The 115343-nt window shown below is 34.0% G+C and carries 99 protein-coding genes and 3 tRNA genes (1 of these 102 only partly in view); 51 read left to right on the forward strand and 51 right to left on the reverse strand.

Going from position 1 to position 115343, the window contains the following annotated elements; translation table 11 throughout:
- Both DXU93_RS10425 and DXU93_RS10430 read right to left on the reverse strand, forming a co-directional pair.
- A protein-coding gene (locus tag DXU93_RS10425) for a YbaB/EbfC family nucleoid-associated protein (RefSeq protein ID WP_116881233.1) crosses the window boundary here: on the reverse strand, positions 1-177 show its 5' portion. 123 nt of this gene lie to the left of the window's left edge; 177 of the gene's 300 nt are visible here — the first part of the coding sequence; the start codon lies at positions 175-177; the stop codon falls past the left edge of the window.
- Between the two features lie 135 nt (positions 178-312).
- Positions 313-1266, reverse strand: a complete 954-nt coding sequence (locus DXU93_RS10430) for an acetyl-CoA carboxylase carboxyltransferase subunit alpha (RefSeq protein WP_116881234.1) — start codon at positions 1264-1266, stop codon at positions 313-315.
- A gap of 67 nt (positions 1267-1333) precedes the next feature.
- Between DXU93_RS10430 and ispE the strand changes: the two genes are divergently transcribed.
- Positions 1334-2146: a 4-(cytidine 5'-diphospho)-2-C-methyl-D-erythritol kinase gene (gene ispE / locus DXU93_RS10435; protein WP_116881342.1), complete on the forward strand. Its 813-nt coding sequence runs from the start codon at positions 1334-1336 to the stop codon at positions 2144-2146.
- 3 nt (positions 2147-2149) lie between these two features.
- Here the strand turns inward: ispE and DXU93_RS10440 are convergent, their stop codons facing one another.
- Positions 2150-4411, reverse strand: a complete 2262-nt coding sequence (locus DXU93_RS10440; RefSeq protein WP_116881235.1) for a T9SS type A sorting domain-containing protein — start codon at positions 4409-4411, stop codon at positions 2150-2152.
- A 42-nt stretch (positions 4412-4453) separates the two neighbouring features.
- Positions 4454-6082 carry an amidohydrolase gene (locus DXU93_RS10445; RefSeq protein ID WP_116881236.1) on the reverse strand — a complete coding sequence of 543 codons (1629 nt, stop codon included), beginning with the start codon at positions 6080-6082 and terminating at the stop codon, positions 4454-4456.
- 188 nt (positions 6083-6270) lie between these two features.
- Here DXU93_RS10445 and DXU93_RS10450 point away from each other — a divergent pair, with 188 nt between their 5' ends.
- From DXU93_RS10450 to DXU93_RS10470, 5 genes are all read left to right on the forward strand, one after another.
- Positions 6271-8379: a WG repeat-containing protein gene (locus tag DXU93_RS10450; RefSeq protein WP_116881237.1), complete on the forward strand. Its 2109-nt coding sequence runs from the start codon at positions 6271-6273 to the stop codon at positions 8377-8379.
- A complete protein-coding gene (locus tag DXU93_RS10455; RefSeq protein ID WP_116881238.1) occupies positions 8379-9176 on the forward strand; it encodes an energy transducer TonB in 798 nt (265 codons plus the stop codon). The genes DXU93_RS10450 and DXU93_RS10455 overlap by 1 nt, the downstream gene beginning before the upstream one ends.
- A 9-nt stretch (positions 9177-9185) precedes the next feature.
- Entirely contained in the window at positions 9186-10442 is a 1257-nt protein-coding gene (locus tag DXU93_RS10460; RefSeq protein WP_116881239.1) for an O-antigen ligase family protein, read from the forward strand.
- Between the two features lie 121 nt (positions 10443-10563).
- Positions 10564-12021 (forward strand): AsmA family protein, encoded by a 1458-nt coding sequence (locus tag DXU93_RS10465; protein ID WP_116881240.1) that lies wholly within the window; start codon positions 10564-10566, stop codon positions 12019-12021.
- A gap of 13 nt (positions 12022-12034) precedes the next feature.
- Positions 12035-12703, forward strand: a complete 669-nt coding sequence (locus DXU93_RS10470; protein ID WP_240623452.1) for a SanA/YdcF family protein — start codon at positions 12035-12037, stop codon at positions 12701-12703.
- Between the two features lie 342 nt (positions 12704-13045).
- Here the strand turns inward: DXU93_RS10470 and DXU93_RS10475 are convergent, their stop codons facing one another.
- Genes DXU93_RS10475 through DXU93_RS10500 form a run of 6 tightly spaced genes read right to left on the reverse strand, consistent with a single transcriptional unit; the run spans position 13046 to position 18626 of the window.
- Positions 13046-13642 carry a WbqC family protein gene (locus DXU93_RS10475; protein ID WP_116881241.1) on the reverse strand — a complete coding sequence of 199 codons (597 nt, stop codon included), beginning with the start codon at positions 13640-13642 and terminating at the stop codon, positions 13046-13048.
- Entirely contained in the window at positions 13642-15543 is a 1902-nt protein-coding gene (gene lepB / locus DXU93_RS10480; RefSeq protein WP_116881242.1) for a signal peptidase I, read from the reverse strand. Before lepB ends, DXU93_RS10475 begins: the two co-directional genes overlap by 1 nt.
- Before the next feature lie 13 nt (positions 15544-15556).
- Positions 15557-16282: a 4-hydroxy-tetrahydrodipicolinate reductase gene (gene dapB / locus DXU93_RS10485; protein ID WP_116881243.1), complete on the reverse strand. Its 726-nt coding sequence runs from the start codon at positions 16280-16282 to the stop codon at positions 15557-15559.
- 55 nt (positions 16283-16337) lie between these two features.
- On the reverse strand, positions 16338-16919 hold the full coding sequence (locus tag DXU93_RS10490) for a DUF5683 domain-containing protein (protein WP_116881244.1): 582 nt from the start codon (positions 16917-16919) through the stop codon (positions 16338-16340).
- A 5-nt stretch (positions 16920-16924) separates the two neighbouring features.
- Positions 16925-17824: a ParB/RepB/Spo0J family partition protein gene (locus DXU93_RS10495; RefSeq protein WP_116881245.1), complete on the reverse strand. Its 900-nt coding sequence runs from the start codon at positions 17822-17824 to the stop codon at positions 16925-16927.
- The gene (locus DXU93_RS10500) at positions 17814-18626 is read right to left on the reverse strand and encodes a ParA family protein (protein ID WP_116881246.1); all 813 of its coding nucleotides are present in this window, start codon (positions 18624-18626) and stop codon (positions 17814-17816) included. Before DXU93_RS10500 ends, DXU93_RS10495 begins: the two co-directional genes overlap by 11 nt.
- A gap of 421 nt (positions 18627-19047) precedes the next feature.
- Between DXU93_RS10500 and DXU93_RS10505 the strand changes: the two genes are divergently transcribed.
- Entirely contained in the window at positions 19048-19842 is a 795-nt protein-coding gene (locus DXU93_RS10505; RefSeq protein WP_116881247.1) for a M15 family metallopeptidase, read from the forward strand.
- A 42-nt stretch (positions 19843-19884) separates the two neighbouring features.
- On the opposite strand, the gene DXU93_RS10510 is transcribed toward DXU93_RS10505, so the two are convergent.
- The 7 genes from DXU93_RS10510 to DXU93_RS10540 form a co-directional block, all read right to left on the reverse strand.
- Positions 19885-20796: a ribonuclease Z gene (locus DXU93_RS10510; protein WP_116881248.1), complete on the reverse strand. Its 912-nt coding sequence runs from the start codon at positions 20794-20796 to the stop codon at positions 19885-19887.
- Positions 20797-20800: 4 nt separating this feature from the next.
- The gene (locus tag DXU93_RS10515) at positions 20801-21139 is read right to left on the reverse strand and encodes an STAS domain-containing protein (RefSeq protein ID WP_116881249.1); all 339 of its coding nucleotides are present in this window, start codon (positions 21137-21139) and stop codon (positions 20801-20803) included.
- A 34-nt stretch (positions 21140-21173) separates the two neighbouring features.
- Positions 21174-22103 (reverse strand): aspartate carbamoyltransferase catalytic subunit, encoded by a 930-nt coding sequence (locus DXU93_RS10520; protein WP_116881250.1) that lies wholly within the window; start codon positions 22101-22103, stop codon positions 21174-21176.
- Positions 22096-22644, reverse strand: coding sequence for a bifunctional pyr operon transcriptional regulator/uracil phosphoribosyltransferase PyrR (gene pyrR / locus DXU93_RS10525; protein WP_116881251.1), 549 nt, complete (start codon positions 22642-22644; stop codon positions 22096-22098). Before pyrR ends, DXU93_RS10520 begins: the two co-directional genes overlap by 8 nt.
- 121 nt (positions 22645-22765) lie before the next feature.
- Entirely contained in the window at positions 22766-24160 is a 1395-nt protein-coding gene (locus DXU93_RS10530) for a sugar transferase (RefSeq protein WP_116881252.1), read from the reverse strand.
- Positions 24161-24171: 11 nt separating this feature from the next.
- Positions 24172-25035 (reverse strand): hypothetical protein, encoded by an 864-nt coding sequence (locus DXU93_RS10535; protein WP_123776112.1) that lies wholly within the window; start codon positions 25033-25035, stop codon positions 24172-24174.
- A gap of 41 nt (positions 25036-25076) precedes the next feature.
- Positions 25077-26069, reverse strand: coding sequence for a Gfo/Idh/MocA family protein (locus DXU93_RS10540; RefSeq protein ID WP_116881254.1), 993 nt, complete (start codon positions 26067-26069; stop codon positions 25077-25079).
- Positions 26070-26330: 261 nt separating this feature from the next.
- Between DXU93_RS10540 and DXU93_RS10545 the strand changes: the two genes are divergently transcribed.
- The 3 genes from DXU93_RS10545 (at position 26331) to DXU93_RS10555 (ending at position 29033) form a co-directional block, all read left to right on the forward strand.
- Positions 26331-26406 (forward strand) — tRNA-His (locus tag DXU93_RS10545).
- 395 nt (positions 26407-26801) lie between these two features.
- Entirely contained in the window at positions 26802-28454 is a 1653-nt protein-coding gene (rho, locus tag DXU93_RS10550; RefSeq protein ID WP_116881255.1) for a transcription termination factor Rho, read from the forward strand.
- Positions 28455-28460: 6 nt separating this feature from the next.
- The gene (locus tag DXU93_RS10555) at positions 28461-29033 is read left to right on the forward strand and encodes a hypothetical protein (RefSeq protein WP_116881256.1); all 573 of its coding nucleotides are present in this window, start codon (positions 28461-28463) and stop codon (positions 29031-29033) included.
- A 279-nt stretch (positions 29034-29312) separates the two neighbouring features.
- Here DXU93_RS10555 and DXU93_RS10560 read toward each other — a convergent pair whose 3' ends face one another.
- Positions 29313-30068, reverse strand: a complete 756-nt coding sequence (locus DXU93_RS10560) for a zinc ribbon domain-containing protein (protein ID WP_116881257.1) — start codon at positions 30066-30068, stop codon at positions 29313-29315.
- Positions 30069-30073: 5 nt separating this feature from the next.
- Positions 30074-31174 carry a Nif3-like dinuclear metal center hexameric protein gene (locus tag DXU93_RS10565; protein WP_116881258.1) on the reverse strand — a complete coding sequence of 367 codons (1101 nt, stop codon included), beginning with the start codon at positions 31172-31174 and terminating at the stop codon, positions 30074-30076.
- 431 nt (positions 31175-31605) lie between these two features.
- On the opposite strand from DXU93_RS10565, the gene clpP reads away from it, so the two are divergent.
- The 3 genes from clpP (at position 31606) to ychF (ending at position 35164) form a co-directional block, all read left to right on the forward strand.
- Complete coding sequence (gene clpP / locus DXU93_RS10570) at positions 31606-32271, forward strand: ATP-dependent Clp endopeptidase proteolytic subunit ClpP (RefSeq protein ID WP_116881344.1); 666 nt, start codon at positions 31606-31608, stop codon at positions 32269-32271.
- A gap of 192 nt (positions 32272-32463) precedes the next feature.
- A complete protein-coding gene (clpX, locus tag DXU93_RS10575) occupies positions 32464-33708 on the forward strand; it encodes an ATP-dependent Clp protease ATP-binding subunit ClpX (protein WP_116881259.1) in 1245 nt (414 codons plus the stop codon).
- A 358-nt stretch (positions 33709-34066) separates the two neighbouring features.
- Positions 34067-35164 (forward strand): redox-regulated ATPase YchF, encoded by a 1098-nt coding sequence (gene ychF, locus DXU93_RS10580; protein ID WP_116881260.1) that lies wholly within the window; start codon positions 34067-34069, stop codon positions 35162-35164.
- Between the two features lie 606 nt (positions 35165-35770).
- Here ychF and DXU93_RS10585 read toward each other — a convergent pair.
- Positions 35771-36400: a 2OG-Fe(II) oxygenase gene (locus DXU93_RS10585; protein WP_116881261.1), complete on the reverse strand. Its 630-nt coding sequence runs from the start codon at positions 36398-36400 to the stop codon at positions 35771-35773.
- A gap of 214 nt (positions 36401-36614) precedes the next feature.
- Between DXU93_RS10585 and DXU93_RS10590 the strand changes: the two genes are divergently transcribed.
- Positions 36615-37031 carry a hypothetical protein gene (locus tag DXU93_RS10590; RefSeq protein ID WP_123776113.1) on the forward strand — a complete coding sequence of 139 codons (417 nt, stop codon included), beginning with the start codon at positions 36615-36617 and terminating at the stop codon, positions 37029-37031.
- A gap of 35 nt (positions 37032-37066) precedes the next feature.
- On the opposite strand, the gene DXU93_RS10595 is transcribed toward DXU93_RS10590, so the two are convergent.
- Complete coding sequence (locus DXU93_RS10595) at positions 37067-38350, reverse strand: replication-associated recombination protein A (RefSeq protein WP_116881263.1); 1284 nt, start codon at positions 38348-38350, stop codon at positions 37067-37069.
- Positions 38351-38557: 207 nt separating this feature from the next.
- Here DXU93_RS10595 and DXU93_RS10600 point away from each other — a divergent pair, with 207 nt between their 5' ends.
- Together DXU93_RS10600 and DXU93_RS10605 are read left to right on the forward strand one after the other, a co-directional pair.
- Entirely contained in the window at positions 38558-38980 is a 423-nt protein-coding gene (locus DXU93_RS10600) for a DUF2147 domain-containing protein (RefSeq protein WP_123776114.1), read from the forward strand.
- Between the two features lie 744 nt (positions 38981-39724).
- Positions 39725-40147 (forward strand): DUF2147 domain-containing protein, encoded by a 423-nt coding sequence (locus tag DXU93_RS10605; protein WP_116881265.1) that lies wholly within the window; start codon positions 39725-39727, stop codon positions 40145-40147.
- A gap of 419 nt (positions 40148-40566) precedes the next feature.
- On the opposite strand, the gene DXU93_RS10610 is transcribed toward DXU93_RS10605, so the two are convergent.
- Positions 40567-41268, reverse strand: coding sequence for a class I SAM-dependent methyltransferase (locus DXU93_RS10610; protein ID WP_205679257.1), 702 nt, complete (start codon positions 41266-41268; stop codon positions 40567-40569).
- A gap of 248 nt (positions 41269-41516) precedes the next feature.
- Here DXU93_RS10610 and tnpA point away from each other — a divergent pair, with 248 nt between their 5' ends.
- From tnpA to dinB, 4 genes are all read left to right on the forward strand, one after another.
- Complete coding sequence (gene tnpA, locus DXU93_RS10615) at positions 41517-41978, forward strand: IS200/IS605 family transposase (protein WP_116881267.1); 462 nt, start codon at positions 41517-41519, stop codon at positions 41976-41978.
- 1540 nt (positions 41979-43518) lie between these two features.
- Entirely contained in the window at positions 43519-44979 is a 1461-nt protein-coding gene (gene xseA / locus DXU93_RS10620) for an exodeoxyribonuclease VII large subunit (protein ID WP_116881268.1), read from the forward strand.
- Between the two features lie 16 nt (positions 44980-44995).
- Positions 44996-45205, forward strand: coding sequence for an exodeoxyribonuclease VII small subunit (gene xseB, locus DXU93_RS10625; protein ID WP_116881269.1), 210 nt, complete (start codon positions 44996-44998; stop codon positions 45203-45205).
- Positions 45198-46280, forward strand: a complete 1083-nt coding sequence (gene dinB, locus DXU93_RS10630; protein ID WP_205679258.1) for a DNA polymerase IV — start codon at positions 45198-45200, stop codon at positions 46278-46280. The genes xseB and dinB overlap by 8 nt, the downstream gene beginning before the upstream one ends.
- A gap of 11 nt (positions 46281-46291) precedes the next feature.
- Here dinB and DXU93_RS10635 read toward each other — a convergent pair whose 3' ends face one another.
- From DXU93_RS10635 to DXU93_RS10645, 3 genes are all read right to left on the reverse strand, one after another.
- A complete protein-coding gene (locus tag DXU93_RS10635; RefSeq protein WP_116881270.1) occupies positions 46292-47578 on the reverse strand; it encodes a UDP-N-acetylmuramoyl-tripeptide--D-alanyl-D-alanine ligase in 1287 nt (428 codons plus the stop codon).
- Positions 47579-47639: 61 nt separating this feature from the next.
- On the reverse strand, positions 47640-49664 hold the full coding sequence (locus tag DXU93_RS15135) for an SUMF1/EgtB/PvdO family nonheme iron enzyme (protein ID WP_205679259.1): 2025 nt from the start codon (positions 49662-49664) through the stop codon (positions 47640-47642).
- 81 nt (positions 49665-49745) lie between these two features.
- Positions 49746-50729: a PorP/SprF family type IX secretion system membrane protein gene (locus tag DXU93_RS10645; protein ID WP_165851388.1), complete on the reverse strand. Its 984-nt coding sequence runs from the start codon at positions 50727-50729 to the stop codon at positions 49746-49748.
- Positions 50730-50904: 175 nt separating this feature from the next.
- Here DXU93_RS10645 and porU point away from each other — a divergent pair, with 175 nt between their 5' ends.
- The 3 genes from porU (at position 50905) to ispF (ending at position 56642) form a co-directional block, all read left to right on the forward strand.
- Positions 50905-54771, forward strand: a complete 3867-nt coding sequence (gene porU, locus DXU93_RS10650) for a type IX secretion system sortase PorU (RefSeq protein WP_116881272.1) — start codon at positions 50905-50907, stop codon at positions 54769-54771.
- Positions 54772-54894: 123 nt separating this feature from the next.
- Positions 54895-56166, forward strand: coding sequence for a type IX secretion system outer membrane channel protein PorV (gene porV / locus DXU93_RS10655; protein WP_116881273.1), 1272 nt, complete (start codon positions 54895-54897; stop codon positions 56164-56166).
- Positions 56166-56642, forward strand: coding sequence for a 2-C-methyl-D-erythritol 2,4-cyclodiphosphate synthase (gene ispF, locus DXU93_RS10660; protein WP_116881274.1), 477 nt, complete (start codon positions 56166-56168; stop codon positions 56640-56642). Before porV ends, ispF begins: the two co-directional genes overlap by 1 nt.
- A gap of 209 nt (positions 56643-56851) precedes the next feature.
- On the opposite strand, the gene feoB is transcribed toward ispF, so the two are convergent.
- A complete protein-coding gene (feoB, locus tag DXU93_RS10665) occupies positions 56852-58918 on the reverse strand; it encodes a ferrous iron transport protein B (protein WP_116881275.1) in 2067 nt (688 codons plus the stop codon).
- Positions 58919-59086: 168 nt separating this feature from the next.
- Here feoB and wecB point away from each other — a divergent pair, with 168 nt between their 5' ends.
- Entirely contained in the window at positions 59087-60235 is a 1149-nt protein-coding gene (gene wecB / locus DXU93_RS10670; RefSeq protein WP_116881276.1) for a non-hydrolyzing UDP-N-acetylglucosamine 2-epimerase, read from the forward strand.
- Positions 60236-60297: 62 nt separating this feature from the next.
- Here the strand turns inward: wecB and DXU93_RS10675 are convergent, their stop codons facing one another.
- Positions 60298-61590, reverse strand: a complete 1293-nt coding sequence (locus DXU93_RS10675; RefSeq protein ID WP_116881277.1) for a T9SS type A sorting domain-containing protein — start codon at positions 61588-61590, stop codon at positions 60298-60300.
- 224 nt (positions 61591-61814) lie between these two features.
- On the opposite strand from DXU93_RS10675, the gene rpsO reads away from it, so the two are divergent.
- Complete coding sequence (rpsO, locus tag DXU93_RS10680; protein WP_116881278.1) at positions 61815-62084, forward strand: 30S ribosomal protein S15; 270 nt, start codon at positions 61815-61817, stop codon at positions 62082-62084.
- Between the two features lie 127 nt (positions 62085-62211).
- Positions 62212-64350: a polyribonucleotide nucleotidyltransferase gene (locus DXU93_RS10685; protein WP_116881279.1), complete on the forward strand. Its 2139-nt coding sequence runs from the start codon at positions 62212-62214 to the stop codon at positions 64348-64350.
- Positions 64351-64506: 156 nt separating this feature from the next.
- Here DXU93_RS10685 and DXU93_RS10690 read toward each other — a convergent pair whose 3' ends face one another.
- Positions 64507-65460, reverse strand: coding sequence for an alpha/beta hydrolase (locus tag DXU93_RS10690; RefSeq protein ID WP_205679260.1), 954 nt, complete (start codon positions 65458-65460; stop codon positions 64507-64509).
- Between the two features lie 53 nt (positions 65461-65513).
- Here DXU93_RS10690 and pabB point away from each other — a divergent pair, with 53 nt between their 5' ends.
- A complete protein-coding gene (gene pabB, locus DXU93_RS10695; protein ID WP_116881280.1) occupies positions 65514-66716 on the forward strand; it encodes an aminodeoxychorismate synthase component I in 1203 nt (400 codons plus the stop codon).
- Positions 66709-67896, forward strand: a complete 1188-nt coding sequence (tilS, locus tag DXU93_RS10700) for a tRNA lysidine(34) synthetase TilS (RefSeq protein WP_116881281.1) — start codon at positions 66709-66711, stop codon at positions 67894-67896. The genes pabB and tilS overlap by 8 nt, the downstream gene beginning before the upstream one ends.
- Here the strand turns inward: tilS and DXU93_RS10705 are convergent, their stop codons facing one another.
- Positions 67897-68730 (reverse strand): alpha/beta fold hydrolase, encoded by an 834-nt coding sequence (locus DXU93_RS10705; RefSeq protein ID WP_116881282.1) that lies wholly within the window; start codon positions 68728-68730, stop codon positions 67897-67899. It abuts the gene before it with no gap.
- A 182-nt stretch (positions 68731-68912) separates the two neighbouring features.
- Between DXU93_RS10705 and carB the strand changes: the two genes are divergently transcribed.
- From carB to DXU93_RS10730, 5 genes are all read left to right on the forward strand, one after another.
- Positions 68913-71729: a carbamoyl-phosphate synthase large subunit gene (carB, locus tag DXU93_RS10710; RefSeq protein ID WP_116881283.1), complete on the forward strand. Its 2817-nt coding sequence runs from the start codon at positions 68913-68915 to the stop codon at positions 71727-71729.
- Between the two features lie 117 nt (positions 71730-71846).
- The gene (locus tag DXU93_RS10715; RefSeq protein WP_116881284.1) at positions 71847-72107 is read left to right on the forward strand and encodes a hypothetical protein; all 261 of its coding nucleotides are present in this window, start codon (positions 71847-71849) and stop codon (positions 72105-72107) included.
- A gap of 285 nt (positions 72108-72392) precedes the next feature.
- Positions 72393-72466, forward strand: a tRNA-Asp gene (locus DXU93_RS10720).
- A gap of 152 nt (positions 72467-72618) precedes the next feature.
- Positions 72619-72692 (forward strand) — tRNA-Asp (locus DXU93_RS10725).
- A 506-nt stretch (positions 72693-73198) separates the two neighbouring features.
- Complete coding sequence (locus tag DXU93_RS10730) at positions 73199-73516, forward strand: hypothetical protein (RefSeq protein WP_116881285.1); 318 nt, start codon at positions 73199-73201, stop codon at positions 73514-73516.
- Between the two features lie 181 nt (positions 73517-73697).
- On the opposite strand, the gene DXU93_RS10735 is transcribed toward DXU93_RS10730, so the two are convergent.
- Positions 73698-74363 carry a DUF6629 family protein gene (locus tag DXU93_RS10735; protein WP_116881286.1) on the reverse strand — a complete coding sequence of 222 codons (666 nt, stop codon included), beginning with the start codon at positions 74361-74363 and terminating at the stop codon, positions 73698-73700.
- Between the two features lie 205 nt (positions 74364-74568).
- Between DXU93_RS10735 and DXU93_RS10740 the strand changes: the two genes are divergently transcribed.
- The 3 genes from DXU93_RS10740 (at position 74569) to DXU93_RS10750 (ending at position 78298) form a co-directional block, all read left to right on the forward strand.
- A complete protein-coding gene (locus tag DXU93_RS10740) occupies positions 74569-75111 on the forward strand; it encodes a LemA family protein (RefSeq protein ID WP_116881287.1) in 543 nt (180 codons plus the stop codon).
- Positions 75111-76829 carry a DUF2207 domain-containing protein gene (locus tag DXU93_RS10745; RefSeq protein WP_116881288.1) on the forward strand — a complete coding sequence of 573 codons (1719 nt, stop codon included), beginning with the start codon at positions 75111-75113 and terminating at the stop codon, positions 76827-76829. Before DXU93_RS10740 ends, DXU93_RS10745 begins: the two co-directional genes overlap by 1 nt.
- Before the next feature lie 92 nt (positions 76830-76921).
- Positions 76922-78298 carry a hypothetical protein gene (locus DXU93_RS10750; RefSeq protein ID WP_116881289.1) on the forward strand — a complete coding sequence of 459 codons (1377 nt, stop codon included), beginning with the start codon at positions 76922-76924 and terminating at the stop codon, positions 78296-78298.
- Positions 78299-78301: 3 nt separating this feature from the next.
- Here DXU93_RS10750 and DXU93_RS10755 read toward each other — a convergent pair whose 3' ends face one another.
- The 7 genes from DXU93_RS10755 to DXU93_RS10785 form a co-directional block, all read right to left on the reverse strand.
- Positions 78302-78943 carry an alpha/beta hydrolase gene (locus DXU93_RS10755; RefSeq protein WP_116881290.1) on the reverse strand — a complete coding sequence of 214 codons (642 nt, stop codon included), beginning with the start codon at positions 78941-78943 and terminating at the stop codon, positions 78302-78304.
- Between the two features lie 112 nt (positions 78944-79055).
- On the reverse strand, positions 79056-79667 hold the full coding sequence (locus DXU93_RS10760) for a fumarylacetoacetate hydrolase family protein (RefSeq protein WP_116881291.1): 612 nt from the start codon (positions 79665-79667) through the stop codon (positions 79056-79058).
- A 6-nt stretch (positions 79668-79673) separates the two neighbouring features.
- On the reverse strand, positions 79674-80534 hold the full coding sequence (locus DXU93_RS10765; RefSeq protein ID WP_116881292.1) for a 3'-5' exonuclease: 861 nt from the start codon (positions 80532-80534) through the stop codon (positions 79674-79676).
- Between the two features lie 59 nt (positions 80535-80593).
- Positions 80594-83011 carry a PD40 domain-containing protein gene (locus tag DXU93_RS10770; protein WP_116881293.1) on the reverse strand — a complete coding sequence of 806 codons (2418 nt, stop codon included), beginning with the start codon at positions 83009-83011 and terminating at the stop codon, positions 80594-80596.
- 136 nt (positions 83012-83147) lie between these two features.
- Positions 83148-84464, reverse strand: coding sequence for a dihydrolipoamide acetyltransferase family protein (locus DXU93_RS10775; protein ID WP_116881294.1), 1317 nt, complete (start codon positions 84462-84464; stop codon positions 83148-83150).
- An 82-nt stretch (positions 84465-84546) separates the two neighbouring features.
- Positions 84547-86502 carry a glycosyltransferase family 2 protein gene (locus tag DXU93_RS10780; protein WP_116881295.1) on the reverse strand — a complete coding sequence of 652 codons (1956 nt, stop codon included), beginning with the start codon at positions 86500-86502 and terminating at the stop codon, positions 84547-84549.
- Positions 86503-86529: 27 nt separating this feature from the next.
- Positions 86530-86907 carry a RidA family protein gene (locus tag DXU93_RS10785; RefSeq protein WP_116881296.1) on the reverse strand — a complete coding sequence of 126 codons (378 nt, stop codon included), beginning with the start codon at positions 86905-86907 and terminating at the stop codon, positions 86530-86532.
- Between the two features lie 186 nt (positions 86908-87093).
- Between DXU93_RS10785 and DXU93_RS10790 the strand changes: the two genes are divergently transcribed.
- The gene (locus DXU93_RS10790; protein ID WP_116881297.1) at positions 87094-88320 is read left to right on the forward strand and encodes a DEAD/DEAH box helicase; all 1227 of its coding nucleotides are present in this window, start codon (positions 87094-87096) and stop codon (positions 88318-88320) included.
- A gap of 109 nt (positions 88321-88429) precedes the next feature.
- Here DXU93_RS10790 and mnhG read toward each other — a convergent pair whose 3' ends face one another.
- From mnhG to mbhE, 7 genes are read right to left on the reverse strand one after another with little or no spacing between them, the layout of a single operon-like run.
- Positions 88430-88846 (reverse strand): monovalent cation/H(+) antiporter subunit G, encoded by a 417-nt coding sequence (mnhG, locus tag DXU93_RS10795; protein ID WP_116881298.1) that lies wholly within the window; start codon positions 88844-88846, stop codon positions 88430-88432.
- Entirely contained in the window at positions 88839-89114 is a 276-nt protein-coding gene (locus DXU93_RS10800) for a cation:proton antiporter (RefSeq protein WP_116881299.1), read from the reverse strand. The genes mnhG and DXU93_RS10800 overlap by 8 nt, the downstream gene beginning before the upstream one ends.
- Entirely contained in the window at positions 89111-89587 is a 477-nt protein-coding gene (locus DXU93_RS10805) for a Na+/H+ antiporter subunit E (RefSeq protein ID WP_116881300.1), read from the reverse strand. Before DXU93_RS10805 ends, DXU93_RS10800 begins: the two co-directional genes overlap by 4 nt.
- Positions 89584-91110 (reverse strand): complex I subunit 5 family protein, encoded by a 1527-nt coding sequence (locus DXU93_RS10810; RefSeq protein WP_116881301.1) that lies wholly within the window; start codon positions 91108-91110, stop codon positions 89584-89586. Before DXU93_RS10810 ends, DXU93_RS10805 begins: the two co-directional genes overlap by 4 nt.
- Positions 91107-91460: a Na+/H+ antiporter subunit C gene (locus tag DXU93_RS10815; RefSeq protein ID WP_116881302.1), complete on the reverse strand. Its 354-nt coding sequence runs from the start codon at positions 91458-91460 to the stop codon at positions 91107-91109. The genes DXU93_RS10810 and DXU93_RS10815 overlap by 4 nt, the downstream gene beginning before the upstream one ends.
- Before the next feature lie 4 nt (positions 91461-91464).
- Positions 91465-91878, reverse strand: a complete 414-nt coding sequence (locus tag DXU93_RS10820; protein WP_116881303.1) for a Na+/H+ antiporter subunit B — start codon at positions 91876-91878, stop codon at positions 91465-91467.
- 1 nt (position 91879) lies between these two features.
- The gene (gene mbhE, locus DXU93_RS10825) at positions 91880-94189 is read right to left on the reverse strand and encodes a hydrogen gas-evolving membrane-bound hydrogenase subunit E (protein WP_116881304.1); all 2310 of its coding nucleotides are present in this window, start codon (positions 94187-94189) and stop codon (positions 91880-91882) included.
- A 680-nt stretch (positions 94190-94869) separates the two neighbouring features.
- On the opposite strand from mbhE, the gene DXU93_RS10835 reads away from it, so the two are divergent.
- The 3 genes from DXU93_RS10835 to DXU93_RS10845 all read left to right on the forward strand — a co-directional run bounded on the left by DXU93_RS10835 (position 94870) and on the right by DXU93_RS10845 (position 97128).
- Positions 94870-95103, forward strand: a complete 234-nt coding sequence (locus DXU93_RS10835; RefSeq protein ID WP_116881305.1) for a hypothetical protein — start codon at positions 94870-94872, stop codon at positions 95101-95103.
- Positions 95104-95205: 102 nt separating this feature from the next.
- Positions 95206-96174, forward strand: coding sequence for an oxidoreductase family protein (locus tag DXU93_RS10840; protein ID WP_116881306.1), 969 nt, complete (start codon positions 95206-95208; stop codon positions 96172-96174).
- A 159-nt stretch (positions 96175-96333) separates the two neighbouring features.
- A complete protein-coding gene (locus DXU93_RS10845) occupies positions 96334-97128 on the forward strand; it encodes a M23 family metallopeptidase (protein ID WP_116881307.1) in 795 nt (264 codons plus the stop codon).
- A 262-nt stretch (positions 97129-97390) separates the two neighbouring features.
- Here the strand turns inward: DXU93_RS10845 and DXU93_RS10850 are convergent, their stop codons facing one another.
- Complete coding sequence (locus DXU93_RS10850; RefSeq protein ID WP_116881308.1) at positions 97391-98014, reverse strand: TetR/AcrR family transcriptional regulator; 624 nt, start codon at positions 98012-98014, stop codon at positions 97391-97393.
- 56 nt (positions 98015-98070) lie between these two features.
- Here DXU93_RS10850 and DXU93_RS10855 point away from each other — a divergent pair, with 56 nt between their 5' ends.
- Complete coding sequence (locus DXU93_RS10855; protein WP_116881309.1) at positions 98071-98934, forward strand: alpha/beta fold hydrolase; 864 nt, start codon at positions 98071-98073, stop codon at positions 98932-98934.
- 145 nt (positions 98935-99079) lie between these two features.
- Positions 99080-99583 carry a hypothetical protein gene (locus DXU93_RS10860; RefSeq protein WP_116881310.1) on the forward strand — a complete coding sequence of 168 codons (504 nt, stop codon included), beginning with the start codon at positions 99080-99082 and terminating at the stop codon, positions 99581-99583.
- A 196-nt stretch (positions 99584-99779) separates the two neighbouring features.
- Here the strand turns inward: DXU93_RS10860 and DXU93_RS10865 are convergent, their stop codons facing one another.
- From DXU93_RS10865 to DXU93_RS10880, 4 genes are all read right to left on the reverse strand, one after another.
- Entirely contained in the window at positions 99780-100691 is a 912-nt protein-coding gene (locus tag DXU93_RS10865; RefSeq protein ID WP_116881311.1) for a hypothetical protein, read from the reverse strand.
- 197 nt (positions 100692-100888) lie between these two features.
- The gene (locus DXU93_RS10870; RefSeq protein ID WP_116881312.1) at positions 100889-101776 is read right to left on the reverse strand and encodes a T9SS type A sorting domain-containing protein; all 888 of its coding nucleotides are present in this window, start codon (positions 101774-101776) and stop codon (positions 100889-100891) included.
- Between the two features lie 85 nt (positions 101777-101861).
- A complete protein-coding gene (locus DXU93_RS10875) occupies positions 101862-102146 on the reverse strand; it encodes a helix-turn-helix domain-containing protein (RefSeq protein WP_116881313.1) in 285 nt (94 codons plus the stop codon).
- A gap of 224 nt (positions 102147-102370) precedes the next feature.
- Positions 102371-102529, reverse strand: coding sequence for a winged helix-turn-helix transcriptional regulator (locus DXU93_RS10880; protein WP_116881314.1), 159 nt, complete (start codon positions 102527-102529; stop codon positions 102371-102373).
- A gap of 624 nt (positions 102530-103153) precedes the next feature.
- Between DXU93_RS10880 and DXU93_RS10885 the strand changes: the two genes are divergently transcribed.
- Complete coding sequence (locus tag DXU93_RS10885; RefSeq protein WP_116881315.1) at positions 103154-108193, forward strand: PKD domain-containing protein; 5040 nt, start codon at positions 103154-103156, stop codon at positions 108191-108193.
- A gap of 70 nt (positions 108194-108263) precedes the next feature.
- Positions 108264-110471 carry a T9SS type A sorting domain-containing protein gene (locus DXU93_RS10890; RefSeq protein WP_116881316.1) on the forward strand — a complete coding sequence of 736 codons (2208 nt, stop codon included), beginning with the start codon at positions 108264-108266 and terminating at the stop codon, positions 110469-110471.
- 99 nt (positions 110472-110570) lie between these two features.
- Here the strand turns inward: DXU93_RS10890 and DXU93_RS10895 are convergent, their stop codons facing one another.
- Entirely contained in the window at positions 110571-110759 is a 189-nt protein-coding gene (locus tag DXU93_RS10895; RefSeq protein ID WP_116881317.1) for a hypothetical protein, read from the reverse strand.
- 312 nt (positions 110760-111071) lie between these two features.
- Here DXU93_RS10895 and DXU93_RS10900 point away from each other — a divergent pair, with 312 nt between their 5' ends.
- The 5 genes from DXU93_RS10900 (at position 111072) to DXU93_RS10920 (ending at position 113639) form a co-directional block, all read left to right on the forward strand.
- The gene (locus tag DXU93_RS10900; protein WP_116881318.1) at positions 111072-111821 is read left to right on the forward strand and encodes a hypothetical protein; all 750 of its coding nucleotides are present in this window, start codon (positions 111072-111074) and stop codon (positions 111819-111821) included.
- Positions 111822-111858: 37 nt separating this feature from the next.
- Positions 111859-112110, forward strand: a complete 252-nt coding sequence (locus DXU93_RS10905; protein ID WP_116881319.1) for a hypothetical protein — start codon at positions 111859-111861, stop codon at positions 112108-112110.
- Positions 112111-112162: 52 nt separating this feature from the next.
- A complete protein-coding gene (locus tag DXU93_RS10910; RefSeq protein WP_116881320.1) occupies positions 112163-112354 on the forward strand; it encodes a hypothetical protein in 192 nt (63 codons plus the stop codon).
- An 80-nt stretch (positions 112355-112434) separates the two neighbouring features.
- Positions 112435-112617: a hypothetical protein gene (locus tag DXU93_RS10915; protein ID WP_116881321.1), complete on the forward strand. Its 183-nt coding sequence runs from the start codon at positions 112435-112437 to the stop codon at positions 112615-112617.
- 119 nt (positions 112618-112736) lie between these two features.
- On the forward strand, positions 112737-113639 hold the full coding sequence (locus tag DXU93_RS10920; RefSeq protein WP_116881322.1) for a putative phage abortive infection protein: 903 nt from the start codon (positions 112737-112739) through the stop codon (positions 113637-113639).
- 148 nt (positions 113640-113787) lie between these two features.
- On the opposite strand, the gene DXU93_RS15280 is transcribed toward DXU93_RS10920, so the two are convergent.
- Entirely contained in the window at positions 113788-113913 is a 126-nt protein-coding gene (locus DXU93_RS15280; RefSeq protein WP_262510727.1) for a hypothetical protein, read from the reverse strand.
- A 155-nt stretch (positions 113914-114068) separates the two neighbouring features.
- Between DXU93_RS15280 and DXU93_RS10925 the strand changes: the two genes are divergently transcribed.
- Both DXU93_RS10925 and DXU93_RS10930 read left to right on the forward strand, forming a co-directional pair.
- Positions 114069-114254 carry a hypothetical protein gene (locus DXU93_RS10925; protein ID WP_116881323.1) on the forward strand — a complete coding sequence of 62 codons (186 nt, stop codon included), beginning with the start codon at positions 114069-114071 and terminating at the stop codon, positions 114252-114254.
- A 268-nt stretch (positions 114255-114522) separates the two neighbouring features.
- Positions 114523-115197 carry a hypothetical protein gene (locus tag DXU93_RS10930; protein WP_116881324.1) on the forward strand — a complete coding sequence of 225 codons (675 nt, stop codon included), beginning with the start codon at positions 114523-114525 and terminating at the stop codon, positions 115195-115197.
- Positions 115198-115343: the final 146 nt, after the last annotated feature.

The raw sequence follows: 115343 nt of genomic DNA on the forward strand, positions 1-115343 counted from the left end.
TTGGCTTAAATCGGCATTGATAGAAAGTTTGGTCAGTTTTCTATTTCCGTTCATTTCTACGTTAATTAGGTTTCCACCTGCTTCACCATGTACCGTAATTGTATCTAACTTATCTTTTGAAAGTTGCGCTTGCTCTTGCATTTGTTGCAACTTTGCCATCATATCTTTTCCGAACATATTCTTCTAATTTTTACCTACAAAGATAGGAAAATGTTGATGGAATTAGAATGAATTAAGGGATAAGTTATTTGACATAAAAAAAGCCTCGATACATATATCGAGGCTTAATATTTATATTTTTTGTTTAGAGCATTATTTAAAAACTCCCATTTCGGTAAACTTATTCATTCTTTTTTCACAACGTTCTGCAGGGTCAATTTTAGACAATAAAGTGATGTGTCTTTTAACCTCTCTTTTAACTGTAGCGAACATCTCTTCTGGATTTCTGTGAGCTCCATTGATAGGTTCTTTAATGATTCCATCAACAAGCTTCAATCTTTTCATATCTTCAGAAGTCAGCTTTAATGCTTCGGCAGCTTTCTCTTTGTAGTCCCAAGATCTCCATAAAATAGAAGAACAAGATTCAGGAGAGATAACAGAGTACCATGTATTTTCCAACATAATTACTTTGTCTCCAACACCAATTCCTAATGCTCCTCCAGAAGCTCCTTCACCAATAATAATACAAATGATCGGCACTTTGATGTTCATCATTTCATAAATGTTACGTGCAATGGCTTCACCTTGTCCACGTTCTTCTGCTTCTAATCCAGGAAATGCTCCAGGCGTATCAATGAAGGTTACGATAGGCTTGTTGAATTTTTCAGCTAATTTCATCAAACGTAAGGCTTTTCTATATCCTTCAGGATTTGCCATACCAAAGTTACGGTATTGACGCATCTTTGTGTTCATTCCTTTTTGCTGACCAACAAACATCACTGTTTTTCCATCTATTGATCCCCAGCCACCTACCATAGCTTTATCATCAGAAACATTTCTATCACCGTGAAGCTCTTGGAAGTCTCCTTGCGTGATTGCTTCTATATATGCTAAGGTATATGGTCTTTCTGGATGACGTGATAATTGCACTCTTTGCCAAGGTGTCAAATTTGAAAAAATCTCTTTGGTTTTAGACTCTAATTTGTCTTCCAATTCTTTGATTTTATCCGTCATATCTAATTCTGCATCTTTTCCAATGTCTTGTGCTTTAGCAATTTGTTGCTCTAATGCATTGATTGGTTCTTCGAAATCTAAGTATATTGACATATTAATTAATTTCTTTTTGAGGGGCGAAAGTTACAAAAAATACTTATCTATTTCTAAATTTGGGGCTATGATATCATTTCCAATTTGTAAAATAAATCTCGGATTAAATATTTTGGCTAAACGAAAGGATGGTTTCCATGAGATAAACTCTTTGATGTATCCTGTTCCTGTAAAAGATGTTTTAGAGATCGTTCCTGCAGAAAAATTTAATTTTAGATCTGCTGGACTTCCTATTCCTGGGGATCATTCTACCAATATTGTTGTTCAAGCTTATGAATTACTTAAAAAAGAATTCAATTTGGATCCGGTATCTATATACCTCTATAAAAACATTCCAATGGGTGGTGGACTTGGAGGAGGTTCTGCAAATGGAGCAGAGGCTTTATTGTTGTTGAATAAAATTTTTGTTTTAAATCTTTCTACTGATGATTTACAGAAAAGAGCAGCAATATTAGGTTCTGATTGTGCTTTCTTTATTAAGTCTACACCTCAAATTTCAAAAGGAAGAGGAGAGTTGCTTTGTGATTTTAATTTGGATTTATCGGGTAAATTTCTGTTGCTTGTAAACGATGGAACGCATATCAGTACGGCTGAGGCATATCAAGGAATTAGCCCTACAACACCTAAGCATAATCTTGAAAATGTGCTAAGTCAGCCAATCAGAACATGGAAGGATGATTTAATCAATGATTTTGAATATCCTATGTTGGAAAAATATCAACAGTTGAAGGGAATTAAAAATGAACTTTATATTTTAGGTGCAGAATATGCTGCAATGACAGGGTCTGGATCAACGATGTTTGGCCTATTTTCTAAACCTCCAGAAATGGAGAATACTTTTGATTTTAAAAATGGATTTGTAAAATTGATTGAGCTTTAATGACTATTGAATAACCATTTTACGACTTGAAATAATTTGATGACTCGTTTTTAAAATTAAAGTATAAACGCCTTGATCAGCTTTTGATAAATCTATTTTTGATGAATTGGAAATCCCTTTCTGTTGCGCAATAACTCTTCCCAAATTATCATAGATCACATATTCTACAGTTTGTTCAGAAGGCCCGATTTCCAAGGTGAAATTTCCTGTTTTACTCGGATTTGGATAAATATTTAAAGATTGTTCTATCTGCTCTAATTCTTGATGACTTAATATTAAATCGCTCGTAGTTTCAGCAATGTACGACCATACTCCACCTAAATCTGTTCCCACTAGCATTTCATATCTTCCATCAATTCTTAAATTTGAAATAAAAGGGGCTGAATAAGCACTCGTTTGGATATATGAATAATTGTCTGATAACATCATAAAGTTGTCACCATCATTGAGGTTTTCATCAATATCAGTATAATAATAAATACTTCCTTGTTGATTTCCGACAAACAAATGTGTTGTATCGTTGTGTCTTACAAAAGCTGGAACAGCATAGTTATCTGGAGAAAAAACCTCTCCCATATCAATGTTTCCAAGATTGTCCGTGACGAGTTCAAATGAAGGTAGGGTCGGCGTTCCTATATTTTGGTAATAACTTAATCCAGCAGATTTTCTCCCTATTATTATATCTAATAATCCATCATTGTTAAGGTCGAATATCTGTGGTGAAGCAAATGCATTAACTTCAATTGGAGTGCCTAAATTGTCTGTCATGTTCAATTGTTGAAGAACAAAGTCTTCAGGTCCAGTTCCAGATTTCGAGTAGAGGTGAAGTCGACCATTAGAAGTTCCTAAAATCATTTCCACTTTTCCATCTCCATACAAATCACCAAAAGCAGGATGCATTCTCAATCCATATCCGGCAGTAGATAGGTTTAACCAATCGTCAGATATAAAAGTGAATTCTGGATTTGAGGTTGTACCAGTATTTTGGAAATATTGAACCTTAGAAATTTTATCTGATGGATCTAAATAGCGGAAATTTGAAGAAATTAATAAGTCAAGTAATCCATCTTCATTTAAATCTACCAAAACAGGAATAGCGCCTTTTCCATTTTCTATCATTTGATCTTGTAAAAAATTACGTTTCACCAAAGAAAAATTAGGGTTGGAATTGTTACCTAAATTTTGATAATACCAAACACTTTCAAGGTTTTCAGAGCCTCCACTGGCATTTGTACCAACAATTAAATCTTTTATTCCGTCATGATTTACATCAATGAAGTAAGGTGCTGGAAAAATCGGTAAGTCCAAAGGAGTTGTATTGCTTGGATAATTTGCGTCCATGCTGGTCATTAGTGCTGTGTCATTTGGTGCAGCTCCATTTGTTAGTGCGGTTAAATTATTATGTGCTACATCACCCAAAATGATGTCCATAGCATTGTCTCCATTTAAATCAAGAATCAATAAGCTGGAGCCTGCATGGCGTACAACATTACTTGTTCCTGAAAAGTTAGAACGATCACAAGGACCAATAATTGAATTCAATTGAATATTGTTATCGGTATCACTTTCGATAAACTTACCCCAACATGGATCTTTAATTTCAAAAATTAGTGAATCTGGAATGCCATAAGTTTCCATTGAAATGTTTTTATGGTATTCTACCCTTTGTCCACCAATATGAAATGTCAATATATCTATATCTCCATCTTGGTCAATGTCAACATAAGCTGGAATGTCAATAGAACTTACATATAAATTTGAAATTCCTCCATTCGTATCGAAAGTTGACAGTAAATCATCGGCCAATTCCCATTTTAACCCATTAGCTTGACTTCCGATGTTTTTGTACACTTTGACACCTCCAATTCCATAAGTAAAAATATCCTTCAACCCATCATTATTATAGTCAACCATGGAGGTTCTATACCTTAAATCTGAAGGGAATTTATCTCTTTCATTATAAACATATTCATAGCTTTTCACTCCATTAAGCTCAACTGTTTTGAAGAGAATTATTTGATTCGAGCTTCTGTCGAAAATGAATAAATCTTCAAGACCATCAAAATTATAATCTATAGTTGAGAATTGGGCATGATTTAATCCTCCTGTCCAAGCATAATTAAGTGTATCAGCGCCTTTTTTAACAATAATGCTGTCGCTATATTGAAATCCAAATTGACCAAATACATGATTAAAACTAAGTAAAAGCGCAATGACTTGGGTAAGAATAAGTTTGAATTTCAATGGGAGAATGTTTTTAATCATCTTTAAATTTATTGCTTTTTAGGAGAATGACCTAATTTGTATTTATCGCATATCGAAAACAATTTCTCCTTCTACAATTGTAAGCCATGCATAATTAGGTAAAAATGAAGATGTACTTTGTACTTTTTGATCGAAAATTGAAATGTTGGCTTGTTTTCCTTTTTCTAGTGAACCATATTTCGATTCTCCAAAACATCCGTAGGCAGCCCAAAGGGTCATTGCTTTTAAAGTTGTTGAAAGATCAACAGCTTCTTTTGGTACAAATCCGTCGATGGGTTCATTATTGGAACTTTTTCGTTGAACTGCAGCATGAATTGTTGCAAATGGGTCGTAGTGTTCAATTGGGAAGTCTGTACCAAAAATAATCATTCCTGACTGTTTGTATAGTGAATTGTAAGCATAAGCACCATTGTTTAGTCGCTCTTTTCCAATATGATTTTCAGCCCATCGTTGATCTGAAGTTGCATGTGTTGGCTGAACCGAGGGTAAAACGCCTGAAGAAGCAAAAAGCTTTAGGTCTTGAGGATTTACTATTTGTGCGTGTTCAATCCTCCATCTGTGATCAGGTCTATCTTTCATGAGTGTGTCTATAATGTTTAACACCAAACGATTTGCAGAGTCGCCAATGCAATGACTGTTCACTTGAAAGTTTAGCTTTTTAGCAAGGTTAAAGATTTCCTTAATTCTTTCTGGACTTTTTAATAATATTCCATGATTTGTTGAGTCGTCTGAATATGGATTAATCATACATGCTCCGTGAGATCCTAATGCTCCATCTGCAATTACCTTAAAGCTTTGCACACTAAGATGATTGTTTTGATAATGCCCATTTTCTTTTGCAAATTGAATATTGTTCTCTGTTGGAAGTAGCATCGCATAAATATTGATTTCCAATGCATTTTCTTCGGCCAATTCAATTAAAATGTCAAGATCTCTTTTGTAAAGTCCTGCTTCGTGAATATGTGTAATTCCCGCTGCAAGTAAATCACTTTGTATGTCTAAAATTGAAGCTTTAATTTCAGCTTTACTTGGGTCAGGAATATTAAAATTAACGATGTCAATGGCATGGTCTAAAAGGATACCAGTCAATTTACCGTCTTTTTTTAAAATGACACCTCCATCAATGGTTGTGGTATCGGTAATACCAACATGTTCCATCATTGCATTATTAATCAACATTGCATGTCCATCAATTCTAGTTAAAGCTACAGGAACTGTTGGAAAAGCTTTATTCAATAAATCATTGTTTGGTAATTCTTTTTCATTCCATAGGCTTTGATCCCAGCCTCGACCAATAATGATTTCTTGTTGCTTTTTGCTTTGATGTTTTTCCAGACGACCGATGACTTCATAGTAAGAACTGGTGTTTCTTAAGTCAACGCTTAATCGCTGTTTAGCCAAGCTCGTTAGGTGCCCATGTGCATCATGAAATCCTGGAAATACATCTTTTTTTTGAGCGTTTATGATTTGATCTGATGCATATTTGTTCAGGATTTGTCGTTCAGGACCGACCTCAACAATTTTTCCATCTTTAATGGCAATAGCTTCTGCTTTTTCTAATTGATCATTCATGATGTTCACATTTGCATTATGAATAATTAGGTCAACATCTTTTCCTTTGTAACAAGATGTAATCAAGAATAATAGGCAGAGTAAAGAGAAGTACTTCATAGACTTATAATTTTAATCTGTAAAAATAAGAAGAAAAGAACTGCTTTTAATTGTTATGGAATGCGATATGGATTTTTTTTTGTAAATTAAATCAGAAAATATAATTCTAGTTAAGGATTAATGAAAGTATAAATAATGCGAATGGATGGAAGGTATTTTTTATCTTTGTGATACATATATAAAAGAGAATGAATCGAACACAGCAAATCATAATTGTTTTTATCACTTTGTTATCATTGGTTTTAGGATCATGTAAAATAAATAAAGGATTTGAAGCGCTTAATAATTATAATTATTTTGATGCGAAACAATATTTTGAAAAATCCTTGAAAAAGGATGAATCTCCTGCTGCATATGGACTGAGTCTAATTTATTTTAGAAATGATAATCCATTTCATCATCAGGATTCAGCTTATCACTATAGTTTATTGTCCATTGAATCTTATAAAGAGGCTACTCAAAAAACAAGAGATAAATGGTTGGAAAAACTTGATTTCAGTATTGAGAAAGCTAAACAACACCGAAAAGCTGTGAGTGATTATGCTTTTTTAGAAGCAGAAAAAGAGAATTCTGTTGTTGCTTATCAATATTTTATTGCAAAAAATCCATGGTCTGCTAAAAAGGAAATAGCAGAACGAAGAAGGGATTCACTTGCCTTTTACATTGCTAAAGAAGATGGCTCCAGTTATGCTTTATCTGAGTATATTAGAAAGTTTGAGGATAGTGAATGGAGGCACAAAGCGCAATCATTGCTATTTAGAGCGCAATACAATGAAACGATAAAAGGAGGAAAAACAGCTTCGTTTTTAGAATTCATTGAAAAATTCCCCAATAATCCTTTGGTAAGAGATGCTCATTATCAGGTTTATATGCTTGAGACGAAGGAGAAGACCATTTCAGCCTTTAATAGTTTTATTCGTCGCTATCCTGACAATGTTTTTATTGATGATGCTTGGACAAGTTTATACCGCTTGTCAATTGCAGATTATCAGAAAGAAACCATCTTGAGTTTTTCTAACGCTTACCCAGATTTTCCTTTTCCAGAATTAATTGAACAAGACTTAAAATTAGTAGGGAAGAAGCTTTATCAATTTATCCAAAATAATAAATATGGATTTATGGATGAAAGAGGAAATGTGGTAATAAAAGCTAATTTCGAATATGCTGGACAATTTAAAAACGGTTTGGCTGTTGTTATTAAAGAAGGAAATCATGGATACATCAATAAAGATGGTGAACTCTTAATCGATTATCAATATGAGGAAGCTATGGATTTTGATCAAGGAAGGGCAGTAGTGGTAGAAAAGGATAAATATGGTATGATTGATGTTTCAGGTACTTATGTTTTAAATCCTGAATTTGAAGATATTGGTTCTTTTAATGATGGTATTGCCTATGTTCAGAGCGATAGCGGATTCCAATATTATACTTTGGATGGTTCACTAGCTTTTTCAACTATTTTCGATGAAGCATTTGCTCATCAAGATGGAAAAGCAAAGGTTAGAAAAGGAAATGAGTCTGGTTATATCGGATTAGATGGGTCTTTTATTGTTTCGACAACAAATGGAACGCTAACTCATTTTAAAGATTCTATTTATGTTCATATTTTAAGAGATAGCATGAATTTGATGTATGCAAATGGAACATATTTGTTTGAGAACGGATTTGATCAAATAGGAACATTAGTCAACAATCGTGCAATTGTAGAAAGGGATGGAAAGTTTGGTTTTGTAAATGGGAAAGGAGAAATTGTTATTCCAATAAAGCATCATGTCTATCCAAATTATCTTCAATTTTCACAGTTTAAAAATGGACATGTGATTTTGAAAAGAATGAATAAATATGCAATGATCGACAGTGTTGGAAATTCAGTTTTACCCGCCATTTTTAAAGGAATTGGAACTTATGGAGATTTGATTCCAGTTAGTAAAGGTGATGGCTGGGGGTATGCCAATTCAAATGTTAGACTTAAAATTGATTATCAATACGACTATGCCTTTGAGTTTGTTAACGGAAAGGCAATTGTTGAGAAAGAAGGTAAAGTTGGCCTAATTGATATTGAAAATGAGTTGATCGTTCCTTTAGAATTTGAATCGATTAAAAGGCTTTCTGATTCTATTCTATTGGTTAAGAAACAAGGACTTTATGGATTAATAGGAATTGACAATAGTTTGATGGTTGAGGTATCTTATCATCGAATTTCAGAATACTCTCCAAATCTTTATCAACTTGTTAAAGATCATGAGGTCTCATACTTTGATAAAGTCAAAAAGGAAATTATAAGTTTAAAGGAGTAATGAGTAAGATTATTGATTTTATTGAACGACATAAATATGGGATTTTAATCACCATAGCTGTTCACATTGCTATATTTATTTATTTCCAAGTTGAAACTTACAAAGAGGCAGTGATTTTTCATCCTTGGGAGTTTAATACCGCTCATGAAGAAAAAGATAATATTGAAATTACTCCCGACCAAATTCAGACACCAGAAGAACAACAACTTCTGCAGCCTAACGAAAAGGTTTCTTCTTTTGTAAGAAATGAGAACGACAAGCGAAATCGAACAAATAAACATAACATAAACTATACATCATCTCAATCAAGTTCTAATCCAGAGCAATTGGAAGATGATTATGAGCAGAGCTTGAAAGATGAAATAAGACGCCGTAGAGAAGAAAAAAATGGCAAAAAATCACCTACTACAGAACAAAGCTCAGAACAACAAAACAAACAAAATTCAAAATCCTCAGAGGATAAAAGTAATAAGCAAACCAGTGGTGAAGCGATTGCAGGAAAAACAATGGTTTCTTATTCTTTACACGATCGTCATCCATTGAATCATAATGATTGGTATGTAAGAAATCCTGGTTATACATGTGGAAATGTTAATGGAGTTGTTCGAGTGAAGATCACTGTAGATGTAGGAGGAAATGTTACAGATGCTGAAGTCGATGAATCAAAAAGTCAGAATGCAACAGCGTGTATGTTAGAAAAAGCCAAAGAATATGCAATGAAATCTAGGTTTAATTATGCTGGTGAAGCTCCTCGAAAACAAGAGGGAACTATAACCTATAGATTTGTATTTAGATAATTGTACCCAATGAAAAATCAAATAATAACAGGATTCAATAATATCGTCAAATCGAGAAGTATAGGAATCTATTTAATGGCCTTTGTTATTCCTTTTCTTTCAGATATGTTGGGGATTTGTATAGCTGTTATTATAGTAGAGCAATTGATTAGAAATCCGAAAATCGATAAAAACCATTTTCTTGCTCAACTTAGTTTTAAGAATCCAGGAATATGGCTCTTACTCTTTTACTTAATGCATGTTGTTGGATTGTGGCAAACTGAAAATATGGGCTTTGCAAATCTTGATTTGGGGATGAAAGCAACATTAGGTATTTTACCTGTTTTCTATCTATTTTATAAAGCTAAAATTGATTGGAATTATTTTATACATTGCTTTATAATCGGGGCATTAATCTCTTTTTTCATCAACTTGATTCTTTCCTTATATTCATATATTTTAGGTGATCGATTCATTTATCTTTTTACAAATGAGAATCTTTCTCACTTTATGCATCGTGGATATTGGGCTGTTTACCTTTCGATAGCCTATTTTTTCTTATTGAAAATTCTTAAGTCTGGTGTTGAAGAAAAATATCTTAAAAAATATATCATCGCTTCTGTGTTGATTGCTCTGGCTATTGTTTTGTCAGGGTCAAAAGTTGGAATGATTTTCGTTTTTGTGTTGACCCTTTGGGGAAGCTCCATTTTGATGAAGACCTTTGATAGAAAGAAAACGATTAAAACTATTTCAATTTTAGTGCTTTCAGTATTTCTTGTACTCCAATTATTTGTTCCTCGTATATTCGATAGGGTTTCTGATTCTTTTAAAACAGTATTGCAACCCATAGAAAATTATGATGTTAATAATCCAAGTAGTACTGCAGCTAGAATTATGGTTTGGGACTCATCTATTGACCTAATCAAAGAAAGGTTTTGGCTTGGGTTTGGTACAGGAGACGTTAAGGATCAATTGATTCAAAAGAATTACGATAATGGATATATTGCAGTTGCAGACAAAAAACTCAATAGCCATAATCAATTTTTTAATTCGCATATTGCTTTAGGGGTTTTGGGAAGTTTGTTCTTATTGTTGACCCTGCTCACTAGTTTTATCAAAAAAGCAGAAGATCCTTTTTGGAGTTGGAGATGTGGAATAATTTTGATGTTGTTTTTTGCTTTATTACCAGAATCAATGTTGGAAACACAAGCAGGAATAATACCTTATGCCTTTTTACTTAGTATCTTACCATCATTTAAAGCTGTAGATTATACCTCCAAATTATAATTACAACTCTTTAGTTTAGTCGATATTTTTCTTTTAATAGATTTAATAAATATGAGCTTTTAACACAAATATAGCTTGGGTTACATCATATTATTTTATCTTTAGTAATTCAAATTAATTCATGAAAGCACTCAAAGGAATACTCATTGGAATTGTGGTAATAGCTGTTTTGCTATTTGCAGGACTGTATGCGTTAGAGTCTTATATTGAAAAACAAATTTCGAAAGAAGAGTCAGTTGAGTATGATGAATTTGAATTGAATTATAAAGGCGATATTCAATTCAAAGGTTTAAGATTCACAAATGATAGGCTAAGTGTAAAAGTTAAGGATATTCAACTTACTTTTGGCTTATCTAAAATTTTATTCTCAGACACGATTTTAATTACGAATGCAGATTTGAATGACGTTCATGTTGATTTGATTAAAGCTGATTCAACAAAATCAAAAAAGCACTACTCCAAGAAAAAGAAAGATAGAAAGCCATTCGCATTAGAAGATTTAAGTGTGAGTAATCTTGATTTTTATGCTTTGAAGGAAGATTCCCTTGGGAAAATAGATACAATGACGTATGTGAATGGAGTAACATTGAACGCGCATTTTGATGATTTAAAGGATATTCAGTTGAGTAATCTTAAGGATTTGAAAGTTGATTACTTAAGACATAACGCAGGAGTATTACACGATATTGGATGTAGTGGATTAACGTATGGAGATCAACAGTTAAAATTGAATACCTTTAAGGTGTTTACACGTTATTCTAAAGAAGATTACATCAATTATATTCCAGAACAAAAGGAACACGTTCAATTGGTTGCACATGCTTTGTCCTTGGATAGTTTAACCTTGGACATCAATCAAAATAAATTAAATCAAATAGCAGTAAATGAAATACAAATTGACTCTTTTGATTTGGACGTTTATAGAGATAAAACCATTCCACAAACTACTCAAATTAAACCCACTTATGGTCAAATATTTCAAAATTTAGGATTTAAAATCGATGGAAATTTATTGAAGGTTGATCATTCAAGTATTTCCTATGCTATGAAAGGGGAAGATGGAAAAATTAGTCAAATAGAATTGAAAAATGTTCATGCTAACGTTAAACACATCAATAATAAGCCTGAATTGGAACAAAATATTTTATTAATTGGTGGTTTTTCTCTTGGTGAAACATCTGATGTAAATGTGGATATTTCTTATAATCAATACGCCAAAGTTGAAACTTTTCAATTAAATGTTCATGCTCAAAATATTGAAACAAGTTCATTAAATAGTATGTTGAAACCTGCGGTAAACGTGGAATTAACAGGTTTTATCACTGAATTAAAGTCTCACATGGTTTCGAAAGGAGATGCGGATGGAAGCTTTATGCTTAAATCCCAAGATGTAGCTTTAGATGTATATAATAAAAAAGGAAAAGAAAGAAAGGTCGTTTCATTTCTTGCCAGTAAATTATTGAATCCACCAATAGAAAAACATAGTGAGGTTGTTGGTTTTGAAAGAGATCCAACAAGATCAATGTGGAGGTATTCTTGGTATTTTATCCTTGAAGGCCTTAAAAACACAATTTTGTAATATTTTAAAAGAATTGAGAACGAAGAATAGAAATATATTTAAAAGAAAAGGACGGTTAATTTTAATCGTCATTTTTGCTAGCTTACTTTTTGCTGGACTATTTGGTTATTTTTCGAATGTTATCGTTGAAAATTCAGCAGAAAACAAAACTTTCGATGATGTAAATAAAATAAGTCAAAATAGAGTAGGGGTAGTGTTGGGAACTGCAAAATATCGTGCTGCAGGTGGAATTAACTTATACTTTAAATTTAGGATTGATGCTGCTGTACAATTATATAAAAATGGGAAAATCGATTTTATATTAGTAAGTGGAGACAACAGCACAAAATATTATAATGAACCTGCATCTTTTAAAGAAGAGCTGATTAAAAACGGAGTTCCTGCAGCTAAAATATTTCTTGATTATGCAGGGTTTCGCACTTTAGATTCTGTTGTTCGCGCATTAAAGGTATTTGGTCAAAATAAAATAACCATCATTTCTCAAAAATTTCATAATGAAAGAGCGATTTATTTGGCCAGTAAAAATGGAATTAACGCTATTGGATTCAATGCTAAAGATGTTGGTCATAATTATGGTTTAAAAACTAAGATTAGAGAATACTTCGCCCGAAGTAAAGCAATTTTAGATGTGGTTTTTGGTGTTGAACCAAAATTTTTAGGTGAACCTATCAGGATCCATTAATCAAAGTCATTTTCAGACAATTTTCTTTTTTACTTATTTCAATAATAGAGTTTGCAGCTGCATGTGGTGTTAATGTAAATGATTGGCTTTATTTCCAAGTCTATGGATAAAGGAATATTGAATGTAATTGCGGTGAAAAAAGTCTATAAAAACGTAAGAGGGAACTGGACGAGCGTCCTAATTCCCTCTTACTAATCAACCTAACCTAACCACCTAAATCGATGTAAAAGTAGTTCAAAGGTTCGTTATATCAAAATTATTTTGAGAAAAAGGTGTTAAAATTTCTAATAATTAGATTAAACCTTAATAATTTTAGATGAATATATTGTTAAGTAGTATAAATTACCGTGGTAAAATATAGTTTCTTGCCAAAGGACCTTCATTCATGAGTAAATCTAAAATTGAAAGATTCGGAAAAAACGGGTATTTATCTGAAAATACTTGGATGTATTCTTTTTGTTCAATGGCAAACTTTTTATGGTCCAATGCAATTCTGTAATCTTCCTCATCTTTTGGAATGATATATTCTTCAGAGTAACTAACTTCAATATCTAAATCTAACCACGAAAAGAGTTGTTCCATGATGTACCGATTGAATTTATAAAGTAATTCTTCTTCGTGAAATATCAATGCTTTTATTTGTGGACCGTAGTAAAAGAAATAGGGGGCATGTTGGTAACTACTTTGAATTGCCTTCCAATGGTCTTTTCTCCAATTTGTTTCGTTGCTGATTTTTACATCTTTCACAGGAGTTTTACTTCCGTTAGGACGAATGACAGGCACGCTAAGATACATCGGACCATTACTTTCAAGTATTTGAGTACGATTTCTCCAAGTCTGTTTTTTGTAATGTTCGTGGAGATCAATTACAATTTTACTTCCTTTTACAATTGATTGAAAATATGGAATGCTCCCAAAGTAATTTGTCGAATAGATCATTATTTAATTTTCGTAAATAATCTTTCAGTTCTTACACCACCATTAGGATCGCTAGAATACCAAACCATTGATGCTCTACCTACAATGTGATCTTCAGGCACGAATCCCCAAACCCTAGAGTCTGCAGAGTTGTATCGATTGTCTCCCATCATCCAATAGTAATCTAGCTCAAAAGTATAGTCTGTAGCTTCCTTTCCATCAATGAAGTATTCACCATCTTTTTCTTCAAATGTGTGCAATTCGTAGGCCGTAATCACACGTTCATACCAAGCCACATTATGTGCATTCAATTCAATTGTTTCTCCTTTTTTTGGTACCCAAAATGATTCAAAGTTTGAAACAGTATTACTATGTGCCAAAGATTTTGGATAATAATTTAAATTATTGATTTTCTGTGAAGCAGTTTGTTCTGCCACGTTTTGACGCTTTGGGTTGATCAACTCAAACTGTGCATCTGGATAGTTTTCTTTCAATGCTTCCAATTCAGTCGCAGTCAAGTTCATAATTCTTCCGTTGTTGTAATAATCACGGTCAATTTCTAAACCATATTTAGATTTCATGACTCGCGGAGAAGGTATTGTTATGTTTGAAACTTGATACTGTAAGTTTTGATGTTCAAAAATTGGTGCTTTTTCACCGTTAACATATACTTGCGCATCTTCAATTCTCAGTGAATCTCCTGGAATACCAATACATCTTTTGATATAGTTTTCCCTTTTGTCAACAGGACGGTAAACAACACCATAATGATTAATCATTCTTCCTTCACTTCCGGAAAAAGTTCTTTTATTTACAGCAATTTCATGTCTGGCTTTATCCTTCCATTCCTCAATGTTATCGATATAGTCTTGATAAATTCCATCAATGATTTTTGATAAGTTTTTATCTAGTTTCTGGGCCTCAATTTGCATTGCACTATCTAAGGCTTCACCTTGATATATCTTTGATAAATCTTGTCTGCGTTTTTGTAATAATGCGTTACTGTTTGGAATTTTACTTTTGTCAATCGATTCCTCAAATAGTCTCTTAGCTTCGTTATTTACAATACCATGATAGTCATGTCCCATTAAACCGTTTGGCATTCTTGGGTCATAAACTGCAGTGTCACCTGAAGGGTAATTGAAAACCACAACGTCATAATTATTGATATTATCCCATCCAGGAAGTCTTGTGTATTCTAGTTTTTCAAGAGTTGTGTAAGACTTTACATTAATCCATGGAATTGTGTTGTGAACCAAAGGAAACGATAATGGAGTAACAGGAACTTTTGATCCATAGGCCATTTTATTTACAACTAAGAAATCACCAACCAATAATGTTTTCTCCATCGAACCGGTCGGAATCTGAAATGGTTCGAAAACATAAGTTCTAATCGCGCTTGCAGCAACTAATGCAAATAAAATACTGTCTCCCCATTCTTTAATAACTGTCTTTTTCCCTTTCTTCTTTTTTTGCATAAAACTTAAAGCATATGCAACAACATGTCCAATTATTGGAAGGGTTAAGAAGAGTACAAGATGATCTCCATTTTTACGTCGTTCAATATCTTTTTGGTTTTCCCAATCTGTAGTATAATTGGGTTGAACTGTTTCATCATTGGCGATTTTAGCCATGATTAAAAATGGGAAGAATATTCCCTGTAGCGTGTCTGTTAATGAGAAAAATCCATGTTTTCTGATATAACTAACATTAAATACCATCCACATGATAATATGGATCCCAGGGATTACCATTAAAAAGGCCCACCATGCTGGTTGACCTGCAATTTTTGATGCAATTGCATAATTATATCCAGGAATAAATGCTTCCCAAGATTTATGTCCTGATTTTTGGAAACTTTTTGGCCATAAAGCCAATATTGGATAGATGATAAAAAATAGATAAAAGTATAAAGCAGACATGTGTTTTTATTTTTTAAGAAAGTGCTAAAACGTCTTTCATTGTAAATATTCCTTTTTTATTTTGAATCCATTCAGCGGAAATCACTGCTCCTAAGGCAAATCCTTCACGGTTGTGAGCTTCATGCGTAATGGAAATAGTGTCAATTTTTGATTGGTACGAAATTGTATGGGTTCCTTTAACATCATGCTCTCTAACGGCTTCAATCTTTAATTTATTGCCACTTTTTGATTTTTTATCATTTTGTGGACAATACCAATCATTGAATTGAGTGTGGTTCTGAAGAAGATCAGTGGCCAATGAGATCGCCGTACCACTTGGAGCATCTAATTTCTCTGTATGGTGAATTTCTGTCATTTCTGGAGTATATTCTTTGTATGGCTCCATTAATTTAGCGAGTTGTTCATTTAATTTGAAAAATAAATTAACACCTACACTAAAGTTTGATGCATGAACCATTGCTCCGTCTTCAGTATCAATTCGATGCTTAACTTCATCATATGATTCATTCCAACCTGTAGTTCCAATAATACTTGGAATCTTGTGAGTTATTAGAAAATTGATGTTATCTAAAACAGAATCAGGTGTTGAGAAATCAATTGCAGCATCTACATTTTTTACCATTTCTGAAGAAAGTGGATTGTCTTTTGTTGCCTTTCCAATTACTTCATGACCACGAGAAACTAAAATTTTTTCAATTTCTTTTCCCATCTTTCCGTAACCCACCAATACGATTTTCATATACTTGTTTTTAGAGTGCTACAAATTTAAAATAATCACTGATTCTTTCGTTTTTTTAGCGAAAATTAAGGTTAAAAGAGAGTCCTGGAGTACGAAAACCTTGCAACGAAGGTCTTATGTTTAAAGATAGGTCTTTTGATATATCAAAATTGACAAAATGTGCTTCAACATGGGCGTCTAAAATGTTTAGTCCATAGACAGCGATAAACGCAAAAATCATTAAATCTCTTGACCTTCTAGCATCTTCAAATAAAGTCAAGATTCCTTGATCATCATACGAAGCGTATGCCTCAAGATTAGGTGATTCATTTTCAGATCTGTATAAATACTCTTCTTTTAAATCTTTTTGTAAAGCGTGATTTTGTAAAAATTTATATCCTGTATATCCAAGTCCAGCATAGATAATAGGAATTTTCCAAAAAGCCTTTTTCTTTCCTTTAGGCATGGCCAAATGATTGTAAATTTGACCTCCACCGGGTATTAAAGAATATAACGCCGCTTTTTTAGGAGAATGTAAGGTGTCCTTTTCTTCCTCAAAAACCTGAGTAGAATCAAGCGGATAGGAGTTTGTGTCAATTTCCTCTTGTGCGGAAGAAACAAATGAAATACAAAGAAAAAGGACTATTGTGAAACGCATTTTTATTATTCGTTCAAGATTTCAATAATACGATTCAAGTCTACCTCAGAGTTAAAGTTGATGATTAACTTACCATTTCCTGTAGGTTGCTTTTTTATTTGAACCTTTGCAGCTACTCTATCAGAAAACTCCTGAGTAAAGTCAACTTGACGGTTGGTTACAACTGGTTTTGCTTCTTTCTTTTTAGGCTCTTCAGTTTTGTTTTTATCCTCACGTAAAATGTTTTCTAAATCTCGAACTGAAAGTTTCTCTTCAATTACCCTTTCAAAAAGGTTTAATTGTTTTGATTCATCTTCAATACCAACTAATGCCCTTGCGTGTCCCATCGAGATTTCATTTTCACGAACAGACAATTGAATTTTTGCAGGCAACTTCAATAAACGCAAATGATTGGTAATTGATGTTCTACTTTTTGAAATTTGCTGCGCTAGTTTTTCCTGTGTTAAATTACATTCTTCAATTAAACGGTGGTAAGACAAAGCAACTTCTATGGCGTTTAAGTCTTGACGTTGAATGTTTTCAACCAATGCCATTTCCAACATTGTTTGGTCATTGGCCACACGAATATATGCTGGAATTTCTTTTAATCCTGCCAATTGAGAAGCTTTAAATCTACGCTCACCAGAAATTAATTGGTAATTGCTTCTGCCTAATTTTCTAACCGTAATTGGCTGAATAATTCCATGAGTAGCAATAGATTCCTTCAATTCATTCAGTGCTGTTTCCTCAAAATGTGTTCTCGGATTGAATGGGTTCGCTTCTATTGAAGAAATAGGTAATAAGGCAACGGACCCCAATACTGAAGAATCTGATAAATCCTCAGAAGTGATGTCAGTTTTTGAACTTTCTAATAATGCACTTAATCCTTTTCCTAGTGCTGGTCTTTTCTTTGAATTAGAGCTCATCTTCTAATGAAATTTTATTGTTGTTGTCAGTTAATTTAACGGCTTCTTCTTTTTGAATTATCTCTCTTGCAAGATTAAGGTAGTTTACGGCACCTTTACTTGTAGCATCATGCATAATGATCGTAGAACCATGAGATGGTGCTTCTGCCAAGTTGGTGTTTCGATGAATTACAGTGTCAAATACCAAATCCTGGAAATGTGTTTTTAATTCTTCCACGACATGATTGGCCAATCTTAAACGTGTATCATAAAGCGTAATTAAGATTCCTTCAATATCCAATTCTGTGTTCAATCGACCTTGAATAATTTTAATAGTGTTCAATAGTTTTCCTAATCCTTCCAAAGAATAGTATTCTGACTGAACAGGAACAATTACTGAATTAGCAGCTGTTAAAGCGTTTACGGTTATTAATCCCAATGATGGAGAACAGTCAATAAGGATGAAATCATAGCGATCTTTTACTTTGTCAAGCACCTTTTTCATTAGGTGTTCTCGATTGGGCATATTGATCATTTCTAACTCGGCACCTACCAAATCTATGTGAGATGGAAGAACATCCAAATTAGGGTTTTCAGTTGTTAAAATCACCTCTGAAGGATGCACATCATTAATCAAACAATCATAAATATTACGTGTTTGTTTTGGATCAAATCCTACTCCGGATGTTGCGTTTGCTTGTGGATCAGCATCAACAATTAATGTCTTGTATTCTAAAACACCAAAACTACCGCCTAAATTGACTGCTGTGGTTGTTTTACCAACTCCTCCCTTCTGATTTGCAATGGCAATTATCTTACCCATGATTTATATAATTTTAAACAGTATAACTCTATTGAAAAAACAAGATACGGAATAAATTTTAACCGAATAGCTTATTGTTTCATTTAAATAATAACAGAATAATGTTAGAAATATTTAATCAGTACTGAACTAATTTTTATCCTTTTGATCAATCGCTTAGTATCTCAATAGTTAGCTTATTTATCTGCCTATTTTAAACAGATTTTCTCAAAAAAACTATTCTGTTATGGTTTAAATATTCTACTTTAGAATGATAGACCAAGTGCAAATATTTCGCTTTTATTTCTATAATCCAACTTAATTTTGAAGTTGTTAATAACTTTAGTTTTGACCTTTATCTAATGACCTATTTTTTGGATAGAATCTTTTAAAATCTTAGAATTATTATAACTTTATTGTTTGAATCTAATAATTGATTGATATGAAATTGAATGCTTTTGGAATGTTGTTTTCTGTACTTTTGTTTGTTGGATGTTCAAATGATGAAAAGTCTAATAATAAGGTGAAATCCGATGTTTGGAGTGAAGATTCTGTTCAGGTTGATAACAGTGATAATTTAGAAAAAGATACAGTTGTAGTAGAAAAGGAGCCAGAGGTCGTGAGTGATTTACAATTGAAAATGGAGGCAGCAGGTTTAGTCGATATCCAAGCGGTAGATCCCACTATTCATGTAGATGTAAAGTATGCCACTGATGATAATTTTATGAATCGTGTTTTATATCCTGGCTATGACAAAGTTTATCTTCAACCTGTTGTTGCGGAAAGATTATCCAAAGCTCAAAAAGCATTACAAGCTATAGATTCTACGCTTACTTTATTGGTTTTTGATGGAACACGTCCACGCTCTGTTCAACAAGAAATGTGGGATGCCTTAGATACCATTCCTTTTAAGGAAAGAGTGAAATTTGTGAGTAATCCAAAAAACGGTTCAATTCATAACTATGGTTGTGCTGTAGATTTAACCATCATGAATAAATATTCTAAAGGAGTTTTGGATATGGGAGCAGGTTATGATGATTTAAGAAAAATTGCCTATCCGCGCCATGAAGAGAAGTTTCTGGCCTCTGGAGAATTGACAATTTTACAAGTTCAAAATAGAAAATTATTGAGGGATGTCATGCGTAAAGGAGGTTTTTGGGTCATCGAAACTGAATGGTGGCATTTTAATGCTTTTTCAAGAAAAAAAGCCGATGAAATGTTTGAAGCAATAGAGTAATTTATTTATTCAAGTTCTCACCCCGTTTTATTTCCAGAAAGACTAAACATGGAAAATTTCCCCATCTGTAGGGATGTAAACTCTTTCAAAAATGCTTTCCGCTTCAAGCTGGTGATTTTCCATTGATTTATATCTTGCTGAAAAATGACCGAGAATTAATCGTTTGGCATTTGATTTTAACGCAATTGTTGCCGCTTGTTTAGCTGTTGAATGAAATGTTTCTACAGCGCGTTCACTTTCTTTGTCTAAAAATGTGGCTTCGTGATAAAGTAAGTCAACGTCTTTTAAGGAATCAATTAGTTCGGGTAAATAAGCAGTGTCCGAACAAAAAGCATATGATTTTATTGGTTTTGGTGGAAAGGTAACATCTTCAGATTTAACTATTCGTCCTTCGTTGTCCATGATGTCATCTCCTGCAATCAATTTTTGAATATAAGACCTACTTGCTCCAGAAGCTTCAAATGCTTCTACGTCTAATCTTCGTTTACCAGGTTTTTCATTGATGCGGTAGCCTTGCGTTTGAATACGATGTTTCAATGGGAAAGTGTGAATTTCGAGGCACTTGTCTTCAAAAACGATTTGCTTTGCGTTAGTTTCTAGTTCAGTAAATTCAAGCGGAAAACCATTGTATAGTCCAGACAATTTGAATTGATTCAATAAGAATTCCTTGATGCCTTTTGGACCAATAATTTTAAGTGGATCTTGACGACCTAAAAGTTGCATAGTACTGATGAGTCCTGGTAAACCAAAAACATGGTCTCCATGAAGATGTGAAATTAAAATAACCTGAATATTTTGAAACTTCACCTTGAATTTACGCATTTGGATTTGCGTTCCTTCTCCACAATCGATTAAAATTGTTCGCTGATTACATGTAACAAGTTGGGAAGTGGTACCTCTTTTTAACGTAGGAACAGCAGCGCCAGAACCTAATATTGTAACATTAAAACTCATTGAATTAAACTATTGCTTGCTCCGCTTCTTCTAAATTTTCTGTGATGGTTAAAACACGGTGAAGTTGAGCAATTTCTATCATCTTTTTTACATTGGGTTGAAGTCCTGTAAGAATAAATTTACCATTTGAGTTTTTACAAAGACGATTGGCAGATAATAATGCGCTTAAACCCGATGAGTCACAATAACTAGATTTAGTTAAATCAATGATGATGTTACTCACGTTGTTTTTATTGATGCCTGAAATAATAGATTTTAATTCAGAGGCATTCGACATGTTTATTTTATCAACTGTTGAAGAGATAATGCTATAGTTTTCTTTGTTTAATGTTTCGAAATTCATTTCAGGTTCGTTTCTTCAAAAATAATAAAATATATCAACGGTTAATCTTTGAGGCGAATAAGTAAATCACCGCCATACGGATTGCAACTCCATTTTCAACTTGATTTAAGATGATGGATTGCTTACTGTCGGCCACATCGCTCGTAATTTCAACTCCTCGGTTAATTGGTCCAGGATGCATCACCACAATTTTTTTAGATAAGCTATCCAGTAGTTTTTTATCCAATCCATACAGCATTGTGTATTCTCTCAGAGAAGGAAAGTATTGAATGTCTTGTCTTTCCAATTGGATTCTTAACATATTGGCAACATCACACCATTCAAGAGCTTTTCTTAGATTGTGTTCTACTTTTACACCTAATTCGTGAATGTATTTCGGGATTAGGGTTGTTGGTCCACAAACCATCACTTCAGCCCCTTGTTTCTGTAATGCGTAAATATTTGAAAGCGCAACACGTGAGTGTAAAATATCTCCTACAATAACGACTTTCTTTCCTTTTACTTCTCCCAATTTTTCTCGAATAGAGTAGGAGTCAAGTAAAGCTTGTGTTGGATGTTCGTGTGTTCCATCACCTGCATTGATGACTTTTGCATCCACTCTTTCAGAAAGGAATTTTGCTGCACCAGGATTGGGATGACGCATAACAACCATGTCTACTTTCATAGACAAAATATTATTTACAGTATCCACTAAAGTTTCTCCTTTCTTAACAGAACTACCAGAGGCGCTAAAGTTAACAACATCAGCACTTAATCTTTTTTCGGCAAGTTCAAACGATAGTTTTGTTCTTGTAGAATTTTCGAAAAATACATTGGCAATTGTTGTGTCACGTAAAGACGGAACTTTTTTAATGGGTCTGTTGATTACCTCTTTAAATCGGTCGGCAGTTTCAAATATTATTTCAATATCTCTTGGAGTGAGATGTTCAATTCCTATTAGATGATCAACACTTAAATTATCCATTTTGCTCTGGGGTATATAATATCACTTTATCTTCTCCTTCAATTTCATTCCATTCAACAGAAACTCTCTCAGAAATTAGTGAGTCAACTGTTTTACCAATATAGTCTGCTTGAATAGGAAGGTGGCGTTTAAACCTTCGGTCAACAAAAGTTAGTAACTCAACGTTATTTGGTCGACCGTAAGCCAGCATAGCGTCGAGTCCTGCACGAATAGTACGTCCGGTGTAGAGAACGTCATCTACAAGTACTATTTTTCTGTTTTCTAGTGAAAAATCGATATTGGTTACACTTGGGATAAGAGGAGTTTCTCTACGTCTAAAATCGTCTCTGTGAAATGTAATGTCTAAACTTCCACATTGAATTTCCTTGTCTAAAATAGATTCAATTAAAGTTTTTAAACGGTTCAAGACACGGATTCCTCGGGGTTGTAGTCCAATTAATACTGTATCTGAAAAATCATCATGATTTTCAATAAGTTGTCGACAGAGCCTTTGCAGAGTGAAATCAAACTGCTTGGCGTTGAGAATTACTTGGGTTTCCATCGTTGCCAAAGATAAGATTAAACTATGAATTGAGTTAAGGATTATTCTAAATTTTTATCGGAAAAGAAGTGAAACGAATTCATGATGGATTTAGTTTAAATCCAAATTTGCAATCGATAAATTACTTTCCAGAACCTTTAAAAACAATGACAACAGTATAAAGTAAGATTTTTAAGTCCAGTGAAATGGACATGTTTTTGAGGTAAAGTAAGTCAAATTTCATGCGTTGTAACATTTCATCAACGTTTTCTGCATAACCGAATTTCACTTGTCCCCATGAGGTGATTCCTGGCTTAACTTTCGTTAATTGTAAAAATTGTGGTTCTCTTTCTGCTATTTTATCAATAAAAAATTGTCGTTCTGGACGAGGGCCAACCAAAGACATTTCACCTTTAATTACATTCCAAAATTGTGGAATTTCATCCAATCTCACTTTTCGCATAAACTTCCCTATTTTAGTTATACGACTATCATTGGTTGAGGAAAGTTGAGGCCCCGTTTTTTCTGCATCAACAACCATTGTCCTAAACTTAATGATTTTAAAAGGTACTCCGTTTTTACCTATGCGCTCTTGTAAAAAGAAAACTGGACCTTTCGAAGAGCTTTTTACCAAGATGGAAAGTACTATATATACAGGTAGCAAAATAAGCATCGCAATTGTAGAGGCGATAATATCCATGAATCGCTTAACTACAAATTGCCAATACGGCATAATTTCATCGTTTACTTCAATTAAAAGTGCTCCAAAAATGTTGGTCATCTTTACACTTCCACTCAGTAAATCAAACATGTTTGCGCTGATTTTGATTTTGATATCTCTTCCTTGTATTCTAGCAATAATGTTTTTTAAACGCTCTTGTTCTGAAGAATCTAAAGCGATAATGACTTCTTCTATATTTTCATTGTCAATAATACTTTCTAAGTCATTGAGATGACCTAAGTGAGGTAATTGGTTTGCAATATCGTTATCAATGCCATTAAGATTAATAAATCCAATAAAGTTTGATCCTATTCCTTTAGGGAGCTCCTCAACTTCTTTGTAGATGTCAACAGCTTTTTTACTACCACCAATCAGTAGGGTTTTAAATCCATCTTGTTTTTTTCTGATGCGCCCAACGATGTAATTGGTTAGAATTAATCTTGGAATAATCGTTATTAAAGAATGAATAAGGAAGAGGGCAATTAGTAAATTATAGTAAAAACTCGGATTTGGGATTTTGTCATCTAAAATTAAAAAAAGGAAGATGATGATTGTTCCAAGCAGAAATGCACGCATTGAATACAGCAGTATTTTCATGAAATACATTCTTTTTAGATTGTTGTATGTTCCGAAAAAGAAGTAAAAACTTATCCAAAATAAGGGTACGAAAAGCATTCCTAGATAAAATCGTTCCGAAATTTCAAATGGAACAACTTCGACATAAACCTTACGAAAATAGTAGAATGTAGCCCATGCAATTGCAGCTGTCAACAAGTCACTTAGGATGAAAGTGTATTTAAGTCGGTTTTGATTCATCGTTAATTGCTCTATGGATAAACGAGTTTGATATTATCTATATAAAAGAAGCTTGAATTTAAATCTTCATCTAGAACAAATTGAAACGATGCCTCATTTATAGGGGTTGTTTGTCTGTAAGAAACTATTTCTTTTAAGTCTAGATATACGTGTTTCCATACGGCTTCGTTTTCGTCTTGCGGATTAATTAGAATGTAAGGATCTTCATAATAATTTCCATTTCCAAAAGAAATAACGCTTGTGAGCATTGAATTGGTATTAAGGTAATCAAACTCTAAATAAACCTCAGAACCTAATTTAGGAAGTACAGTGTTAAAAGTTGTAATCATTGAAAGTAGGTTGCTTGAATCCATTAAAATCACTTCACCATAGTTGTTACCCCACTTTAAGAATTCAGGATCGTTATTTCTTCCTAAAGTAGCGTTTGACTCTGTTGATACTTCAAGTTGCATACTTGGACTTTCAAAATCTTCAATTAAAAAATTTATTGACGAATAATATTTTGTTGTTGGCGTAATTGAAACTGTGTCATTTTTAATGAGTTCAATATTACTTGTAAAGGTTTCTACGAAAGGATATCTTTTCTTCGTTGCACTAATCCCATTGTTAATGATTCCAGGTAATAATACAAATTCATGAACTCCTTCTCCAATCACTGGGATTTTGGCAGGAAGTTCATACATCCCCAAGCTTTGTCCGTCCATGTTAACAAAGACCTGAGAAAAATCGTGTGACATTTCACCTTGTGGATTTTGAGCATCAAAGTTTGTATTTAAAATCCATTTGTCAATTTTTAACCAGGCCACTTCTGGTTGGTCTTTCACACAAGATAATAGAATCAAAAGTGATGCTATAAATAGGGTTATGCGCTTCATAAATATTAATTTAATTTGAGAACGAAGAATATCGGGGTTTATTACTTTTCAAGTATTGAACCGTTCATTTTTAATTTGTCTAGAATTTGCTCAGCAACACTCAATGCCATCATTCCATCTTCCAAAGGAACGATCGGAGTTGTATCATTTTCAATTGATTCGGCAAATGTTCTTAACTCTTCTTTGATTGCATTTAATTCTGTAATTTCTGGTTTATCAAAGATGATTTTTTTTGAAGGTTTTCCATTTCCCATTTCCATTACCATGTCGTAAGGCCCAGCTTCACCTTCTAAATCTTCCATTTGTACAACTTCCATTTCTTTTTCTAGGAAATCTACACTGATGTAAGCGTTTTTTTGAAAAAATCGAGATTTACGCATGTTTTTAAGTGATATTCTTGAAGAAGTAAGGTTGGCAACACAGCCATTGTCGAATTCTATTCTTGCATTAGCGATATCGGGAGTGTCAGAAACTACAGCAACTCCAGAAGCAGATATTTTTCTAACAGAAGAATTGACTACGCTTAAAATTGCATCAATATCGTGAATCATTAAGTCTAGAATCACCGGGACATCCGTACCTCGAGGGTTGAACTGTGCCAAACGGTGAGTTTCAATAAACATTGGTTGATCAAAATAGGGTAGAGCTGCTCTAAATGCAGGATTGAACCTTTCTACGTGTCCTACTTGTACCTTAACATTTGCTTCTTCAGCTAAAGCTAATAGCGCTCGAGCTTCATAAGTTGTTTGCGTTACAGGTTTCTCAATAAAAACATGTGTAGATCGTTTGATGGCCAAAGATGCTGTTTCGAAATGTGTTGTTGTTGGAGTTACAATGTCAACACAATCTACCTCGTCAATTAGGGATTCAGCACTATCGAAGGCTTTACAATCGTATTCTTTACTTACGCTTTGAGCTTGTTCAGGATTACTGTCATAAATTCCAATCAATTCAAAAGTATTTGATAATTCTTTAATTAAACGTAAATGAATTTTTCCTAAATGTCCAGTTCCAATTAATCCTATTTTTATCATTCTTGCGATTTTTTACAAATATACTGCTTGAAAGCTTAATTTATTTACCATTCAAAGGATGTTATTAACACATTATACATAATAAGATAATTTATTAGTAAAATGTTTTTTGTCAAGTAGGTGATTATTAAAGGGTTTGTTCGAAATCAGTAATTTTTTTGAAAAAAAAGCAATGTTAATAGTTTTGTGATGTTTTATTTTCATTATATTTGCAACCGCTTTGAGTAATTAAGTTGATACTTAAGCACTTTGAAAGTAGATGGTGGTTGTAGCTCAGCTGGTTAGAGCGCCTGATTGTGGTTCAGGAGGTCGTCGGTTCGAAACCGATCTTCCACCCAGATGAAAAGGTCATACTTAGGTGTGACCTTTTTTTTGTGTCAAAAAAATAGCCAAAAACATACTCTTCTTAGGATTTTCGAATACAATCAATTGTACAGTGAAAATGCTTCGCTTTTGAGTTTTATTTAAAAGAGTTCTCTGTTAATTAAAAGAATCAAATTTTGCATTAAAATGTGTGTAATTCTATTGTTTTTTAACGTAAATAAGAATTAAATATCCAATTTCAGCCTTTTATTTGCGCTATATATCAGTATAAATACTTTTTTTATCAATTATTTGGCTTTTACTAAAGATAATTAGTATTATTGTACCGTCGCTTTTCTGCGGCATTCTCAATATAAAGAAAACAACAACATAATAGTTATCTTTTACATTATTATTTCATACAATTAGATGAAGAAAGACGAATTAGCTGGGAAGAAACTCCCTGAATTACGCGTAATTGCCAAAGCAATTGGTATTAAAAAGGTAGAATCATATCGAAAACAAGAATTAGTTGATTTAATCGCAGGTTCTGAAGAAACTACCCCAAAAACTGAATCCGCGCCTAAAGAAACTACCAATAGTGATGAGGAAGCGAAAAAACCAGTTAGAAAAAGGGTTGTCAAATCTAAAAATACAGAAGCTGTTGTTGATAACGAAAATTCTGATGCCGCTAAGGGCAAAAGAAATGAACGCCAAGAACGCAATACGAATAATAAAACGACTGAATCGAATGGCGCCAAAGAAAAGCCATCTCAAAAGTCGCAAGAATCTAATCAGCAGAATAACAAAGGCTTTGTAAAGGCTAAGCCAAAAGAGAATAACAAAACGAATAACAATCACCGACCTGCCAAAAAGGACAATAACCAGAAAGGAGGTCGCAACGATAATCAAAATCAGAACAGAAAAAACGATCAACAAAAACAGAGGGAAAAGAAATATGATCTTTCTGGAATTGTTGCAGCGGAAGGTGTATTAGAAGTAATGCAAGATGGATTTGGATTCTTACGCTCTTCAGATTATAATTACCTTTCTTCTCCTGATGATATTTATGTAAGTCATAGTCAAATTAAATTGTTCGGATTGAAAACTGGAGATACAGTTTATGGAACAATTCGACCACCAAAAGAAGGAGAGAAGTATTTCCCATTAGTACGTGTGGACTCAATTAATGGACGTGACCCTGCATTTATTCGTGACCGAGTTCCTTTCCAATATTTGACCCCACTTTTTCCAGATGAGAAATTCAAAATTACTGGACATAGAAAAGAGTCAATGTCTACGCGAATTATGGATTTATTTGCTCCAATAGGAAAAGGACAACGTGGTATGATTGTCGCTCAACCAAAGACAGGTAAAACTGTTTTATTGAAAGATGTTGCTAATGCAATTGCAGCCAATCATCCTGAGACATATTTAATTATATTATTGATTGACGAACGTCCTGAGGAGGTAACAGATATGGCAAGAAGTGTAAATGCGGAAGTTATTGCTTCTACATTTGATGAGCCAGCAGACCAGCATGTGAAAGTTGCTAATATGGTGCTTGAAAAAGCAAAGCGTATGGTAGAATGTGGACATGATGTTTGTATTTTATTGGATTCGATTACAAGATTGGCTAGAGCTTACAATACTGTTTCTCCTGCTTCAGGAAAAGTACTTTCAGGTGGTGTGGATGCAAATGCATTACAGAGACCAAAACGTTTCTTCGGGGCTGCACGTAAAATAGAAAACGGAGGTTCGCTTTCTATATTAGCAACAGCATTGACTGATACTGGATCTAAAATGGATGAGGTAATTTTCGAAGAATTTAAAGGAACTGGAAATATGGAGCTTCAATTGGATAGAAAAATTGCCAATAGAAGAATTTACCCAGCCATTGATATTTTAACTTCAGGAACAAGAAGAGAAGATCTATTGATGGATAAAGATTCACTTCAACGTGTATGGTTATTGCGTAAGCACATTGCAGATATGAACCCAATTGAAGCTATGGAGTTTATGAAAAGCCATATGAAGGATACAAAAAATAACGAAGAGTTTTTATCTTCAATGAACGGATAGGTAGATATGCGACCAGCAATAAAATATGCACTTTTATTTTCAGGTGCTTGGATAGCGATTAAGCTTATTTTTCTAGGAATTGGTGTTTTTCAAGAAAACGTTGTTCAACCAGGATTAATCAATAACTTATTTCTTTTATTGGCCGTTAGCTTAGGTTTGTATTTTGAAAAAAAGAAGGAAGGTTATGGGGTTGGAACACCATTGTCTGATATTAAAAATGGACTAACAGCAGGAGCGCCTTATGTATTGATCGTATCTGCTTTCATGTTTCTGTACTATGACACGATTAATCCATCATTTGTAGAGAATAGAATCGCGGAAAGAATGGATGTGATTTATGAAGAAGCTCAAGATGAAGCTTATTTAGATACTTTAAAAGTACACAATCCTGAATTTCGTGTGATGACTTCAGATGAAATTATGAGAGAAATTAAGACCGACACAGAAAGTGCTTTGTCTGCGAAAACATTGTTTATTTTTTCTTTGCTAGGACTGATGGTGATGGCTTTAACCTATGCCATTTTTGTTACCGTGATCTATCGAAAAATACTTTTTAAAGATTATTATCCAAAGCAATAGGATAGAAGAAAGAATCATTTTAATAGCGAACTTAGATTATTAAGTTCGCTTTTTTTTGTTTTAAACTTATTGAAATAAAGCCAAATAGATTTCTCTGTAATCAAGTATTGTCTTGATGAAATGTGCTTTAAATAGTCTTTAATCAAGATTTATTTGTGCTTTAAAATAAACCAAGTATTAGATAGGAATGAGCTATTAGGAAGGAATGAGTTTGATTTAAGAATAAAAAAAGCCCTAGCATTTGCTAGAGCTTTCAATATTAAAATCTAAGATTGATTATTAATCTTCTGCTTCTTCAGATGGAATTAAAACTCTTCCACAGTGCTCACAGATGATAATTTTCTTCTTTTGGATAATGTCTAATTGACGTTGAGGTGGGATTCTGTTGAAACATCCTCCACATGAATCACGATCAACAGGTACAACAGCTAAACCATTCTTTGCGCTTGAGCGTAGTCTATTGTATGCTGTTTGTAAATGATCGTCTAATTGTTTTTTCGCTTTTTCAGATTTCTTTCTAAGCTTTTCCTCGTCTTTTTCTGTTTCAGCAATGATGTTTTCAAGTTCCGCTTTCTTAGCCTTTAAGTCAGTCTTACGACCCGCTAGTTTTTCTTGAACTTCATCAATCACTTCTTTCTTGTGCGCAATTTGTGCTTTCGCTTCTTTCACTTTTTTCTCGTGTAATTGAATTTCCAATTCTTGGTATTCAATTTCTTTGCTTAAAGATTCGAACTCACGGTTATTACGTACGTTGTTTTGTTTTTCTTTATATTGTAGAATTGCCGCTTGAGCGTCTTTTTGCTCATTTTTACGGTCGGTAATCTCTACTTCTATATCTTTTAATTCGCCAGTTAACTTCTCAACTCTTTTTTCAAGACCTTCGATGTCAGCTTCAAGATCTTCAACCTCTAAAGGCAATTCTCCTCGAATCGTTAAAATGCGATCAATTTCTGAATCAATTTTCTGTAAATTCGCTAATGCGTCTAAGCGCTCAGCGACAGTTGTGCTTGACTTAGCTTTTGCTTTTGTTGCCATATATGCTAAAAATAATTAATAGGGTTTGTATTCACCTTACTTAAATGGAATGCAAAGTTAATAAAATTTTTCTTCAATAATGCAAGAATTAAGTGTGGAGTGTATTGCTCGCTTTCAAAATGTCCAATATCTGCAATAATTATTGCCTTTTCAGCATCAAAAAATTCATGATATTTAAAATCTCCCGTGATGTAAATGTCTGCTTGCTGACTTTTTGCATTGCCCAATAAAAAACTACCAGATCCTCCACAAAATGCAACGGTCTTAATTTTATCTTTAATTAGTGCTGTGTGTCTAATTGCGCCACAATTGAATTCTTTTTTAAGATGACTTAAAAACTGAGTTGTTTCCATTGCTGAAGACAATTCTCCAATCATCCCAGCCCCTTCGTCTTGATTGTAATTTGAAAGTGTATAAATATCATGTGCCACTTCTTCATAAGGATGTGCAGCCATCATTGCACGAACAATCTGACTTTCCTTATGTGATGAAATCAAAACTTCAATACGTTTTTCTTTCGCAGTTTCACGATTACCTTTTGTTCCAACTGTTGGGTTTGCATTTTCGCTCGGTAAAAACGTTCCTTCTCCCGAACTTGTAAAACTACATTCTGAATATTCTCCAATATTTCCTCCTCCAGCATTAAAAACTGCATCGGTTACAGCATCGACATGATCTTCAGGGCAAAAGAAAACCAATTTCTTAAGCACATTCTTCTTAGGAGCAAGAACTTTTGGATTTTCTATCCCAATTCTTTTGGCAATTTCATAATTAACTCCCAGTTTGTAATTGTCCAAATTGGTGTGAATTGAATAAATCGCAATATCATTTTTAATGGCTTTAATTACAGTTCTTTCGACATAGTTTTTTCCATTCAATTGTTTTAATCCTCCGAAAACAATAGGATGATGTGCAATAATTAAGTTCGCACCGATTGAAATGGCTTCTTCAACAGTCTCTTCAATACAGTCCAATGAAAGTAGCACTTGAGTGACTTCCATGTCATGATTTCCTACAATCAGTCCCGAATTATCATAACTTTCCTGACTGCTCAGTGGAGCCATTCCTTCAAGAAATGATGTAATGTCTTTTATTTTTAATTTCATAGTTGGACAAATTTAATTAAATGAAAAGTGAATAATGGTATATAAAGAATGAAAATCCGTCAATATTAAGTGATTTGATGAAATTCGGTCGTTTCAGAATGCTCAATCACCGAAGATCAAACCTTTGACTGAGCCGGACGAAGGCAACATCTAATAACCTGTCGAAGGAAATAATGGAAGGGAATTACGAATTTCCAGAGTTTAATAAATATTCGTAATTGAACAATTCGTAATTCATAATTATTTTAAATCTGCCATTCTGACGTTGATTCGCTACATTTTTCAGCTAAATCTCTATTTTTGGCGTGATTCATTCCATTTTTGACCGACTGACGAATCAAGCATGATATTTGATAAATCAAATTCCAAAATCAGGAACAATTTTAATAGGGAATTGTATATTTAACCAGAATTTAGAAAATAAAACAACTATGTATAATAAAGAAGAGTTTAAAAAATACGCAACCAAACATTTAGGAATTAACAGTATGCATGTTGGACAATATATTGAATCTTCAATGACGCCTTACATTATTGAAGAACGTCAATTGAATATGTCTCAAATGGATGTGTTTTCTCGATTGATGATGGATCGAATTATATTTTTAGGAACTGGAATCGATGACCAAGTTGCTAATATCATAAACGCACAATTGTTGTTCTTAGAGTCTGTTGATCCTAAGAAAGACATTCAGATTTACTTAAACTCTCCAGGTGGAAGTGTTTATGCCGGATTGGGTATTTATGATACAATGCAATACATCAGTCCTGATGTTGCGACAATCTGTACAGGTTTAGCTGCTTCAATGGGTGCTGTTTTATTGTGTGCCGGAGCGGAAGGAAAAAGAACTGCCTTAAAGCACTCACGTGTGATGATTCACCAGCCATTAGGTGGAGCACAAGGTCAAGCTTCTGACATTGAGATTACTGCAAGAGAAATCATTAAGTTGAAGAAAGAATTGTATGACATTATTTCTACACACACTGGAAAACCTTTCGAAAAAGTAGAAGAAGATTCAGACCGTGATTACTGGATGACTTCAGAAGAAGCGAAAGCTTACGGAATGGTGGACGAAGTGTTGTTGCGCAAGAAATAATAAGTTTTACAAGAAAGCGACAAATAATGTGATATGCTTTTTTTGTCGAATTATTCTCAAAAGCTTTAAATCTGTAAAATTAAATGTAAGTAGTTCTTGCCGCTGCTTTTTGTGTAGCCAAATGGAATTGCTTACTTTTGTAAAATTAATTTAAAGGTCGATAGTGATATTGACCTTTTTATGTCATTATTTATGAGTAAAAAAGAAACAACTTGTTCATTTTGTGGTCGACCAAAGAGTCAAGTGAGATTGCTTATTGCAGGAATCTCGGGACATATTTGTGACCATTGTATTGTTCAGGCACAATCAATAGTAAAGGAGGAAATTCCAAATGGTGATTTAGGTATTGAAGGTCACGATGAGAATGCTCCGATGAGTTTATATAAACCAACTGAAATCAAAGCCAAGCTCGATGAATATGTCATCGGACAATTGTCAGCGAAAAAAACTCTTTCTGTTGCGGTTTATAATCACTATAAACGTTTAAACCAAACTGTAGGAGAAGACGATGTCGAAATTGACAAGTCTAATGTTGTAATGGTTGGTAGAACAGGAACTGGAAAAACGCTTTTGGCAAAAACAATTGCTAAAATGTTGAATGTTCCATTTTGTATTGCTGATGCCACAGTACTTACGGAAGCAGGTTATGTTGGTGAGGATGTAGAGAGTATTCTGTCTCGCTTATTGCAAGCAGCAGATTACAATGTTCAAGCAGCAGAAAGAGGAATTATTTTTATTGATGAAATCGATAAGATTGCACGTAAAAGTGATAATCCATCCATTACGAGAGATGTTTCTGGTGAAGGAGTTCAGCAAGCACTTTTGAAATTATTGGAAGGAGCAGAGGTGAGTGTGCCGCCACAAGGAGGTAGAAAACACCCAGAGCAAAAAATGGTTAAAGTAAACACGAAGAATATCTTGTTTATTTGTGGTGGAGCTTTCGACGGAATCGAAAAATTAATTGCGCGTCGTGTAAATCGTCAAACTATTGGTTTTGCGAACGAGGAAGAAGAGCGTATTGACAAAGATAATTTACTTGAATTTGTAAATCCAACCGATTTGAAGTCTTTTGGTTTAATTCCTGAATTAATTGGTCGTTTCCCAGTGTTGACTTACCTTGAACCATTGGAAAAAACAGCTTTAAGAAGAATCCTTACAGAGCCTAAAAACTCTTTATTTAAACAATATGTAAAGTTGTTTGAAATGGATGATATCGAATTAAAGTTTGACAGTGAAGTCTTGGATTACATTGTGGACAAAGCGGTTGAATTCCAATTGGGAGCACGTGGATTACGTTCAATTTGTGAGGCAATTCTTACAGAAGCAATGTACGAAATTCCAGCAAGTAAAGAGCACGCAAAAGAATACCGTGTTACTTTAGAATATGCGAAAAAACAATTTTCAAATTCAAAAATGGCGAAGATGAAGGCGGCTTAAGCCAATATATCGTCAAAAAACTTATTGAAAAGCGGTTTCATTTGGAAGCCGCTTTTTTTTGTGGGGATTTTTTGATTATGGCTGGAGAGAGGAATTATGTCTTTATCACTATTAATGGCTATTTAAAAGTAAAGCAATTGGCTAAAGAGTGATGTTTTTTGGCTATAGTGTCTCTTACTTTATAGACCATCAACCTACAAACAGCCAAACTATGGAACTTAAGGGTAAGCATACAGCCTAAAGCGAACTGCCCACCGCTTAAAGCTTACCGCCTAAAGAACAACTAAAACCAATAATATAAAATTCAAATTGGTAATAATCGAAAGCAAGCATTATCTTTGCATCAAAATATTTTCAAATGGCATTAAAATGTGGAATTGTTGGATTACCGAATGTAGGTAAATCTACTTTATTTAACTGTTTATCAAATGCGAAAGCACAATCAGCAAACTATCCATTCTGTACAATAGAACCTAATGTTGGAACGATTTCAGTTCCAGATCCTCGATTAGAGAAATTAGAGTCACTTGTAAATCCGGAGCGCGTTGTTCCTACAACAATGGAAATCGTTGATATCGCTGGTTTGGTAAAAGGAGCCTCAAAAGGGGAAGGTTTAGGAAATCAGTTTTTGGCTAACATTAGAGAAACAGATGCAATTATTCACGTATTGCGTTGTTTTGAAGACGATAATATTGTTCACGTTGATGGTTCTGTAGATCCAATTCGAGATAAAGAAGTTATTGACTTTGAATTGCAATTGAAAGATCTTGAAACAATCGAGAAAAAATTGAACAGTTTAGCAAGAACCGCAAAGTCAGGAGATAAAGAAGCGAAAAGAATTTATGCACTAGCAGAAAGAATCAAAGAACATTTAGAGTCTGGACAATCTGCTCGATCTTTAGAACTTGATGAATCAGAATTACCACACGTACAGGAGTTACAACTGATTACAATTAAACCTGTAATGTACTTGTGTAACGTAGATGAAAGTTCTGTAAAAGACGGTAACAAGCATGTTGAAGCTGTAAAAGAAGCTGTGAAAGATGAAGATGCGCAAGTGTTGATCATTGGAGCGCAAATTGAAGCAGATATCGCCGAATTGGAAACATACGAAGAACGTGAAATGTTTATGGATGAATTAGGTTTAACAGAACCTGGTGTAAATCGTTTGATTCGTTCAGCATATAAATTATTGAATTTAGATACATACTTTACGGCTGGTGAAAAAGAAGTGCGTGCTTGGACGGTTTTAAACGGTTCAACTGCTCCTCAGGCTGCTGGAGTTATTCATACAGACTTCGAAAAAGGCTTTATCCGTGCTGAAGTAATGAAATACGAAGACTTTGTAAAATACGGTTCTGAAGCTGCTTGTAAAGAAGCGGGTAAATTTGGTGTTGAAGGAAAAGAATACATCGTTCAAGATGGAGACATCATGCACTTTAGATTTAACGTTTAATAAATCTGAGATTTATTAAAAAGAGACTGTTTTGGGATAGAAAGATATTTTCAAACTTAAAATGTCCTTGAATCAAATATAGATTTTTATATAAATAGGTGATGAGAAACGTGGTTTTTTATCACCTTTTTTGATTCCTCATCCGAACACTTTCGGATTTCGTACTGTTTCTCATCACCGCAAAGGTAAAATTCCGCATCCTTTTTAACGTTTCACCAATTACAATCTAGCTGTTTTCTCAGATTTCTCCAGCATTTTATGCTGTCGAAATGACTTAGATTTTGGGGTGGAGAGTCGTCGCGCGAAGCGCGACGATATAAACCTAATAACGCTGTCATTTCGATGGAATGTAGTGACTGAGAAATCTTTTATTTACTTTTTCCTACTGTTTGTCCCTCAGACATAACAAATACCAATAAAATCCGCTTTTATCCGCGTTCGGAGATCCGCGTTACCGAAAGTTTTCGGAACCGCGTTCCATTACAGCGCAAACCAAGCTACACAAAAAATTAAATCCTTCTAAGGAAAACTACTTTTTCCTAATACTTCTCCTTTTGAGACTTAAAAAGAATGAGTTGGAGAATGAGAACGATATAGATAGAAACCCTACAAAGCAAGATAAGGCAAAACAGCAGGTTGATACAACATCCAGCCTGTTATGCTTTTTCGAGAGGTGTTTGATTTTAACACTTCATGATGTAAAACATCACTTCTAAACATCACCATTCGGTTTTCTAATGGTGGAATGTCAAAAGTGTTCTGTCCTTCAGGATAAACCCTCAGTTCACCACCATCACCAGTTTTCCAATCTTGATTAAGGTAAATTATTACAGAAATCATACGGTTTCTTCGTCCATCAAATTGATCTAGGTGTTTTTTATAAAACGAATCTGAAGGGTAGTGCGCCAAATGAAACTCATAATCTGATAAACTCAAATACATCAATTGGTTCAATTTCTCCTTTACTTCATCCATTTCCTCGAAAAATGGTCGTATTTCTTGGTCTCTTTGCTTGTCCAACCAAAAAGTATAATCTCCTCGAATTTCACGAATAATTTTTTCTGAACCAGAAGCACCAATTGCGGCTTTTTTGAATACGTCTTCTGCTTGTTTCTGATTAAAAAAATCATGTGTCGTTTTTAGATGCTCAGTATTTAAAAACTGATCGATCACAACATAATCCTGCTGGGCCAACAAATCCATTTGTTCCTCCCAAAATTTAAGACTTCTTTGCATTAATAATTATTGCAACGAAAATACTGTTTATTTTCACCAGAAATCACCTCTAAAAAAATTCTTTTCTTTTTTTTATACTTAAACACTCTTATTTACGTTGGATTTAATAATTTGGCGCACCAATAATATAATGGGATTCTATAATTGATTATTTGACAGAAAGTGCGCAATTGAGGAATTGAATAATGAAGTCATTAAAGTAAAAGGTACAAGGATGAATAAATTAAAAACATGGTTATTTTCAGGAAGTATTTTATTGTTTGCTTCATGTGATTTTGAAGCTGGAGGATCCAATGAAATTGAAACAGAAGAAATCCTGGAAACAGGAAGATGGAAATTGATTGAATCTGATAAGGTATTCAAAAACTTTCAAAGTGGATTGAAATTTTCTAAAGACAACCAAGTTTTTAGTATCGACTCTCAAGGAGGTTATGTTGCTTCACCTCATGAACGTATTTATACCCTTAGCGCTGATACATTGAGAATTATCGATTATAGATATGAACCGAACTTCCTTTATGAGAAAGGAACGAACATTCTTTTAATTAAGGAATTGACTGAAGATAAGCTAATTCTTGAGTCTATACATCCTGAACCAAATGCGAAATTATCATTCGAGAAAATAGACTAAACCATTAAGGAATTAGTTTTTGAAAAGAGGAGATACTAATATTTCCCTTGCCATTTTTGCTTGATTTCAGCTTCAATGTCCTGTTCTCGTTTGGAACTTCCAGCACGATAAAAATTCGCTCCTTTTACATCATCTGGCATAAACTCTTGTCTCACAAAATTTCCAGGGTGGTCATGAGAATATTTATAACCTTTTCCATAATCTAGTTCCTTCATTAATCGTGTTGGAGCATTTCTTAAAGACAAAGGAACAGGAAGATTACCCGTCTTTTTCACCAATTCTTGTGCTTGATTGATCGCCATATAAGCTGCATTTCCTTTTGGAGAAGTCGCCAAGTAAATCGTACATTGAGAAAGTATAATTCTAGCCTCTGGAAATCCAATGGTGTTGATCGCCTGAAAACAATTGTTGGCCATAATTAAGGCTGTAGGATTGGCCAAACCAATGTCCTCGCTCGCTGAAATAATTAATCTTCTGGCTATGAATTTTGCATCTTCACCACCTTCAATCATTCGTGCTAACCAATAAACTGCGGCATTTGGGTCACTTCCTCGAATCGATTTAATGAAGGCCGAAATAATATCGTAATGCTGTTCTCCATCTTTATCATAACGCGCAATATTCTGTTGAGCAATAGAAAAGACGATATCATCTGTAATTTCAATTTCCTCAGTTTGAGCAAATGTACTGATTACAATTTCCAATAAAGTCAGTAATTTTCGAGCATCACCACCCGAAATACGAATTAAGGCATTCGTTTCTATTAAATTGATTTTGAGTTGAGACAAATGTTCATCACGTTCCAGTGCGTTATGCAATAAATCCTCTAATTTATCTTTAGGTAATGATTCCAGCGTATAAACTTGACATCTAGATAGTAAGGCCGAAATCACCTCGAAAGATGGATTTTCAGTGGTTGCGCCAATCAAAGTGACAATACCTTTTTCCACAGCACCCAATAGAGAATCCTGTTGTGCTTTTGAGAATCGGTGAATCTCATCAATAAACAAAATCGCTCCAGCACGGTCAAACATCCCTTGATTTTCTGCTTTTTTGATGACCTCACGCACCTCTTTCACACCAGATGAAATCGCAGATAAGGTATAAAAAGGTCGATTCAATTGATTGGCCAATAGCGTAGCCAAAGTTGTTTTTCCAACACCAGGAGGTCCCCACAAAATTAAAGATGGCAAAACTCCAGCGTCTAAGGATTTTCTTAGACTAGCACCTTTTTTTAATAAATGTTCCTGACCAACATATTCATCCAAATTTTTTGGTCGCATTCTTTCTGCTAATGGTGTTGAAGGAGTTTGTGACATGAACTATTGTTTTTTTACAAAAATAGGGATTACGGTGCATTAACCATGAATTTTATATTTGAATCTATGCTCTACATTATGCCGATTTAGGAAAGAGCGTATTTAATAGGATCTGCCAAAAAAAGCCAGTCATTTATTTTATATAATTTTAAATATGATTTTCTCCATTTGAATGAGTATATCGTTAGTTTTGTGAAAAAAGAAATTATGAAACTCGTCTTATTACTCGGACTAATCACAATCAGTACATTCGGATATTCTCAAAGCGTGGAAGGTATTTGGCAAACATTTGATGACGAAACCAATAAAGTTGAATCAGATGTTCAAATTTATATCAAGAATGGGAAGTTATACGGCAAAATTGTCAAAATTTACGGAAATACAGAGGCTGAAAGGAATGTAAAATGTACCGAATGTAAAGGAGATAAGAAAAATCAACCAATAAAAGGAATGGTGTTCATAATGGGATTAACGGAATCTGATGGAGAGTGGGAAGGTGATAATGCAATTCTTCACCCGGAAACAGGAAAAGTTTACGATGGTTTGATATGGTTGGTCGATGATAATAAACTTGCCGTTAGAGGTTATTTAGGATGGCTGTATGAGACAAATTATTGGAAGAGAAAGTAGTTTAAATCAATGTGTTAATTACGAATATTCAATTACGAATTCGTAATTGAAATCACGTTTTTTTCACAAAACTTTACGAAACCCTGTGTAATCTATTTGTCAAAACCTATTAAATCCCGAAGGGATGATACTATTATCAACTAAACTTCAAGTGAACCAATCAAATCCTAAAGAATGATCTAATTTAACCTCTGTGTAAACTCTATGAATCTCTGTGTTAGAACCCATTAAATCCCGAAGGGATGATACTATTATCAACTAAACTTCAAGAGAATCAATCGAATCCTAAAGAATGGTCTAAATTAACCTCCGTGTTCCTCTGTGTAAACTCTATGAATCACTGTGTCAAAACCCATTAAATCCCGAAGGGATGATACTATTATCAACTAAACCTCAAGAGAACCAACCAAATCCTAAAGAATGATCTAATTTAACCTCCGTGTTCCTCTGTGTTCCTCTGTGTAAACTCTATGAATCACTGTGTCAAAACCCATTAAATCCCGAAGGGATGATACTATTATCAACTAAACCTCAAGAGAACCAACCAAATCCCAAAGGGATGATATAATTAAACCTCTGTATAACTTTACGAATCTCCACGTTAAAACCACCCCAAGAACACCCCCGTGGAAATTCACCACTCTACAAATTATCTATTGATAATTATCAATTTTTAATTATTTCCCCTCCTTATACCAAGGAAAAAACCTACAAAAAGCTTAAATTACCGACAAAATTCACATAATGAAAAATCTTCTTATCATACTCACAATTCTACTCACATTGACTTCATATTCTCAATCCTTAGAAGGAGTCTGGGAAACCTATAATGATGAAAGTGGAGAGTTAAAATCCGAAGTTAAAATCTACCTCAAAAATGGAAAACTCTACGGTAAAATCATCAAACTACACAATCTTAAAATCGATTTAAAAGACGCCAAATGCTACGATTGTAAAGACTACCGCAAAAATCAACCAGTTCTGGGAATGGAAATCATTTCTGGACTCACCAAAGACGGTAAATACTGGGAAGGCGATGAAGTACTGCTCGATCCAAATAACGGAAAGGTTTACGATGCTAAATTATGGATCACTAAAAACAACGAACTCGCAGTCCGTGGATATATTGGATTGATTTATCGTACACAGTATTGGAAAAAGAAGTAGAGCGATTTTTAATTACCAATGGATAATGAACAATGGACAGTTGAGCTTGCGCTGTAATGGAACACATATTTTCATATTATAAAATTAATTTTCTGGGCCTTTTTCCGCCTACACCTCCAAGTGATCTCCACAAATTATTTTGAAACAACCCAAACAAAGGAGCTTCTAAAGTCGATCTTTATTTGCGTGTTCAAATTATATTTTGTGTTCGCTAAGCTTTTTGGTTTCGTCGGGGCAGATAGAGAAGTGGAGACTAAAGAACAAATTGAAATTGTTATCTTGTGAATAATTATTTATTTAAATACTCTTTCATCATTGGAAAACGAAAATCTTATAGCAGAATACTTGTCTCAACTTAAAAAAATGAGAAGAGATAAGAATAAGAAAAGAGGGGCGCTCCACATAATTAATATAAGGAATTAGCCTAAGAGTTGAAGATGCCACTGATTATTTTTTATTAAACGATTGTTTACAGTAGATTCTTTCACTTCAATTGCATCTAATTTAAATCTCGTTTTCATCAAATCGATACAAAATGAATTGAAAAATTCTAATTCAATATTTTCGTCTATAGAAAAACCTGAAGTGTCTTTTACAATGTTTTTATGAGATAAAATGATATGATATTCTGCTTGTGGATATTTAGAGTGAAAGGCAAAAAAATGTTTACTTTCTGTGAATGGGATACGATAATCATTTCCAGATAAAAATGGATTTAAGTCATAATTGGATTTGTTTTTAATGGTGAAATGTTCCATTTCATAAATCTCACAATTCTTATTTCTAAAAATAGATTTTGAGTTGAGAACAACATTACATTGATAAGTCTCCTTTTTGTGGATTCTATGCATACGGTAGCCTTCATTTCTTAAATCTCTTCTAACAGCAATATAAACTTTACCAATAGGCTTGACTAATTGTGAGAGTTTCATTAAAACAGTAGCTTGATCTAGAGGAAGCAATACATTGAGTACATAGAAACAAATGATAGTATCGAATTTTTCGGTTGGATAGTCTGGGAAATAGTGCTTGTCATAACCTTCTATAATGACACCTTTTTCTTTCAGCAATTTGACATCACTTCCAAATCCACAACCAAAATCGAGTACTTTTCTAACCAATAAATCCTCGTTAAGTATAATTTTTACTAGAGAATGATTTTGAAAACAATCCTTTTGTAGTAATTACAGAAGAACTAAAAGAGTTATTGGGAAACAAATCAAGTCAATATCTCAAGAGTTTGATAATCAGGTGATAAGTTTTTTTTAGATTAATAATTATTTTTTTTAAATTGCTATATCACTATTAACCAATGGGTCTTAAAAGGGGGGAATCATCTTGAAAGAACTTTATTAAAACATTAAACGATATGGCAGGAACGTATTCACAAATCTATATTCAATTCGTTATTGTGGTAAAAGGTCGAGAACACCTATTAAAAAAAGAGTGGCGAGCAGAAGTTTTTAAATATATTTCAGGAGTAATTAAAGTAAAAAATCAAAAACCCATCATTGTAAATGGAGTGGTTAATCACGTTCATATTTTTGTAGGGTTAAAACCATCAATGAGAATTTCAGATTTAGCCAGAGATATAAAAAACAATACCTCAAAATTCATCAATGAGCAAAATTGGCTCAAAAGTAAATTTTCTTGGCAAGTAGGATATGGCGCTTTCTCTTATGCTCAATCTCAAATAGATAATGTTTATAATTACATTTTAAACCAAGAAGAGCATCATCGTAAGAAAACTTTTAAAGAAGAGTATTTAGAATTTCTAGATAAATTTGAAGTAGAATATGATGAACGATATCTTTTCGACTGGCTGGAGTAATATCACCTCTTCGAGGTTTTGTCTTGTGCTCATGTACTATTTTAGAATTATACCAGCCTTTCAGGCTTAATATTCTAAAAATATATGTTCTAGCTTTAATATCTAAGTAATAAAGTTAAACTTGGCTATAAATCACTTGAACCACAAATCCCGAAGGAATGAAATAATTTTGAGTGTCAAACCACACGGCACACGAATCCCGAAGGAATGATAGAGTTCTAGCTAGCAAACCAAAAGACCTACAAATCCCGAAGGGATGGCATTAAAAAAACGACTGGAATAATATCACCTCTTCGAGATTTTGTCTTGTGCTCATGTACTATTTTAGAATTATACCAGCCTTTCAGGCTTAATATTCTAAAAATATGTGTTCTAGCTTTAATATCTAAGTAATAAAGTTAAACTTGGCTCCAAATCACTTGAACCACAAATCCCGAAGGGATGACAGAATTCTAAGCGTCAAACCAAATGACCTATAAATCCCAAAGGGATCAAATTATTATAACTCCAGAGAAACAAGGTTTCAATAAATCCCGAAGGGATGGCATTAAAAAAACGACTGGAATAATATCACCTCTTCGAGATTTTGTCTTGTGCTCATGTACTATTTTAGAATTATACCAGCCTTTCAGGCTTAATATTCTAAAAATATGTGTTCTAGCTTTAATATCTAAGTAATAAAGTTAAACTTGGCTCCAAATCACTTGAACCACAAATCCCGAAGGGATGAAATTAGTCTAACCCCAAATCGCACGACACACGAATCCCGAAGGGATGATAGAGTTTTAACTAGCAAACCATATGAGTTACAAATCCCGAAGGGATGACAGAATTCTAAGCGTCAAACCAAAAGACCTACAAATCCCGAAGGGATGTTATTATTATCACCTCAAACAAAGATGGATTCAACAAATCCCGAAGGGATGGCATTAAAAAAAACGACTTGAATAATATCACCTCTCCGAGGTTTTTGTTCTTAACTCATGTATTTTTATATTCATTTCAGCCTTTCAGGTTTCGTACTCTTAAAATATAAGTTCTAGTCTTTATCCTGAATTGTGACTAAAAAAAACAAAGCCACTTCAAATCCCGAAGGGATGACAGAATTCTAGCTAGCAAACCAAATGACCTATAAATCCCGAAGGGATGAAATTATTATAACTCCAGAGAAACAAGGTTTCAATAAATCCCGAAGGGATGACATAATAAAATATGGACTTGAATAATATCACCTCTTCGAGGTTTTTGTTCTTAACTCATGTATTTTTATATTCATTTCAGCCTTTCAGGCTTCGTAATCTTAAAATATAAGTTCTGGTCTTTATCCCGAATGGTGACTGAGAAAACAAAGCCACTTCAAATCCCGAAGGGATGACATTTAGCCTACTCATGAAACTTAAAAATAACCAAACACCAATCTTTTTCACCTATCCATTCCTGCCAATATCCTAACCATCCCAACGCCAAATTTTTCATCTTTTTTAAAAATTCGTAAATGATAATTGATTATTCGTAATTATTTTACACTACCTTTATTCTAATGTCCGAAGAGAGAAAAATATATTCCTTAACGCAGCTCAATCAGTCCTTCGAAAAACACATTTGGGAACAGTTTTCTAAACGTGATTTTTGGATTACGGCTGAATTGATTAAAATCAATGTAAAAAGTGGTCACCACTATATTGAATTGGCGGATAGCGTGAATAACAATACCACCGCACGAAGTTTTGCCACGATTTGGGCATCGACCTATCGTACAATTGTGGACGAAATCGGATTGAAGGAAGCACAAGGAATTTTGCAAGCGGGAAATAAGGTTTTGATTAATGTGAAAATTGAATTTCATACGATTTACGGTTTGAAATTGAAAATCCGTGCCATTGATCCTGCCTATTCTTATGGTGAAATTGAACGCAAGCGACAAGAGGTGATTAAAAGATTGAAGAAGGAAGAATTGTTTGATTTGCAAAAACAACTCCGATTGCCAACGATTATTAAACGCATCGCTTTGATCGGTTCGCCAAATACTTCGGGATATCGTGATTTTCAAAATGAACTATTGGTCAATCATGATTTCAATAAATTTGTAATCAAGGAATTTCCTGTGCGAGTACAAGGAGATATGGCGGTAAATGAAATTGTTGCTGCACTTCAAGAAGCCAATCTTTATGATGTGGATGTGATTGTCATTTTGCGTGGTGGAGGAAGTAAAATGGACTTGGCTTTGTTTGATGATTATGAAATTTCTAAAGCGATTTGTTTATCGAAAATTCCCGTGATGACAGGAATTGGACACGAAAGCGATGAGGTTGTTTCAGATTTGGTGGCCCGTGTAACCTTTATAACGCCAACCGCTGTGGCTAGACACATTCATTATGCGATCAGTTCCTTTAAAGAAATCATGAGAGAATTACATGATAAAACCATTCAAATTTCTCAACAATTGTTGGCTGAACACCGTGAAGAATTTTTGCATTACAACAATTATTTATCTCATTATAGCCGCGAATTGATTCATTATTGGCGCAGTTCTTTTCAAGAAAACGAATATGAAATTCTACAAAAAAGTAGAACCCTTTTGTATAAAGCCAAAGATGATATGGCCAGTTTAAGTCACCGAACATCTTCTCAATTACAACGTATGGTGCAACAGGAGGGAAGTCAGCTGGATAGAACATTTGAGCGCATAGTCGACCTAACACAACAAAAGCTAGAAAGAGAAAGCGCTGTGAATTTGAATCAAGTTTTAAATTCAGTGGAACTGTTTAGTCAACAAATCATTGAAAGAGAAAGATTAATTTTTAGAAATCAAGAAGAGTTATTGGGATTATTAAATCCATTGAAAATTTTGTCATCTGGATATACTATTTCAACCATCGATAATGAGGATGTGAAAGATAGAGATATAGAAGTGGGAGATGAAATGAGTACTTTAGCGTCCAATTATTTAATTAAAAGTAAAGTGATTTCGAAGAAAGAAATTCAAGAACACAAAGAATAAATCAGCATTAAGAGCAATGAAAGTAACAGAAAAAACAACTTATGAAGAAGCACTTCAACGATTGAAGGAAATTGTTGGTGCCTTGGAAGCGAAAGAAGTAAAAATTGATGATTTATCAGGAACAGTAATCGAAGCAAAGGAATTGGTTGACTTTTGTCGTACAAAATTAGACAAAACAGAAGAAGACATTAAACGTATCATTGCTCCAGACGACGAAGTTGAATAAGGAAGAAGTTATACAAAAAATTATCCATGTGGATATGGATGCATTTTACGCTTCTGTTGAACAGCGTGATAATCCTGATTTACGAGGAAAACCAATTGCTGTTGGTGGACTGGGAGGAAGAGGAGTGATTGCTGCTGCAAGTTACGAAGCACGAAAATTTGGTGTGCGTTCTGCAATGCCTTCCCGAGTTGCTTTGCGCAAATGTCCAACCTTGTTATTTGTCAAACCGACATTTGAGAAATACAAAGCCGTTTCTAACGAAATTAATGCCATATTTCACCGTTATACTTCAATTGTAGAACCTTTGTCTCTAGATGAAGCCTTTTTAGACGTTACCTATTCGAAATATGAAATGCAATCAGCTACTTTAATTGCGCAAGAGATTAAGAATGATATTCGCAATGAATTGAGTTTAATTGCTTCAGCGGGTGTTTCATACAACAAGTTCTTGGCGAAAATTGCTTCTGATCAGGACAAGCCGGATGGTTTGTTTGTTATTCCTCCTGAAGAAGGTCCAACATTCATCAAACAACTTCCAATTGAAGACTTTTTTGGTGTGGGAAAAGTCACCGCTGAAAAAATGAAAGCCAATAATATTTTCGTAGGTGAGGATTTATTAGCTTATTCAAAAATTGAATTACAGCAAATGTTTGGTAAAACAGGGAGTTTCCTTTACGGAATTGCCAGAGGAATTGACCATAGAAAAGTAAAAGCTACCCGCATTAGAAAAAGCGTTGGTGCGGAACAAACTTTCTCTGAAAACATAAATGACGAAATCAGTATCAATGAAAAGTTCACCCAAGTATTTGAAAAGTGGTGGGAAAGATACGAGAATCACAAATTAAAAGGACGAACTGTTACCTTAAAGATTCGCAATTTTGAATTTGAAACCATCACCAGATCCATCACAGAAACAGAGTACATTACCAATAAATCAGATGTTCGCCAAAAGTTAACTGACCTTATGAGAGAATCTATAGTTGCGGGTGTTCCTATTCGATTAATTGGTGTTTCAATTAGTGGATTTGAAATAGAAGAAACAGATACAGAAGTTCAACAACTTACTTTTTGGTAGAATAACTTTGGCTAAATAACCTCCATTAACTTTTCTAATCCAATTCCACGCGATCCTTTCAACAAAATAAGATTGTCTTCTGGAGTAGCGATTGAAATGAAATCTTTTGCAGCTTGTGTATCTTCAAATGCGAGAATATCATGTTTTTCTTTCAAGCTTGAGAATATTTTACCGACAAACATTCCTTGTAAATTTAATGCTTTACTCAATTCGATGATTTCAGTATGAAAATGTAATGTGTTTTCTCCTAATTCGAGCATGTCACCAAGAACAAACATTTTATTTTCTTTAGTAATTTCAGAGAAGTTTTCTAAAGCCGATTTCACACTCGTAGGATTTGCATTGTAGGCATCCAAAATCACAGTATTGTAATCTGTGGTTTCAAGTTGAGAACGATTATTATTAGGTTTGTATGCTTCTAAAGCATTATTGATATCTTCTTGATTCACTTCAAAATATTGTCCGATACAAATTGCAGCGAGCATATTGTAGAAATTATACTTTCCAATTATTTGTGTTGATACGGTAGGAGAGGAGTACTCCTTATTTGACCATTTAAAGCTTAATAAAGGAGTAAGTTCAACTTGACTTCCTTGTACATTATAATCACCATTGACTCCATAAGTTGATGTAGAACAAGCTTGAGGCAATTGTTTTTCTAGGACTTCATCATTTCCATTATAAAAAAGATGCCCTTCAACTTCTTCAATAGCTCTGTATAATTCTGTTTTAGTTATAAGTATATTTTCAGGACTACCAAATCCTTCGATATGGGCATATCCAATATTGGTAATGATTCCATGTGTTGGTGCTGCGATATCCGTTAGTTCTTTTATATCTCCAATTTTACTAGCCCCCATTTCAATGATTGCAATATCATGTTCTTTGTTCAGTTGGAGTAGGGTAAGGGGAACTCCAATATGATTGTTCAAGTTTCCTTGTGTAAAATGAATATTATATTTCTGTTGTAGAACGGCAGCGGTTAATTCTTTCGTTGTTGTTTTTCCATTTGTTCCTGTGATTCCTATAACAGGGATATCAAACTTTTTTCTATGGTAATTGGCTAATTGTTGAAGAAAAACTAAAGCGTCTTCGACGTAAACAAGATTTTGGTGATCTTTTAAATTTACATCGTCAACAACAGCATATTTAGCACCTTGTTCAATCGCTTTTAGGGCATATTTGTTTCCATCAAAATTATCACCTTTTAAAGCAATGAATAAGTTATCTTTTTCAATTTTTCTGGTATCAGTAGAAACACCAGTACATTCTTCTAAAAGTTTGAATTTATCTTCCATAGTATAAAATAAAAAAGTCCCGACATAACTGTCGGGACTCAAATATAGTGAAAACTTCTTTTTATTTTCTTTTTGTTTTCTGATTCATTCCACCTGGACTACCAATTCTGTCCATAGCACATCTGAATCCAATATAATCAGTGGCTTGATCTTCATCAAGGAATCTTCTGTTTCCACCTACCATCCAGTAAGCTCTGTCTTTCCAAGATCCACCTTTATAAACTCTAGATTTGTTTGATACCAAAGTCGTTGGCCAAGCTGTACGATCATCAGGACCTCCTGGTTTAATTCCAGAACCTTTTAGGTCATACTCTTCATGTTCACTTTGATACATTACTAATTCTGGATCACGTCTTGCTTGGTTAATGTCATTCATACGTTCAGTATTGTCGTAGTGAATTGAAGACTCAATATCACCATCTAAATAATCGATATAATCTGCTCTTCTGTAGTTAAGACGTCCAATATTTTCTTCTTCAGTAACATCTCTATATTTTAATTTACCTGGTGTTTCAACCATGTAATCAGCAAAACCATCTCTTAAAATTGAGATAATTTCATAAGCATACTCACCTCCTAAATCACCTTCTCTAAATTCATCGATAAAGATTCCTTCAAATAGATTTTCTTGAACATACATAGAAGCCTCTGCGTCTAATTTATCATTTTTATATTCAACGGCTTTGTCAAGAATAGCATTGATCTCTTTAAGGATTCTCAATTCCTCTTTATCTTTTTCACTATTATGAGAAACATAGTATGGGTCTGGAGCATATCCTCTAGCAACAGGGTTTTTAGATTCATTTGTTTTCATGATTCCATCAGTAATAACATCGTCATCTGGATCATGTTTTGCAGCAGAAACTCTTTGGAAACGGATTCTTTCAAATTCGTTTAAGTATTCTTTCATTCCATGAACATCATATTCTGTTTGGAAGTTCTTTTCATCAATGGCTCCCTCATAGTTCAATACTTTAGTTTGGAAAACATTTCCTCTAAATGGTCTAAAGTCATCAACATCTTCTGAAGATAGAGGTCTGTAAACATCAAGTACCCATTCAGCAACATTACCTGCCATATTATACAATCCATTGTCATTTGGCCAATAGTGATCAACTGGAGCAGTTACATCAGCACCGTCATTTAAGTTTCCAGCAACTCCCATATAATCACCTCGACTTCTTCTAAAGTTAGCGCGAATCTCACCTTGGAATTCTTCGTTGTCTTGACGAACATAGTGTCCATCCCATGGATAAATTCTACGACTTGAAATTACTTCAGTGTCTTCACCTTTTAAGTTTCCAATTAATCCGTAGTATGCAAACTCCCACTCAGCTTCTGTTGGCAGTCTGTAACGTGGTAGTAGAATACCGTCAGACATTCTTACACGTCTTTCTCCTAATTCGTTACCTCTCTTACCTGTCAATTTAGAAGGATTTAAATCTGTAAGGTTTTGACGAATACTCTCGTCACCTTTTCCATTTAAGTAAGCTTCAGTATTAAATGTCGTTTCATCTGTTTGATTAATGTTGAAATCTAAAATTCCCTCACGAATCAACAAATATTCATTTACTCGGTCGGTTCTCCACTTACAGTAATCATTAGCTTGTAACCAAGAAACACCAACAACAGGATAGTCTCTGTATGCTGGATGACGAAGGTAGTAATCTACATATTTCTCATTAAATCCAAGCTTTGAACGCCATACCAATGTATCAGGTAATGCATTTTTATAAACCATTGGATAAGTTCCATTATAGGCTCTATGCAACCAGTATAAATATTCATTCCAATGAAAATTAGTAACCTCCGTTTGATCCATGTAGAAGCTAGAAACTGTTACACGTCTTGGTCTATTGTTCCAATCGTACATAACATCGTCCTCAACACGACCCATCGTAAAAGTACCCCCTTGAACGAGTATTAATCCAGGTCCAGTTTCTTGATCAACAAAAGGAACTTTTTGAAAACCACCCATTCCTGGATTGTTATAGTCCCAACCTGTGGTGTTAGATGTCTCCCTTGAACAAGAAGAAACGATTGCTATGGCTCCAATTGCCATAACCCACTGCGTTAGTCTTTTCATATTATTGGTATTTATTTTCATAATTCAATTCTTCGTCTAATATACAAATAACGTGTTTTTTATCTTTAGTTACAAAATTTCTTAAAAAGAAGGACAAGAAATTGTTCTAAAGCTTGGTTTTTTAACCTTACAAGATAAGTCTAATCCTAATGATATTTCATGTGAACCTCCAGATACACCGTTGTTCAATGCAGATACTGTAACATCATAACTGTATCCTACCTTAAATTTCCCTGTATTTACTCCAGCTGATAAAATGAATGCATCTCTAGAACGGAACCATGCACCAGCTGTTAATGCGCCATATTGTACATAAGTACCCAATAATGTTTCCATAAATCCTTGTTGATATTGGAAAATCATATTTGGCATAATAGATACATTGTTGTTGTATTTTGAACTTGAACCTAGAGGGATTTTAGCTCCTGCATGTCCAGTAAAACGGATAGGCATTCTACTTTGACCAATTATCATTGATTCATCAGGCATGTTTAAGTGATGTGCAGATACTCCAAAGAAAAACTGCTCAGTAAATCCAACCATTCCTGCTGACACATCAAAAAATCCTCTCGAACCACCTCTTGGCACATCTCCAGTAGCATATATAAAACCTCTACGTGGGTCAATCATATCTCCAAAAGTTAAACGATCCCAATCCAATGATTTTTGATTCCAAGTTGCTTTCCCGGCAAACATCATAGTGAATTTACGGTTTACCTTTAAGTGATAGTTGTAAATCAAACTTAAAGTGGTGTGGTTAATTGTTCCTTTTCCTTGCTGGTCATGCGTCATTATAACACCAATTCCGCCATTCATTCCTTTGATGTATTGATCATAGGAAGCTGAATATGTAACATAAGATCCCGAAAGTGCTGGCCATTGATTTCTGTAGTTTACAGCAAATCGTGGACAACCATGACTACCCGCAAATGCAGGGTTTAAATAGATTGGATTCGCATAAAATTGCGAAAATTGTGGGTCTTGTGCGTATGTTTTGTTGTTAAATGCATTGATAACCAGTATTGTTAATAATGCAAGTAACGGAGATATAGTTTTTCTTAGCATAGTTAATCTTTTCAGATTTGATAAACATCCGTCAATTTTACGAAAAAAAAAGCGCATAGTTACAAATAAAATAAAGTTCTTTTAAAATATGTTTAAAATGTTGTCGTTTATTATGCAACAATAGCGCTATTATTAAATCTTTTTTAGAACTTGGCGACTTTCAAAATTATTTAAAATGAATAAAGTATTTTCTCTGTTAATTTTATTTTTTCTTGTTGTTTTTTTAGGTCAATACAGCTACGCTCAGAATGAAGTAACTGTTGATTTGAAATGGGAGGAAGAATCTGATTATATAGTTGTGCCATCAGGAAAAATTGAGATACCTAATTTAGAAGGTGCTGTATTTGATGGTGAAGACTTTATATATATAGCACAATATAAAAGACTTTCTTCTTCATTAGATTGGAGTTTTGACCTTTTATCTTACCAATCCTCTCCTGTGGATAAAGTGATGAGTTCATTTATTGAAGATAACGGAATTGAAGTTGGTACTGCTCCAAAATTTCAGATTAAAAATATAAAGGATAGAGGTAGACCAATCGCCGTTTTAGAGCTAAATCCTTTTGTGAAAGTCAATGGTCAGGTTCGAAAAGTAGAAACTATTGTATTTAAACAAACTTCTCAAAATAATTTTTCAAATAAAGACCCAGAATTTGCTCTAGAGTCTGTATTAAAAAGTGGAAGTGGAGAATGGTATAAGATCTCAGTAGATAAAGATGGTATTTATAAAATAGATTATAATTTTTTAAACAGTATTGGAGTTAATGTTAGTAGCCTAGATCCTGCCGATATAAATATTTATGGTAACGCTTTTGGAATTTTACCAGAATTAAATAGTGAATACCGTCCTGATGATTTGTTGAAAAATGACATCCAAATTGTTGGGGAAGGAGATGGTTCTTTTGATGAAGGTGATTACATTCTTTTTTATGGAAGAGGTCCTCATAAATGGGAAGAAAGTACAGGCAGATTTAGATTTATCAGAAATATTTATTCTAGTCTAAGTACCTATTACATAAATATTGATTCTGGAAATAGTCCAGCTCGAATCCAAAATGCCGATATTTCGCAAAAGCCTGCAACACACGTTGTAACTAATTATAGTTCTTATGCTGTTCATGAAAAAGAACTCAGAAGTCTTATGTTTGGAGGTCAGCGTTGGTATGGAGAGGAGTTTGATGCTGAATTGAATCAAAGTATTTCAATGAACATAGCGGATTTAAACAGTTCTGAAGATGTAGAACTAAGAGCCTTTATGGCAGGAAATGTCGGAGGTTCAGTATTTAATTTTCGATACAATGGTAATTTAATAGGAACAGATACAGTAGGAAGTCCAGCTGAAGCAAGTTATAATCGAACTGGATTTAATTTGGCTCCTGGTATTTTCACACCAACATCTAGTAATTTTACAATTAACATAGAGTTTGATCGTAACACTCCAGATGCAAAAGGTTATTTGGATTTTATAGAGGTGAATGCACGTAGCTTTCTACGATTTAGTAATGGTCGTGAATTTAGAGATTTAGAATCTGTTGGTGCAGGTAATGTTGCTGAAATGCGAATGACCAATACTCCATCAAATGCTAAGGTTTGGGAGATTACTGAACGTACCCAACCTAAAATAGTTCAAGGTTCTAATTCGAATGGTACTTTTAGCTTTAACGTAGCTACCGATAGTTTGAGACAATTTATCACTTTTGATGGTTCACAATATAATACTCCAAGTTTTGTTGAAAGAGTTCAGTCTCAAAATCTACATGCCTTAGGTTATGCAGATTATTTAATCGTTACCCATCCACTTTTTGTCTCTCAGGCAAATAGATTAGCTTCATTACATGAAAATAATGGTTTATCAGTGCATGTTGTATCAACTGAACAGGTTTACAATGAGTTTTCAGGAGGAACGCAGGATCCAACTGCAATAAAGTATTTTGCAAAAATGTTTTATGACCGTGCGGAAGGAGATGTTTCTAAACAACCAAAATATATGTTGTTGTTTGGTGATGGAACTTATGATCCATTAGATAGGGTAGAGAATAATAATTATATGGTTCCTGTCTATGAAACAGAGAACTCAGAAAACTATGTTTCTTCTTTGGTTTCTGATGATTATTTTGGATTGTTAGACGACAACGAATCTTTTAATATTTCAGATAAAATGGATATTGCCGTCGGTAGATTTACCGCAACTACAACAATTCATGCCCAGATTCTAGTCGATAAAGTAGAACACTATATGAAAAATGGTTCTGATTTGTTTTCTTCAGGTGATATGTCTTGTGGTGAGTGTGATGAAGGTGACAAAAATTCAACTCATGGAAATTGGAGACAAAGGTATACTTTGATTGCAGATGATGAAAATCAATCTCAATTCATAGATGATTTAGAGTTCGGTTATAATTATTTTGAAAACAACCATCAGGAAATGAATGCGATTAAAATTTATTCCGATGCTTTTGAGCAAACTACAACTGCTGGAGGAGAAAGATTCCCTGATGTCAACGATGCAATCCAGAGAAGTATTGATGCAGGATCTTTGGTTACGTGTTATGTTGGACATGGCGGTTCTGCAGGAGCGGCTCAGGAACGTATTATTACAGTAGGCGAGGTGTTAGACCAAACAAATATTGATGAGTTAACATTATTTGTTTCTGCAACTTGTGAATTTTCAAGAATTGATGACAACCGTCAAGTTTCAATAGGGGAATATATGGCTTTGAATGATGAAGGAGGAGCAATTGCTTTGATGACTACTTCGAGAGCCGTATATATTTATACAAATACTGCAGTGACGGAAGAGTTTTTCCAAAATGTTTTTGAAAGAAATGCCGATAATGAGCCATTAACTTTTGGAGACATTATAATAAACACCAAAAATCAATCTTCGGGTGGATCTGATAAGAGAAGTTTTATGTTGATTGGAGATCCTGCTTTAACAATTGCATTGCCTTATGAGAAAGTTGTGGTTGATAGTGTTAATTCAATTTCTGTACTTTCTGCAGCTGATACTTTAAAAGCGCTTTCTAAGTCAAGTATGTCAGGTCATATCGAAGATCAATTTGGGAATCTTTTAAGTAGTTATAATGGAATCGTTCAGCCAACAATTTACGATAAAGCTTCAGAACGTACTACATTAGGACAAGATGCTGATTCCCCTGTTAGAACCTTCGATCAACAAGAAAATATTCTTTTTAAAGGTAAGGCTACAGTCTCGAACGGTTATTTTGACTTTGATTTTATTGTTCCAAAAGACATTAATTATGCATATGGAAATGGAAAGGCAACATTTTACTCCTGGAATACAAGTAACACAGAGATTAACGCTGGAGGTTATTCCAAAAACTTTTTGATTGGTGGGATTGATACGTCGGGATTAAATGATCAATTGGGGCCTGAAATAGAGTTGTATTTGAATGATGAAAGCTTCGTAAATGGAGGGATTTCAAATGATTTCCCTATTTTAATTGCCCATTTATACGATGAAAGTGGAATTAATACTGTAGGAAATGGAATAGGTCACGATATTACAATGATTTTGGATGACAATACGAGTGATGCCACCGTGTTGAATTCTTACTATGAATCAGATTTAGATACCTACCAAAGTGGGAGTTTAACTTATCAAATGGATAAGCTTACTCCAGGTTTACACACTTTAACTTTTAAAGCTTGGGATGTCAACAATAATTCTAGTGAAAAGGTAATTGAATTTACAGTTCATGAAGAAGAGGATATTGCTCTTGAACATGTTTTAAATTATCCAAATCCATTTACTACGCATACGGAGTTTTTCTTTGAGCATAATCAAGTTTGTTCTGCCTTAGAAACGCAAATTGAAATATTTACTGTAACGGGAAGATTGGTGAGAACAATTAATAAGTTGGTGGAAACAAGAGGGTTTAGAACTGAAGGTGTTGCATGGGATGGTCGAGATGATTTTGGAGATCAATTGGCAAAAGGAGTGTATGTTTACCGTGTTACAATTGAAAATCCTGACGGAGAGAAAACTCAAGAAATGCAAAAACTTTATCTTTTAAAGTAACTTTAGTGTTTTAACACAATAAATTTTGTTAGAATACGTATATTTGTTGATTCGAAAATGTTTGAATCCATTTGGGGGCATTTTTAAGCACCTGAATTTTTAAAGTCGATTAATAACACATAGATGATTAAAAAATATTTTTTAGCCGGTTTAACTACTTTATTGACAACTGCTGCGATAGGGCAGTCCTCAGATGCAAAGGATGCCTCAGAATTGCAATTGAACGCAATTACCACTGCGGTTCCTTTCTTACAAATTACCCCAGATTCTAGATCAGGTGCGTTAGGAGATATTGGAACGGCCTTGAGTCCATCTTCAAATTCTTTCTTTTGGAACACATCTATGTTGGCGTTCTCAGAAGAAGATTCTGAAATTTCATTGTCTTACTCTCCATGGTTACAGAATATTGCAAGTGATATTAATTTATCTCACCTTGCAGGATTTGTACGTTTGAACGAAAGAAATGTAATCGGTGGTTCATTACGTTATTTTACATTGGGTGAAATCGTTTTTACGGACAATAATGGTGTTAAAACCCTTCAGCATAATCCTTCTGAATTAGAGTTGTTGGGAGGTTATTCATTTCAATTGAATGAAAAATTCTCACTTGGATTAAATGGTAAATTTATTTACTCTGATTTAACGGCTGGTGTAAATACAGAAGGTGGTACAAGTAAACCTGGTATTGCTGGTGCGGCTGATGTTTCGTTTTCTTACTTTAGTGATGATGTTCGTTATGGAAGTACTCCAGGTTCTTTGGCTTTTGGTATTACTTTGAATAATGTAGGTAACAAAATGACATATTCAGCAGATGATACGGATCGTGACTTCTTACCAACAAATTTAAAGTTAGGAACAGCTTTAACTTTCGAATTAGATAGTTATAATAGTTTGACGTGGGCTGCAGATGTTTCAAAGTTATTGGTTCCAACTCAACCTTTAAGAAGTTCAAGTTCGGGAGATATTATTTCTGGTTACGATCCAAATGTTGGTGTAGTAGCAGGGATGTTGCAATCATTTTATGACGCACCAGGAATTTATGTTGAAGACGAAAATGGTGAACCGATTCAAAATGCAGATGGAACTTACCAAGTTGAGAAAGGATCGCGCCTAAAAGAAGAACTTAATGAAATAATGATTGGTACAGGTTTAGAATACTGGTACAATGATTTATTTGCTGCGAGAGCAGGTTACTTTTATGAGCATATGACTAAAGGAAATCGTCAACACCTAACGTTTGGAGTTGGATTGAAGTATAATGTGTTTGGAATTGACTTTTCTTACTTAACTTCTTTGAAGACGAATAACCCACTTCAAAATACAATCCGTTTTACTTTAAGATTAAATCTAGAAAGTAACAAAGGTGGGAGTAATGGTGATATAAAGCCAGAGTAATGAATATCAAAATTGGTTTTGGAGTAGATGTCCATCAATTGGTTGAAGGACGTGATTTGGTGGTTGGAGGAGTGAATGTTCCTTCTGAAATTGGAGCGCTAGGACATTCTGATGCAGATGTGCTTTTACACGCTATTTGTGATGCTATGTTGGGTGCTTTAAATCTAAGAGATATAGGTTTTCATTTTTCTGATCAAGATCCAAAATATAAGAATATCGATTCTCAAATCCTGTTACGCGATACTTTTAAATTGATAAAAGAAAAAGGTTTTCATTTAGGAAATTTAGATGCGACAGTAATTCTTGAAAAACCAAAATTGAATCCACATATTCCTCAAATGCAGGAAACGATTGCTAGAATTTTGGAAACAGAAATTGATAATGTTTCAATTAAAGCTACAACTCACGAAAAAGTTGATTCTTTTGGTACACAGAAAGCTTTGAAGGCTTATGTCGTTTGTCTACTAACGAGGTAGGTTTTAAGACTTCATTCTCACTCTGTTTCTCACTCTAAAACATTGTTTACTCTTTCTATAAACTCTATACTGATTAAACTAGTCTTGAGCTTTAAAACTTAATTTTCACTCTGAAACATTGTTTTCCCTTTCTTTAAACTCTATACTGATTAAACTTGTCCTGAACTTTAAGATTTCATGCTCACTCTGTCTCTCACTCTGTCTTTGAGTTATCCTAAAACGTTAAAGGTTAGCCATGAAGCCACATATGCAATTGCTGTAAAGCTAATAAACTGAACAATTGTCACTATCCAGCTACCAGTTTCTTGACGAACAACCGCAATAGTACTCATACATTGAAGTGCAAAAACGTAGAAGATTAAAAGTGAGAATGCAGTTGCATAAGAGAATTTAATAGCTTTTAAACCTTTTTCGTTTTCCTCACCGCCTTCTACACTGTAAATGGTAGACATCGTACCAACAAAGACTTCTCTAGCGGCAAATGAAGCAACAAGGGCAATTCCAATTTTCCAGTCAAATCCTAATGGTTGAATGGCTGGTTCGATGGTTTTTCCCATAATTCCAAGGTAAGAGTTTTCAATTTTTTCGCTGTTCATCTTAGCGTAAAGTGAATCTACTTTGGTTTCATTTTCTGTAATTAATGTTTCGTATTTCGTTTCAATTTTTTCAAATCGATCGCCAGGACCAAAGTAGGAAAGTACCCAAAGAATAATTGAGGCAACAAGGATAACTTTACCGGCTTGAACTACGAATATTTTACCTTTGTTGATCATAGTGTTCAACGCATTTCTGAAGCTTGGAACTTTGTAGTTAGGTAATTCAAGTATAAAACTATTGTCGCTATTTTTAGAGGAAAAAATATTGATTACAATAGCCACTAATAGTCCAACAACAAATCCAAGTAGATAAAGTCCCATCATGTATAAACCTTGAACACTTACAAATCCCCATATATATTCGTCTGGAGCGATAAATGAAACCAGGAAAACATAAACTGGTAGTCGGGCAGAACAAGCCATTAACGGAGTGATGAAGATAGTTATGAACCTTTCTTTTCTGTTTTCAATGGCACGCGCAGCCATAATTGCAGGGATCGCACAAGCGAAACCACCTACTAATGGTACGACAGATTTTCCATTCATCCCAAATCTTTTGAGTAATCCATCAGCCATAAAGCTTACCCGTGATAAATAGCCAGTATCTTCAAGAATGGCAATTAACGCAAAGAGGATCATTATCTGTGGTACGAAAACAAATACGCCGGCTAATCCAGCGAAAATTCCATCTACAATGAAATCTGTAAACCAAGAATCAGGAAGGAAATTTCCAACCCAAATCCCTAAATCGACAATTCCATCATTGATTAAGTCCATTGGATAGGATGCAAAAGTGAATATGGCTTGAAAAATCACAAAGAAAACCGCCAAAAAGATAAAGAGTCCCCAAACTGGATGTGTAACATATTGATCAATTTTATCAGTGATGTTTTTTTGCTTATCTTTTGATTTTTTAATGTAAAACTTTTCTGTCGCTTTGTTTACCGTCGATACACGATCACTGATTTCTAATATTTCTTCTTTTAAAGATTCATAATTATTCTTCTTCGTAATCGCATTTAATTCTTGCAGTTCCTTTTCCTCAAGTAGTGTTTTCGCATTGTTAATTTGCTTGAACAACATATAAGGCGTCCTCGAATTGAATAAATGTTTCGAATCTTCAAGTAATGAAGTATATTGACCAGCCTTGAAAAGTGACTGTTCTGTTGGTTTTAGTTGTTGAGTGGCAATTTCTAATAACTCATGAATACCTTTCTTTTTACGCGCTGAAATGGCGGTTACAGGTATGTCAAAATAGCGAGAAACTTCATCGATTTTTAATTGGTCACCACTTTTTTCAATGATGTCAACCATGTTAATGGCTAAAATAGAAGGGATCCCCATTTCAATAACCTGAGAAGCCAAGAATAAGTTCCTTGCCAAATTTGTTCCATCAGCAACAATAATGAGCAAGTCAGGAAGATCTTTAGAATCAGGATTCAATAAAATATCTTGAACTACTTTTTCGTCATCATTTTTTGAAGATAAACTATAAGTACCAGGAAGGTCTATCAATTCGCAAACTTGTTCATTTGGAAGTTTAATCGTTCCTGAACGTTTGTCAACAGTGACTCCTGGATAATTTCCAACTTTTTGATTTAAGCCAGTTAATTGGTTAAACAATGATGTTTTTCCAGAATTTGGATTTCCAACTAACGCGATTTTTTTATTCTTTCCCATTTCACTGCAAAAGTGCCAAAAATAAATTGGATATTTAATACCAATTTAATGGTATTTATAATTGTTTTAAATAAGCTTTTGAGTTGAAATAATGATATTCTCATTATTTGTGATGTATTCCGTTGAACTTCCTTATTTTAATTATTTTTGAATTCTAAATTGAACTCCATGAAAAAGATCATCACCATCATTGGTGCAAGACCTCAAATTATCAAATCCGCAGCTTTATCGCGTGCGATACAAACTAAGTTTAAAGATGAATTATCGGAAGTATTGGTGCATACAGGGCAGCATTACGATGAGAAAATGTCTGAAGTTTTTTTTACAGAACTAGGCTTGTCAAAGCCAGATTACAATTTAAATATCGGCTCGGGTTCACATGGTGTTCAAACTGCTGAAATGATTTCAGGACTAGAACAGTTGTTTATAGATGAAAAGCCTGATGCAATTGTTGTTTATGGAGATACAAATTCGACATTGGCAGGAGCAATAGCGGGTTCAAAAATGGGAATTCCGATTGTTCATATTGAAGCAGGTTTAAGAAGTTTTAATAAATCTATGCCCGAAGAAATTAATCGTATTATGTGCGACCATGTTTCAACTTTGCTTTTCTCACCAACCAAAACTGGAGTTGAGCATTTGAAAAATGAAGGATTTAAGTTGGATAATGAAGCACCTTTTAACGCAGATAATCCTAAAGTTTACCATAGTGGAGATATTATGTATGACAATAGCCTTTACTTTTCAGAAAAATCAGAGGAGAATAGGGAAATACTTAAGGAATTCAATTTAGACCAAAGTCCTTACTTTTTAGCGACTGTTCATCGAGGGGCGAATACAGACCATCCAAAGAAATTGAAAGCAATTTTTGATGCCTTTTTTGAAGTGATGGAGCAACATCCTGAACATTCAATAGTATTGCCACTTCACCCGCGAACACAGAAATGTATGGAGCAACATTTTGAGGAAGGTTATTTGAAATCTATTCAATCATCACCTCAACTTAAAATTATTCCACCGGTTTCTTTTTTAACGATTATCACTTTAGAAAAACACTGTGAATTGGTGATTACGGATAGCGGAGGTCTACAAAAAGAGGCTTACTTTTTTAAAAAACCATGTGTTATTTTACGTCCAGAAACAGAATGGGTAGAAATCGTTGAACAAGGAGTGGCTAAAATTGTAGATGCTGATAAAGATCGAATTGTTGAAGGGGTGAAAGAAATGATGTCCAAAAGAGACGTTGAATTTCCACTTTTGTATGGAGATGGAAAAGCCGCTGAGTTTATTGCTGAAGAAATTTTAAAACATTGTTAAAACCATAAAATAAACACAAGACTTAAAGTGCTTTAATTAAGTCTTGTGTCATATTGTGTATTTTATTCTATTATTAGTTTCTTGGTTATGCTATTTCCTTCTGATTCTATGTAAAGAAAGTAAATACCTTTTTGAAAGCTACTCACATCTATAACTACATTTGATTGAAGAAACTCTTTCTTGTATATCATTTGACCATTTACATTCAATAGAGTGATTTTATCTATAGCATAATCTTCTAATATAAGATGAACTTCATTGTTGGCTGGGTTTGGATACATCAATAATTTATCGCTTAAGCCCTCAAAGCTTAAACTATTTGTACCATTTCCATTATGACATGGTGTTGGATCTAGTGGTGTATTACAAATACAAAACTCTGTTTCTCCACAGACTTCGCTCAATAAAAATTGAGTGATATATTGTTCTGTAGTGTCAAGATATGCAGCACTGGATTGGTGTGGAACATGGTCAGCGCCGTAATGAGCTTTAAAACAGTTTTTAATCCCAAGATTATCTGCTTTCAGGTGTACACTTTCACTGCCATCTACTTCCATGATGTCAAAAATTGCAATTGAAATTTGTCCTGTTCCAAATGGTACTGTTCCATCTTGGTCACCATGTAAACTTAGGATAGGAGTAGAGTTATTGTCCATCCAAGTGGTGTCTCCAATTGCACCTGCGAGACTCACAATTGCTTTTACATTAGAAGTATGGCCAGGATTTCCTGAATTACCTTCTAATCCACCGAGTAAGGAAGGATCGGTCATGTCTATATAAGACGGGATTTCAGAAGTTTGGTCAAGAAAACTAAGATTTATTGCAGTGAATCCTCCGGCAGAACTTCCGACCAAGTATATATTTGTTGTATCAATACCATATGGATTGTTATCATCTGCTACTGATTTCTTGAAAAACCTCACTGCAGCTCTGGCGTCTTGTGTTGCGCGCATCACAGCTTCTGAAGCATCAGCTTCACTTGGTCCTGTAACCGTAACCAAATTGTTCATACCTAATCTGTAATTGATTGAGGAGGTTACATATCCTTTTTTTGCGAATGATTCTGCAAGTGGTACAACTCCAGTTCCTTCTTTCGAACCAAAAACAAAAGAACCACCGTGTATAAAAATGATTAAAGGTCGCTCGGTTTCTGTATCTCCAGATGGACTATAAATATCGAGGAGTAAATTCTGGTTACTTCCATCAAAGTTTACATTTGAACCATACTGTATATCTTGGGTGATGCTGAAGTTTGAAAATATTTCAGTATCATATCTTCCATTGGTACAATTTTGAGCCTTAGAATTTGAAAAAGAAATCAAAATAGAAGCAAAAAGCATTAAAATTTTATTCATAATTGTAGTATTACATTAAAGTATAGTGATCTAATAATCACCTAAAAATACAATAATATCTGGAATTTTAATTTTAAATGGAGAGTAGCAAAGGATTCATTACTGCTATAGTGTGAAATATTGAAATTAATTGCTTAATAAATAGTATTACAAAATAAAAAGTCTATCTTTGCGGCTGTGTTTGAAAAAGCACGTACATAAAAATCATTAAAAATAATATTGGAATGTATTTATCACAAGAGAAAAAAGAAGAGATTTTCAAAAAGCACGGAAAATCAGAAAAAGACACTGGTTCTGCAGAGGGACAAATTGCTTTATTCACTTACAGAATTAGTCACTTGACTGGTCACTTGAAAAATAATCGTAAAGATTACAATACACAACGTGCACTTCAGTTATTAGTTGGTAAGAGAAGAAGTTTACTTGACTATTTGAAGAATAAAGACATCGTTCGTTACCGTGCGATTGTTAAAGAATTAGGATTGAGAAGATAATCTATCAATCAAAATTATGTAAGAAAAAGGGGGGCGATCGATATTATTCGAAGTTCCCCTTTTTTGTTAAAATGAAATTAAAGAATCTAATTTCTTTAATTTTTTGATAAAAAGTAAATAAATAAATATGAATATAGGAATAAAAAAGTCCATCACTATCGGAGGTAAAGATATCTCTGTAGAGACTGGAAAGCTTGCTAAGCAGGCAGACGGTTCAGTAGTGTTACAAATGGGCAACACAGTTTTATTAGCTACTGCTGTGTCATCAAAAGAAGCTAAAGAAGGAATTGATTTTCTACCTTTAACAGTAGATTATCGTGAAAAATTTGCTGGTGCCGGTCGTATTCCAGGTGGATTTTTACGTCGAGAAGGTCGTCCATCAGATTTGGAGATCTTAATCATGCGTTTAGTCGACAGAGCATTACGTCCGTTATTTCCAGATGATTACCATGCAGATACGCAGGTAATGATTCAAATGATGTCGTATGACGGTGAACACATGCCTGATACTTTGGCTGGATTTGCTGCGTCAGCGGCAATTGCAGTTTCTGATATTCCATTTAATGGACCAATGTCAGAAGTACGTGTTGCACGTATTGATGGTGAATTTGTTGTTAATCCATTGCGTTCAGAATTGGACAAAGCAGATATGGAATTAATGATTGCAGGAACCATGAAAGATGTGGTAATGATTGAGGGAGAAATGCACGAAGTGCAAGAATCTGATTTAATCGAAGCAATTAAAGTAGCGCATGATGCTATTAAAGAACAATGTCAGTTCCAATTAGATTTGGCTGCAGAAGTTCCTGGTTCTTCACCAAAACGTGAGTACTGTCACGAAAATAATAATGAAGAAATTAAGCAAAAAATAAATGACTTTGCTTACGCAAAATGTCAAGAAGTTGCACGTCAAGGTTCTGCTGATAAAAACAAGCGTTCTGAAGGATTCAAAGCAATCAAGGAGGAAGTAAAAGCATTGTTTACTGAAGAGGAATTGGCTGAAAACGAAAAGTTGATTGGAGGATATTTCTCTAAAACAATGAAAGAAGCTGTTCGTGACGTTATTTTGAACGAACGTGTTCGTTTAGATGGAAGAAAATTCGATGAAATTCGTCCAATTTGGAGTGAAGTAGATTATTTACCAATGGTTCACGGTTCTGCTGTGTTTACAAGAGGTGAAACTCAATCATTGACTACTTTAACTTTAGGTGGTAAAATGCAAGAGCAAATGATTGATGCGGCAACGTATCAAGGAACTGAGAAGTTCATGCTTCACTATAACTTCCCGCCATTTAGTACGGGTGAAGCTTACCCAATTAGAGGGGTTTCTCGTCGTGAAGTAGGACACGGTAACTTGGCATTGCGTGCATTAAAATATGTATTGCCAGAGGATAATCCTTACACAATTCGTTTGGTTTCTGAGATTTTAGAATCAAACGGTTCTTCTTCTATGGCTACTGTTTGTGCAGGTACTCTTGCATTAATGGATGGTGGGATTCCAATTAAAGCACCAGTTTCTGGTATCGCAATGGGATTAATCATGAATAAAGAAGGAAAATACGCAGTATTGTCTGATATCTTAGGAGATGAAGATCACTTAGGAGACATGGACTTTAAAATTACGGGTACAGCTGAGGGAATTACAGCATGTCAGATGGATATTAAAGTTGATGGATTACCATACGAAGTATTGACGGAAGCTTTAGAACAAGCAAAAGCAGGGCGTATCCATATTTTAGGTGAATTGAACAAAACGATTTCTGAGCCAAGAACAGAATTAAAACCATCTGCTCCAAGAGTAGAAACAATTCGCGTTCCTAATGAAGCAATCGGTGCAATTATCGGGCCTGGTGGAAAAATCATTCAACAAATTCAAAAAGATACAGGAGCAACTGTAATGATTGAAGAGGATGAAAACACAGGAGAAGGAATTGTTCAAATCTTAGCTGAAGGTGCAGAGCCAATGGATGCTGCAACTAAATCTATTCGTTCAATAGCATTCCCTCCAACTGTAGAGGAAGGTGCAACATACGAAGGAAAAGTAAAATCAGTTCAAGCCTATGGAGTATTTGTTGAAATATTACCAGGTGTTGATGGGTTGATTCACGTTTCAGAATTTGCTAACGAGCGTATCGCTAAAATGGAAGATGTTGCCAAAGAAGGTGATTTATTGAAATTTAAAGTGGTTGGTCGTGATCCAAAATCTAAGAAATGGAAACTTTCTCGTAAAGTTTTACTTCCAAAAGAAGAGAAAAAAGAAAGTTAATTTAAACGATTTTCAAAATATAAAACCGTCCCGAGCAATTGGGACGGTTTTTTTGTGTCTTGTTTTAACTTGTATGAACTACTAGAAGTAGAGAAGGAATGAGAAACTTATTATTCCTTGAATAAATGTATTGTGGTTAAAATGAAGAATAAATTTTTAATCCTTAGATGCTTCACTTTTTTTAATGAATGTTACAAGTGTTGGAAGTAGCTCAGGATGCAAAGGTAATCCTGGTTTGTAATATGTTTCTGTGTTTTTCTCCTTGTTCATAGGTGCTTCTTTAAATATATGATTCATTCCATCAATGATTACAAGTTCAGCAGACTTACTACCTCCATATTGTAGGTGAGCGTCTTCTTCTGTTACTTGGATATCTGTTGAACCATGTACGATTAAAGTCGGGATTCTAACTTTTCCAATTTCTTCCTTTGGATCGAATTTTAACCAAGAAATTAAATAGGGTTGAACGCTTGGACGAAATAAGCCTGCTAATTCAGGAGAAACATTCGTTGCCTTTTTTCCTTTTTTTAATTTTTTGAAAATTTCCCTCACCTCCGAAATGATAGAAGGCGTTTGATCGTTTAATTGCTCAATTAATACTTTGTCAATTGTTCTTCCTGTTCCAGCAATAGATATGTATTTGTTTACTTTACCTGTTTGGGCAGCCAACATTCCTATTAATGAACCTTCAGAATGACCAATTAAAATTATGTTTTCGAATTTTTTAGCATTAAGGTAATCAATCCAAGCATTTACAATGGTTACATTGTCTTCAAATTTTAAATCTTTTTCTTCAATAGTGGCTTCACTTTTACCGACCATTAACTTGTCATATCTCAAACTTGAAATTCCTTCTTTTAAAAGTCCCTCAGCGAGGAGTTTGTAGTTATTTGTTTGAACCAAAACACTGTTCCCATCACGATCTGTAGGACCAGAACCTGGTATAATAATTACAATTGGAGATTCTTTCTTCTTTTCAGTGGTTAATAAGCTTCCATAGATTTTGCCCAAATCTGTTTTTACCTTCACTTTTTTTGCTTCTTGAGCCCATGAAAAAGTATGAAATGATAAAAACAGCACGACAAGTGCAGACCAAGTTAAGCGCTTCATAGTATATTTAATTAAATTAGCAGTTACTTTGTAATATTAAGAATAAAATTCAAATGAAAAGTGTTTATTCGTACATAAATGATAACAAGAATCGGTCTGTATTGGCCTTTGAACCTACTTATTTGTTTGAGTGTCAGGAGAATTTTACTTGTTTAGAAAAAATTGTTTCTTTTTTAGAAAATCATAAAGGTGATTATTGTTTTGGTTATTTTACTTATGATTTAAAAAATGAAATTGAAGATTTATCTTCTCATAATCCTGACCGAATAGCTTTTCCAAAAGTTGGTTTTTTTGTTCCTAAATATGTCGTAGAATTTGATGCTAATGGAAATCAACATTTTTTGAAAGGAGAAGCCAATGAAGATACTGAATCTTTCATTACTGAATTTTTTACCAAAGAGAATAAAACACCTGTAAACAATGTTAAACTCACAGCGGGCTTAAGTCAGCGTGATTACATTTCAACAATTGCAGCTTTACAAGATGAAATTCAGTTTGGAAATATTTATGAGGTTACTTTTTGTCAAGAATTTTATGCCGAAAACAGCCATATTGATCCAATTGCAACTTATTTTGCTTTAAATAAAAAAACGAAAGCTTCATTTTCTTGTTTCTTGGCATGGAAAGATAAATATCTATTGTCTGCAAGTCCTGAGCGATTCCTAAAACGCGAAGGGAATAAACTCATTTCTCAGCCCATCAAAGGAACAGCTAAAAGAGGAATGAATGCAGTAGAAGATGAACAGTTGAAAAAAGATTTATTGGCAAGCGAAAAAGAACGTGCCGAAAATGTAATGATTGTTGATTTAGTGCGAAATGATTTGTCAAGAATTGCAAAACGTAATTCTGTAAATGTAGATGAGCTATTTGGTGTTTACACTTTTGAAACGGTTCATCAATTAATTTCTACAGTTTCCGCTGAAATTGATAAAGAAACTTCACTTTTAGAGATCCTGAAAGCACTTTTCCCTATGGGAAGTATGACAGGTGCACCAAAAATTAGCGCTATGCAGTTAATTGAAAAACATGAGACCTTCAAAAGAGGTTTATATTCTGGGAGTGTAGGCTATTTTAAACCAAATGGCGATTTTGATTTTAATGTGATAATCAGAAGTATATTGTACAATGAAAGTGAAGGTAGTATTAGTTGTCCTGTTGGAGGAGCGATAACGCTAAAATCTACTCCAGAAGCAGAGTATGAAGAATGCATGATCAAAGTAAAAGCCCTAAAAGAAGTATTGAATACAAATGACTAATGCTATTAAATATTGGGTGGCGTGTAGTGGTGGAGTAGATTCGGTTGTGCTTCTACATTTAATGCATAAACTATATCCTCAAGAATTAGGAATTTTGCATTGTAATTTCGGATTGAGAAGTAATGATTCGGATGGAGATGAAGCATTTGTTCGGAATTTAGCTCAGCAATTGAATGTTCCAATTAGGGTGAAGTTGTTTGATACACTTCAATATGGTCAAGACAAGAGAATGAATACTCAATTGGCCGCTAGAGAATTGCGTTATACTTGGTTTGAGCAAGTCATTCAAAAAGAAAATGGAACTGTGCTTTTAGCACACCATTATGATGATCAGCTAGAGACTTTCTTTTTGCAATTGCGTCGAGGAGGAAAAGTGAAAGGTTTATCGGGAATGCCGAGATTTAGAAATGGCTACTTAAGACCATTATTGAATCACCGAAAATCTGATTTAATTGAATTGGCGCAAAAAAATCAATGGAAATGGCGAGAAGATGTTTCTAATACAAAGAATGATTATACTAGAAACTGGTACCGTAACCAAGTATTATTTCAGCTGAAAAACAATGATTTTCCACTGCATGAAGTTGTTCCTTTAATGCATCTATTTCAGAAAGTGATGACATTTATTGATGGGGTTAAAGTTGAACGAGAAATTCAAATTTCTGAGTGGTTAAAATTACCCATTTGGGTTAAAGACCATTTATTGTTTATCCATGAGATAGGGGAGTATAGTGCTGTAGAAATTGATCGATTGGCCAAATCTTCAAAAGGAAAGTATATCGGTAACGACAAAGTCAAAGTTTGGAATGAAGGTCAATCTTTAGTTTTTAATCATAAAGAGCATAAAGAAAAGTTTGACACTATTAAAATTACAAGGTCAGCAAAAGATGAAATTGTATTGAATGATCGAGATTTATTTCTAGATGTCAAAAAAGTAGAGGGGAATCTTTCTGTACGTAAGTGGAAAAAAGGAGATCGTTTTCGTCCTTTAGGTATGAAAGGGGAGAAATCTTTAGGTAAATTTTTACGAGATAGAAAAGTAGCTGCGCATTTGAAAGAGGATATCCTTGTATTAGTAAATGAGAAGAACATAATTTTAGGTGTTTTTGGATTTGGAGTAGGGGAAAACTTCAAAATTGAGGAAAGCACAAGAACGGTTCTTCGAGTTGAATGTATTTAGTTATTTCTCATAATCTTCAAAAGTCATTATTGTAAATAGTTTCTCTAAAATATGTGGTTTGAAAATATCATGTCCATAGGGTATTTTATGCAATGCTTTTGGTTGTTCAACCTTCTTTAAAAACTGAATAGCACTTTTAGCTGTGATGATTTTGTCATATTCTCCAATGATAATTTTAAATGGGATTTTATTGTTGTTTAAACTTTGTTTAATCAATGTTGAATTTGGTCGAAGTTGACGAAATGCGCTCCATGTTTTATAGGACATTTTAAACTTTTCAGGATCACTAGTGTAGAATTCCAAGAAACTCACGATTTTGGGATGAATGATTTTTACTTTAGCCAAAGCCTTGGCAATTAACATTAGTTCTTTAGGCTTTTTTATCCATCTTCTAAATAACATTCTAGCCCACCATCTGTGTTGCGACCAGCTATAGAAGTTTGAATTGTTGAGTCCGTCAGGTGCTATTAAATTTAAACTTTGAACCCGATCAGCAAAATGATGGAAAGTACTTAGCGTAAATCTTCCACCTTGCGAATAGGCTACCCAATGAAAAGTTTCTACTTTTTCTTTTTTTAATAATTTTTCTAACAATTTTTTAACATCTTTATCTGTGATCAAATTTTTGTGAATTCTTTCCGAATCAAATGTGGAGAAACCATGCAGAAAAAGATGAACTGAAATTACTTTTCTGCCTTTTGTAGCAAGAAACTCAAAATCGCTAGCCGTCCTGCCATTGCCATGAAAACAGAGGATTATATGTTCACCTTCTCCATAAACTTCGTAGGCAAGTTTCATGTCTTGGTGGGTAACATTTTTGATCTTTTGATTCATATTGAGTCAAGAATAAACAGTTAAATTTTTATATTCTGAGGTGTATAATTTTTGCATTCCTATAATTCAGTAAAAAATATCAAGATTAAACCTATGCATGCTTATAAAAGTAGTAAAAATGAATTAAATTTGTGTCCGATTTGTATAACGCTTTTACATCATAAGCATAAAGAAAAATTGGAATGCCTAAGAACGAGAAAATTAAGTCAGTTTTAATTATTGGTAGTGGACCTATCGTAATTGGTCAAGCATGTGAATTTGACTATTCAGGGTCACAAGCTTCAAGATCATTGAGAGAGGAAGGGATTGAAGTAACGTTAATCAATTCGAATCCAGCGACCATAATGACAGATGAAGTAGTCGCAGACAACATTTATTTGAAGTCACTAGAACCGGATAGCATTCGTGAGATTATTGCTAAGCATGATATTGATGCAGTTTTACCTACAATGGGTGGTCAAACAGCTTTAAATCTAGCGATTAAATGTGATGAGTTAGGAATTTGGGAAGACAACAATATTGATATTATTGGAGTTGACATCGACGCAATTGAAATTACAGAGAACCGTGAGGCATTTCGTAATTTGATGGAGGAAATCGATGTGCCTATGGCGCCTCAAAAAACAGCAAAGTCATTTTTAGAAGGTAAAAGTGTAGCTCAAGAGTTTGGTTTACCGTTATGTATTCGTTCTTCATACACTTTAGGTGGTGCAGGAGCAGGTGTAGTATATGACGAAAAAGAGTTTGACAATCTATTAGATGCAGGATTACACGCTTCACCAATTCACGAGGTGATGATTGACAAAGCATTATTGGGTTGGAAAGAGTATGAGTTGGAATTGTTGAGAGACAAAAATGACAACGTTGTGATTATTTGTTCTATTGAGAACTTTGATCCAATGGGAGTACATACAGGAGACTCAATAACTGTTGCACCTGCAATGACTTTAGCAGATACAACTTTCCAGGAAATGCGTAATATGGCCATCAAAATGATGCGTTCAGTTGGTAATTTCTCAGGAGGTTGTAATGTTCAATTTGCAGTTTCTCCAGACGATGAAGAGAAAATCATTGCAATTGAGATTAATCCACGTGTATCTCGTTCATCAGCTTTGGCTTCTAAAGCAACTGGATATCCTATTGCAAAGATCGCTGCAAAATTAGCGATTGGCTATACTTTGGATGAATTAGACAACCAAATTACAAAAACAACTTCGGCGTTATTTGAGCCAACATTGGATTATGTAATTGTAAAGATACCACGTTGGAACTTTAACAAATTCCCAGGAGCAGATCGTAAATTAGGTCTTCAAATGAAATCGGTTGGGGAAGTTATGGGAATTGGACGTTCATTCCAAGAAGCATTACAAAAAGCTTGTCAGTCACTTGAAATTGGCCGTAATGGTTTAGGAGCTGATGGGAAAGAAATTACAGATCAAAACCAGATTTTAGAAAGTTTAGAATTCCCTAGTTGGGATAGACTATTCCATATATACGATGCGATTAAATTGGGAATTCCGTTTAACCGTATTCAAGAGAAAACAAAAATTGATATTTGGTTCTTACGTCAAATTGAAGAGCTAATTAAATTAGAGCGTAAAATCGAGAAATTATCTTTAGACACAATTCCAAAAGAAGTGTTGTTTGAAGCGAAGCAAAAAGGATATGCCGATCGACAAATTGCTCATTTATTGAAATGTTTAGAGTCAGAAGTCTACTCAAAACGTGACGAATTAGGAATTCAACGTGTTTATAAATTAGTTGATACTTGTGCAGGAGAATTCCCAGCGCAAACACCATATTATTACTCTTCTTTTGAATTAGAAAACGAAAGTGAAGTTTCTGATAAGAAGAAAATTGTTGTTTTAGGTTCTGGACCAAACAGAATTGGTCAAGGAATTGAATTCGATTACTCTTGTGTTCATGGAGTTTTAGCTGCAAAAGAAGCAGGATATGAAACTATCATGATCAACTGTAATCCTGAAACAGTTTCGACAGATTTTGATACCGCTGATAAATTATACTTCGAACCAGTTTTCTGGGAACACATTTATGACATTATTCGTCATGAAAAACCAGAAGGTGTAATTGTTCAGTTAGGAGGACAAACAGCATTGAAATTGGCTGAAAAATTAGAGCGTTACGGTATCAAAATTATGGGAACGAGCTACGATGCTTTAGATTTAGCTGAAGATAGAGGTCGTTTCTCAAAATTATTGAAAGACAACAATGTGCCTTATCCAGAATTTGGTGTGGTTGAAAGTGCAGAGCAAGCTTTAGAATTATCTGATGATTTAGGTTTCCCATTACTTGTTCGTCCTTCTTATGTATTGGGTGGACAAAAAATGAAAATTGTCATCAATAAGGAAGAACTTGAGCACCATGTTGTAGATATTTTACGTGACATGCCAGACAATCAAATTTTGTTGGATCACTTCTTAGGTGGAGCAATCGAGGCAGAGGCTGATGCAATTTGTGACGGAGAGAATGTATACATTATTGGTGTAATGCAGCACATTGAGCCTGCTGGAATTCACTCAGGAGATTCTTACGGAGTATTACCACCATATAATTTGGGAGACTTGGTAATGCAACAAATTGAGGATATCACGAAAAAAGTTGCTGTAGCATTAGACACTGTTGGATTGATTAATATTCAATTTGCAATTAAAGATGACAAGGTTTATGTTATTGAAGCAAATCCAAGAGCATCTCGTACGGTTCCATTTATCGCAAAAGCGTATGACGAACCATATGTAAACTATGCAACAAAAGTAATGTTAGGGGATAAAAAAGTAACAGACTTTAATTTCCAGCCTAAGAAAGAAGGATATGCAATTAAGATTCCTGTATTCTCATTTAACAAGTTCCCTAATGTAAATAAGGAACTAGGACCTGAGATGAAATCTACAGGTGAAGCAATACAATTCATCAAAGATTTAAAGGATCCTTTCTTTAGAAAGATATTTGCTGAACGAAATTTATATTTATCGAAATAGAATTTTCGAGGCAATTTTAAAGTATAGAAAAGTCCAGGTTGAAAAATCTGGACTTTTTAGTTTAAATTCGTTTATTTTAGAGACCGGAAAGAAAAACAATTATTTAAAAAAGATACAATGATTTTATTAAGCATTCCAGGAACATTTAGGATGATATTAATCATCATTGCTGTAATTGTAATCATTCGCTTTATTAGTCGCGTGATGAATGCAAAGAGTAGTGCTGAAAATACTAAACGTTACAATCAAAACAATGAGGAGTACCGTCGTGCAAAAGAGAAAAGTGAGAGGGAACGTGGAAAAGTTCATATTGTTGAAGGCGGATACCGTGAAGCCGAGGATGTGGATTTTGAAGAAGTGAAGGAAGATCAAAAATAAAACATTAAAAAAGTAAAATCTTAAAGTGTTGGTGTTCAATGGACTTTAAACAAAGATTAAAAAAAGTTTATTTTTTTTTCTAAAAAGCATTGTAGAAGGAAAAAAGTTACTTATATTTGCACACGCCTAACGCAATAAGTTACGGTGATCACAACGGTGAGAGAAAAGGTTGAAAATTTGAATATTTTAATTGCGAAAGCAAAGAACAATACAAAATTTAATAGCTAAGTAAAATTGGTTATAGCTGACTGTAGTCAGTGTCTTTTAAGAAAGATTTTAAGTTTTGGTCTGGTAGTTCAGTTGGTTAGAATACCTGCCTGTCACGCAGGGGGTCGCGAGTTCGAGTCTCGTCCAGACCGCAATTAAAAGACGTCTATATGGCTGTAGACTTAGAGGCCCCTAGAGAGTATCATTTCTCTAGGGGTTTTGATTTTCTCATTTTAGTTTGAACAATACAAAATAAAGCAACTTCGGTTGTCTCTGACTGTTGTCAGGATATAGAATTTATTTTGGTCTGGTAGTTCAGTTGGTTAGAATACCTGCCTGTCACGCAGGGGGTCGCGAGTTCGAGTCTCGTCCAGACCGCAAAGCCTCTTTAAATGAAGAGCAAAGAAACGAAGAAGCCCCATTTTATGGGGCTTTTTTTATTTTATTGTATTCCATTTTATCCAATCACATGTTGGTAAACAATTCCTTCCATCCCAAAATTATATTTAACCGTGAAAAATAAGAATTGCTTATTTTAGCCAATGATTTCAGTCACTGGATGGTTAAACTCCATTGAATTATGGAAATGAGTTTTTTTGAATAGGACTGCTTAATTATTCAGAAATTATGAGTATTTTATTATTCAAAAATGAATAATGGCTTGTTGACAGCTTTCTTTGATTGAAAATCTGCTTTACTTAACACGAGAAAAGTGACCAGAATGAAATAATAAATGAAATATGCAGAGGTACCAATTCAAATTAGCTTTTTATAATTTTTACCAATTTCTTTTAAAGGTGCTGGTCATTATATTTGTTTTGCCACTTTTCATTTGGGGGCTTTTATTGACAGGTAATCATAGTTATATTTCTAATTTGTCTCCTATGATATTAATATCAGCTTTGATTTTTTACCCGATTCTAATGATTTTAATATGGATAAAACCTTTTAGCTTTATAGGTGAACTTCAAATTTCTAAAAGGGGGGTTCATGGTTTTAAAAATGATTTGATTGAATGGGGGGATATTAAGTCATTTAAATTGAAAAATTTACGAGGTCATCATTACATCATGTTAAAATTACACAATGGTAAAGTTTTCCATATCACTTCGTCTAGGAGTTCGAGTGATGAAAACCTTACTTTATTTTACGATCGCTTTATTGAACTAAAACCAATTGAATCGGATATTCAACTTCTTTGATTCTTCGTAATATTCAATACACCTGCAATCGGATATTGTTTGTCAGAAGAGATTGAGGGTGAATAAAGAAAAATAAAATTACTTTTTTAATCATGTTGTTCATTTGAAATGTAAAAGTAGAAGATTTCAGATGTCTTATTTATCTTTAAAGGATGACTTTAAGTAAATATGAATATTTCGGTTAATTCATTATTTCCTTTTGTTTACTTTTCTCATTTTCCCATTTAATAATGAGATAAATATAAATACTGATTATAGAAGAAAAGAAACACCAAACAGACAATACATGGTTTTCAAAGAAATACAATGTTACTGCATAAGAAATAGCGATGATGGCGCCAAGGATCCACATGCGTTTCACACTTGAAAAAAATAATGGGACAATTGTAGCTGCAGCATATAAAATAGCTCCGTATTTGTAAATTGTTTCCGGATAATCCTGATCGTATGCAATGTGTTGACCTAAAATCTTAGCTTCGATATTGTAAGCAATAAGAAAATAGAGGAGTGTTGAACTGACCAATGCTCCGATACCTACAAAAACTTTTTGGATCAGTTTTCTATCCTCTTTTTTATCTAGCATTAATATTCCGAAAGGAACAATAAAGGGCCATATAACTTGTGCAAAGAATATAAATGTGATGGTAGCAATGCTTTGCCATAAGATTAGATCAGGATTAGGTAAGCTTAACCATAGTATTCCTTCTGAAATTTGTTGAACTCCAAAAACTAATGGAATACTCCCAAACCACAATTGAGATTTTTGGTTGGTTTTTTTAACTGTTGCCACTCCAATTGCGGTTAGAGCACTTCCGGCGATAAAACTAGCTTCTGGGGAAAAACACATATAGTTTTTGTTTTAGTAGTGAATATGATCTCTTCCTTGTAAATTAAGGATTAATTTTGATCTGATGATTAGTTCTTCCTGCTTTAACTTATATTATTAAGTTTATGAGATCATCGGCGATAATTATTCAGATTAAGGTATTTTCTTGATATTATATTGTTTTCATCCAAATAAATTTATTTTTATAAAAATTACATGATTACTTATGATTCCTTATATTATTATCCTCTTGATTGTTCTTTCTTTGATCTTGTTTTGGGTCATCTACAATCGCTTAGTTTTGGCACGTGAAACTGTGGAGGAAGCCTTGGCAGGTATTGATGTTCAATTGAAAAAACGCTTTGAACTGATTCCTTCACTCGTAGAAATTGTGAAAGGATATTCAACTTTTGAAGAAAAAACTTTAACAAAAGTAACCGCCTTGCGATCAAAAGAATCAAGTAATATTGTACAAACAGAGAAGAAAGACGCAGGCTTAAATCTCGTGAGTCGCTCCCTACGTTTAACGGTTGAAGATTATCCAGAGTTAAAAGCGAATACTTCCTTTCTCAAATTAATGAAAGAGCTTTCTACCGTTGAGGATGAATTAGCGATGTCTAGAAGATATTTGAACGGAACAATTCGTGATTATAACACAAAGATTGAGATATTTCCTAATGTGATTTTCTCTGGTTGGCTAGGATTTAAAGAACGTTCTTTCTATGAAATTGAACCTTTCGAACGAGAACCACATAAAATTTTTGAATAATGCGATCACTACTATTATTACTAAGCTTCTTTTTAACAAGTATTTCCATTTTCGGACAACAGTATGAAAAAATCCTTCATTTTCATAGTGATATAGAAGTTCAACCTGATAAAAGCGTGCTTGTAACAGAAGAAATTAAGGTGAGGTGTCTTTCTCGAATGATTAGAAAAGGGATATACCGTGACCTTCCTTTGAATTACAAGGTGACCAGAGAAGATGGAAGCTCAAACATGATTCGTCAAGATTTAAAGGTGATTTCAGTAACGCGAAATGGTGAGCAAGAACCTTATAAGGTTACAATGATTGAAGGAGGAACACGCATTAAAATCGGGAATGAAAAAAAGAATTTAAAGGTGGGTAATCATACCTACAAAATAAGTTATACAATGGATAGGGTAAGTTATCTTGATCATGATATCGCAAGGTTTAGGTGGAATGTAAACGGGAACTATTGGGATTTTCAAATTGATACTTTATCTGCCAAAGTAAGTTTTCCGCCAAATACGGATTTATTTAATATTCAAGGTCATGTTGGGAAGTTATATAGTAGTGGAGTAGATGATGAACAAAGTATACATTTAAATGGTAATAATGAAATTATTTTCCAATCGGAGATGCTCTATCCAGAACAGAACTTAACAGTTGATGTGACCTTTGATCCTGCAATTCTATTAGAAACTTCAGCTTGGACAAGATTCACCTATTTTCTTCGTGATTATGCAGTTTTATTATGTGGTGTTTTAGGATTAATCTTGACTTTTCTTGTGAATTTCATTTTATGGTATAAGTATGGAATCGATCCCAAGAAAGGAACAATAATTCCCCAGTTTTATGCTCCTGAAGGATGGTCACCCGCTGAAGTTTCATATTTGTATCACGAAGGAAAAGATATTGATAATGTTTTTGTGAGTCAGTTGTTACAGCTCTTGGTAAAAGGTCATATAACGATAGATAATTTGAGTAAATCAAAAAGCAAATTTATATACAAGGTACAATTGATAGCTGAAAATAGTAGCCAAGAAAAATTGACTAAATTAGAATTAGGCTTCTTTAATATTCTTTTTTCAAAAAAGGATTTTTTAATCATTACAAAGAAATATAATCCTTTGGTTGCTATTGCACAGAGTTATTTAATCAAAGAAATGGATGAAGATTTTTCAGGTGTATATTTTAATAAAAACGCAAACCTAGTCATACCTCAATATATCTTACCTGTAATTACTATTTTTGGTATGCTTATTTGCTTTAATCTTTTTGAAGGTCATATGTTTTGGGTAGTTGGTTTTGGGGTGATAAGTATAATTATGAATATAGTTTTTAAATCACTTTTTTATCAACCAACAACAAAAGGACGTAAAATACTCGATCACATTTATGGTTTTGAGAAGTTTATCGCAGCTGCGGATTTAGATCGCATTAAAAGTCTAAATACACCTGAGTTAAAATTCAATTACTTTGAAAGAAATTTACCTTATGCAGTGGCTTTAGGAAAGGCAGATGAATGGCAAGAAGCGTTTAAAGTATATCAACTACGCACTAACTCTATGGATGGATACTCATTCAATACTTATAGAGGTTTAAGTGCTTTTCATATCTCAGGATTAGCAGCAGTTTCTTCATTTGCTTCGGTTCAACCTTCTTCAAGTACGGGAGGATTTTCAGGTGGAGGTGGTTTCTCTGGTGGTGGAGCTGGAGGCGGTGGAGGCGGAGGTTGGTAGTGTAAATACTAGCTTTTTAATTCAATGAAAATTATTTTTCTTATCATATTTTATGGAATTGGAATGTTTTTGCATCTCAAAGGTAAACAACTATGAAATACTTGACTTTACTTTTTGTTTTACTTGTTTTTAAGGGATTCTCTCAAGAATTGCGAATACAATTTGTGGTAAATGATGAAATGACGGAAACTATTCTAGATTCTGTGCTTATTCAAGTGAATGAAACTTCGGGAAAACAACTTTTTAAAGGCCGTGTTGGTACTAAAGATGAAATCGCTTTTAAAGCTCCTGCGAATAACATTATTCGTGTAAATGCTTTTAAAAAGGGCTACCATCCAATAGAAACTATTGTAAATCTTAGTTCATACGATCGAGAAATCCGTAAAGAAAGAGTTATTCAAATTGATTTGAATCTTAAATATGATGGTCAAATCACTGTGGAATATGACGTTACAGCACTTTATAAACCTGAGATTGCATTTGCTTCTGAACGCATTAGCGTAAGTGATTTTGTGGTCCTTGATGAAAATACAATGGTGATTTTAGCCTACAGTAAAAAGCTGAGTACAGCTAGTGAATTACTTTGGTATGCCAATGATAGTATCGTTTCTACGAAAAAGGTACCAGGAAAAGCCATTCGATTGGAAACGGATTATCGAAATAGAATCTTTTTAAGGTGTGAATACAAAGATTATTTATTGAAAAATGATGAAGCTCTAGATCTTGTTCAAGTGCCTAGAAAACAACTTGATAATTTTATAAAGCCAATTTTAGATACAGTTTTAGATGAACAATTATATTTTACGACCTACAAGTCACATTATCCAGCTTTTGATTTTTATAAAGTTCAAATGAAAGATAGTAGTCATAATTTATTGCACCATATTGAAGATACAGAAATGATGGAGCAATATCGAGCGGAATATAAGTGGGCTGATGTTCGCACGAAATTATGGGCGTGGGATATGGAAGATCAAACAGGAGTAGATAGAGAAGTTTGGGTGGGAGCAAATGTCTTTACCAATTCAATTTATTATGAAGCGCCATATAGTGAGTTTTTCATTATTGATAATGAGGTTTTGGTGTTTGATTTTTATCGTGATCAATTGTTTAAATATGATGCCAATACAGGAGAGGCCATAGATAGTACAGCGATTTCATTTCATAAAGATGCGAGAAAGACAGGCTGGAAAAGGAAAATGATAAAAGACCCAATCACACAAAAAATCTATACTTTATATGATGATGGAGGATATATGGACCTCTATGAAATCAATCAAGAAACAGGACAGCGCAAAGAGAAATTCACTTTGTTTTATCGCTATGTTGAGGAAATTCAAATTCAGAATGATCAAGTGTTTTATGTGTATAGACCATTTGAGAGTTTACAGAAAAAGTACTTGTATGTCGAAGGTTTTAACGATGTAAACCGTAGTTTAGAAGGACAAAATAGATTTGAACGTAATTAATACTTAAGCATTACATTCTTCTGCTATTGAAAGTAAAGTAGGGACATGAATGTCGTGATCTCCTTCAAAATACCTCATTTTTGTTTCAAAAACTTGTTCTTCAAAATATTGCTTAATGGCATCCATCTTTCCTTGGAAAAACTGGTCTTCATTTCCTAAAACAAAGAAATTGTTAGAGGTTAACATACCTGATTTTCCATCTTCAATCGAAATATCTTCCGGGAAAACACTTGCCCATAAAATAAAGTGGTCTGCATTGTAATTTCCACTATTGTGCCATCTTGAGGCTGTAGCTCCTCCTTGAGAAAAACCGAGTAGAAAACGTTGTTTAAAACTGTGCTCTTTTAAAATTGTGTCAGCGAGTTGATTGAGAAAGTTATGATTGTCCTCAATATCGTCTAATCGCGCTTCTTTGGTCATCCATGAGGCGCCAACACGTCCACTAGAACCTTTTCTGTAAAATCTATGAATTCCTTCGGGAACCACAATAAAGTTTTGATCAGGGTCAAGTTGATGAAACTTTCTGATAAAATAGGCTGGAAGTTGAGAGTAACCATGGAGAACAAACCATATATTCTTTGCAGTTTCTGGATTTCCGTATGTAAAATACCGTGCTGTTTTTTCTATCTTAATTTTATGTTCCATTGTTTTTCTTTTCAATATTAAGAAGATGAGGAGGCAAAAAAAAGATTCCTCTTTTGAAAAACAATGTAGAGGAATCTTAATTACGATTGATTACTTTATTTAAAAATCAATATTATTTTATTTTCAGTTTCATTAATTTTTCATCACCGATATAACCTTCTAAAACATCTCCTATTTGTACAGGTCCAACACCTTCTGGCGTTCCTGTAAAGATTAAGTCACCAATTTTTAAGGTCATGAATTGAGAAACATATGCGATAATTTGATCCACTGTAAAAATCATATCCTTACTGTTTCCAATTTGAACAGTTTCTCCATTTTTCTCTAATTTAAAATCAAGATCTTGGATGTTTTTTCCTTCTAATGGAATCCATTTTTCGCCCATAGGAGCACTGTGTTCAAATCCTTTGGCAATTTCCCATGGGTGACCTTTTTCCTTGCATTTACGTTGCAAATCTCTTGCGGTAAAGTCAATTCCAATACCAACATGATCATAGTATTCATGGGCATATTTTTCAGCAATATTCTTCCCTAGTTTATTGATTTTAATCACCAATTCACATTCGAAGTGCAAGTCTTCTGTAAAATTTGGATAATAAAATGGATTTTTCTTGGGTAGAATAGCCGTATCTGGCTTCATAAAAAACATTGGAACTTCCGGTAGGGGAGAGTTCATTTCTTTTGCATGATTTGCAAAATTTCGACCAATACAAATTATTTTCATAGAAGATTATTTACCGAATTTACTTTTTAGCGCTTCAATTTTATTTTCCATGCGCTTTTCTTCTTTTTCCTTACGGATTTTTTTGTTTTCTTGTCTTTTGGCTTTGATTTTATCAATTTCCTTCTTTAAAACCGCTTTCGTATAGCGAGGGAAATTACTATTCATCATCCAACCATAATAACCAGGTTCATTTTTATCCACTTCTTCAATGGTTTTCCCTTTGTGTTTCCCAAAGTTGTATATAGCTTTACCTTTGTCGTTTTCAGCTAAACGCCCAGCAAAATCAATGATTTTAAACTTGTTATGTACAGAGAACTTTGCTAAAAACTCCATGTCGTTTTCAAGTTCCTCGTATTTCTCTACCTGTGCTTTCAAAACTTCGTATGTTGCAATAACATCCGCCTCAGCGCTATGTGCATTTTCAAGATTTTTATCACAGTAAAAACGGTAGGCAGCAACGAGTGTTCTTTGTTCCATTTTATGGAAAATGTTTTGAACATCGATGAATTTACGAGCACTCATATCAAATGAATGTCCTACTCGTAAGAACTCTTCAGCTAACATTGGAATGTCAAATTTATTTGAGTTAAATCCAGCTAAATCTGCATCTCCGATAAATTCAGCAACTTGATCTGACACTTCTTTAAAAGTTGGTTGATCTTTAATGTCCTCCTGTGTAATTCCATGAATTTCTGTACTTTCAGCAGAAATTTGCATCTCAGGATTAATTTTCAATGTTAAAGTTTCTTCCTTTCCTGTAGGGTCTATTTTAAGCATAGATATTTCTACAATTCGGTCTTGTGAAACATCTAATCCTGTAGATTCGATATCAAAAACACAAAGGGCATTTTTTAAATTTAAGCTCATATAATTAAAAATAAAAAAGTGGGCGACAAACCCACTTTTGAGTTATTGTTGGACAAATATCATTTCTTTAAATTTAAAATCCAAGCAGATTGCTCAACTTCCTCCTTAGCTTGTTTAAGTAAGTTGTTAGCCTCTTTGATTTTATCTGATTTTCCTGTTGTAACAAGCTTTAAATCATTTGGTAAGGTGATAATTTCAGAATCATATCCTTTTTCTATTAAAGAATTATTTAATCTTTTGGCAAACTCAAGATTGAAAAAAGAACCAATAACAATATGGAAGTTGTAATCGGCATACATAAATTTACGATTTGTAAATTCACCTCCGTTTTTATCTTTAATCACCTCAACGTTTGTAGATTCAATCATTTCAATAACATCTTCTGATGAAATGTTGTTGACTCCGTTTGTGAAAATCTCCACATATTGATATGGAATATATTTGTCATTGTTTTTAAAGTCGGCAGAATAGTCAGGACCTGATACAAACGTCTTATTTACTTGAATGTTAACAGAATATTCTTGATCTAGACTGTTGAAATAATCAGTTAGAAAGTCTTTTACATTTTCAGCCCTTTTATTGGCCAAATCTTGATTACTATCAAATGAACCTGTAGGGACTTTTGATGCTGAAGCATTAATATTGATGTCGAAATTTGTTCTTCCTCTCTCAAACTGTGAATTTATAGAGTCTAAGAAAATTTTTAATACTCCCTCATTGGGATCAAGTTTATTCTTATTATAACCAAAGTAATGTTTCATAATTAAAGGAGCATAAGTCGTGATTTGTTCTTGTGGTTTTACCACTTCGGTCATCGCCTTATTCAAATGAAATTGACGATAGATTTCTTCGTATTCAGGGGAACAATGTGTAGTGATCTTTTCAGTGGTTAACATCGGTCCAGAGTTGGCTTTACGTAAACTTATTTCATAAGTTTTACATGGCTCTAATGAAGCGTAGAATGTTCCATCCGTTATTTTTGAATACATAATATATTCATAGGCTTCATCGCAGTCTAGGCATTTAACCTTTAGGACAATATCTTCTGGCATATTTGATAATTCATTGGTAATGATCTCCGCCAGATACACCTTAACATTACTGATAGAAATATTTCCTTTTGTAACCTCATAGATGTCTTTTTCACCATAGCCTCCTTTACGATATGAAGTATAATATCCGGTAGTACCATCAATATTTGTAGTATAATAGATGTCGTCATTCGTGGTGTTTAATGGATGTCCAAGATTAACGGGTTTCGACCAATTATAGTCTTCATCTAATTTAGAGGAGAAAATATCAAAACCTCCCATACTTTCTTCTCCGTTACTCGAAAAGAACATTGTTCTGTTGTCTATGGCTATAAAAGGTGAATCCTCATCATATTTTGTATTAATGGTTGGTCCAAGATTTTTAGGATCAGTCCAAGTTCCATCGGAAAGCTTCTCAATTACATATATATCTCGTCCTCCGAAACCGCCTTCTCTATCGGAAACAAAATATTTTCTACGTCCATCAGGAGAAACTGTAATGTGTGTTTCCCAGTGTTTAGTATTGATCGCTTTATCTTTTATCGGATTTAAGTTTTTAAATATGTTAGATTCTAATTTAGAGTAGTATAAATCACCATTTCCAGTTTGATCTTTAAAAACGTAAATACTTCTTTCATCAGCACTAATCGAAACTGTGGCTTCGTTGTAATTAGGTTCGCAAAAAGGTAATAATTGAGGTTCACTCCATATATCATTATTGTCTTTATAACTAACATAAATATCTTCTAAAAACAAATTTGTTCCAGGTTCCTTAATCATGATATTACTAGAGTCAGGATATAATCTACGGGAGGTGAAGTATAGTGCAGATCCGTCTAATGAAACGATAGGACTATACTCAGGATTTACGGTATTGATTTTCTCTCCGACATTTTTAACCTCAAAGTCTGAAGGGTTTGCAATAAGTCTTTTCGCAACCTTACATTGTAGTATTTTTAATTCCGCTTTTTCATTGAGCGGATTTTCATTTTTAGAAAGCTTCAGAAAAGTTTGATAATTTTCAAGAGCTTTGTCCAATTGATTTGAAAGGTGGTATGCTTCACCCATAAAATACAATGCTTCTAATGGAGCGTCATTTTCGTTTTTTGAAGTCATATCGAAATTTTTCGTTACATTCGAAACTGCAATTTTTAGGTGTGGAATAGCTTTATCAAAATTGTCAGAAATATTTAGTAATGCAAAACCATATCGGTAATTGTAATTTGGATTTTCTGCGTCAAACTCAAGTAGTTTCTCGGCAGTTAAAAATCCATGATAATAACTGTTGTTAATCATTAAGCTGGTATTGACCTGAACCAATTCTTTTTCTGTACCTGTTTTGAGTACATCTTCTAATTGTCGTGGAGTTAAGTCTTGCGTGAATGACACAATTGAAAAAGACAATAAGATGGCCGTTAGAATTGATTTTGTATATACTAAATTCATAAATTTAATTTAAAAAATTAATTAAAAATCATGAGTAGTAAGGGTAATTAAAGGGGGTAGTTTAGAGTATAAAGATACAAATAGCCCACTTAATAAAAATTAAGTGGGCTATTTAATATTAACAATCAGTTTTTAATTACAACTGAGTTTCAGGATCAAAAGATTCTAAATATTCGGCAACTCTTTTCACAAACATTCCTCCTAGAGCTCCATCAACAACTCTGTGGTCGTATGAGTGAGAAAGGAACATTTTGTAACGAATTCCGATAAAGTCACCATCTGGAGTTTCAATTACAGCTGGAATTTTTCTAATTGCACCAGTAGCCAAAATTGCAACTTGTGGTTGATTTATAATTGGTGTTCCCATTACGTTTCCGAATGTACCAACATTTGTCAATGTGTATGTTCCACCTTGAATATCATCAGATGACAATTTGTTTGCTCTTGCTTTGTTTGCCAATTCATTAACTTTTTTGGCTAAACCATAAAGGTTTAATCTGTCAGCTTGCTTAATTACAGGCACAATTAAGTTTCCTGAAGGAAGTGCTGCAGCCATTCCAATGTTAATGTCTTTTCTTTTGATGATTTTATCTCCTTCAACACTGATGTTAATCAATGGGAAGTCTTTAATCGCTTTGGCAACGGCTTCAATAAATACAGGAGTAAATGTGAAGTTTTCACCTTCTCTTGCTTTAAAGTCTCCTTTAATTTTATTTCTCCAGTTCCAAATGTTTGTTACATCCGCTTCAACAAACGAAGTTACGTGAGGAGATGTTTGTTTAGAACGAACCATGTGTTCTGAGATTAATTTTCTCATACGGTCCATTTCAATAATTTCATCACCTTCCATTGCTGGAACACTTGCTGGTTTTGGAGCTTGTGGTGCAGCTGCTTGAGGTGCAGAAGGAGCCTTAGCTGGCGCTGCTTGTGGTGCTGATGTATTTTTGCTTCCACCGTTTTCAATGTAATCTAAAATGTCTTTCTTAGTAACACGACCTCCTTGTCCTGTACCAGAAATACTTTCTAATTCATCCATTGAAACACCTTCTTTGTCAGCAATGCTTCTTACTAATGGAGAGTAAAATTTTCCACTTGGTCCATTTTTATCTAATTCTCCACCATTTACAGTTTCAACTACTTCTTGAATGTCTTGTTCAACTTTCTCTGCAGCTACTTCAACTTCTTTTTTATCTTCTGTTTCAGCAACTTCGCCATCTGTTGAAATCAATGCAATAACATCACCAACTTGAGCAACGTCATCAACTTCAAAAAATATCTTTGCTACAGTACCTGAAACCTCTGATGGTAATTCATTGTCAACCTTGTCAGTTGCCACTTCTACAAGTGGTTCGTCCATTTCAATCGTGTCTCCTACACCTTTTAACCAGTTAGTAATGGTGGCTTCGGTAACACTTTCTCCCATTTTTGGAAGTCGAATTTCTACTTGTGACATATTTTATTTTATAGGATTATATTCAATTTAAGATGCACAAAAATAATCGAAATTTCGGTTATATCAAACCAAAAAGCCTGATTTATCGGTCTAAACTTCGCCAATGTTTCCTTAAAATCAGGATGTCAGTAAGGATAGAGTAGTCTCTTGCGTAAATTAAATTCAGCTTTGAACGCATTGAGCTATGAATTAGACTGTCTTTTTCTTCCGCAGGTGTAAGTACCCCTTTTCTAATTTGAGGCAGGTTTTTTCGCTTTGTAGCATCATCATTGGAATAACCAACCCATGATTTACGACCAATTAAAACAGACCAACAATTTTGGATGAAGCGACCTTTAAATTTGAAAAACCATATAGTGATTGGAAGGAATAAGAAAAAGAGTAAAGCAACCACAAAGTCAAAAGTGCGCTTATTTCTCTTGTTTGAGGTTGTGGAAATTTTATCAATCTCCATTAAATATAAATCTCCTGCTGTATCAATTGAATTACTGCCAATCAAATACATGCTGTTTGGTTGCGCAATTTTAAATTCAACTTTATTGATTGCTGTGATTGACATCCAATTGATAATGGATTCTGCACTTGTGTTTTTGGCACAAAAAATCACTTCATCAATTTCATAAATATCAATGATTTGATCCAGCTGATTGATTACTCCACTGTCATTTTCCGACTTTTCCTCAGACGGTGAAACACTATGAATATCACTTACTTTATGGGCTGTGTTTTTAAGTATTTGTTTGACTCTTTCAACTTCATCTGGCTCCCCTACAATGGCGAAATTCTTATTTCTAACTCCACGAAGGTCAAATTTCTTTCCTAATGCAAAATGCAATAAAACCCTTGAAATGATGTAGTACAACAAAACAAAAAGAGCTCCTAAAAGAATGAACAATCTAGAAAACTGTAGATCTTTAGGTAATAGGGCATAGGCAATCAAGATTACTCCCGTTCCTAAAAGTGTTCCAGAAACGAAAGATTTTAATTTGATCGGACTGTCATATGAACTCGAGTAAACATTTGCGATAAACCATGTTAAGGCATAACCAGGTAAGGCATACTTTAAAACATGAACTGGGAAATTTATACTTTCGAGTGACCATAACTTTGTAAGTGCAAAAAGTCCACAGATGATTACTGTTAAGTCAAATACTGGTAGAAATATACGTTTTATAAATCTATTCAGTAAAGCTAAACCTGCCCTGAAGTAAATGGCCATATTGATGAAGAAAGAGAATGTCTTAGCATTTTTTTGTGAGAAATGCTTCTCAGCAAAAATGACCATGGCACGGTAAAAAACAAAAACGTAGTTGATGCTACTTTTCTTAGTACTTTCTCCTTTGTAATGAATAATTTGTGTTTTTGGAAAATAATAGTTTTTGTATCCTCCTTTAATTATTCTATAGGATAAATCGATGTCTTCCCCATACATGAAAAACGCTTCATCTAAGAGTCCAACTTTATCTAATGCTTCCTTCCTCATCAGCATAAAAGCTCCACTTAAGATTTCAACTTCGTTGGTTTCATGTTCGTCTAGGTAACCTAAATGATACTGACCAAATGTTTTGTTTTTTGGAAATAAACTTGAAAACCCAAATATCTTATAGAAGGCCACCGAAGGAGTTGGTAAACCACGCTTACTTTCTGGAAGAAACTGACCTTTTCCATCAATCATACGGACTCCTAAACCGCCTCCATCAGGATGCTGGTCCATAAAATCAACGCACTTTTGAAAAGTGTCTTCTTCAACAACCGTATCGGGATTCAATAAAACAATGTAATCTCCTTTAGCGATTCTCATAGCCTGGTTATTGGCTTTAGAAAATCCAACATTGTCTTTGTTGGCAATTAATTGAGCTTGAGGGAATTTCTCACGCACCATGTCTACAGAACTGTCAATGGAATTATTATCTACCACAAATACTTCCCCTTCTACATTTTTTAATGCATCATAAACAGAGTTTAAACATTGCTCTAAAAAGTACTCAACATTATAATTGACAATGACTACTGATATGCGGATATTGTTGTGTTCCAAAGTATAATTACGTAAAAAGTTTCTTAATTAACGTATCGCAATACAAGATATTTCAACAGGTACATCCATTGGAAGTTTTGACACTTCAACTGTTTCTCTAGCAGGAGCTTCAGTAGTGAAATAAGTTGCATAAACATCATTTACTTCACTAAAATCATCAAGTGATTTTAAGAAAATTGAACATTTAACAACGTCGGTCATTTCAAAACCTGCTGTTTCCACTAAGGCCTTAATGTTTTCCAGAACTTGTTTTGTGGCCTGCTGAATATTATCAATTCGCAATTCCCCTGATTTTGGATCCAACGGAATTTGGCCACTAACATAAAGCGTATCGTTTTTTAAAATCGCTTGACTATATGGTCCAATCGGTGCTGGAGCGTTAGGAATTGTAATTACTTTCTTCATTCTTTTTTACTTTCCACAAGTTTAATGATTTTGATTTAATATTTAGACTTGAAATAGAATATTCCTTTCGAAGTGCTTATTCTTTTTTGTTTAATATAGTTAAAGTTCCCTTTAAGCATTATCAAATCAATCTGGAACTTGAATTTTTAATGTATTTAAACCAATTTTAAACCGTAAATTTGTGCTATGAAGTTTGATGATTATAAAATTGCAAAAGTTATAAAGAAGGAAATCCAAAATTTAGGTTGGAAACGTCCTACCGATATACAGTTTAAGGCTATTCAGCCAATTTTAAATGGAGAAGATGTGCTTGCAATTGCACAAACAGGTACTGGAAAAACAGCAAGTTTTGTGATTCCAATTTTAAATGCGATTCATAATCAGTTGGAGAAAAATCCATCACACTATGTTCGTGCATTAGTGATGGTGCCGACTAGAGAATTGGCCGAGCAAGTTGAAAAAGTATTTGCTCAGGTAGGTAAAGGAGTTGATGTTCGCTCACGTTCATTGATGGGAGGAGTTTCTCAAGATGATCAAATAACAGATTTAGACAATGGTGTGGATGTTGTGATCTCTACTCCTGGTAGAATGTTTGACTTAATTTCTCAAGGAGTATTGAAAGTTGACCGTTTACAAACTTTAGTTTTAGATGAGGCCGACCACATGTTGGATTTAGGTTTTATCAAGGATATTGAAGATTTGATGCGTCATATTCCTCAAAAACGACAAACTTTATTTTTCTCAGCAACAATAGATAAGAAGATTAAGAAAATTGCTTACAATTTGGTGAGAAATGCCATTCGTATTCAAATTTCTCCAAAAGATCCAGTGGCAAAAAATATTGAACACGCAGTGACATTCGTTGAAATGGATGACAAACGCTTCTTTTTGGAGAATATCATTAAAGAAAATAAGGACCTTAAAATTATGGTTTTTGTTCGTACGAAGGTTAGGGCAGAGCGTGTGGTGAAAGCAATGGAACGTGTAAATATCGAAGCCATCACTATTCATGGGGATGTGGAGCAAAAAGACCGTTTCAAAGTCTTGGAAAAGTTTAAAAATAATGAAGTTTCAATTCTAGTTGCTACTGATGTTGCAGCGAGAGGAATTGATATTCCTGGAATTGGAGCTGTTATTAATTATGATCTTCCAGAAGAACCAGAAAACTATACGCACCGTGTTGGTCGTACTGGTCGTGGAAAAGAAAAAGGTGTGGCTATCTCTTTTTGTAGTGAAAGTGAAAAAATCTTGTTGAAGGCAATTGAAGCCTACAATGGAACTGAAATAGCTGTTTTTGATCTTTCAAAGCAAGATTATAGCGCTATTATTGATGATTCTGAAGATGGAACAGACAATTGGAGAAAACTCATTGAGGAAGAAAATAAAAGAGCTGGTACAGGTAATGAATGGTAAATTTTGAATTGAAAATGCAAAAAGAATAATTTTGATTGAAGAAAGATGAATTGTTCAGTTTGAAAACTGTACCTCACAATTTTTTTGTTCTTCAATCAAAATTAGTGATTCATGACTCATTATTTAAATTCTCATTACTTTCCTTTTTCTCTTCCTCTTTCTCTTCCTCTTCAAAACCACTCATTAAATCATGCGTTTTGGTGTTGTACATTCCTTTTAAATCGTCGATATGGGTTTTGTCCCACATTTTCACGCCAACGAAATAAGAGGCTCTTCCAATGACATGAGCACTAATAGGTGCTGTTAAAAGTAAGAACACAATAATTGCGATTACTCTTGTGGTTATTGAAGTTTCAGTGTAATAGAAAGCTAATCCCATAAGAATTAATCCAACACCAAGCGTGGCCGCTTTTGTGGTAACCGACATGCGTAGGAAAAGGTCTGGCATTCTCAATAATCCGATGGATGCTAAAAGAATAAACAAAGTTCCAAGGGAGATAATTATCATTATTAAAATATCATTCATTTCTTTTTCGTTTTTCGAGGTAATATGAAAATGCAACAGTACTTAAAAATGCGATAAGTGCAAATATCATGGCGATGTCCAAAAAGGATGGACGATGTGAGATAATACTGTAAACGGCTATGATGGCAATTCCAATGGTGATTAATAAATCCAAGGCTACAACCCTATCTGATAGGGAAGGTCCCATTAAGAAACGAATAAACACCAAAAGTGAAGACGTACTTAAAATGGGCATTATAATGTAAGCTAAAAAATCGTCTATGTTCATCGTACAATATCTAAAATTCGTTTTTCAAATCCATTCTTGATGCTGTTAATAAATTTGTCTTTATCGTGAACATACATCGCATGGATATACAATACTTTTCTATCATTTGAAACATCTAAACTCAATGTTCCTGGCGTTAAGGTGATAATATTTGCCAATAATGTTATTTCTAAATCTGTTTTGGCTTCTAAAGGGTATTTGATGATTCCTGGTTCCATATAGAATTTTGGAGTCACCACATCAGCTGCAACTTGTAGATTTGCTTTGATTAATTCATATAAAAAGTAGAACATAAAACTGATAATCCTTGGAATAATAACAAAGTATTTCCCTGTTTTTTCCCTCGGACTGATGATCCACAGTACTAAGAAACTTAATACAATACCAAAAGCAAAGTTTCCGGCATTCACTGTTCCAGTCAAGAAAACCCAAACAATGGCCAATAATATGTTTAGTAAAAACTGTACTCTCATAGTTTTGTTTTTTCATTGATATTAAATACTGCATTGTAGTAATGCTCAGTATTCATTAATTCTTCGCCAATCCTTGTGGCAATTAATTGGAAGTGCTCTGCAAAAAAGCTGTAATATAAGGTTACGCCTACCAATAGTACTACAGGAACAACATAAGCTGCTTTTTCAGCAAAATTAAAATCCTTGAAATATTTAAATGAAGACTTGGTTTCAATCGATTCCGGATTCTGTGAAAAAACGTTATTCCAAACTTTAGCAATGATGATTAATGTAATTAAGCTGGCAAAGATAAACATGACCAACATCGCAATTTCATTGGCGGTGTAACTCGCACTAAATAATGAAATTTTAGGCCAGAATCCTGACAATGGTGGAATTCCAACTAAGGCAAAGAGGGGAATCGCAAATAGGAATGAAAGCTTAGGGTAATTATCCATCAAACCACCCATTTTTTCCATTTTGGTGTTTCCGAAAATACGAAACATAATTCCGCCCATCATATACAAGGTAGCCTTAACAATGATGTCGTGGAACATATACATTACGGCACCAACGATTGCAACTTGCGTAAATATACTCAAACCTCCAACCATGAATCCGATGTGACAAATGATTAAATAGGAGAATACACGCAAAATATTCTTTTGAACCAGGGCACCGATTCCCCCAAAAAACATTGTTAATCCTGCAATGATCATCAAGATAATTTGGTTGGTTTCACCCAATGGAAAAATCAAGGTAAAGACGCGCAACATGGCGTAAATTCCAACTTTTGTAAGTAATCCAGCGAATAAAGCAGATACAGCAGCTGGCGGAGTATGATAAGAGGCGGGAAGCCAAAAATACAATGGAAATACTCCTGACTTTACACCAAATCCAATAAAGAAAATTAAGGAAATGGTCTGCATCAGTCCTTTATTTTCAATTTCCGGAATTATACGCGACAATTCAGCCATATTCAGTGAACCTGTAGCTCCGTAAACCATCGCAATTCCTGTAAGGAAAATGATTGATGATATCATGTTTAAGGTGAAGTATTTTACAGCTCCTTCAATCTGAATTTTCCTTCCACCAATCGTCAACAGTACAAATGATGAGATAATGATTACCTCAAACCAAACGTATAAATTGAATAAATCTCCTGTCAAGAAAGCGCCGCTCAATCCCATAATCAAGAAGTGGAAAATGGCGTAATAACCAAATTTTATTCTTGATGAAACCATATTTTCTGTAGAGTATATAGAAAGCGCAAATGACACGATATTGGTCAGTACAATTAATGTTACAGCAAGTGTGTCCGCTACCATGCTGATACCAAAGGGAGCTTCCCAGTTTCCTAGTTGGATACTTAGTATTCCGTTTTCCCAAACGCGGTGAAATAACATACCAGCAATTACAATACCTACGGTACTTCCCAAAATACTGATGTAACGCTGAATTTTAGGTTTTTTCCAAAAGAACAACAACAACACTGCTGTAATCAAGTGGACAATGATCGGATATATTGTTAAATGTTCATTCATTTGATGTCGTCTGTTTTATTCATTGTATCAATATCATCTGTTTTTAGTACTTTATAGGCACGTTTAATCAGTACAATAGCAAATGATTGCAGTCCAAAACTAATTACAATCGCTGTCAAAATTAAAGCTTGTGGAACGGGATCAGCAAATACACCTTCCAACATTTTTCCATCGGCAGGAATTAGAGGTGGATTACCTTTAACCAATCCTCCCATGAGGAAAATGAGGAGGTTAACTCCATTTCCTAAAATCACAATTCCGATGATTAACTTTACTAAACTACGTCGAAGAATCAGATAAATTCCTGCCGCATATAGTATTCCTGTCATAATAGCTAATAGTATTTCCATATAATTATACGCTTTCTGAAATGGTGAATATGATGGTTAAACAAACGCCAATAACAACTAAGTAAACTCCAGTGTCGAAAAATAAGGCACTCCCTATTTTACCTAGAATTGCGATGTCTTTCTCATACCATAATCCTGTCATGGCTGGATCTCCAGTGAATATTACGGGAGCTAATGCACTTAAAATGGCGATGGCTAACCCTACAGGAATTAAAAATCCAGGGTGAATTCGAATTAATTTTCTTGTTTGGTCTAGTCCATTCGCAAAAGCATGAAGGATAAATGCAATCGCGGCAATTAAACCTCCAATAAATCCTCCTCCAGGAAGATAGTGGCCACGTAGCAACACAAATACTGAAAACAGGATCAGTAAAGGTAAAAGTGTTGTCGAAACGGTTTTTAAGATTAAACTTTTCATATTATTTCTCGTGTTTCTTTAAATATAATTTCAATAATGCAAATACTCCGATGGCAGCAATGGAAAGTACCACAATTTCAATCATGGTGTCAAATCCTCTAAAGTCAACCAAGATGACATTCACAACATTTTTCCCTTTGGCCAATTTGTAAGCATATTCTGCGTAGAATTCAGATGTTGCTTTCACTGGATTTTCATTCATGATTTCAATAATCGTAAAAGCCAAGAATGTTCCAAATGAAGTGGCAATGATTCCATCTCTGATGCGATTCGTTCTATTGGATAATTTTAAATATTTCGGTAATCGGTAAAGGACCAGAACAAATAGAATCACGGTTAAGGTATCAATTGAAAATTGAGTCATGGCTAAATCTGGTGCACCATAAAAAACAAAGATAAAACACATCGTATACCCTAAAACTCCCATTCCTGCAATGGCAGAAAGTCTAGATTTTGTAAATACAGTAAATAATACGGAAACAAGCATCATTGCCAATACTACTATTTCATTCCAATTCAATGCTTTGATTTCTTTTAGGGATAAGAAAATCCTTGGATTGATAAAGATGTGAATACCAAAAACCAAAGTCAATAAAACCAAGATGATCATGACGTATCTTCTCAAATATCCATTTTGGAAGAATCTTGTCAAGAAATATGAAATGCGCTCAAATTGATTGGCGAAAACAAGGGCCAATCGCTTAGGAGAGAATGCATTAAATTTAATCATAGAACTTTCCTTTTTGTAACTTGGTTTCCATAGGAAATAAACGGCAAGTCCAGCAATTATGGTAATTGAACTCAATAAGATAATAAGATTGAAACCATGCCAGATGGCCAAGTGTGGACTTTCTTCTCCTGTGAGGTCTGGAGTAATATTGTGTGTAAATAAGCTTTCTATCATTCCTGGGAAGATTCCGAACAATAAACTTAATGTGGCGAGCAACATCGGCATTAACCATAATAAAAAATGAGGCTTTTTAACACGTCCCAGCTCCTCAGGTTGTTTTCCTGTAAATGGTTTTACTCCAACTACAAGACCCGCAAAAACCATTAGAATATTGGTCAAAACTGCAATCGTTGTTAAGAAAACAGGATTCATTCCGCCGTGCAGTGTAGCTTCATATATTAAGTCTTTTCCTATAAATCCAATGGTAGGGGGAAAGCCACCACTTGAAAATGCAGCGATAAATCCTGCAATGGAGAGAGGAAGTAATACTTTTCTTAGACCACCTAATTTTGTAATGTCTCTGGTGCCTGCTTGATGGTCAATGGTTCCGGTAACCAAGAATAGACAGGCTTTGTATAAGGCATGAACAACAATAAATACAATCGCTGCTGTAATTGAAGCTGTTGTGCCAATACCAATTAAAAACACCATTATTCCAAGTGCTCCTATAGTAGAATAGGCTAAAATCCCTTTTAAATCAGTTTTAAACAGCGTTTGAAAAGCGGCATATAGCATTGTAATTCCACCGACTATTAGTAATACTGTGAAGAAATAACTGTTGTTTTGAAAATGTGGAGTGAATCGAAGTAATAAGTAAATCCCTGCTTTTACCATAGTTGCAGAGTGCAAATATGTCGATACTGGTGTTGGTGCTTTCATTGCTCCAGGTAACCAGAAATGGAAAGGAAATTGTGCTGATTTTGTAAATGCTGCAAGGAAAATAAAGACCATTAACAATGCTGAAACTTCATGATTTTCAAATACTTCAGATGATTGTAACATCTCTGAAATAGAAAGCGTACCCGTGATTTGTCCTGCCAAAACAGCAAATGCCAACAAAGCTAATCCTCCAAGTCCTGTGATACTCAAGGCAATTATGGCCGACTTCCTAGATTCAGCTTGGGTGTTGTTGAAACTGATTAAATAAAAAGAACTTATACTGGTTAACTCCCAAAAGATGAATAGGGTAATGATGTTGTTTGAAGTCACCAAACCGATCATCGCGCCCATAAATATGGTAAGGAAAGTATAAAAACGTAATATTTTCGGGTGACCTTTGAGGTATTGAGTGGTATATAAGAAAACAATACTTCCCACTCCAGTAATCAACAGAGTAAAGAGTATGGCTAAATTATCGAGTCTGAAATCGAGATTTATGCCCAGGGAGGGAACCCATTTTGTAAAAAATGTAAATACTTCACCATTGATGATCGGACTTACAAAAGATGAAAAGTAAAGGAATAATGAAATCGGTAAAAGTGAAGCCACCCAAGTCATTCTCTGAAACTTTTGCTGACCCAATCCAAATAAGATTAGTGCAAATAAGAATGAAGAAAGTATCACAAATAAAAAAATAGTCATAATTTAAAATAGATCACTTAATATAAAACTGAAAGTTAAGTTGATTGAGCATAAAAACACTCCAATAAAACTATTACCTTCTCTTCGCCGGGTAATATACGAATAACCGCGGTTTTTGTTTAATTAAATTGTGACTTTCCGTATGAATTTTATATAAAATTAAGTAAATTTAATTCGAGTAGGTGTTTTTTAATTTTACCATATAATAAGGTATAAATTGACTTTTGAATGAAGAGCTGTTTATTCAAAAAAATAAGTCCAAACCAATGGTCTGAACTTATTTTGAAAGTACTTAATTTTTAATTACACTTTTTCAACGTTCCAAGCGAAATTTTCGCATGGTTCATCGACAGGAGTATTGGCAATGTGACTGGTATATTTACTGATTACTTTTTGAGATAATCCTAAAATCACGTTTAATACTTGTTGTTCTCCATATCCTACAGCCTAAAATTTGTTTAAATCTTCTTGAGTAACATTTCCACGGTTACGCACCATTTTTAAGTTGAATTCATGTAAAACTTGAAGTTTTTTTGCTGGCATTTTAGGTAACAATGTATGTAACTATGAAAATGTGAAAATTATTTAAATATGAATTATAATCCCTCTGAATGATTTATAAACCTTATTTTACGTGTAGAACGAATTTTATTACAAACAATTATTAAATAAACAACAACATGAATAATTCAGAAAAAGACCAAATTCCAAAAGACCAAGAAGAAGCAGAAAAGTATTATGGAGATAAAAGTAATACACAACGCAAGGAGGAAAATCTTGATGAGGTAAAGAAAAATCAAGGAGAGTCAAAAGATAAAACTGCTGCTGGAGAACGTAAAAGAAGTAATGTTTTGACGCACCCTAAAGATGAAAAGGATGAATCTTTTGATATAGACCATAACGAGAAGAAATAAATAGAGTTTTATATTCGTCGTTTCGTGTATTGATATAAGCTGTGGAACAAATTGGTTGAAAATAATGATAAATTTGTTTTCTTCACAATTTAAAGTCAATTCATGCATCCAGATTTTAAAGATTTCATAATTAAAACTACTCAAGCCAAGGAGTGTAAAGAAATTGAAACAATTCAGTCCTTATGGAGTGGATACGGAAAGATTTCAAGGATACAAATTTTACGAGGAAACGTTGAAAGTGTCGTGGTGAAACATATTTCACTCACCAAAGCCAATGCACATCCGAGAGGTTGGAACACGAACAATTCTCACATTAGAAAAGTGAAATCATATCAAGTGGAAACGAATTGGTATGAAAAATATAATGAACGCTGTTCTATAAATTCTCGTACGCCTCAATTCTTAGCATCATTTTCACAGGGTAAAGAACAATGGATAGTCTTAGAAGATTTAGATCTACATTTTCCATTGCGAAAACAACATTTAACTCTTCCCGAGGTAAAGATTTGCTTAAAATGGTTGGCGATTTTCCACGCTACTTTTTTACATGAACAACCGAAAGGATTATGGGAAATTGGAACCTACTGGCATTTAGAAACCCGACCAGATGAATATGAGAAAATGCAAGCTTCGGAATTGAAAAGTAAAGCCAAAGCGATTGATGAAATCTTAAATCATTGTCAATTCCAAACCTTCGTGCATGGTGATGCGAAAGTGGCTAATTTCTGTTTTTCAACAGATGGAAAATCTGTAGCAGCTGTCGATTTTCAGTATGTTGGAGGAGGCTGTGGAATGAAAGATGTAGCCTATTTATTGGGAAGTTGTCTTACAGCAGAAGAATGTGAAAATCAAGAGAAAGAATTGTTAGATTTTTATTTTAAAATACTTAAAAAGGCATGCGAAGTAAAATTAAATCCTTCGGAATATATAGAACTAGAGCAGGAGTGGAGACTGTTATATCCTATTGCAGTAGCCGATTTTACACGCTTTTTATTGGGCTGGATGCCAAGCCATGATAAAGTAAACGATTATAGTTTGAGTTTGGTAGAGAAGGTTTTGGAGGGATTGTAAATAAACCTATTTATTAATAAATCGTATAATTAGAGACCATTATTACTACTTTCAGTACTAAAACTTATCGATTTACTTTCATGCTATGAATAAAAGAACTGTTTTGAAAATGCTTTCGTTGTGTGCATCAACCTTGGTGCTATTTATAGTAACTACAAGATGTTCGTTTCATACCATTCCCGACGAAATACTTGCAACTCAAAAAAAATAGAAATCGAAGGAAGTTATGAAAATAATGAATACGTATTATCAATTAAAAACTTGTTGGAATGTCCAATTCGTTTGTTTTTAAGTAGTGAAGATGAAGAGGTGTATACAATTTTAAAAGAGGTTTCACCATTAGTTCTCAAAGCAAATACTGACACAACAATAATTATTAAAGATAAAGGAGATCTAAAAGAGAAGATAGATTTTAAATTTAAATGGGGAGATTCAAGCTTACCAATTGAGACAACTTCACTTAAAAGTCTGCCTTTTCCTGCTGATAAAAGCTATAACTTATTACAAGGAAACAAATCTAACCCAACACACAATCATAAAACATCACTTTACGCCTTTGATTTTAAAATGAAAATAGGAGATACCATAACTTCTACGCAAGACGGATTTGTTATTGTAGCTGTTGACGGTTACAAAGGTTGGGGGTATAGTGATAAATGGAAACCCTATGCAAATCAAATAATGATATATGACACTTTATCACATGTGTTCACAATGTATGGACACTTGAAAGAAAATGGAAGTTTGGTTGAAGTTGGTCAATATGTAAAAGTAGGTGAAGCAATTGGATTGAGCGGAAAAACGGGACATACTTCAGAAGAACATCTACATTTCAATGTTTTTCGAGCAGATGATGGGATAAGTGGATTGATATCATACCCCTTGGATTCCATAGGTATATATAAAGTTGAAGATTTGAAGCGACACCAATTATTGAAAGGAGGTGGGAAATGATAAGGTAATAGCTAACTCCTCTTATTATTTTTGATCAAAAAGAATGATTTGAAAATTCATTTCATATATTGGACTTTCAATTGGAAGAATTTTTTCTTAATCTTATGAATATCATACTACAACGAAATAGAACGAACAAGGAAGAACAGTAATTTATATTGGGGAATTCCTCTTACATTCATTGTAATCGGGTTGTTTGGTCTCTTTATCTATGCAAGTTGGAAGTTTCGTTATGACGAAGAGGACGAATATATTGAATGATTTAGACTAATAAAACCACCTTCTTAAACTCAGTTTTTCCGATTTCAGTGAGATAAGGGTAAAGCATAAACATTAAACTTTCAGTTTGTAATTCTATATATGATGAGGTGATTTCTTTATCATATAAAATGGAATTATAAATCCATGTATTGCTCAATCCTAGCATTCTTTCTATGATTAATTCTTGTTCTTTTTCGGATTCAAAAGAGTTTAAATAATCGAGTTTACTTAATGCTTTGAGTAGAAATTCATAACCTTTGCTTCTATCGTGATATACCTTCTCGAAATGATGTTTAATGTTATCGTTGAGCTGTAAAATGTGGTATAAATCTGTCCAGAAAAAACGATATTCAATCATTCTTTCCATGCTTGTCAGAATATCGGATTTGATGTTTTTAAAGTTTATTTCTCTTTCTCCGAGTTGCTCAACTCTTGCATCAAATACTGAAACCATTTCAAAATACAAAGCCTCAAGAATATCTTCTCGTTTCTTAAAATGATAATTTAAATTACCAGAACTCATGCCTAATTCTTGCGCTATCATTCTAATTGTTACGTTGCTGTAACCTGAAGCGTTGAATAATTTTCTCGCAGCATTTAATATTTTTATTTTGGTTTTATTCATTAGTAAACTTGTCCTAAATTTATTTAATTAGTAAACTTGTCCTAAAATTAATAAAAATGGATTCATTATATAAATCTCTCGAAGGAAAAAGTGAAATTTTAGGTCTTTATGATCAAAAATTAGAAGAATTAAATATTGATTATACTTACCAAACTGTTAACACTAAATTCGGAGAAACGAATGTTATTGTGACTGGGAATCCAGGAAATCCACCTATTCTATTGCTTCACGGTTCGAATGGATGTGCGCCAATTGCCCTTGAAACCTACCCAAATTTGAGTAAAGAATTCAGAGTGTATGCCATGGATGTTTTAGCGCAACCCAATAAAAGTGCAGAAACGAGATTAAGCATGAAGGACGAATCGTATGGTGAATGGGTCAATGAACTTATTGATCAATTGAAACTCGAAAACGTGATACTGGCAGGATTTTCCTTTGGAGGATTGATTATTTTGAAGACATTAGAATTTAACGAAAGTAAAATAAAGGAAGTCTATTTATCTGCTCCGGCTTATATTGTAAATGGAAATCCAATCAAAGCGATTTTTAAATTCTTCATTCCGATGAAACGCTTTATGAAAACGAAGAAGGAGAAATATGTGGAGAAATTCCTCAAAGAAGTGTTTACAGATCGAGATGAATTTGCCATTCAATTCTTATCAAAAGTTTTCTTGCATTTTAAAATGGATTTCACCCCTGTACCAGTTATTTCTTCGCAAAAAGCACTCGCCATACAAACACCAATTACATTAATTGCTGCAAAAAATGATGTTATGTTTCCCGGTGAAAAAATGCTTAAACGTGCAAAGAAAATTTTTCCCTCTTTGAAACAGGGTAGTCTACTTAAAAATTCAAAACATGTGCAATCGAAAAGTGATAACCTTAAGATTGAAGAGTTGATTTTAGGAAGAAAACTATGAAGCGCTTGTGACTTTAATTTTTTACATAGTTTCTTTATATATTTAGTTTTTTTCTTTTCCGCTATTCTCTTTCTTGAAAATATCCTTTACATTTTTAACTTTAAACAGTTTTTAGAATTTAAATTATTTAGCTTTTTCACTTAAGATGAAAACAACTCCATTAGAATCTATTCTCACAAAATCCTATAAACAGGAAATGCTTGATTATATGGAAGCAAATCCTCAAGATTTTAATGAATTAGTGGAATTAGCCATCACAAATAAACAACCTTATTCATGGCGTGCAGCTTGGCTGTTGTGGTCTTGCATGAAGAAAAATGACGAAATGGTAGCGCCACATATCGGTAGATTAATTAAAGGCCTTGATTCTTTCAAAGATGGTCACCAACGTAACTTAATCAACATTCTTCTAAAAATGGATATTCCAGAAGATTACGAAGGTCAACTTTTTGATATATGTGTCAATTTATGGATGCAAATCGAAAAGCAATCATCAGTTCGTATTAAGGCTTTTGAAGTCATGGTTTCCCTTGCTAAAACTTATCCTGAACTCCAACATGAAATCAAAGCCCTTGCAAGTGATGAATATATTGATGCTTTATCTGGCGGAATTAGAAAGTCATGTTTACGCTTGTTGGGGGAGCTGTAATAGGAGAGAGAGAATACGAATTAACTTGATTATAGATGTTGTAAACATTATTTCATACTTTTTAATAAAGTTCGAGTTCATTCTATTTTTTCAGGTTAATACATGTAAGTTGTTGATTTGTGAGGTATAATTATAAAGAAGATACAATCTCAAATGATAAATTTCTTTGACTTATTGTTCTTCGAAACCGTCTCAATTAAAAATTCATAACGGCAGAAAGTTTCAATCCTGTGATACCAAATTCACTTTTTGGATCTATATTTTTAGAATTTTGAAATCTTTCATTGAGCATTAATTGTTTTATCAGCATGAGTTCTAACGAAAACGATTTTTCATTTTTCATCGCGAAAGAAATTCCTTGCCCCAGGTTTAATTCAATTGCATTAAGTGTAATATCAGTTTGTAAGTCTGTTGGATAGCTCCAATCCATATTATCTGTAAAAGTGGTGTCATTTACTTGGTATTGATAACTATGCGTGTTATGGCTAAATTTTAACTCGACTGGAAAGTAAAAGGCAGTGTTTTTACTTGCATCGTAAAGGTAGCGATACCGTGCGCCAAAGTTGAAATAACTACTTACACTGGAGTTTAATGCTAATTCAGAACTAATTCCAACTAAATGATTTTCATCAATTAGCTTACTAACACCTAATTTTAGACTAATTGGTAAATCAGCGTCAGAATCAATTCCATTGATGAAATAATCGTCAGGTGTAAAATTATGTTGAATATTCATGTAGCTAGCACTCAAACCTGCACTAAACATGAAACCTTCGGATTTACGTGGATGGATAACAATGTTTTTAATTTTTTTGACGAATTCTTTATTGTATTCAAAGTATTTATATTCCGAGTTACTGAATGAATACATTTTACCTTCCTTGTCTTTAAAGGTTAGAATACCTGTACTTTCATCGTATTTGATAATTTCTCCTTTAATTTCAGAGGTGAATTGTCTTACTCTACCACGTCCATCAACATGATCTTTATAAACAGCCACTACATCATAGATTTCAACAATTTGATTAGACGATTTCGGGATGGTATCTTGTGCTATTAAGGTCAAATTAAAAAACACTAAAGCAATAATCAAGTGTAAATTATTCATTTTAATTTTTTAAATAATACATGTAAAAATAACTTTTCAATCAATTATTTTATCACTTTTCCATTATATTTTGTTGTCTTATAGTTGTTAGGAAGGAGTCCAAAGAATTATTGTTTTTTCCTTGATGAGAAATTATTGAATTGAAAGCTTCCATTTAAAATGAAGTATAAATCTCTCCCTCAAATTGTCGCCAAATCTCACCTTTTCACAATTTTAAAACTTCTGAATTCGCCTGGTAAAAACACTTTTACAATAAAAATTCCAGCATTAAGTTGACTAACGTCAAGCGTATTGAAATGATTGTTGAGTTTAGATTTTTCCAATACTTTTGCACCATTAAGGTTGATGATTTCAATGCCTTCGATTGGTTCAGGAGTAGAGGAGACGTATAAATCCTCGTTACAATGGGTAGGGTAAACCTGAACGCCGTTTGTTATGATATCTTCCTTGATGGTGGAATTATAAACAGGATCACATGTTTCAATAGAATCCATCTGTGAATAGGACAAATTTCCGTTATTAAAATAGCAGCTGATTTTTCCTGCATCATTAACATCTGGAGTTCCACCTGGTGCATTGACTAAACTCAAGGACCCAATTCCTTCAATCCAAACGGGGTATTCTATATTTGATGTTGTTGAACTTGGCGACAAATAGAAGAAACGACGATCAGAACCATCAATAATTTGTCTATTGATAATAGAATCAACGGTAAAATATCCAGGACTATCTGGAAATGGACTGATGGGATTTTTAATATTGATTGAGTCGCCTACGTTAAGTGAGAAATCATAAAGTAAATGTTCTTCTCTTTTATTTCCATCAGGAATAGATAGGAATACTTGCTTCTGTTGAATATCTTCTCTCAACCAGAAAGTTCTCGAAATGAAATGATAGCCATTAAGAATTTTATAGTTTTTTCCATTGTGTAGCGTATCTCCATCAGTGTAGTACATATCTGTAGTACATCCAGAAAAACAATTGGTTAGATGCCATTCACTCTTATGATCTAGCATTTGGTTGTAGTTTTGACCAAAGACAAATGATGCTGACAAACAAAGGAGTAGTGTTATTGTATTTTTCATAAGTAAATTTTAATCTTGTCAATGCTCTTTAATACGAGCTACTAAAGTATCGACTATCAACAACAAATATAAATATATTTTAAGACTAAACATTATGTTTGTTTTCTTCAATTAGATCAAGAATATCTTGTTTGTCATAGAAAATTACACCTCCAACTTTTGAAAAAGGAAGAGTTCCGTTTACACGCATGTTTTGTAATGTACCAGGAGAAATTCCTAACATACGTTGTACTTGATGTGATTTCAAAAGAACAATCTCTTGTTTTTGATGTTCATCGTTAAGATACTTGCTTATTATTTTCTCGAAAGATGCTTCAATAGATTCTACAATTTCTTGCATTTCTTCACGTGTAACTACTGATATATTCATAATTATTTATATAATTATATACAAATAGAAGTTAAAAAAATAAGAAAGTGCTTATGCGAATTATTTTTGTCTTTATTTACTATTGTTTTACATGAATAATTCCAAAAATCATAAAATTTGATAGAGTTTGTGTTGTATAAGAGGGTTAGATAATAGTTTGGTAAATTAGTGCTGATTTTTGCGTGACCTTCACCTTTTTATTGTACTGATAACATCAATTCGATTTATAATTCTTTTCCAAATTCATCTAAAGCAGATAGAATAGGTCCTAATTGTTCTCCTTTTCTTGAGAGCTTGTAATAAACCTCTGTAGGATAGGCATGAATTTCACGTCTTAAAACTAATTCTTCGTTTACGAGTTGACTAAGGTGTTCCGTTGGCATCTTTTTAGAGTCTTTTTATCGAAGATCATGGCCTTATAAATCAATATAAGATTTTAAGTGATGGAGAAGAGTTTGAGCTTATCTAATATGGAATCAGATGAAATGGATAAAGGTTGCGGTAACTTGTTTTTGTGATATTCTTCCCATAAAATTTATAGGTTAAAACAAAAAAAGCCTCTCGAATGAGAGGCTTTTTGTGATCCCGCTGAGAACCGAAATGACTTGTTAAACCCCTTGTATATCCTATGTTTTGAGAGGTATTCAATATGAAGGCCACCACATAGGCCACGTGAAATCTCGTGGTAAATGTTTTTATTTGAATGAACGAATCTTTTATAAAGATAAACAATTTCGTATTCAAGTAAGAATATTTGAAGCTAAATATTATGATGATGTTTTGATGTGATTTGGAAAACCTTTTTGTTTTCATAAAAGTTAGGTTGATGCCTTAATATAGTTGAGATTATTAAACTATTGTTAGGTTGTATTTATTCATGATAAATAGCATTAGATATTACATAATGTACTCATTTTTAGAAAAATGATTGTCTTGTTTGTTTGGAATTCTAAAATTTTATTACTTAAATTAGCAAATAATTAACAAATTTTATTAACACTATTACTATGAAGAAGAAAGTCCATTTAGACTGGCGAAAAATCCTTTTTGCTTGTTTTTTAATCTCAAATCTATTAATTTTTAACACGTTTAATGTCAGTGCTCAATCTCCTCCTGGAATATCAATTAATTGGGATAAAGAAGTAGGTTGCCAAACTTATGAAATAATAAGGAATGAAAAGGATGGAGTATTTTCTGAGGATATAGATTCTTCAGATTGCATCCGTTTTTGTGAAAATAGTCAAGTAACCTACACCCTTAATAATCTGCCATCTGGTGCAACTGTTGTGTGGAATCCTATTGGAGGAACTACAAATAACAATACAGCAAATCCATGTATTGTAAATTGGGGGGCAACTGGAAACGGTTCACTCTCTTACACAGTGACCGATGGTAACAACATTATTAGTAAAACAATTTGTATTGAAAAAGTTATCACACCTAAGGCAGAGTTTGATATAGCTCCATTTAATCAACCCCAACCTATATCAATCTGTTCTTTTCAACAAATTGACTTTACAAATCTCTCAACAACGAACAATGGTACCAATCTGATTAGTTATGAGTGGAATTTTGGTGATGGGAACACTTCTACAGCTTTTGAACCTTCACATACTTATACAAACCCAGGATCCTATGTTGTGAAACTAAGAGTTCGAAATGAATGTAATTGTACTGATACTTATGCAATTGAGATTGAGGTAGGAGAAAAAGGTTTTGAAATTTCTTGTCCAACAGTAATTTGTGAAGGTCAGACAGGTATTTACTCTTTGCCTGATTTTGTTACGCAAAGTTGTAATGGTAACTTTAATTGGTCTGTAATTGGTGGGCAAATTATATCTCAAAATAATGGAAACGTTGAGGTTTTATGGGATAATATTGATCCAAGTGGTTTTGGTTATGTAACATTTGATCCGTCACAATGTCATTTAGAATGTGCTCAACCTACAACTGTTAAAGTACCGGTTATTCAAACACAGGGTACTATTCAAGGAATTACTAGTATTTGCTTAGATGAACAAGGAAGGTTTAAATTACCTCAATGGCCAACGACAGAAATTGATTGGGAAATTGTGGGCAATTCACCTAATAATCCAGTCATTCTCCAATCTGATCAACGAAATGAAGTTATAATTGATCCTGTTGCCAATGGTACTGGAACATTTACATTAAGAGCAACCTATACCAATACACTTTTAAAATGTAGTGGAGAAGCTGAATTTGAATTCAAAATTGAAGAGCCATTATCTGTTATTGGTGCAAGTAATGTTTGTGAAAATGGAACTGAAACATATTCTAATTCCTCAGGTGGACCAGTAAACTGGATATTAAAAACCAATACAGGAACGACAGTAACAACACAAAACAACTCTGTTAATTTCAATTATACTTTTAATCAAGCAGGCAATTTTACCTTAACCGCCAATGGTAATGGTTTTTGCGAGGGTGAAGAAAAAACAATTACTGTAGTTGGAACTCCTGATGCACCAACAGGAGTCGATGGGGATTTAATGGTTTGTCCTAATTCTCCTTACTCTTACAGTGTGCAAAATCCAGATGCATCAAGTAATTATTTATGGGAAATCGACCCAATGTATGGAGCAATCGTAGGTTCAGATGAAGGAGACCAAGTAAATATCACTTTTACTTCTTTTCCCGCAGAAATCAAAGTTTATAAACAATCGATTACACCGGTTGAATGTACTTCAGACCCTTTAACGGTTATTATAAATCAAATTCCAATTGATGTTGAGTTGTCTGATGTTGATACAGCGGTTTGTGGTAATTCATTGGCTTCATATAGTGCTTATGATTTTGGAACACAAAATCTATACACAGAAGGTGATGACTATCAATGGAGTTTTGCAAATGCTTCGGGTTCGGTTGGAGCTTCATCTTTAGGAAGTGTAACCAACGGACAAGGAACTAATTCGATTGATGTCACTTGGAATAATGTCACTACGACTACAACGCTAGATTTAGTTTTGAATGTATTCAAATGTAATACCAATACACAATTTATTAGACAAATAACATTGTATCCTCAAACTGAAATTGAAATCGTTGCTACACCGGATCCAGTTTGTTCAGGCGCTCTCTATCCTGTAACTTTCACTGTACAAACTATAAATAATGGATTATTATCCAATACGGATCAAGTTACTTGGAACTTTGGAAGTGGCCCCGTTACGACTGGCCCAGGAGTGTTTACGACAACTCACGTTTTTCCTAATAATGCAACGGCGGCTAATATAGGACAGTCAGTTAGCGCTTTTATTGGCAATGCTAGCTGTGGACAAACAAATACGGCTAATACTACTGTTACACTATTGCCAAATCCGCCAGCAATTGCGACCTTAACAAGTGCAGCAAATTTGTTTTGTGATTCTGCTGATGTTGATGCCACAATCACAGTTTCATCAAATACAACAGGCGTAACCTTTGAATGGTTTGACGATAATGGTGTTATTCCATTTGAAACAGGAGATTTCTTACATGTAACTTATCCCTCTTTAGGTGCTGGTACTTATACTTTTGAAGCTACAAATCCAAATGGATGTGTTGCTTTATCTAATCCGGTTCGACTTTACGTTAAGCCTTGTGATACTGTAGATTGTACTATTAACGAAACAGTTGCCAACACTTCTTCTTTAACGGGTTGTGGTGAAATAACTTTTTCAGGATCATATACAGGTAATATAAACAACGATTCTTGGTCAGTTTTAGGACCTTCACCAAGTGATTACTCAATTAACGGTAATGTATTAACAGGAAAACCTGGAAACTACAAAATTATCTATGATGTAGAATATGATTGTCTAGAGGGGGGAGGAACAACTGGAACAATCAGAAGAGTTAAAGATGTTGTGATTCCTTACGAACCAAACTTCTCTTATGTGGTAGAATGCACAGCGAACAATACATTTAATGTAGATTTTGTGGACAATAGCATTTTCTATGCACCAGTAACACCACAAAATTTCCTTTTTTCTTATAAACCAGTTGGCTCAGGTGCTTTTACTACGGTTACTTACGATCCAATTTTAGGTAATTTTGAAATGTCAAATCTACCTGCTGGAAATTATGTGTTTAGACAACAGGTTTATAGTAGTATGAACTCTATGTATCAAGATACATGTACGATGTTAGATACTGTTAGTTTGCAAGGAGTAGACCCTGGATTAAGTATTTTGGTTAATAATGGTAATCAAATTGATTGTCACAATACAGCAGTTAAATTTAGTTTAAATCCCCCACAACCATTGGGAACAAGTTTTTTATGGGATTTTAATGATGATGACGCTCAAAACACATTATCTTCACCGTCAAGGGTTTTTAACACTGCAGACACCACTTATACTGTTTCTGTAATAGTCACTAATGAACTTGGATGTAGTGAAGAGTTTACAAAACCTGTAATTATTCCAAAAGAATGTTTCTTTGGTGATATAGAATCCGCACCTAGTCCGGCCACGGTTTGTCAAAACGAAACCGTTGTTTTGACTTATGTTCCAGATGGTGATAATTGTACTCAAGGTGCTACTTACCAATGGATGGATGGAAATACGCCTATTGGTGTGCCACAATCAAATAATTCATTAACTGTCAGCTCTACTGGTTTTTATTGGGTAAAAGTAATCAGTGCCAATAATTGTGAGTATTCATCGCCTACGCAAATAAAGCCTTTGTTTCAAACTTTGCCTAATGTAAAGCTAATTGGAGAAAGTAATTTCTGTTTAAACGAAGACATTCTGTTTTCTGTATCCACGAATGCAACTGACATTAAATGGGAGTTAAATAATGTTTACAACCCGTCATTAGATGGCCTTACAGATGTTGATCTCACAGGGCTTTCAACTGGTAATCATGATGTTAGTGTTACCGTTACAGCAGCTAATGGTTGCACGAATACTGCATCGATGAATTTTAGTGTTGTTTCGCCTTTAAGTGCGATTTCAATTAATGAAACATACAACTGTTCTCCATATAACGTGGTTCTCGACGCCATCCCATCTCCATCCAACCCAAACATTACCTACAACTGGAGCAATGGAGCATCAACTCAATCTATTTCAGTACCTGATGGAGGGCCTTATCGAGTAACTGCATCTTTGGGAGGTTGTAGTATTTCAAAACAAGTAGATATCCCTAAAAATCCTGAAGATTATTTATGGATTTATCCTTCGGGATGTTATACAGATTGTTATGCAGAAAAAGATGAGCAATATGGTTATTTGATAGGACCAACATTACCTTTACCTTCTTGGAGTTGGAATGAAAGTGGTAATCCAATTCAGACAGGATTTGGTTCTTATCAAACACCATTTTATTTGTTAGGAAATGGTTCTTACTCATCAACCATAAATACTGGACATTGTGAGATGGGGTCTGATCCTTTAGACTTTGCTCTGGAAAGATGTGAGAAATGTGAGATAGAAGATGTAAAGATCGAGAAAGTATATCAAAACAACACTCCGTATTGCTCATTTACATATCATGTTATGATCTATAGTTCGGCGAGTGTACCTTTTTCAGCGACAATCTTTGATGATTTCAATAATGTCTCAATCATTCCCTCAACATTTACGCTTAATCCAGGTCCAAATTACCTAACATTTACAGTGATTCCACAAAATCCATTTACGTTTGGAGTTACCGACTGGACTATACAAGGGTCAATATTCAATGACAATCATTATATGCTTTGTACTTATGGGTTAAGAGTTGAAGTTCCAAAATGTGATAACTCTACTTATTACTCTAAGAAAATAAATGTAGGTGATAGTTCGGAACTAGATGTTGAGGAAATCCTTAACGTTTATCCAAATCCTGCCAAAGAAACGGCAACCGTTTACTATGAAATATCGTCTGAAGGAGGAGACTTAGAAGTTTATGACTTGTCAGGTAGAAGCGTAGCCAAGCAAAAGGTAAATTCAGCGAAAGGCGAAGTTCCGTTGAATACTGGTAAGTATCAAGCTGGAGTTTATATTGTTGTCCTGCGACAAAGTAATGGATATACAATGCAACAAAAGTTAGTGATAGAATAAAAAACTAATTTGAAATATTAATAACCATAACGGGGTAGGGTTTACCTACCCCGTTTTAAAATATAAAACCATGAAAAAAATACTACTCTTAAAATTCTTTTTACTCTCCTCTTTAATCGTTTCAGCCCAGTGTTTTGAGACCTTAACTTTTGGTGGTGCTCATACTGTTGGTCAAAAACCTGATGGGACGCTGTGGGGTTGGGGAGCGGCTTCATATGGTAATTTATTAACCACAAACATAACAGAACCCAGTCCAATACAAGTGGGTACACAAACGGATTGGAATATTGTTAGAAATGGCGTAGCGAATACTTTTTCTATAAAAGATGACGGGACGCTTTGGGGATGCGGAAGTAATCAGTTTGGATCATTAGGGGTAAATTCAACTAACGTAAACTTCACCTCATTCCAACAAATTACTACATCAAGCAATTGGGTTAAAATTGCCCCCTCACATTATTTTACTTTAGCCTTAAAAGCAGATGGAACTATTTGGGCTTGGGGTCAAAACAATAATTATCAATTGGGAAATTCTCCCGCTACACCTGAACAAATATTTCCTATCCAAGTAGGAACGGATACCGATTGGGTAGAAATTGCTACAGGAACAAATGATACCTCTTTTGGAATTAAATCAGACGGTACGATATGGGGTTGGGGTTCAAATCCTTCCTCAATTATTGTCATGGGCTCAAGTACCTATACAGTAGCTACCCCAACTCAAGTAGGAACGGATACCGATTGGGTTACTATGAGTATAGGAGGAGCACATATACTGGCTCAAAAACAAGATAGTACTTTGTGGTCATGGGGAGGAGGAAATGGTTTGGGACTTGGTGGTAGCCCCACTGTTACAAATACCCCTCAACAGATTTCTACTGATAAATGGATTAGTTTTTCAACAGGTTCAGCTTCTTCATATGGTATTAAATCAGATGGAACATTATGGGCATGGGGAGTTAATACTTTTGGACAACTGGGGGATGGGACGACAACCAATCGTTTGATACCAATACAAATAGGGACTGATACGAATTGGAGTACTGTCCAAGCTAGAGGCTCTAATGTTGTTATGGCTACCAAAACAGACGGAACAGTTTGGTACTGGGGAGGTAGAAACTACTATGGAGAATATGGCAACGGTTTAAGTTATGGAAATACTTATATTCTTTCACCCACCCAAACCCAAGGTATCTGCGTTACACCTACTAGCACTGGACCTACTTATACAACTTCAACAATCGGCGGAGTTACTGGAAATGATGCAAGCGGTGTAGGAACATCTGTCGGAGATAGCGTTGCAATTTCAGGTGTTGTGCATTGCCAAAACTTCAGTAATTCTGGTTATGACATTATACTAATTGATTCCAATAACGATGGAATAGCACTTTTTAGTCTAACGGATATAAACGGCTACATCCCCACAGAAGGAGATGAAATTGAAGTAGAAGGAGTGATAGCACAAGTAAATGGGTTAATCCAAATAAAACCTGATAACATTAATGTACTACAACAAGGAGCAACGCTGCAAAGTCCAATGCTTACTTCTGTTCTAGATGAAACAACAGAGAGCCAGTTGGTGAGATTAGAAAACCTAGAACTCGTAAATGGAGAAGCAATGTGGCCATCGGATGGAAACATCGAAGTCACTAATACAGTTGATACTTTTACAGTTCGCGTTACAGCCTCATCAGCACTAGCAGGTACACCAACACCAGGAACTTATTTTCATTTAACCGGATTAGGAAAACAATACGATACATCAAGTCCTTATGATGAAGGCTATCAAATTTATCCATGCGGAGTTGATCCTTATTGTGATATAGATATTTCAACGACTTTAAGTAATGAAACAATTTCGGTTGTTGATACAGGCCTTGCTTATCAATGGATAAATTGTGCAGATAGTTCAGTAATTACAGGAGAAACAGGAGAAACATTCACTCCAACAGCCAATGGAGATTATGCGGTAATCATCACCCAAGGGCCATGTGTGGACACTTCTGCATGTGTGTTTGTGGATGTGCTAGGAATTGAAAACAATGAGTTGGGTGGAATTTCCGTTTATCCGAATCCAATTACAGATGAGCTCAATATCAACAACAAAAACGGAGCGTTGATTTCTGTTGAGATGATTGATGCTAAGGGAAGTGTAGTTGTGGCTTCACAAATTGATTCTAAAGAAATTAAATTAAACACTTCGGCATTAAAACCAGGTGTTTATGTGTTGGTTTTGAGGTCGGAGAAGGGTGTACGGATGATGAAAGTGGTGAAGTAATAAAATTTGATTTTAAATATTAAAGCCTCTCGTTCGAGAGGCTTTTTTTGTAATTATAAATACGGAGATTAGTCAGGTATAAAGTTTGAATTATGATGTTCAAAACAACACTTCCTCCACCTCATCGAAATCCAAACCTAAATACTCAGCGCATTCTTTTATGGAAACATACTGGTGTGTTTTTTTAAGGTAATGTTCCTTCATTTTTTTGATGAGCTCACGTGAATATCGTTCAGACTTCCCGGTGATGATCATCACGTCTTTGGTATGTAGAACGATTCGTTTCATTTTTCTTGTTGTTTTTTAGTGCTTTTTGACTTTTCGCATACTTTATCCATACTTTATGTATACATCTGATATGCCTTTGAGGTAGTTAAAAGAATTAACTTTTTCCTCTGTTTTACAAAATTATAGGAAAAATGAGGATATAAAAAGAGCAAAAACACTGCAAAACAGCACAAAGATTATGGAACGGAAGTGAATTGTATTAAAACGCTTTTGCTTGATTTAGATTTGACGTATCAATTTCATGTCGCGACGAAATATGAGGAACGCTGAGAAAGTCTCAGCAGGATATTGTCAAATTAAAATTGAGTAATCATGGCAAAGCAAAAAGGAATAATCAAGCTGACAGGTAAGATTGGAGATTTGTCTTTTTACAAGTCTAAGGATGGTTATTTGGCACGTGAGAAAGGTGGCGTTGATGGAGAAAGAATCAAAAATGATCCTGCTTTTGCAAGAACCCGAGAGAACGGAAGTGAGTTTGGGTTGGCAGCAAATGCCGGAAAGACATTGAGAGATGCTTTCCGTCCAATGATGATGCGCGCAGCTGATAATCGAGTGACTTCAAGACTCACGAAAGTGATGTCTTCTATTCGAAAATTAGATACGACAAGTGATCGTGGAAACCGTTCAGTTGGAGTCGCAATTCAAAATCAAGGAGCCAAAGACATATTGAAAGGATTCAATTTCAATGTACGTTCGAAACTAAATACAATTTTGTATAGACCCTTAAGTCTAGATCCTGGAACAGGAGAAATCCAAATTGTAGATTTAGTGCCAACGAATCATATTGTTGCACCAGCAAATTCAACGCATGTATCTTTTACATCTGCATGGGCAAATGTTGATTTTGTGAATGGAACTTATGAATTAGCACTTTCAGCTCCTTCGAATTTACCACTGGACAGCACGCAGTCAACAGTAGCAGTTGCACCAGCATCTGCGCCGACTGCAACTGGAACAGCGGTGTATATCTTACTCTTAGAGTTTTTTCAAGAAATCAATGGTACGCAATACAGTTTAAACAATGGTGGCTACAATGCCATGAATATTGTTGACGTAGCATAGGTATTGATTTAGTGTAGAATTTAAAACTTTAAGCATTATGGAAAGTAAGGAACAAGACAAGTTAGCATCCGTTGCAAAACGATGCACAAGTGAAACACCTCCATTTTTCAAGAAGCTAAGAACTGCAGGGTTGGTGTTGGCAGCTATCGGTACAACGATAGTTTCGGCACCAATTGCATTGCCAGCAATGGCAGTTACAATTGGCGGATATGTTCTACTAGGTGGAACAGTGATCACGGCAGTAAGTCAAACAGCAGTTGGCGAAATGGATTGTGAGGAAGAAGAATAGTATTAATCAGTTCTCCAATAAATTTAAAAAGGAGAACACAAATTGAGAAATCATGGCAGAAAATGAAAACGCAACACCTGAAATGGTGGTAAACGTAAAGAAATCAGGACCAAAGTTTAAAGCTGGTTCAGAACTAGCAAGTACAGTGAACAAAATTGATATTGACTGGGACAACCAAACTGAAGAAGATTCAGGAATATTGACCGTATCAGTTAAGATCGGATCTAGTTCAGATGGCGAGTAGACTATAGGAAAATAAATTTCTGAGTGAAGGCCACCAAGCAATTATGCCTGGTGGCTTTTCTCATTTTAAAAATAAAATAAATGGAACATTCAAATGACAATACAACAGTGATAGGAACGGTATCAGGTACAATATTAAGTATACTAGCCACTTTTGATATTCAAGATATCATTAAAACAATTATTCTCGCTGCGATAGGTGCTACGGTTAGTTTTATAGTGACGAAGGGATTGAAGTGGTTGTGGGAGAAGTGGAGGAGGTAAAAGGAAATTTGGAGAAAGTTTATATATTGTGAGTCAAATTATACCAACTAATGGTTGTTGGACTTTTAGTCTGATGGTTGGGTGATAATTAAGTTAACTACAAATAAGAAAGATATACTATGTCGAAGAAAAATAATGACTCTGATAATAAACTGAATTGGATTGCCTTAGGAGTAATAATACTCATAGTTACGGCTTGGTTTTACGCCTATTTTTCTTTAATAGATGTTAAACCAGAAATTAGGGGAACATTTGGTGATATGTTCGGAGGTGTTAATGCACTTTTTTCTGGATTAGCATTAGCTGGAATTATTTACACCATTCTTTTACAAAGAAATGAGTTAAAACTTCAAAGGGACGAATTAAGAGAAACTCGTATGGAGTTCAAAATTCAAAATGAAACTTTAAAAATTCAAAGATTTGAAAATACTTTTTTTAATTTGTTAAATCAACATCATCAGATAGTTGAAAACATTGACTTTACAGATTATAAGAAGAAGAAAAAAATACCTAAAATTCCAACTTTCCGTAAAACAACTGAACAGGTTTTTGATCAAACACCTGAATATTTGGAAGCGGTAAGATTAGAAGGTAGAGATGTGTTCAAACATCGATATGATCTTCTAAGAAGGTCAATTATAGATAATCCCGAAAAGTTTCTAGAGTTTTATCAAGAACATTACAAATCAGCTCAAACGGATTTTGGACATTACTTCAGAAACCTATATAGAATGATTAAACACGTTGATTATACAAATTTTTTCTATGATGAATCTAAAGCCTCTGAAAAAGAGATATTTAAAATGAAATATAAATACACTTCTATAATTAGGTCTCAACTATCTGATTATGAGTTGTTATGGCTTTTTTATAATTGTCTGAGTTCAAATGGTGTAGATAAGTTTAAGCCATACATTGAAAGATATTCTATTTTTAAAAACTTACCAATTGATCTTCTTGGTGATCCTGCTCATGCAGAAGAATATGATAAACTTGCATATAATCAAGTTAACAACAACTAAGCAAAAGGGCCGATAATTTCAAGGTTTACACTACTTTACCTATTTTCGTTAAACAAAAGCAGCCCGCCGAAGCGAGCTGATGATAGTTATATATAAACCACAACGGGCCACAAATCAACCAGTTTGGTTTATTAATTCTCAGCTATTGCTAGGAGATAAGTTTTTGACACCATCTGTAAAGCCTTAAATACTTACTTCTTTCAGTTCCTGGTTCCGTTTCATGAATCTTTTGTTTTAGCTTTTCCATTTCTGCAGGAATTTCTTTCTTGGGCATTGATCTTAAAATGCTTTTTGTAACTGCTGGATTAATAATATACACGGTATTGAATCTGAATCAGATGGCGAGTAAACTTTAGGAAAATAAATTTCTGAGTGAAGGGCACCAAGCAATTTTGCCTGGTGACTTTTCTCATTTTAAAAATAAAATAAATGGAACATTCAAATGACAATACAACAGTAATAGGAACGGTATCTGGAACGATATTAAGCATTCTAGCCACATTCGATATTCAAGATATCATTAAAACAATTATTCTCGCTACGGTTGGAGCTACAGTGAGTTTTTTGGTGAGTAGGGGGGGGAGTGGGTTTGGGAGAAATGGAAGAAATAGTTGAAAGTTTAGAGAAAATTTATATATTGTGCAGTTGGAATTAACTATAGAACTTTACATATACCGCTAAATTAGAAGAATATATGGTTTTATTGGATGTATAATAAGTTAGGTACAAGTAAAAATAGACGACAATGGATAATATCACAGAAGATCTATTAATTACATTAGAAGGTTTCCTTCGGGATTAACCATGCTTTTATGACAACCAAGGGTATTATGTAGGCAAACTTAGATAGAATTGCTAAAGACATGTTAAATAAAATAACCTAATGGAATTTTGGACATCTATAATTGAAAATAACCCGGGTTTAATCAATATTATTCTCACAGGCGTTATCTTACCTCTTGGTATTCTTTATCTTACCAATCGTAATAGTAGGAAATTAAAAGAAATTGAAAAAGAACTTGATGTTAGGTTTCGTTCCAAAGAAGATATACGAGAACAAGAGAAAAAGGTATACGGCTCTCTCTCAAAAATATTATTTGATGTCCAGCAACTTCACGTTTCTTTGTCAGGTACTTGCGTTGATAATAATTGTATTAATGACTCTATAAAACGGTTTGATTCTTCAATCCAAAAATACCATGAAGAAATATCCAATAATATGCTATACCTTTCATCCTCCAGCATTAACAAAATATATGAGTTTTATAATTCAATTGGGGAGCTGAAAATTCAACTCCAAGAATTAAACGAAAAAAAGGAATATGACATGGCTCATGTTGTAGTCTATTATTCCTCTCAAGAGCTTGCAGAATCATTAATCCATCTTCAAGAGCAATTCATTACGGAAAGAAGTGATTTAAAAGTTGAATTTAATAAGACAAAACAAGAAATGATGAAATATTGCTGTGGATCAGAACCACCGAAGGAACTGAAAGAAAAGTACGAATCATTGAAAAAAAACTTAATGGAAAGACACTTAATAGAAGCCAGTGCTTAAAAAAGTATGTGAAAAGTTGAGCGGATAGTATAGATTTTCAAATACTTGGCTTGTATCTGACTTTTAGTTTTGTTATTGTCAAACGTGTATCAAAATCATCTAAAGTAAGCTGTTAACAATGTGGAGAAGATTATTTTGATATTACT

The organism is Brumimicrobium aurantiacum, from assembly GCF_003402975.1.
Classification (GTDB): Bacteria; Bacteroidota; Bacteroidia; order Flavobacteriales_D; family Crocinitomicaceae; genus Brumimicrobium; species Brumimicrobium aurantiacum.

Coding starts and splice junctions, on each gene's coding strand:
- DXU93_RS10915 (WP_116881321.1), top strand. CDS start 112,435: ATGGAACATTCAAATGACAATACAACAGTGATAGGAACGGTATCAGGT.
- DXU93_RS10900 (WP_116881318.1), top strand. CDS start 111,072: ATGGCAAAGCAAAAAGGAATAATCAAGCTGACAGGTAAGATTGGAGAT.
- DXU93_RS10925 (WP_116881323.1), top strand. CDS start 114,069: ATGGAACATTCAAATGACAATACAACAGTAATAGGAACGGTATCTGGA.
- DXU93_RS10790 (WP_116881297.1), top strand. CDS start 87,094: ATGAAGTTTGATGATTATAAAATTGCAAAAGTTATAAAGAAGGAAATC.
- DXU93_RS10845 (WP_116881307.1), top strand. CDS start 96,334: ATGTTCGTTTCATACCATTCCCGACGAAATACTTGCAACTCAAAAAAA.
- DXU93_RS10740 (WP_116881287.1), top strand. CDS start 74,569: ATGATTCCTTATATTATTATCCTCTTGATTGTTCTTTCTTTGATCTTG.
- DXU93_RS10455 (WP_116881238.1), top strand. CDS start 8,379: ATGAGTAAGATTATTGATTTTATTGAACGACATAAATATGGGATTTTA.
- DXU93_RS10860 (WP_116881310.1), top strand. CDS start 99,080: ATGAAAACAACTCCATTAGAATCTATTCTCACAAAATCCTATAAACAG.
- DXU93_RS10840 (WP_116881306.1), top strand. CDS start 95,206: ATGCATCCAGATTTTAAAGATTTCATAATTAAAACTACTCAAGCCAAG.
- DXU93_RS10445 (WP_116881236.1), bottom strand. CDS start 6,082: ATGAAGTACTTCTCTTTACTCTGCCTATTATTCTTGATTACATCTTGT.
- DXU93_RS10760 (WP_116881291.1), bottom strand. CDS start 79,667: ATGAAAATAATTTGTATTGGTCGAAATTTTGCAAATCATGCAAAAGAA.
- DXU93_RS10540 (WP_116881254.1), bottom strand. CDS start 26,069: ATGATAAAAATAGGATTAATTGGAACTGGACATTTAGGAAAAATTCAT.
- carB (WP_116881283.1), top strand. CDS start 68,913: ATGCCTAAGAACGAGAAAATTAAGTCAGTTTTAATTATTGGTAGTGGA.
- DXU93_RS10530 (WP_116881252.1), bottom strand. CDS start 24,160: ATGAATCAAAACCGACTTAAATACACTTTCATCCTAAGTGACTTGTTG.
- DXU93_RS10810 (WP_116881301.1), bottom strand. CDS start 91,110: ATGAATGAACATTTAACAATATATCCGATCATTGTCCACTTGATTACA.
- porV (WP_116881273.1), top strand. CDS start 54,895: ATGATTAAAAAATATTTTTTAGCCGGTTTAACTACTTTATTGACAACT.
- DXU93_RS10460 (WP_116881239.1), top strand. CDS start 9,186: ATGAAAAATCAAATAATAACAGGATTCAATAATATCGTCAAATCGAGA.
- DXU93_RS10675 (WP_116881277.1), bottom strand. CDS start 61,590: ATGAATAAAATTTTAATGCTTTTTGCTTCTATTTTGATTTCTTTTTCA.
- tilS (WP_116881281.1), top strand. CDS start 66,709: ATGACTAATGCTATTAAATATTGGGTGGCGTGTAGTGGTGGAGTAGAT.
- DXU93_RS10600 (WP_123776114.1), top strand. CDS start 38,558: ATGAAACTCGTCTTATTACTCGGACTAATCACAATCAGTACATTCGGA.
- xseB (WP_116881269.1), top strand. CDS start 44,996: ATGAAAGTAACAGAAAAAACAACTTATGAAGAAGCACTTCAACGATTG.
- DXU93_RS10490 (WP_116881244.1), bottom strand. CDS start 16,919: ATGCGTTTCACAATAGTCCTTTTTCTTTGTATTTCATTTGTTTCTTCC.
- mbhE (WP_116881304.1), bottom strand. CDS start 94,189: ATGACTATTTTTTTATTTGTGATACTTTCTTCATTCTTATTTGCACTA.
- DXU93_RS10870 (WP_116881312.1), bottom strand. CDS start 101,776: ATGAAAAATACAATAACACTACTCCTTTGTTTGTCAGCATCATTTGTC.
- mnhG (WP_116881298.1), bottom strand. CDS start 88,846: ATGAATGATATTTTAATAATGATAATTATCTCCCTTGGAACTTTGTTT.
- xseA (WP_116881268.1), top strand. CDS start 43,519: ATGTCCGAAGAGAGAAAAATATATTCCTTAACGCAGCTCAATCAGTCC.
- DXU93_RS10475 (WP_116881241.1), bottom strand. CDS start 13,642: ATGATCTATTCGACAAATTACTTTGGGAGCATTCCATATTTTCAATCA.
- DXU93_RS10690 (WP_205679260.1), bottom strand. CDS start 65,460: ATGAAGCGCTTAACTTGGTCTGCACTTGTCGTGCTGTTTTTATCATTT.
- DXU93_RS10800 (WP_116881299.1), bottom strand. CDS start 89,114: ATGAACATAGACGATTTTTTAGCTTACATTATAATGCCCATTTTAAGT.
- DXU93_RS10465 (WP_116881240.1), top strand. CDS start 10,564: ATGAAAGCACTCAAAGGAATACTCATTGGAATTGTGGTAATAGCTGTT.
- DXU93_RS10885 (WP_116881315.1), top strand. CDS start 103,154: ATGAAGAAGAAAGTCCATTTAGACTGGCGAAAAATCCTTTTTGCTTGT.
- DXU93_RS10745 (WP_116881288.1), top strand. CDS start 75,111: ATGCGATCACTACTATTATTACTAAGCTTCTTTTTAACAAGTATTTCC.
- feoB (WP_116881275.1), bottom strand. CDS start 58,918: ATGGGAAAGAATAAAAAAATCGCGTTAGTTGGAAATCCAAATTCTGGA.
- DXU93_RS10770 (WP_116881293.1), bottom strand. CDS start 83,011: ATGAATTTAGTATATACAAAATCAATTCTAACGGCCATCTTATTGTCT.
- DXU93_RS10635 (WP_116881270.1), bottom strand. CDS start 47,578: ATGGAAGATAAATTCAAACTTTTAGAAGAATGTACTGGTGTTTCTACT.
- wecB (WP_116881276.1), top strand. CDS start 59,087: ATGAAAAAGATCATCACCATCATTGGTGCAAGACCTCAAATTATCAAA.
- tnpA (WP_116881267.1), top strand. CDS start 41,517: ATGGCAGGAACGTATTCACAAATCTATATTCAATTCGTTATTGTGGTA.
- DXU93_RS10850 (WP_116881308.1), bottom strand. CDS start 98,014: ATGAATAAAACCAAAATAAAAATATTAAATGCTGCGAGAAAATTATTC.
- DXU93_RS10500 (WP_116881246.1), bottom strand. CDS start 18,626: ATGGGTAAGATAATTGCCATTGCAAATCAGAAGGGAGGAGTTGGTAAA.
- rpsO (WP_116881278.1), top strand. CDS start 61,815: ATGTATTTATCACAAGAGAAAAAAGAAGAGATTTTCAAAAAGCACGGA.
- DXU93_RS10805 (WP_116881300.1), bottom strand. CDS start 89,587: ATGAGAGTACAGTTTTTACTAAACATATTATTGGCCATTGTTTGGGTT.
- DXU93_RS10605 (WP_116881265.1), top strand. CDS start 39,725: ATGAAAAATCTTCTTATCATACTCACAATTCTACTCACATTGACTTCA.
- ispE (WP_116881342.1), top strand. CDS start 1,334: ATGATATCATTTCCAATTTGTAAAATAAATCTCGGATTAAATATTTTG.
- DXU93_RS10535 (WP_123776112.1), bottom strand. CDS start 25,035: ATGAAGCGCATAACCCTATTTATAGCATCACTTTTGATTCTATTATCT.
- DXU93_RS10735 (WP_116881286.1), bottom strand. CDS start 74,363: ATGTGTTTTTCCCCAGAAGCTAGTTTTATCGCCGGAAGTGCTCTAACC.
- DXU93_RS10750 (WP_116881289.1), top strand. CDS start 76,922: ATGAAATACTTGACTTTACTTTTTGTTTTACTTGTTTTTAAGGGATTC.
- DXU93_RS10905 (WP_116881319.1), top strand. CDS start 111,859: ATGGAAAGTAAGGAACAAGACAAGTTAGCATCCGTTGCAAAACGATGC.
- DXU93_RS10450 (WP_116881237.1), top strand. CDS start 6,271: ATGAATCGAACACAGCAAATCATAATTGTTTTTATCACTTTGTTATCA.
- ychF (WP_116881260.1), top strand. CDS start 34,067: ATGGCATTAAAATGTGGAATTGTTGGATTACCGAATGTAGGTAAATCT.
- DXU93_RS15280 (WP_262510727.1), bottom strand. CDS start 113,913: ATGCCCAAGAAAGAAATTCCTGCAGAAATGGAAAAGCTAAAACAAAAG.
- DXU93_RS10930 (WP_116881324.1), top strand. CDS start 114,523: ATGGAATTTTGGACATCTATAATTGAAAATAACCCGGGTTTAATCAAT.
- DXU93_RS10515 (WP_116881249.1), bottom strand. CDS start 21,139: ATGAATTTCGAAACATTAAACAAAGAAAACTATAGCATTATCTCTTCA.
- DXU93_RS10645 (WP_165851388.1), bottom strand. CDS start 50,729: ATGCTAAGAAAAACTATATCTCCGTTACTTGCATTATTAACAATACTG.
- DXU93_RS10505 (WP_116881247.1), top strand. CDS start 19,048: ATGAAATTGAATGCTTTTGGAATGTTGTTTTCTGTACTTTTGTTTGTT.
- DXU93_RS10775 (WP_116881294.1), bottom strand. CDS start 84,464: ATGTCACAAGTAGAAATTCGACTTCCAAAAATGGGAGAAAGTGTTACC.
- DXU93_RS10685 (WP_116881279.1), top strand. CDS start 62,212: ATGAATATAGGAATAAAAAAGTCCATCACTATCGGAGGTAAAGATATC.
- DXU93_RS10815 (WP_116881302.1), bottom strand. CDS start 91,460: ATGGAAATACTATTAGCTATTATGACAGGAATACTATATGCGGCAGGA.
- rho (WP_116881255.1), top strand. CDS start 26,802: ATGAAGAAAGACGAATTAGCTGGGAAGAAACTCCCTGAATTACGCGTA.
- ispF (WP_116881274.1), top strand. CDS start 56,166: ATGAATATCAAAATTGGTTTTGGAGTAGATGTCCATCAATTGGTTGAA.
- DXU93_RS10430 (WP_116881234.1), bottom strand. CDS start 1,266: ATGTCAATATACTTAGATTTCGAAGAACCAATCAATGCATTAGAGCAA.
- DXU93_RS10865 (WP_116881311.1), bottom strand. CDS start 100,691: ATGAATAATTTACACTTGATTATTGCTTTAGTGTTTTTTAATTTGACC.
- DXU93_RS10440 (WP_116881235.1), bottom strand. CDS start 4,411: ATGATTAAAAACATTCTCCCATTGAAATTCAAACTTATTCTTACCCAA.
- DXU93_RS10585 (WP_116881261.1), bottom strand. CDS start 36,400: ATGCAAAGAAGTCTTAAATTTTGGGAGGAACAAATGGATTTGTTGGCC.
- DXU93_RS10765 (WP_116881292.1), bottom strand. CDS start 80,534: ATGAGCTTAAATTTAAAAAATGCCCTTTGTGTTTTTGATATCGAATCT.
- porU (WP_116881272.1), top strand. CDS start 50,905: ATGAATAAAGTATTTTCTCTGTTAATTTTATTTTTTCTTGTTGTTTTT.
- DXU93_RS15135 (WP_205679259.1), bottom strand. CDS start 49,664: ATGAAAAGACTAACGCAGTGGGTTATGGCAATTGGAGCCATAGCAATC.
- DXU93_RS10890 (WP_116881316.1), top strand. CDS start 108,264: ATGAAAAAAATACTACTCTTAAAATTCTTTTTACTCTCCTCTTTAATC.
- clpP (WP_116881344.1), top strand. CDS start 31,606: ATGTATAATAAAGAAGAGTTTAAAAAATACGCAACCAAACATTTAGGA.
- clpX (WP_116881259.1), top strand. CDS start 32,464: ATGAGTAAAAAAGAAACAACTTGTTCATTTTGTGGTCGACCAAAGAGT.
- DXU93_RS10835 (WP_116881305.1), top strand. CDS start 94,870: ATGAATAATTCAGAAAAAGACCAAATTCCAAAAGACCAAGAAGAAGCA.
- DXU93_RS10715 (WP_116881284.1), top strand. CDS start 71,847: ATGATTTTATTAAGCATTCCAGGAACATTTAGGATGATATTAATCATC.
- lepB (WP_116881242.1), bottom strand. CDS start 15,543: ATGTCTGCTTTATACTTTTATCTATTTTTTATCATCTATCCAATATTG.
- DXU93_RS10595 (WP_116881263.1), bottom strand. CDS start 38,350: ATGTCACAAACTCCTTCAACACCATTAGCAGAAAGAATGCGACCAAAA.
- DXU93_RS10910 (WP_116881320.1), top strand. CDS start 112,163: ATGGCAGAAAATGAAAACGCAACACCTGAAATGGTGGTAAACGTAAAG.
- DXU93_RS10875 (WP_116881313.1), bottom strand. CDS start 102,146: ATGAATATATCAGTAGTTACACGTGAAGAAATGCAAGAAATTGTAGAA.
- pyrR (WP_116881251.1), bottom strand. CDS start 22,644: ATGGAAACCCAAGTAATTCTCAACGCCAAGCAGTTTGATTTCACTCTG.
- DXU93_RS10730 (WP_116881285.1), top strand. CDS start 73,199: ATGATATTAATATCAGCTTTGATTTTTTACCCGATTCTAATGATTTTA.
- pabB (WP_116881280.1), top strand. CDS start 65,514: ATGAAAAGTGTTTATTCGTACATAAATGATAACAAGAATCGGTCTGTA.
- DXU93_RS10920 (WP_116881322.1), top strand. CDS start 112,737: ATGTCGAAGAAAAATAATGACTCTGATAATAAACTGAATTGGATTGCC.
- DXU93_RS10705 (WP_116881282.1), bottom strand. CDS start 68,730: ATGAATCAAAAGATCAAAAATGTTACCCACCAAGACATGAAACTTGCC.
- DXU93_RS10510 (WP_116881248.1), bottom strand. CDS start 20,796: ATGAGTTTTAATGTTACAATATTAGGTTCTGGCGCTGCTGTTCCTACG.
- dapB (WP_116881243.1), bottom strand. CDS start 16,282: ATGAAAATCGTATTGGTGGGTTACGGAAAGATGGGAAAAGAAATTGAA.
- DXU93_RS10820 (WP_116881303.1), bottom strand. CDS start 91,878: ATGAAAAGTTTAATCTTAAAAACCGTTTCGACAACACTTTTACCTTTA.
- DXU93_RS10555 (WP_116881256.1), top strand. CDS start 28,461: ATGCGACCAGCAATAAAATATGCACTTTTATTTTCAGGTGCTTGGATA.
- DXU93_RS10895 (WP_116881317.1), bottom strand. CDS start 110,759: ATGAAACGAATCGTTCTACATACCAAAGACGTGATGATCATCACCGGG.
- DXU93_RS10855 (WP_116881309.1), top strand. CDS start 98,071: ATGGATTCATTATATAAATCTCTCGAAGGAAAAAGTGAAATTTTAGGT.
- DXU93_RS10560 (WP_116881257.1), bottom strand. CDS start 30,068: ATGGCAACAAAAGCAAAAGCTAAGTCAAGCACAACTGTCGCTGAGCGC.
- DXU93_RS10880 (WP_116881314.1), bottom strand. CDS start 102,529: ATGCCAACGGAACACCTTAGTCAACTCGTAAACGAAGAATTAGTTTTA.
- DXU93_RS10785 (WP_116881296.1), bottom strand. CDS start 86,907: ATGAAGAAAGTAATTACAATTCCTAACGCTCCAGCACCGATTGGACCA.
- DXU93_RS10755 (WP_116881290.1), bottom strand. CDS start 78,943: ATGGAACATAAAATTAAGATAGAAAAAACAGCACGGTATTTTACATAC.
- DXU93_RS10590 (WP_123776113.1), top strand. CDS start 36,615: ATGAATAAATTAAAAACATGGTTATTTTCAGGAAGTATTTTATTGTTT.
- DXU93_RS10520 (WP_116881250.1), bottom strand. CDS start 22,103: ATGGATAATTTAAGTGTTGATCATCTAATAGGAATTGAACATCTCACT.
- DXU93_RS10495 (WP_116881245.1), bottom strand. CDS start 17,824: ATGAGCTCTAATTCAAAGAAAAGACCAGCACTAGGAAAAGGATTAAGT.
- DXU93_RS10565 (WP_116881258.1), bottom strand. CDS start 31,174: ATGAAATTAAAAATAAAAGACATTACATCATTTCTTGAAGGAATGGCT.